Annotated in this window: 102 protein-coding genes and 1 tRNA gene (2 of these 103 cut by a window edge); 29 read left to right on the top strand and 74 right to left on the bottom strand. The window is 72.2% G+C overall.

Translation table 11 applies throughout. The annotated features are described in order from the left end of the window. Positions 1 to 515: the 3' portion of a CHAP domain-containing protein gene (locus tag JD276_RS00770; RefSeq protein WP_200112778.1), read on the top strand. 127 nt of this gene lie to the left of the window's left edge; 515 of the gene's 642 nt are visible here — the last part of the coding sequence; its start codon lies off the left edge, out of view; it ends in the stop codon at positions 513 to 515. A 4-nt stretch (positions 516 to 519) separates the two neighbouring features. On the opposite strand, the gene JD276_RS00765 is transcribed toward JD276_RS00770, so the two are convergent. Continuing rightward, the gene (locus tag JD276_RS00765; RefSeq protein WP_200112776.1) at positions 520 to 1,731 is read right to left on the bottom strand and encodes a glycosyltransferase; all 1,212 of its coding nucleotides are present in this window, start codon (positions 1,729 to 1,731) and stop codon (positions 520 to 522) included. Between the two features lie 6 nt (positions 1,732 to 1,737). Then, complete coding sequence (locus JD276_RS00760; RefSeq protein ID WP_200112774.1) at positions 1,738 to 2,898, bottom strand: glycosyltransferase; 1,161 nt, start codon at positions 2,896 to 2,898, stop codon at positions 1,738 to 1,740. Between the two features lie 202 nt (positions 2,899 to 3,100). Between JD276_RS00760 and JD276_RS16070 the strand changes: the two genes are divergently transcribed. After that, positions 3,101 to 3,412: a helix-turn-helix domain-containing protein gene (locus JD276_RS16070; RefSeq protein WP_200112772.1), complete on the top strand. Its 312-nt coding sequence runs from the start codon at positions 3,101 to 3,103 to the stop codon at positions 3,410 to 3,412. A 51-nt stretch (positions 3,413 to 3,463) separates the two neighbouring features. On the opposite strand, the gene JD276_RS00750 is transcribed toward JD276_RS16070, so the two are convergent. The 15 genes from JD276_RS00750 to JD276_RS00680 form a co-directional block, all read right to left on the bottom strand. Next, positions 3,464 to 4,636, bottom strand: coding sequence for a class I SAM-dependent methyltransferase (locus JD276_RS00750; protein ID WP_307866373.1), 1,173 nt, complete (start codon positions 4,634 to 4,636; stop codon positions 3,464 to 3,466). After that, the gene (locus tag JD276_RS00745; RefSeq protein WP_233615155.1) at positions 4,633 to 5,100 is read right to left on the bottom strand and encodes a heat shock protein transcriptional repressor HspR; all 468 of its coding nucleotides are present in this window, start codon (positions 5,098 to 5,100) and stop codon (positions 4,633 to 4,635) included. Before JD276_RS00745 ends, JD276_RS00750 begins: the two co-directional genes overlap by 4 nt. Before the next feature lie 15 nt (positions 5,101 to 5,115). Next, positions 5,116 to 6,069 (bottom strand): DnaJ C-terminal domain-containing protein, encoded by a 954-nt coding sequence (locus JD276_RS00740; protein WP_200112770.1) that lies wholly within the window; start codon positions 6,067 to 6,069, stop codon positions 5,116 to 5,118. Continuing rightward, positions 6,062 to 6,730, bottom strand: coding sequence for a nucleotide exchange factor GrpE (locus JD276_RS00735; protein WP_200112768.1), 669 nt, complete (start codon positions 6,728 to 6,730; stop codon positions 6,062 to 6,064). The genes JD276_RS00740 and JD276_RS00735 overlap by 8 nt, the downstream gene beginning before the upstream one ends. 2 nt (positions 6,731 to 6,732) lie before the next feature. Beyond that, positions 6,733 to 8,580, bottom strand: a complete 1,848-nt coding sequence (gene dnaK, locus JD276_RS00730) for a molecular chaperone DnaK (protein WP_200112766.1) — start codon at positions 8,578 to 8,580, stop codon at positions 6,733 to 6,735. Positions 8,581 to 8,951: 371 nt separating this feature from the next. Then, a complete protein-coding gene (locus tag JD276_RS00725) occupies positions 8,952 to 10,478 on the bottom strand; it encodes a PucR family transcriptional regulator (protein WP_200112764.1) in 1,527 nt (508 codons plus the stop codon). Between the two features lie 81 nt (positions 10,479 to 10,559). Further along, entirely contained in the window at positions 10,560 to 13,037 is a 2,478-nt protein-coding gene (locus JD276_RS00720) for a GcvT family protein (RefSeq protein ID WP_200112762.1), read from the bottom strand. A 28-nt stretch (positions 13,038 to 13,065) separates the two neighbouring features. Then, a complete protein-coding gene (purU, locus tag JD276_RS00715; RefSeq protein ID WP_200112760.1) occupies positions 13,066 to 13,923 on the bottom strand; it encodes a formyltetrahydrofolate deformylase in 858 nt (285 codons plus the stop codon). 263 nt (positions 13,924 to 14,186) lie between these two features. Continuing rightward, positions 14,187 to 15,257 (bottom strand): ABC transporter ATP-binding protein, encoded by a 1,071-nt coding sequence (locus JD276_RS00710; RefSeq protein ID WP_200112758.1) that lies wholly within the window; start codon positions 15,255 to 15,257, stop codon positions 14,187 to 14,189. Between the two features lie 48 nt (positions 15,258 to 15,305). Continuing rightward, complete coding sequence (locus tag JD276_RS00705; protein WP_200112756.1) at positions 15,306 to 16,121, bottom strand: ABC transporter permease; 816 nt, start codon at positions 16,119 to 16,121, stop codon at positions 15,306 to 15,308. Continuing rightward, a complete protein-coding gene (locus JD276_RS00700) occupies positions 16,118 to 17,062 on the bottom strand; it encodes an ABC transporter permease (RefSeq protein WP_200112754.1) in 945 nt (314 codons plus the stop codon). Before JD276_RS00700 ends, JD276_RS00705 begins: the two co-directional genes overlap by 4 nt. Positions 17,063 to 17,160: 98 nt before the next feature. Continuing rightward, positions 17,161 to 18,288: an ABC transporter substrate-binding protein gene (locus JD276_RS00695; RefSeq protein WP_200112752.1), complete on the bottom strand. Its 1,128-nt coding sequence runs from the start codon at positions 18,286 to 18,288 to the stop codon at positions 17,161 to 17,163. Between the two features lie 212 nt (positions 18,289 to 18,500). Next, entirely contained in the window at positions 18,501 to 19,631 is a 1,131-nt protein-coding gene (locus tag JD276_RS00690) for an extracellular solute-binding protein (protein WP_200112750.1), read from the bottom strand. Between the two features lie 128 nt (positions 19,632 to 19,759). Continuing rightward, entirely contained in the window at positions 19,760 to 21,331 is a 1,572-nt protein-coding gene (locus JD276_RS00685; RefSeq protein ID WP_200112748.1) for an NAD(P)/FAD-dependent oxidoreductase, read from the bottom strand. A 115-nt stretch (positions 21,332 to 21,446) separates the two neighbouring features. Next, positions 21,447 to 22,880: a PucR family transcriptional regulator gene (locus tag JD276_RS00680; RefSeq protein WP_233615192.1), complete on the bottom strand. Its 1,434-nt coding sequence runs from the start codon at positions 22,878 to 22,880 to the stop codon at positions 21,447 to 21,449. Between the two features lie 190 nt (positions 22,881 to 23,070). Between JD276_RS00680 and JD276_RS00675 the strand changes: the two genes are divergently transcribed. Genes JD276_RS00675 through JD276_RS00665 form a run of 3 tightly spaced genes read left to right on the top strand, consistent with a single transcriptional unit; the run spans position 23,071 to position 26,923 of the window. Next, entirely contained in the window at positions 23,071 to 24,390 is a 1,320-nt protein-coding gene (locus tag JD276_RS00675) for an MFS transporter (protein ID WP_200112744.1), read from the top strand. Then, positions 24,387 to 25,568: a hypothetical protein gene (locus JD276_RS00670; protein WP_200112742.1), complete on the top strand. Its 1,182-nt coding sequence runs from the start codon at positions 24,387 to 24,389 to the stop codon at positions 25,566 to 25,568. The genes JD276_RS00675 and JD276_RS00670 overlap by 4 nt, the downstream gene beginning before the upstream one ends. A gap of 56 nt (positions 25,569 to 25,624) precedes the next feature. After that, on the top strand, positions 25,625 to 26,923 hold the full coding sequence (locus JD276_RS00665; protein WP_200112740.1) for an ATP-dependent DNA helicase: 1,299 nt from the start codon (positions 25,625 to 25,627) through the stop codon (positions 26,921 to 26,923). Positions 26,924 to 27,001: 78 nt separating this feature from the next. On the opposite strand, the gene JD276_RS00660 is transcribed toward JD276_RS00665, so the two are convergent. Beyond that, positions 27,002 to 28,054: a biliverdin-producing heme oxygenase gene (locus tag JD276_RS00660; RefSeq protein WP_307866371.1), complete on the bottom strand. Its 1,053-nt coding sequence runs from the start codon at positions 28,052 to 28,054 to the stop codon at positions 27,002 to 27,004. A gap of 198 nt (positions 28,055 to 28,252) precedes the next feature. Between JD276_RS00660 and JD276_RS00655 the strand changes: the two genes are divergently transcribed. From JD276_RS00655 to JD276_RS00645, 3 genes are all read left to right on the top strand, one after another. Beyond that, the gene (locus tag JD276_RS00655; protein ID WP_307866370.1) at positions 28,253 to 29,527 is read left to right on the top strand and encodes a serine hydrolase domain-containing protein; all 1,275 of its coding nucleotides are present in this window, start codon (positions 28,253 to 28,255) and stop codon (positions 29,525 to 29,527) included. A gap of 91 nt (positions 29,528 to 29,618) precedes the next feature. Next, positions 29,619 to 29,692, top strand: a tRNA-Gly gene (locus tag JD276_RS00650). Positions 29,693 to 29,787: 95 nt separating this feature from the next. Beyond that, entirely contained in the window at positions 29,788 to 30,666 is an 879-nt protein-coding gene (locus tag JD276_RS00645; protein ID WP_200112738.1) for an exodeoxyribonuclease III, read from the top strand. Positions 30,667 to 30,673: 7 nt separating this feature from the next. On the opposite strand, the gene JD276_RS00640 is transcribed toward JD276_RS00645, so the two are convergent. The 3 genes from JD276_RS00640 to JD276_RS00630 all read right to left on the bottom strand — a co-directional run bounded on the left by JD276_RS00640 (position 30,674) and on the right by JD276_RS00630 (position 33,326). Beyond that, a complete protein-coding gene (locus JD276_RS00640; RefSeq protein ID WP_200112735.1) occupies positions 30,674 to 31,105 on the bottom strand; it encodes an acyl-CoA thioesterase in 432 nt (143 codons plus the stop codon). A gap of 149 nt (positions 31,106 to 31,254) precedes the next feature. Next, positions 31,255 to 32,403 (bottom strand): ABC transporter permease, encoded by a 1,149-nt coding sequence (locus JD276_RS00635; protein WP_200112733.1) that lies wholly within the window; start codon positions 32,401 to 32,403, stop codon positions 31,255 to 31,257. Continuing rightward, positions 32,400 to 33,326 carry an ABC transporter ATP-binding protein gene (locus tag JD276_RS00630; protein WP_200112731.1) on the bottom strand — a complete coding sequence of 309 codons (927 nt, stop codon included), beginning with the start codon at positions 33,324 to 33,326 and terminating at the stop codon, positions 32,400 to 32,402. The genes JD276_RS00635 and JD276_RS00630 overlap by 4 nt, the downstream gene beginning before the upstream one ends. 190 nt (positions 33,327 to 33,516) lie before the next feature. Here JD276_RS00630 and JD276_RS00625 point away from each other — a divergent pair, with 190 nt between their 5' ends. Both JD276_RS00625 and JD276_RS00620 read left to right on the top strand, forming a co-directional pair. Continuing rightward, on the top strand, positions 33,517 to 35,028 hold the full coding sequence (locus tag JD276_RS00625) for a sensor histidine kinase (protein ID WP_200112729.1): 1,512 nt from the start codon (positions 33,517 to 33,519) through the stop codon (positions 35,026 to 35,028). Then, positions 35,025 to 35,897, top strand: a complete 873-nt coding sequence (locus tag JD276_RS00620; RefSeq protein ID WP_200112727.1) for a response regulator transcription factor — start codon at positions 35,025 to 35,027, stop codon at positions 35,895 to 35,897. Before JD276_RS00625 ends, JD276_RS00620 begins: the two co-directional genes overlap by 4 nt. Before the next feature lie 18 nt (positions 35,898 to 35,915). On the opposite strand, the gene JD276_RS15725 is transcribed toward JD276_RS00620, so the two are convergent. The 7 genes from JD276_RS15725 to JD276_RS00595 form a co-directional block, all read right to left on the bottom strand. Then, entirely contained in the window at positions 35,916 to 36,506 is a 591-nt protein-coding gene (locus JD276_RS15725) for a PfkB family carbohydrate kinase (RefSeq protein ID WP_372432799.1), read from the bottom strand. A gap of 50 nt (positions 36,507 to 36,556) precedes the next feature. Continuing rightward, a complete protein-coding gene (locus JD276_RS16390; protein WP_372432798.1) occupies positions 36,557 to 36,760 on the bottom strand; it encodes a PfkB family carbohydrate kinase in 204 nt (67 codons plus the stop codon). Further along, on the bottom strand, positions 36,757 to 37,107 hold the full coding sequence (locus JD276_RS15715) for a YciI family protein (RefSeq protein WP_233615154.1): 351 nt from the start codon (positions 37,105 to 37,107) through the stop codon (positions 36,757 to 36,759). Before JD276_RS15715 ends, JD276_RS16390 begins: the two co-directional genes overlap by 4 nt. A gap of 119 nt (positions 37,108 to 37,226) precedes the next feature. After that, on the bottom strand, positions 37,227 to 37,859 hold the full coding sequence (locus JD276_RS00610) for a GNAT family N-acetyltransferase (RefSeq protein ID WP_200112726.1): 633 nt from the start codon (positions 37,857 to 37,859) through the stop codon (positions 37,227 to 37,229). A 57-nt stretch (positions 37,860 to 37,916) separates the two neighbouring features. After that, positions 37,917 to 38,630: a hypothetical protein gene (locus JD276_RS00605; protein ID WP_200112724.1), complete on the bottom strand. Its 714-nt coding sequence runs from the start codon at positions 38,628 to 38,630 to the stop codon at positions 37,917 to 37,919. 2 nt (positions 38,631 to 38,632) lie between these two features. Further along, entirely contained in the window at positions 38,633 to 39,637 is a 1,005-nt protein-coding gene (locus tag JD276_RS00600) for an ABC transporter ATP-binding protein (protein ID WP_200112722.1), read from the bottom strand. 100 nt (positions 39,638 to 39,737) lie between these two features. After that, positions 39,738 to 40,124, bottom strand: a complete 387-nt coding sequence (locus JD276_RS00595; protein WP_200112720.1) for a GntR family transcriptional regulator — start codon at positions 40,122 to 40,124, stop codon at positions 39,738 to 39,740. 187 nt (positions 40,125 to 40,311) lie between these two features. On the opposite strand from JD276_RS00595, the gene JD276_RS00590 reads away from it, so the two are divergent. Together JD276_RS00590 and JD276_RS00585 are read left to right on the top strand one after the other, a co-directional pair. After that, entirely contained in the window at positions 40,312 to 41,223 is a 912-nt protein-coding gene (locus tag JD276_RS00590; RefSeq protein WP_307866368.1) for a carbohydrate kinase family protein, read from the top strand. 117 nt (positions 41,224 to 41,340) lie between these two features. Continuing rightward, positions 41,341 to 42,153 (top strand): siderophore-interacting protein, encoded by an 813-nt coding sequence (locus JD276_RS00585; RefSeq protein ID WP_200112718.1) that lies wholly within the window; start codon positions 41,341 to 41,343, stop codon positions 42,151 to 42,153. Positions 42,154 to 42,157: 4 nt separating this feature from the next. On the opposite strand, the gene JD276_RS00580 is transcribed toward JD276_RS00585, so the two are convergent. The 10 genes from JD276_RS00580 to JD276_RS00535 form a co-directional block, all read right to left on the bottom strand. Continuing rightward, positions 42,158 to 42,808, bottom strand: coding sequence for a nucleoside/nucleotide kinase family protein (locus tag JD276_RS00580; protein ID WP_200112716.1), 651 nt, complete (start codon positions 42,806 to 42,808; stop codon positions 42,158 to 42,160). Continuing rightward, positions 42,808 to 43,539, bottom strand: coding sequence for an SDR family oxidoreductase (locus tag JD276_RS00575; protein WP_200112714.1), 732 nt, complete (start codon positions 43,537 to 43,539; stop codon positions 42,808 to 42,810). Before JD276_RS00575 ends, JD276_RS00580 begins: the two co-directional genes overlap by 1 nt. Before the next feature lie 14 nt (positions 43,540 to 43,553). Further along, complete coding sequence (locus JD276_RS00570) at positions 43,554 to 44,312, bottom strand: class II aldolase/adducin family protein (protein WP_200112712.1); 759 nt, start codon at positions 44,310 to 44,312, stop codon at positions 43,554 to 43,556. Beyond that, positions 44,305 to 45,873, bottom strand: a complete 1,569-nt coding sequence (locus tag JD276_RS00565; protein WP_200112710.1) for a rhamnulokinase — start codon at positions 45,871 to 45,873, stop codon at positions 44,305 to 44,307. Before JD276_RS00565 ends, JD276_RS00570 begins: the two co-directional genes overlap by 8 nt. Before the next feature lie 10 nt (positions 45,874 to 45,883). Continuing rightward, entirely contained in the window at positions 45,884 to 46,657 is a 774-nt protein-coding gene (locus JD276_RS00560) for an SDR family oxidoreductase (RefSeq protein ID WP_200112707.1), read from the bottom strand. Positions 46,658 to 46,813: 156 nt separating this feature from the next. Beyond that, entirely contained in the window at positions 46,814 to 47,824 is a 1,011-nt protein-coding gene (locus JD276_RS00555; RefSeq protein ID WP_200112705.1) for an ABC transporter substrate-binding protein, read from the bottom strand. A gap of 84 nt (positions 47,825 to 47,908) precedes the next feature. Next, on the bottom strand, positions 47,909 to 48,988 hold the full coding sequence (locus JD276_RS00550; RefSeq protein ID WP_200112703.1) for an ABC transporter permease: 1,080 nt from the start codon (positions 48,986 to 48,988) through the stop codon (positions 47,909 to 47,911). Continuing rightward, the gene (locus tag JD276_RS00545) at positions 48,985 to 49,779 is read right to left on the bottom strand and encodes an ATP-binding cassette domain-containing protein (protein WP_200112701.1); all 795 of its coding nucleotides are present in this window, start codon (positions 49,777 to 49,779) and stop codon (positions 48,985 to 48,987) included. Before JD276_RS00545 ends, JD276_RS00550 begins: the two co-directional genes overlap by 4 nt. Before the next feature lie 90 nt (positions 49,780 to 49,869). Then, positions 49,870 to 50,955, bottom strand: coding sequence for a class I mannose-6-phosphate isomerase (locus JD276_RS00540; protein WP_200112699.1), 1,086 nt, complete (start codon positions 50,953 to 50,955; stop codon positions 49,870 to 49,872). Continuing rightward, entirely contained in the window at positions 50,952 to 52,031 is a 1,080-nt protein-coding gene (locus tag JD276_RS00535) for a LacI family DNA-binding transcriptional regulator (RefSeq protein WP_200112697.1), read from the bottom strand. Before JD276_RS00535 ends, JD276_RS00540 begins: the two co-directional genes overlap by 4 nt. A 164-nt stretch (positions 52,032 to 52,195) precedes the next feature. Here JD276_RS00535 and JD276_RS00530 point away from each other — a divergent pair, with 164 nt between their 5' ends. Further along, positions 52,196 to 53,395, top strand: coding sequence for an HAD-IA family hydrolase (locus tag JD276_RS00530; protein ID WP_200112695.1), 1,200 nt, complete (start codon positions 52,196 to 52,198; stop codon positions 53,393 to 53,395). Between the two features lie 130 nt (positions 53,396 to 53,525). On the opposite strand, the gene JD276_RS00525 is transcribed toward JD276_RS00530, so the two are convergent. Then, complete coding sequence (locus JD276_RS00525) at positions 53,526 to 54,269, bottom strand: SDR family oxidoreductase (RefSeq protein ID WP_200112693.1); 744 nt, start codon at positions 54,267 to 54,269, stop codon at positions 53,526 to 53,528. Positions 54,270 to 54,331: 62 nt separating this feature from the next. On the opposite strand from JD276_RS00525, the gene JD276_RS00520 reads away from it, so the two are divergent. Then, the gene (locus JD276_RS00520) at positions 54,332 to 55,840 is read left to right on the top strand and encodes a mannitol dehydrogenase family protein (protein ID WP_200112691.1); all 1,509 of its coding nucleotides are present in this window, start codon (positions 54,332 to 54,334) and stop codon (positions 55,838 to 55,840) included. Positions 55,841 to 55,856: 16 nt separating this feature from the next. On the opposite strand, the gene JD276_RS00515 is transcribed toward JD276_RS00520, so the two are convergent. The 6 genes from JD276_RS00515 to JD276_RS00490 form a co-directional block, all read right to left on the bottom strand. Continuing rightward, complete coding sequence (locus tag JD276_RS00515; protein ID WP_200112689.1) at positions 55,857 to 56,879, bottom strand: DUF4432 family protein; 1,023 nt, start codon at positions 56,877 to 56,879, stop codon at positions 55,857 to 55,859. Between the two features lie 137 nt (positions 56,880 to 57,016). Further along, positions 57,017 to 57,754, bottom strand: a complete 738-nt coding sequence (locus JD276_RS00510) for a response regulator (RefSeq protein ID WP_200112687.1) — start codon at positions 57,752 to 57,754, stop codon at positions 57,017 to 57,019. Then, positions 57,751 to 59,100, bottom strand: a complete 1,350-nt coding sequence (locus JD276_RS00505; protein WP_233615152.1) for a sensor histidine kinase — start codon at positions 59,098 to 59,100, stop codon at positions 57,751 to 57,753. Before JD276_RS00505 ends, JD276_RS00510 begins: the two co-directional genes overlap by 4 nt. 150 nt (positions 59,101 to 59,250) lie before the next feature. Then, entirely contained in the window at positions 59,251 to 60,123 is an 873-nt protein-coding gene (locus JD276_RS00500) for an ABC transporter permease (RefSeq protein ID WP_200112685.1), read from the bottom strand. Further along, a complete protein-coding gene (locus JD276_RS00495; protein ID WP_200112683.1) occupies positions 60,120 to 61,124 on the bottom strand; it encodes an ABC transporter ATP-binding protein in 1,005 nt (334 codons plus the stop codon). The genes JD276_RS00500 and JD276_RS00495 overlap by 4 nt, the downstream gene beginning before the upstream one ends. A gap of 106 nt (positions 61,125 to 61,230) precedes the next feature. Next, complete coding sequence (locus JD276_RS00490; protein WP_200112682.1) at positions 61,231 to 63,216, bottom strand: helix-turn-helix domain-containing protein; 1,986 nt, start codon at positions 63,214 to 63,216, stop codon at positions 61,231 to 61,233. Between the two features lie 142 nt (positions 63,217 to 63,358). Here JD276_RS00490 and JD276_RS00485 point away from each other — a divergent pair, with 142 nt between their 5' ends. From JD276_RS00485 to JD276_RS00445, 9 genes are all read left to right on the top strand, one after another. Further along, complete coding sequence (locus tag JD276_RS00485) at positions 63,359 to 64,744, top strand: MFS transporter (protein WP_307866367.1); 1,386 nt, start codon at positions 63,359 to 63,361, stop codon at positions 64,742 to 64,744. Further along, positions 64,741 to 65,940 carry an alcohol dehydrogenase catalytic domain-containing protein gene (locus JD276_RS00480; RefSeq protein WP_200112681.1) on the top strand — a complete coding sequence of 400 codons (1,200 nt, stop codon included), beginning with the start codon at positions 64,741 to 64,743 and terminating at the stop codon, positions 65,938 to 65,940. Before JD276_RS00485 ends, JD276_RS00480 begins: the two co-directional genes overlap by 4 nt. A 12-nt stretch (positions 65,941 to 65,952) precedes the next feature. Beyond that, positions 65,953 to 67,446 carry a flavin-containing monooxygenase gene (locus JD276_RS00475; protein WP_200112680.1) on the top strand — a complete coding sequence of 498 codons (1,494 nt, stop codon included), beginning with the start codon at positions 65,953 to 65,955 and terminating at the stop codon, positions 67,444 to 67,446. Next, positions 67,443 to 68,435 (top strand): alpha/beta hydrolase, encoded by a 993-nt coding sequence (locus JD276_RS00470; protein WP_200112679.1) that lies wholly within the window; start codon positions 67,443 to 67,445, stop codon positions 68,433 to 68,435. Before JD276_RS00475 ends, JD276_RS00470 begins: the two co-directional genes overlap by 4 nt. A 139-nt stretch (positions 68,436 to 68,574) precedes the next feature. Then, positions 68,575 to 69,375, top strand: coding sequence for a cyclase family protein (locus JD276_RS00465; RefSeq protein ID WP_200112678.1), 801 nt, complete (start codon positions 68,575 to 68,577; stop codon positions 69,373 to 69,375). Positions 69,376 to 69,514: 139 nt separating this feature from the next. Continuing rightward, entirely contained in the window at positions 69,515 to 71,311 is a 1,797-nt protein-coding gene (locus JD276_RS00460) for a thiamine pyrophosphate-binding protein (RefSeq protein ID WP_307866366.1), read from the top strand. Between the two features lie 63 nt (positions 71,312 to 71,374). Next, a complete protein-coding gene (locus JD276_RS00455) occupies positions 71,375 to 72,295 on the top strand; it encodes an AEC family transporter (protein WP_200112674.1) in 921 nt (306 codons plus the stop codon). Between the two features lie 127 nt (positions 72,296 to 72,422). Continuing rightward, on the top strand, positions 72,423 to 72,998 hold the full coding sequence (locus JD276_RS00450) for a nitroreductase family protein (RefSeq protein ID WP_200112672.1): 576 nt from the start codon (positions 72,423 to 72,425) through the stop codon (positions 72,996 to 72,998). Positions 72,999 to 73,101: 103 nt separating this feature from the next. Next, positions 73,102 to 73,905 carry an isocitrate lyase/PEP mutase family protein gene (locus JD276_RS00445; protein ID WP_200112670.1) on the top strand — a complete coding sequence of 268 codons (804 nt, stop codon included), beginning with the start codon at positions 73,102 to 73,104 and terminating at the stop codon, positions 73,903 to 73,905. Positions 73,906 to 73,927: 22 nt separating this feature from the next. On the opposite strand, the gene JD276_RS00440 is transcribed toward JD276_RS00445, so the two are convergent. The 14 genes from JD276_RS00440 to JD276_RS00375 form a co-directional block, all read right to left on the bottom strand. Further along, on the bottom strand, positions 73,928 to 74,368 hold the full coding sequence (locus JD276_RS00440) for a hypothetical protein (RefSeq protein WP_200112668.1): 441 nt from the start codon (positions 74,366 to 74,368) through the stop codon (positions 73,928 to 73,930). Between the two features lie 116 nt (positions 74,369 to 74,484). Next, positions 74,485 to 75,270: a uroporphyrinogen-III synthase gene (locus JD276_RS00435; protein WP_200112666.1), complete on the bottom strand. Its 786-nt coding sequence runs from the start codon at positions 75,268 to 75,270 to the stop codon at positions 74,485 to 74,487. A 210-nt stretch (positions 75,271 to 75,480) separates the two neighbouring features. Further along, entirely contained in the window at positions 75,481 to 75,744 is a 264-nt protein-coding gene (locus tag JD276_RS00430) for a DUF3618 domain-containing protein (RefSeq protein ID WP_200112664.1), read from the bottom strand. Beyond that, positions 75,741 to 76,205 (bottom strand): phage holin family protein, encoded by a 465-nt coding sequence (locus JD276_RS00425; protein ID WP_200112661.1) that lies wholly within the window; start codon positions 76,203 to 76,205, stop codon positions 75,741 to 75,743. The genes JD276_RS00430 and JD276_RS00425 overlap by 4 nt, the downstream gene beginning before the upstream one ends. After that, positions 76,205 to 76,768: a YtxH domain-containing protein gene (locus JD276_RS00420; protein WP_200112658.1), complete on the bottom strand. Its 564-nt coding sequence runs from the start codon at positions 76,766 to 76,768 to the stop codon at positions 76,205 to 76,207. The genes JD276_RS00425 and JD276_RS00420 overlap by 1 nt, the downstream gene beginning before the upstream one ends. A 136-nt stretch (positions 76,769 to 76,904) precedes the next feature. Then, positions 76,905 to 78,257: a hypothetical protein gene (locus tag JD276_RS00415; RefSeq protein ID WP_200112656.1), complete on the bottom strand. Its 1,353-nt coding sequence runs from the start codon at positions 78,255 to 78,257 to the stop codon at positions 76,905 to 76,907. After that, entirely contained in the window at positions 78,254 to 79,426 is a 1,173-nt protein-coding gene (locus JD276_RS00410) for a CPBP family intramembrane glutamic endopeptidase (protein ID WP_200112654.1), read from the bottom strand. Before JD276_RS00410 ends, JD276_RS00415 begins: the two co-directional genes overlap by 4 nt. Positions 79,427 to 79,644: 218 nt before the next feature. Beyond that, on the bottom strand, positions 79,645 to 81,030 hold the full coding sequence (locus tag JD276_RS00405; protein WP_200112652.1) for a glycine--tRNA ligase: 1,386 nt from the start codon (positions 81,028 to 81,030) through the stop codon (positions 79,645 to 79,647). 154 nt (positions 81,031 to 81,184) lie between these two features. Continuing rightward, a complete protein-coding gene (locus JD276_RS00400; RefSeq protein WP_200112650.1) occupies positions 81,185 to 82,123 on the bottom strand; it encodes a 2-hydroxyacid dehydrogenase in 939 nt (312 codons plus the stop codon). A gap of 92 nt (positions 82,124 to 82,215) precedes the next feature. Then, positions 82,216 to 83,640 carry an FAD-dependent oxidoreductase gene (locus JD276_RS00395; RefSeq protein WP_200112648.1) on the bottom strand — a complete coding sequence of 475 codons (1,425 nt, stop codon included), beginning with the start codon at positions 83,638 to 83,640 and terminating at the stop codon, positions 82,216 to 82,218. 2 nt (positions 83,641 to 83,642) lie between these two features. Beyond that, positions 83,643 to 83,924 carry a (2Fe-2S)-binding protein gene (locus JD276_RS15710; RefSeq protein WP_307866365.1) on the bottom strand — a complete coding sequence of 94 codons (282 nt, stop codon included), beginning with the start codon at positions 83,922 to 83,924 and terminating at the stop codon, positions 83,643 to 83,645. Further along, a complete protein-coding gene (locus JD276_RS00385) occupies positions 83,921 to 85,108 on the bottom strand; it encodes an NAD(P)/FAD-dependent oxidoreductase (RefSeq protein ID WP_200112646.1) in 1,188 nt (395 codons plus the stop codon). The genes JD276_RS15710 and JD276_RS00385 overlap by 4 nt, the downstream gene beginning before the upstream one ends. Next, positions 85,105 to 86,037 carry a dihydrodipicolinate synthase family protein gene (locus tag JD276_RS00380; protein WP_200112643.1) on the bottom strand — a complete coding sequence of 311 codons (933 nt, stop codon included), beginning with the start codon at positions 86,035 to 86,037 and terminating at the stop codon, positions 85,105 to 85,107. Before JD276_RS00380 ends, JD276_RS00385 begins: the two co-directional genes overlap by 4 nt. Positions 86,038 to 86,079: 42 nt before the next feature. Further along, on the bottom strand, positions 86,080 to 87,525 hold the full coding sequence (locus tag JD276_RS00375) for a Na+/H+ antiporter NhaC family protein (protein WP_200112641.1): 1,446 nt from the start codon (positions 87,523 to 87,525) through the stop codon (positions 86,080 to 86,082). Positions 87,526 to 87,756: 231 nt separating this feature from the next. Between JD276_RS00375 and JD276_RS00370 the strand changes: the two genes are divergently transcribed. Beyond that, a complete protein-coding gene (locus tag JD276_RS00370) occupies positions 87,757 to 88,302 on the top strand; it encodes a helix-turn-helix domain-containing protein (protein ID WP_307866364.1) in 546 nt (181 codons plus the stop codon). Here JD276_RS00370 and JD276_RS00365 read toward each other — a convergent pair. From JD276_RS00365 to JD276_RS00325, 9 genes are all read right to left on the bottom strand, one after another. Next, complete coding sequence (locus JD276_RS00365) at positions 88,283 to 88,723, bottom strand: nuclear transport factor 2 family protein (protein ID WP_200112637.1); 441 nt, start codon at positions 88,721 to 88,723, stop codon at positions 88,283 to 88,285. The genes JD276_RS00370 and JD276_RS00365 overlap by 20 nt on opposite strands. Continuing rightward, the gene (locus JD276_RS00360) at positions 88,720 to 90,027 is read right to left on the bottom strand and encodes an amidohydrolase family protein (protein ID WP_200112635.1); all 1,308 of its coding nucleotides are present in this window, start codon (positions 90,025 to 90,027) and stop codon (positions 88,720 to 88,722) included. Before JD276_RS00360 ends, JD276_RS00365 begins: the two co-directional genes overlap by 4 nt. Further along, positions 90,024 to 91,742, bottom strand: a complete 1,719-nt coding sequence (locus tag JD276_RS00355; RefSeq protein ID WP_200112633.1) for a hydantoinase B/oxoprolinase family protein — start codon at positions 91,740 to 91,742, stop codon at positions 90,024 to 90,026. The genes JD276_RS00360 and JD276_RS00355 overlap by 4 nt, the downstream gene beginning before the upstream one ends. Further along, complete coding sequence (locus JD276_RS00350) at positions 91,739 to 93,802, bottom strand: hydantoinase/oxoprolinase family protein (RefSeq protein ID WP_200112631.1); 2,064 nt, start codon at positions 93,800 to 93,802, stop codon at positions 91,739 to 91,741. The genes JD276_RS00355 and JD276_RS00350 overlap by 4 nt, the downstream gene beginning before the upstream one ends. Before the next feature lie 12 nt (positions 93,803 to 93,814). Further along, positions 93,815 to 95,443 (bottom strand): dipeptide ABC transporter ATP-binding protein, encoded by a 1,629-nt coding sequence (locus tag JD276_RS00345; RefSeq protein ID WP_200112629.1) that lies wholly within the window; start codon positions 95,441 to 95,443, stop codon positions 93,815 to 93,817. Continuing rightward, a complete protein-coding gene (locus JD276_RS00340) occupies positions 95,440 to 96,324 on the bottom strand; it encodes an ABC transporter permease (RefSeq protein ID WP_200112627.1) in 885 nt (294 codons plus the stop codon). Before JD276_RS00340 ends, JD276_RS00345 begins: the two co-directional genes overlap by 4 nt. Further along, a complete protein-coding gene (locus tag JD276_RS00335) occupies positions 96,324 to 97,334 on the bottom strand; it encodes an ABC transporter permease (protein WP_200112625.1) in 1,011 nt (336 codons plus the stop codon). The genes JD276_RS00340 and JD276_RS00335 overlap by 1 nt, the downstream gene beginning before the upstream one ends. 103 nt (positions 97,335 to 97,437) lie before the next feature. Beyond that, positions 97,438 to 99,051, bottom strand: coding sequence for an ABC transporter substrate-binding protein (locus tag JD276_RS00330; protein WP_200112623.1), 1,614 nt, complete (start codon positions 99,049 to 99,051; stop codon positions 97,438 to 97,440). A 282-nt stretch (positions 99,052 to 99,333) separates the two neighbouring features. Continuing rightward, positions 99,334 to 99,948: a cupin domain-containing protein gene (locus JD276_RS00325; protein ID WP_200112621.1), complete on the bottom strand. Its 615-nt coding sequence runs from the start codon at positions 99,946 to 99,948 to the stop codon at positions 99,334 to 99,336. A 130-nt stretch (positions 99,949 to 100,078) separates the two neighbouring features. Here JD276_RS00325 and JD276_RS00320 point away from each other — a divergent pair, with 130 nt between their 5' ends. From JD276_RS00320 to JD276_RS00310, 3 genes are all read left to right on the top strand, one after another. After that, on the top strand, positions 100,079 to 100,939 hold the full coding sequence (locus JD276_RS00320) for an alpha/beta fold hydrolase (RefSeq protein ID WP_200112619.1): 861 nt from the start codon (positions 100,079 to 100,081) through the stop codon (positions 100,937 to 100,939). Between the two features lie 142 nt (positions 100,940 to 101,081). Continuing rightward, a complete protein-coding gene (lplAB, locus tag JD276_RS00315; RefSeq protein WP_200112617.1) occupies positions 101,082 to 102,131 on the top strand; it encodes a lipoate-protein ligase LplAB in 1,050 nt (349 codons plus the stop codon). A 157-nt stretch (positions 102,132 to 102,288) separates the two neighbouring features. Then, a complete protein-coding gene (locus tag JD276_RS00310; protein WP_307866363.1) occupies positions 102,289 to 105,216 on the top strand; it encodes an FAD-binding and (Fe-S)-binding domain-containing protein in 2,928 nt (975 codons plus the stop codon). A 179-nt stretch (positions 105,217 to 105,395) separates the two neighbouring features. On the opposite strand, the gene JD276_RS00305 is transcribed toward JD276_RS00310, so the two are convergent. Then, a complete protein-coding gene (locus JD276_RS00305; protein ID WP_200112614.1) occupies positions 105,396 to 106,364 on the bottom strand; it encodes a quinone oxidoreductase family protein in 969 nt (322 codons plus the stop codon). Positions 106,365 to 106,697: 333 nt separating this feature from the next. Here JD276_RS00305 and JD276_RS00300 point away from each other — a divergent pair, with 333 nt between their 5' ends. After that, positions 106,698 to 108,107, top strand: coding sequence for an aldehyde dehydrogenase family protein (locus tag JD276_RS00300; RefSeq protein WP_200112612.1), 1,410 nt, complete (start codon positions 106,698 to 106,700; stop codon positions 108,105 to 108,107). Positions 108,108 to 108,148: 41 nt separating this feature from the next. Here JD276_RS00300 and JD276_RS00295 read toward each other — a convergent pair whose 3' ends face one another. The 5 genes from JD276_RS00295 to JD276_RS00275 are packed head-to-tail and all read right to left on the bottom strand — an operon-like array spanning position 108,149 to position 114,512. Beyond that, positions 108,149 to 109,510, bottom strand: a complete 1,362-nt coding sequence (locus tag JD276_RS00295; RefSeq protein ID WP_200112610.1) for a UbiD family decarboxylase — start codon at positions 109,508 to 109,510, stop codon at positions 108,149 to 108,151. Beyond that, positions 109,461 to 110,090 carry a UbiX family flavin prenyltransferase gene (locus JD276_RS00290; RefSeq protein WP_200112608.1) on the bottom strand — a complete coding sequence of 210 codons (630 nt, stop codon included), beginning with the start codon at positions 110,088 to 110,090 and terminating at the stop codon, positions 109,461 to 109,463. The genes JD276_RS00295 and JD276_RS00290 overlap by 50 nt, the downstream gene beginning before the upstream one ends. Continuing rightward, positions 110,087 to 111,844 (bottom strand): dihydroxy-acid dehydratase, encoded by a 1,758-nt coding sequence (locus JD276_RS00285; RefSeq protein WP_200112606.1) that lies wholly within the window; start codon positions 111,842 to 111,844, stop codon positions 110,087 to 110,089. Before JD276_RS00285 ends, JD276_RS00290 begins: the two co-directional genes overlap by 4 nt. Before the next feature lie 2 nt (positions 111,845 to 111,846). Next, entirely contained in the window at positions 111,847 to 113,055 is a 1,209-nt protein-coding gene (locus JD276_RS00280) for an NAD(P)/FAD-dependent oxidoreductase (RefSeq protein ID WP_200112604.1), read from the bottom strand. After that, positions 113,055 to 114,512, bottom strand: a complete 1,458-nt coding sequence (locus JD276_RS00275; RefSeq protein WP_200112602.1) for an NAD-dependent succinate-semialdehyde dehydrogenase — start codon at positions 114,510 to 114,512, stop codon at positions 113,055 to 113,057. The genes JD276_RS00280 and JD276_RS00275 overlap by 1 nt, the downstream gene beginning before the upstream one ends. Here JD276_RS00275 and JD276_RS00270 point away from each other — a divergent pair. Further along, a protein-coding gene (locus JD276_RS00270; RefSeq protein WP_504739334.1) for an MFS transporter crosses the window boundary here: on the top strand, positions 114,511 to 114,514 show its beginning. Its footprint extends 1,547 nt past the window's final position; 4 of the gene's 1,551 nt are visible here — the first part of the coding sequence; its start codon is at positions 114,511 to 114,513; its stop codon lies beyond the right edge, outside the window. The two genes, JD276_RS00275 and JD276_RS00270, sit on opposite strands and share 2 nt — an antisense overlap.

Genomic DNA, 114,514 nt, shown 5'->3' with positions numbered 1-114,514 from the left:
CCGCACCCGGCATCTCGCAGACGCTCAACACCACCGAGGACACGCTGAGCACGCAGGCTCTCGACTCGATGATGACGCCGAGCAGCGAGCGGGCGAGCACCCCCCACAACTTCGACGTCGAGGCGGCGATCGCGCTGGCCGAGAGCGAGATCGGCACTAGCCGTCCGACCGGCTGGAGCCAGCCTGGCGAGTGCATCATGTCGGCGCAGCGCTGGATCCGCGCGGGCGGCGGCGCCTGGGCCGGCGGCGGCAACCCCGTCAGCAACTACGACGGGGCCACCCGCCTGACGATCGCCGACGCGCAGCCCGGCGACATCGTGCAGTACGAGCACCTCGCCTCCCCCACCTCCTGGGTGACCGGCGTCCACACGCTGCTCATCACCGGCGTCAACGACGACGGCACCTTCACCATCATCGAGTCGAACAACCCGGGCGGCTCGGGCCTCGTCAGCAAGGACGAAGCCTGGACCCCGAAGCCCCCGGCCGGCTTCCAGGCCGTCGTCTGGCGCTTCTGAGCCGCTAGGCTCGCGCGAGCACCCGCTCGTACAGCCGCACCATGTTCTCGCTCTGCGTCGACTGCAGGAATCGGCGCCCCTCGGCCTCCGGCACGCGGAGGCCTCCCGGCTCCGCTGCGATCCGCTCCACCGCGCGCCGCAGCGTCGCGGCCAGCGCGTCGACGCTCGTGCCTCCCACCCGCCAGGCGGGCTCCACGCCCACGTCGTCGGCGATCTCGGTATCGCAGAACACCGTCGGGGTTCCGAGCGCGGCGGCCTCGAACGGCGTGAGCCCCTGGGTCTCGAAGCCGATGGACGTCTGCACCAGCGCATCGGCCTCCCGCATGGCCGCCAGCGCGTCCCCGTAGGGCACGGGCCCCGGGATCGTGACGCGGTCGCCGAGCCCGAGCTCCGCGATCCTGGCCTCCACCCGGTGCAGCAGCAGCCCGGCGCCGTGCAGCGCGACGTCGGCGTCGATCCCGGATCGCGCGACGGCCTCGATGAACTCGAGCACGCGCTTCTCCTGGCTCATGCGGCCGAGCCAGACCAGCTTCGGCCGGTCCCGCTCTCGGCGCACCCGAGACCGCACGCTCGCGACCGCCTCGTCGTCGACGCCGTTCGGGGTGACCAGCACCTCGTCGGCCACTCCGTGCGCCATGAGCTCGTCGGCGAAGTGCTGCGACGGCGCCGTCACGACGGCGGCCTCCGCAGCGAGTTCGGCGAGGTAGCGCCACGCACCGCGGGAGGCGCCGGCGACGACGCCCGCGGGCCGGCCGAGCGCGAGGGCGCGCCAGCCCCGCAGCCCCTGGAAGGCGAGCGGTGCGAGCGGGGTGACGGCGCGCGTGCCCTCGTCGACGTGGTTGTGCATGGTGTGCACGATCGGCACGCCGAGGCCGCGGGCGGCCCGGATCCCGATCATCGCACCCCAGAAATCGCCCTGCACGTGCACCAGGTCGACGGGCGGCCGCTCGCGCAGCGCCGTCGCGAGCGCACGATCGGTGCGCGCTCCCGGCCAGCTGATCCCGTACTCGCGATCCCGTGTGATCGGGCGTGAGGGCAGGTCGATGCAGGCCTCGCGCTCCTCGCGCGCGGGCGCATAGCCGGGCCGATGCAGGGCGGGGGCCGCGATGGTGACGCGGTGCCCGAGGCGCTCGAGGAAGCGGCGTTGCAGCCGGATCGACACCTGCACCCCGCCCAGCGACTCGGGGTGCTGATCGGTGACGACGAGGACGTGCATCTCGCCTCAGGCCTCCGGGGTCTCGCCGCGGTAGAGCGCCTCGAAGGTCGCGATCGTGCGGTCGATGTCGTGGGCCTTGACGGCCTCGAGCGACGCGCGCTGCATGCGCCCGTACTCCTCGTCCGAGAGGCGGAGGACGCGCTCGATCCGCTCTGCGAGCTCGCGATCGTTGCCGGGCTGGAAGAGGTGGCCGTTCTCGCCGTCGTGCACGAGGTGCGGCAGCGCCATGGCGTCGGCGGCGATGACGGGAAGGCCCGAGGCCATGGCCTCCATCGTGGCGATGGACTGCAGCTCGGCGATCGAGGCGATCACGAAGACGCTCGCCTCCGTGAGGTGGGCCCGCAGCTGCTCGTCGCTGACGCGGCCGGTGAAGCGCACCCGGGCCGCCACGCCCAGCTCGGCGGCCAGCTTCTCCAGCGCGCGGCGCTGATCGCCGTCGCCGACGAGCGTGAGGCTCGCGTTCAGCGAGGGATCGAGGCGCGTGAGCGCCCGCAGGATCACGTCGATCTCCTTCTCCAGGGTGATGCGGCCCACGAAGACGAGCCGGTTCTCGCCGCGCGGTGCGAGATCGGCGGTGTAGTCGGACGCGCGCAGTCCGCAGCTCACCGGGCGGACGTCGCGTCGGTGCGTGTTGCGCTCGAGGAAGTCGGCCGCGCGGCGCGTGGGCGTCGTGACGGCGCTCGCGTGCTGCAACACCCGGTCGGCCGCGCGCCATCCCCAGCGCACGAAGATGCGCTCCGCCCACGGCGGGAGCAGCGTGAAGTCCAGCACGTTCTCGGGCATCACGTGGTTCGTCGCGACGATCCTGATGCCGCGCTTCGCCCCCTCGATGGCGAGCGCCCGGCCGATCACGATGTGGGACTGGATGTGGATCACATCGGGCTTCACCTGATCCAGGATCTGCCGCGCGTAGCACCTCGCCCGCCACGGCAGCACGAATCGCAGCCAGTCGTGGGGGTACCAGCGCCAGCTGGCGATGCGGTGCACCGTCATCCGCTCGCCCTCGATGGTCTCGCGGAACGCGCCGACCCGGCTGTGCCGCGTGGAAGGGGCCGCGACGTGCACGTCGTGCCCCCGCTGCACGAGGCCGGCGGCGAGGCGCTCGGCGAAGCGCGCAGCGCCGTTGACATCCGGGGAGAAGGTGTCGCAGCCGATCAGGATTCGCATGGGTCGGGGGTCTGTGGAGGTCACTGGCGGCGTTCATCCTTACGGTCGGGCGTCGTTCGCGAGGCACGGACTCCGTTCAGTGTAGGCAGCCGCGGCCGGGGAAAGCCTGGAGAGGGCGCAACGATGCGTCTCAGGCCAGTGTTCAAACCACCTGTGCGTTGCAGTTCTGGTGGTTGCCGCACGATGCGAGCACGCTGGACCGGTGCCAAAGTTCCACTCAGACGCCGCCCGTGAGATCGGCGGTCGCATTCGAGCGGCCCGCCAGGAGCTCGGCATCTCGCTCGAGGATCTGGGCGAGCTGGCCGAGGTGAACTGGACCAGCATCGGCAAGATCGAACGGGGCGTCTCCAGTCCCGCCGTCGAGACCCTGATCCGCATCGCGACCGCGCTCGAGATGGATCCCGGGGCCTTCGTCACCGGCATCACCGCCGACGACTACGGCGATCGCGAGCACCAGCTGACCGCGCGCGACCTCATCAGGGCGCGGGCGCAGCAGCGCCGGCGGCGTTCCTGACGCTCGCGCTCCGCGACTCCGCGCTCCTCGAGGCCACCCTCCCGACGTCGCTCATCGAGTCCGCGCTCCTGGCGAGCGACGGACGGCCGACAGCACGGTGAACGTGCGGTCGCGGGCGACCTGACGCGTCGGGCCGATGACCCGCTCGATCAGGGGCCGGTACCCCAGATGCGAGTTGAAGACGATGCGCAGCTCGCCCCGCGGCGCGAGAGCGCGGGCGCAGGATCGGATGAGGCGGTGGGCGACGCCGGCGTGCACCGCGGCGCCCGTGTGGAAGGGCGGGTTGAGCAGGATCAGCTCGGCCCAGCCGTCTGGGACCGCCTCCGTCGCGTCGGCGCGATGCACCTCCACACGCTCCGCGACGCCCGCGGCCTCTGCCGTGAGCGCGGTCGCGGCCACGGCGGCCGCCGACTGATCCGTGGCGATGACCCTCGTCGCCGGTCTGGCCAGCGCGGCGGCGACGCCCAGCACCCCGTTGCCGCAGCCCAGGTCGACGATCCGCCGCGCGTCGGGAGCCGCATCGGCGAGACCCACGAGCAGCAGCCGGCTGCCGTGATCGAGCGTCGCGCCGCCGAAGGTCGCACCGTGTGCGGCGACGCGGAACGCGAGGTCGGGATCCTCGCCCCAGCGGGGGAATCTCGCGGGGCCCGGATCCCGCGGTCCCGCGGCGGTGAGCACCCTGGACTTGCGTTGCCCGAGCCCGGCCCGGACCTCGGCGAAGGAGCGCGCGAGCACGTCGTTCATGGCGCGGGTCATGTGCTTCACCCGGCCGCCGGCGTACACCCGGACGTCGGGCCGGGCCCAGCGCGCGATCGCCGCGGCGGTCTCGTCGAGCGCTTCGAGACCGCGCGGCAGCTGCATCAGGACGACGCGGGCGCCCTCCAGAAGGCCGGCGTCGAGGCCGTGCGAGGCGAAGCTTCCGCTCGGGATCCCGATGCGTTCGGCGTTGGCGGCGAGCGCGCGCTCGCCGAGCAGGGGATCCTGATGCGTGCGCACGCGATTCGCGCCGAGCACGCCCACGGCGCCGAGCGTCAGCGCGCCGTGCCGGTCGCCGATGACGACGAGATCGCCGTCGCTCCCCCGGATCCCGGCCGCCGCCGTCTCGAGCAGCAGGGCGTCCGTCGCGTCGTGCGCGAGGAGCTCGGGCGCTTCGAGATCCGGCCGCCGGGACAGCGCGGCGAAGAGTCCGGAGAGCGCCGAGGCCTCGGCCTCCGACAGGTTCACTCAGGCCGCCCTGGATGGTCCGGGGAGCGCTCCGCACCGCGCTCACCGGGCCTCCACAGCACCACCTCGGAGCTGCGGCGCACGCGCGTGCCCCGGCGGAGCGTGATGACCTCGCCGGCCGCGCCGGCCGCGAAGACGCGTCGCTCGGGGTGCTTCAGCAGCTCGTCGGAGAGGGCGCGCTCGAGCTCGCGCACCCGCCCCTCGAGCTCGCGCACGCGATCCTCGAGCTGGAGCACGCGGCGGATGCCCTCCAGGCTGAGGCCGTCGGCGCTCAGCCTGGAGACCTCGCGCAGCTGCTCCACGTCGTGGAGCGAGTAGCGGCGCGTGTTGCCGCGCGTGCGCTGGGGCGAGACGAGGCCGATCCGGTCGTACTGGCGCAGGGTCTGCGGGTGCATCTCGGCGAGCTCCGCCGCGGCCGCGATCGCGAACACGGGCGTGTAGCGGTCCATCTGCGGTGTCGCCATGATGCCTCCCCTCCCCTAGCTCGCCCGCGCCCTGGAGAGCAGGTCCTCGCGCGGGTTCTCCTGCGGCTCGACGGCGCGGAACGCCTCGAGCGCCTCCCGCGCCTGGTCGGAGAGGTGCGCGGGGACGACCACCTGGACCTCGGCGAGCAGATCGCCGGTGCCCTTCGAGCTCTGCACCCCTCGCCCCTTGACGCGCAGCACGCGACCGCTCGGGGTTCCCGGCTGGATCTTGAGCTTCACCGGTGCGCCGCCGAGGGTCGGCACCTCGACGGTGGCCCCGAGCGCCGCCTCCGAGAAGGTCACCGGCAGCGTCAGCCGCAGGTTCTGCCCGTCGCGCTCGAAGACCGGGTGCTTCCGCACGTGCACCGTGAGGATGATGTCCCCCGCCGGGCCCCCGTTCGGGCTCGGCTCGCCCCGGCCGCGCACCTTGATCTTCTGACCGTCGGCGACGCCGGCGGGGATCTTCACCTTGACCGTCGCCCCCGAGGAGGTCTGCAGGGTCACGGTGTTGCCGCGCACGGCCGTCTCGAAGTCGAGGGTCGTGGTCGCCTGGATGTCGCGACCCGGCTGGGGGCCGCGCGGGGCGCCGCCCCCGAACATGCCGAAGAGATCCTCGAACCCCTGGCCGCCGCCCTGCTGGTAGTTGAAGCCGGCGCCGCGGCCGCCGTGCCCGAACATGCCGCCGAAGACGTCCTCGAACCCCTGGCCGCCGGAGGTGAATCGGGCGCCGCCCGTGCCCATGGCTCGGATCTGGTCGTACTCCTCGCGCTGCTCCTTGTCGGAGAGCACCGAGTACGCCTCGCTGATCTCCTTGAACTTCGCCTCCGCCGCCGCGTCACCGGGCTTGGAGTCGGGGTGGTACTCGCGTGCGAGCTTGCGGTACTTCTTCTTCAGCTCGGCATCGCTGGCATCCTTCGAGACGCCGAGGATCTGGTAGAAGTCCTTCTCGAGCCAATCCTGACTAGCCATCAGCCCCCACCGCCACCGCTACCTTGGCGGGGCGCAGCTCGACGTCGCCGATGCGGTAGCCTCGCTCGATCACGTCCAGGACGGTCTGCTCCTCGGTGCCGGGAACCGGCACCTGGGCGATCGCCTCGTGCATGGAAGGATCGAAGGGCTCGCCGGTCGTCCCGAAGCTCTCCACCCCCAGACGCTCCATCGTCGCGCGGATCTTCTGCGCGATCGTGGCGAAGGCGGTGCCCTCGACCAGGTCGTCGTGCTTCTCGGCACGATCCAGGTCGTCGAGCACGCTCAGCAGCGGGTTCACCACGGCGGCGACGGCGCGCTGCTTCTCGACCTCGGCGTTCGCCTCGGTGCGCTTGCGGTAGTTCGCGTACTCCGCGGTGATCCGACGCAGATCCTCGAGGTACGGGTTGTCGGCCTCGGTCTGCCCGGCGGCCTCGGCTCCGGCCTCCGCATCGGCGGAAGCCCCGGCCCCCGCGTCGGCATCGGAGTCGGCGTCGGCCGATGCGGCCTCCCCCGTCTGCTCGGCGTTCAGGATGTCCTCCACCGTGAGACCCTCTTCCTGCGGCTCGGGGCCGGAGGTTTCACCCTCCGACCCCGCAGCAGGAACCTCGTCGCCCGGCAGGTTCTCACCCGACGCCGGATCGCGCTGTTCCTCGTTCCCCATGGTTACTTCTTCTCCTCATCGTCGTCGACGACCTCGGCGTCCACCACGTCCTCGTCGTTCGACTCCGCCTGCTCCGACCCGGCCTCGGGCGCCTCGTTCTGCGCCGCCTGGTAGATGGCCTGGCCGAGCTTCTGCTGGCTCTCGCCCAGCTTGTCGGAGGCGGTCTTCACCGCAGCGTCGTCGTCGCCGGCGAGCGCCTGCTTGAGCGCGTCGAGATCGCCCTGCACCTCGGTCTTCACATCCTCGGGGAGCTTGTCCTCGTTCTCCTGGATGAGCTTCTCGACCGAGTAGGCGAGCTGCTCGGCAGCGTTCCGCTGCTCGACGGCCTCCGCCCGCTTCTTGTCCTCGGCGGCGTGCTCCTCGGCCTCGCGCACCATGCGCTCGATGTCCTCCTTCGAGAGGGTGGACCCGCCCGAGATCGTGATCGTCTGCTCCTTGCCGGTGCCCTTGTCCTTCGCGGAGACCTGCACGATGCCGTTGGCGTCGATGTCGAAGGTCACCTCGATCTGGGGGACGCCTCGGGGGGCCGGGGCGATGCCGGTCAGCTCGAAGGTGCCCAGGTTCTTGTTGTCGCGGGTGAACTCGCGCTCGCCCTGGAAGACCTGGATCGACACCGACGGCTGGTTGTCGTCGGCGGTGGTGAAGGTCTCCGAGCGCTTGGTCGGGATCGCGGTGTTCCGCTCGATGAGCTTGGTCATGCGCCCGCCCTTGGTCTCGATGCCGAGCGACAGCGGGGTGACGTCGATGAGCAGAACGTCCTTGCGCTCGCCCTTCAGCACGCCGGCCTGCAGCGCGGCGCCCACGGCCACGACCTCGTCGGGATTCACGCCCTTGTTGGGCTCGCGGCCGCCGGTGAGCTGCTTGACCAGCTCGGTCACGGCGGGCATGCGGGTCGATCCGCCGACCAGCACGACGTGCGCGATGTCGGAGACGCTGACCCCGGCCTCCTTGATGACGTCCTCGAAGGGCTTGCGGGTGCGCTCGAGCAGATCCTTCGTCAGATCCTCGAACTTCGCGCGGGTGAGCGTCTCGTCGAGGTTCGCGGGACCGTTCTCGGTGAGCGACAGGTAGGGCAGCTGGATCTGCGCGGTCATGCCGCTCGACAGCTCCTTCTTCGCCTGCTCCGCGGCCTCCTTCAGGCGCTGCAGCGCGATCTTGTCCTTCGACACGTCGACGCCCGAGGAGTTCTTGAACTGCGTGATCAGCCAGTCCACGATGCGCTGGTCCCAGTCGTCGCCGCCGAGGCGGTTGTCGCCCGAGGTGGCGCGCACCTGGATGGTGGAGAAGTCGTCGTCCTTGCCCACCTCGAGGAGGGACACGTCGAAGGTGCCGCCTCCGAGGTCGAAGACGAGGATCAGCTCGTCCTCGTTGCCCTTGTCGAGGCCGTAGGCGAGCGCCGCAGCGGTCGGCTCGTTGATGATGCGGAGCACGTTGAGGCCCGCGATCTCACCGGCCTCCTTGGTGGCCTGACGCTCGGCGTCGTTGAAGTAGGCGGGCACGGTGATCACCGCGTCGGTGACCTTGTCGCCGAGGTACGTCTCGGCGTCGCGCTTCAGCTTCATCAGCGTACGAGCGCTGATCTCCTGCGCGGTGTACTTCTTGCCGTCGATCTCCGTGCTCCAGTCGGTGCCCATGTGGCGCTTGACGGAGGAGATGGTGCGGTCGACGTTCGTGACGGCCTGGCGCTTGGCGGTCTCGCCGACGAGCACCTCGCCATCCTTGGTGAATGCGACGATGGAGGGGGTGGTGCGCAGCCCCTCGGCGTTCGCGATGACGGTGGGCTCGCCGCCCTCCAGCACGGAGACCACCGAGTTGGTGGTTCCCAGGTCGATGCCGACTGCACGTGACATGCGTTCTCCTTACGATTGGTTCTGGAAGCGACCGCGGTCGCGGTCGGAGGTTCTTCTCGGCTCGACCCCGGAGCGGGAGATTCCGCCGCGGGGTTGAGCCTTATGCACTCAAGTTTAGTCCGCGTCGGGACGGAGTCAAGCGGGCGCATCCAAACTTGAGTCGAATACACTCAACTCTCAGGTTCTCGGCGCGCCCGGGCCCCGCCCCGCGCGATCCCGGCGGCCGACCGCGCGATCCTGGCGGCGACGACGACCGCACGAGCTCGGCAGAACCTGCTCTCCAGAGCCCGATTCGGGTACTCTTCCGCCGACCTGAAGTGGGGACCGGGCACCCGGGCCCACCGAGCGCCCGGGCCCACCGAGCGGGACCGTCAGGGCAGGTCGACCGGGTCGAGCAGGTGCAGCGTCCGCAGCGCGAGGTAGAGCTCCGCCTGGTCGCCGAAGTCGCGCAGGTTCCTGCCGGTGAGCTCCTCGAGCTTCTGCATCCGGTAGACGAGGGTCTGCTTGTGGATCCCGAGCCGTTTCGCCGCGCCCTGCCACGATCGGTTCGCCTCGAAGAACGCCTCGAGCGACGACACGAGGCCCGCGCTCCGCTCCCGGTCGTAGGCCAGCGCGGCCCCGAGCACCTCCTCGACGACGGCCTCCCCCTCGCTCACCGTGCGTGGCATGAAGAGACCGGGGCGTTCCCCGTACGCGGCGCTGCCGGCGCCGCTGCTGCGGGCGGCCTCGAGCGCCCACCCGGCCTCGCGCACGGCGTCGCCCGCCTTCGCGATCGATCCGAAGGGCTCCCCCAGGCCGACGGTCGCGCCGCCCGCGCGCGCCAGCCGGCGAAGCTCCTCCGCGCGATCCGCGGGCAGGATCACCAGCGCGTGCGCCGCCGTGCGCAGGAAGAGGTGCGGGGGCGGCTCCGAAGCCCGAGCGAGGGCCTCGACCGGCCCCTCCTCGGCATCGGCGCCCGGCCCCTCCAGGCAGGCGGCCACCCACGGCCCGTCGCCGAGCCCCTCCTCGCGCAGCCCGCGCGTCCCCGCCTCCTCCGAGAGCGAGCCCTCCTGCAGGCGCCGGCACAGCTCGCCGCCTCGCGTCCGGCGCCGCATCTCCTCGACGCCGCGCCGCGCCGCGTCGAGCCCCGCGATCGTGGCCGCGTGCTGCAGCACGACCAGGTCGGGCGCGTCCGCTCCCGGCCCGGCGTCCGCTCCCGGCCCGGCGAGCATCACCGCACCCTCCTCGTGCACCAGCGGGAGCACCAGCAGTGCGCCCGCGGGGGTCTGGAGCCGCCCGATGGGCGGCAGCCTCCGGGTGTCGGGATCGAGTTCGGCGATCACCGCGGCCCGCACCTCGCCGGCGAGCGGCTGCGAGCGCGGCAGCAGATCTCGCCCGGTGCGCACGCTCACCACGTGGAGCCCGGCGCCGAGCTCCTCCGAGAGGTTGTCGAGCAGGCGGTCGACCGTCTCGTGCGCGTGGGTCTGGCGCAGCACGTCGTAGACGCGCAGGATGCGGGTCAGCCGCCCGGCTCCCGCGTGGCTGTTGGAGTCGGCGACCGCGCGTGCGACCATGACGAAGGGCACGCTGTAGCGGGTCTCGAGCAGGGGGAAGTCGTGCGCGTCGGCGTAGGCGATCGCCTCCGCCGTCACCGGCGGAGCCTCCACCCCCGCTCCGAGGGAGAGCCCCGACATGCCGGCCTCCCGCAGCTCGCGCAGGAACGCGATCTGCCCCTGCGCATCCGCCGGGAAGCTGTAGCCGTCGCTGAGCAGCAGATCGCCGGCCGAGAGGAAGTTCCACGGGTCGGGCACCTCGCAGGTGTGCGCCCAGTGCACGGGGCGGTCCGCGCCCCCGGATCCCGCGAGCAGGCGCGTTCCGAGGGCCGGGCTCGACAGCAGCTCCGCGACGGTCATGACCATGCAGCCATGTAAGCACACCGGGCGCCCGCCCCGGGCGCCGGATCCCGCACGCCGCCGGGACGCGAGGAGCCCGGGATCGCGCTACCCGCGCATCCGCTCGCCCTTCGGGTCGTAGAGCGGCCGCCGCGACACGGTCGCCGGGTAGTGCCCGCCCGCCCCGCACTCGACCTCCCAGGCTCCGGATGCGACGTCGACGGAGGGGTCGATCGCGGCCAGTCCCACCGCCCCGCCGAGCGTGTAGCCGTAGTTGCCGCTCAGCACGCGGCCCACGGCGACGCCGTCGCGGAACACCGTCTCGTCGTGCACGAGCACGGGCTCGGGATCGTCGATCCTGAAGTACACGGTGCGGTGGGTGATGTCGGCGGGCGTGAGGTCGGCGATGGCGTCGCGCCCCAGGAAGTCGCCCTTCTCGAGGTCGACCGTGAACCAGAGGCCGGCGGACCGCGGATCGTCGGCCGGGCCCATGTCGTGGCCGAGGTGGCGGAACCCCTTCTCGGCGCGCATCGAGTCGAGCGCATAGTAGCCGGCGAGCCTCGCTCCGAGGCCGCGGCCCGCCTCCCAGAGGGCGTCGAACACGTTCACGGCGAGGTCGCTCGAGACGTAGAGCTCGTAGCCCATCTCCCCGACGAAGCTGACCCGCAGCGCGTAGGCGAAGCCGTCGGCGATCTCGACCTCCCGCCCGTGGAGGTAGGGCTGGGCCCCGTCCGACCAGTCCTCGGGCGAGACCAGCTGCATGAGCTCGCGGGATCGCGGGCCGGCTACCAGGATCGTGGCGTACGCCGCCGTGGCGTCGAACACCGCTGCAGCGGCGCCCTCGGCGGCGCGGCGCAGGATCGACAGCGTCTTGTCCTGCGTGGCGCTCGGCGAGACCACCATGAAGCGGTCGGGGGCCAGGCGGGTGACCGTGCAGTCGAGCTCGATGCCGCCGGCCTCGTTGAGCTGCAGCGTGTAGACCGCGCGGTGCGGCTCGACGTCGAGGTTCGAGGTGAACGTGCGCTGCACCACCGCGAGCGCGTCGGGCCCGGCCACCTCGAACTTCGCGAAGGGGCTGAGGTCGAAGATGCCGAGGTTCTCGCGCACCGCCCGGTGCTCCTCGCCCACGCGCTCGAACCAGCTGGCGCGGCCGTAGCTGTACTCGATCTCGGGCGTCGCCCCCGGATCGACGTACCAGTTCGCCCGCTCGAGCGCGTTCGCCTCGCCGAAGACGGCGCCGAGCTCGGCGAGCCGCGCGTGCAGCGGCGTGCGGCGCACGTTGCGGGCCGACGACATCTGCAGATTCGGCCAGTGCGTCGCGTAGACCCGACCGAGCCCCTCGCTCGTGCGCTCGTGCAGGTAGCGGCGGTTCGCCTGGTGCCGCGAGAAGCGGCGCACGTCCACGCTCGAGGCGTCGAACTGCGGCGTCCCCTCGAGGATCCAGGCGGCGAGCTCGCGGCCGACGCCGGGGGCGTAGGTGATGCCCTGCGAGTTCATGCCGGCGGCCACGAAGAGCCCCGCGACCTCGTTCGTCTCGCCGAGCAGGAAGTTCGCGTCGGGCGTGAAGCTCTCGGGTGCGTTGAGGAAGCGGTCGTAGCCCGCCCGCTGCACCGCGGGCAGTGTCCGCTCGGCGTGCACCCGGATGGCGTCGAAGTGCTCCCAGTCGGCGTCGAACTCGGCGAAGCCGCCGCTCGGGATCTCGTGGGCGCCGCGCGGCAGCCCCTCGGGTTCGAAGGCCCCGATCAGCAGGCGCCCCCGCTCGTGCCTCGCGTAGTAGTGGTGGTCGAGGTCGCGCAGCACCGGCAGCCCCGGCTCCACCCCCGCGATCGGGTTCGAGCGCACGTGGACGTGCTCGGCGGCGTACAGGGGCAGCGCCGCGCCGACGGTGCGGCCGAGGTCCCGACTCCACAGGCCTGCCGCGAGCACGACGCGCTCGGCCTCGACGTCGCCCTGCTCCGTGCGCACGCCCGTGATCCTGCCGCCCGACGCGAGCAGCTCGGTGACGCGCACGTCCTCCCGGATCGCCGCGCCGTGCTCGTGGGCGAGCTTCGCGAAGGCGATGGCGGCGAAGCCCGGATTGACGTGGCCGTCATCCGGGATGTGCAGGCCGACGCGCACGCCCGCCGGGTTGATGAGCGGCCAGATGCTCGTGATGGCGTCGGGGCCGACGAGCTCGGCCTCGATGCCCAGCTGGGCGGCCACGTTGCGCTGGTAGTGCAGCTCGTCGAGGCGGCCGCGGGTACGGGCCAGCGCGAAGGATCCCGAGCGCTGCCAGTTCACCTCGATGCCCGAGAGCTCCTCGAGGCGCTGGAACACCGAGGTGCCGTACATCGACAGGCCCGTGAGCGTCTCGGTCGCCCGCACGCGGTTCGCGAGGCCGGCGGCGTGCCACGTCGTGCCGCTCCCGAGCACCCCGGAGTCGAGCAGCAGCACATCGGTCTCGCCCGCGAGCGCGAGGTGGTACGCCGTGCTGGCACCCACGATGCCGCCGCCCACGATGACCGTGCGCGCTCGCTGCGGCAGCGCGTCGCGGGAGGTGTCGGTGAACAGGGACGCGCTGATCGAGCGGTCGACGAGTCGTTCCATGATGGGATTCCTTCGGTGAGAGCTGGGGTCAGGGGAAGACGACCGTGCGGAGGCCGTCGACGAAGATGCGGCGCTCCGAATGCCAGGCGACCGCCTGCGCGAGGGCCGCGCGCTCGGCTCTGCGCCCCGCGACCGTCAGGTCCTCGGGGGTGGCGCGATGGTCGACGCGGAACACCGACTGCTCGATGATCGGCCCCTCGTCGAGGTCGGCGGTGACGTAGTGGGCGGTCGCACCGATCACCTTGACGCCGCGCTCGAACGCCTGGTGGTAGGGCCTGGCGCCCTTGAAGCCGGGGAGGAAGGAGTGGTGGATGTTGATGATGCGCCCCGGGAGCCGCGCGCACAGCTCGTCGCTCAGGATCTGCATGTAGCGTGCGAGCACGACGAGCTCGGCGCCGGTCCGCTCGATGAGAGCGAGCAGCGCCGCCTCTGCCGCGGGCTTCGTCTCGGCGGTCACCGGGATGTGGTGGAACGGCACGCCCGCCCGCTCGGCGATGGGGCGCAGCGCGTCGTGGTTGCCGACGATGGCCGCGACGTCGATGTTCAGCAGGTCGCTCTGCCAGAGATCCAGCAGCTCGTTCACGCAGTGGTCCGTGCGCGAGACCATGATGATGGTGCGCATCCGCTGCCCCGCGTCGCCGAGGAACCACTGCATCCCGAACTCCGAGGCCGTGCCCGCGAACTCCTCGCGCAGCCGGTCGAGGGGCGTCGCCGAGGGGCGCTCCGCCTCGACCCGCATGTAGAAGCGGTTCTCGCGCTTCGCGTCGAACTGCTGGCTGTCCACGATGTTGCATCCGCGCTCCGCGAGGAAGCGGGCGACGGCGTAGACGATGCCCACGCGGTTCTCGCACTCCAGGGTGAGCACGAAACGGTTCTCGGTGTGCATGGAGGCTCCTCTTCGATGCCCGGTTCTCCGACGCCCGGCGAGCGCCGGCGGTCGCGCTCATGCCAGCTTGCCAACTCGGATCGGGCCCGGCAATCGGCGGCGGGTACGAACTTCGCACCGGCGTTCGTACTCGACGACCGGCGTTCGTACCCGACGACCGACGACCCGGCCCGGCGACCCCGGCCGGTGCGGGCCGGTGCGGGCCCCCGGAACGACGAAGCGCCCGGGGCCGAAGCCCCGGGCGCTCGTGCAGCGCGGTCCGCCTACTCGTCGTCGGCGAGCGCCACCGCGTCCTCGGTGCGCCAGCCCACCATCACCTTGTCGCCGATGCTCGCGGCGACCGAGCGCTCCACCGGGACGCGCACCACGGCGTCGCCGATGGCGGTGGTCACGTTGTACTTGACCGCCGAGCCGAGGAACACGATGTCCTCGATCACGCCGGGCACGCGGTTGGTCGCCTCGGCCGACAGCGAGTCGCCCGACGCGTCCGACACCTCGAGCTTCTCGGGGCGCACGAGCACCGCCACCGGCCCCTCCGGCGCGTCGCCCCGGCCCGAGAACCGGAGGTCGCCCGCGACGACCGCATCGCCCTTCAGGTGCCCCTTGAACACGCTCGACTCGCCGATGAACTTGCCGACGAACAGGGTCTTCGGCTGGTCGTAGAGCTCGTGCGCCGTGCCGATCTGCTCGATGCGGCCCTCGTTGAACACCGCGATCCGGTCGGAGAGCACGAGCGCCTCCTCCTGGTCGTGCGTCACGTAGATGAACGTGCTGCCCAGCTCGCGGTGGATGCGGCGCAGCTCGAGCTGCAGCCACTCGCGCAGCTTCTTGTCGAGGGCGCCGAGCGGCTCGTCCATGAGCAGGATCGGCGGGCGGTAGACGACCGCGCGGGCGAGCGCGACGCGCTGCTGCTGGCCGCCGGAGAGCTGCTTCGGGTAGCGGTCGGCGTACTGCGACAGCCGCACCATGTCGAGCGCCTCGGCGACGCGCCGCTTGCGCTCCTCCTTGCCGACCTTGCGCTGCTTCAGCGGGTACTCGACGTTGTCGGCCACCGTCATGTGCGGGAACAGCGCGTAGTGCTGGAACACCACGCCGAGGTTGCGCTCGTGGGCCCGCAGCTTCTCGATCGGCTTGTCGTTCAGCAGCATGCTGCCGGTGGACGGATCGATGAAGCCGGCGATCAGGTTGAGCGTCGTGGTCTTGCCCGAGCCGGACGGCCCGAGGAAGGTCAAGAACTCGCCGCGCTTGATGGTGAGGTCGACCTGGTCGAGGGCGACCGCCTCGCCGTAGATCTTGGAGAGTCCGTGGATGTCGAGGATCGTGTCGTCGGTCATGTTCGTGTTCCTGTCTCTGATCCGGAAAAACTTGAAATTCGGCGCCGCCTACGCGGCCGCGTTCTTCTTGGAACGGCGCGCGAGCGGCGTCACCACGAACTGGAAGAAGAGGAACGCGAAGATGATCGCACCGAGGATCAGCGCGGCCGCGGCGGCGATCGTGGGATCGGTCGTGCGGGTCACGCTCGTGTACATCATCATCGGCAGGGTCTGCAGCGAGGGGCTCACCATGAACTGAGACACGATGACCTCGTCGAAGCTCGTCACGAAGGCGAACACCGCGCCCGCGGCGACGCCCGGCGCGATGAGGGGCACCGTCACCGTGAAGAAGGTCTTGAGCCGCCCTGCTCCGAGGCTCGCCGCGGCGAGCTCCAGGCTGCGGTCGTACCCCGAGAGGCTCGCGTTCACCGCGATCACGACGAGCGGGATCGCGAGCGTCACGTGCACCATGACGAAGCCGAACAGGGTGCCGACGAGGCCGCTGTTGAGGAAGAACGTGTAGATGCCGGCGCCCGCGATGATCGGCGGCACGATCATGGGGGTGAGCATGAGCGTCTGCGCCGCGCTGGCGATGCGGCTCTTCGAGCGGTTGATGGCGAGCGCGGCGATGGTGCCGACCGTGGTCGCCAGGAGCGCGGCGAGGAGCGCGATGATCGCGGAGTTGCCGAGCGCCCGCATCCACTGCGGATTGTTGAAGAAGGACTCGTACCAGCGCGTCGACCAGCCGCGGGGCGGGAACTGGAAGCTCGCGTCCGCCGAGAACGAGATCGGGAAGACGATGAACATCGGGGCGACGAGCCACAGCGCGACGATGGTCGCGACGATCCCGAGGACGACCTTCGTGAGGGGCCTGATGTCGTTCATGCTTTGCTCCCGCCGACCATGTCCTGAACCGAGCTGCCGGTCTTCTTGCCGATGTACGAGGTGATTCCGAGGATCAGCATCGTCACCACGAGGAGGACGAAGCCGATGACGGCGCCGTAGCCCCACTGCGCGAGCCCCTGCACCTGGCCCTGGATGAGCGTCGACAGGAACGCCTCGCGCGAGCTGCCGAGCATCGCCGGGGTGATGTAGAAGCCGAGCGCCATGACGAAGCACAGCAGCGCGCCCGAGGCCACGCCCGGCAGCGTGAGCGGCAGGTAGACGGAGACGAACGCCTTCGCCGGACGAGCGCCGAGGCTGCGGGCCGCGGTGAGCAGGCGCGTGTCGATCTTCGACATCGTCGCGTAGATCGGCAGCACCACGAACGGCAGCAGCACCTGCGCCATGCCGATGAGCACGGCGGTGGGGGTGCGCATGACCCCGAGCTGCTCGACCCCGAAGAGCTTCATGAACTGGCCGATCGGGCCGCTGTCCTGCAGCAGCACGACCCAGGCGAAGGTGCGGACGACCATGCTGGTCCAGAACGGCACGAGCACGATGAGCATCAGCATGTTGCGCGTGTTCGGCTTCACCACGGTCATGAAGAACGCGAAGGGGAAGGCGAGGAGCACGCAGATGATCATCACCCAGAAGCTGATGCTGAGCGTGCGCCCGAGCACCTGCAGGTTCACGGCCTGCGAGAAGAACCACTCGAAGTTCTGCAGGCCGGGTTGCGGGTCGGTGAACGCCGCGACGAGCACCGTCAGCATCGGGTAGAAGTAGAAGACCGCGAGGACAATCAGCGCGGGCAGCAGGACCAGCAGCAGCTGGCGCCCGCCCCCGCCCGCCTTGGGCTTCTTGGGGGTGCCCCCAGGAGTGTCCGCGGTGCGGATCGCCTGGGTAGACAGCGCGGAAAACTGCGTTGTATTCGGCGCATGAGACATGGTGTCTACCTCTTCTCTTCGGAATGCGCTTCAGAAGATCGAAACGGGATGCGAGGCGCCCGCCCGGTGGTCCGGACGGGCGCCCCGCGGGGCACGGGTCAGGCGCCGGCCACGAGCGAGGACCAGCGGTCCTGCAGCGGCTCGACGATCTCCATGTCCGACCAGAACTCGAGTGCCAGGTCGACCGAGGTCGCCTCGCGCTCGGGGGTGGTCAGGATGTAGCTCTGCGTCAACTCGTTGACGTCGGGCTCGGCCTGGCTGTTGGTCGGCGAGTATCCGCTCTCCTCCACCCACTTGGCCTGCTGCTCGGCGCCGAGCGCGTAGTTGATGGCGTAGTAGGCCTGCTCGGCGTTCGGCGAGCCCTTCACGATGGCGAAGTAGTCGATCAGCGAGACCCACTCGTCCCACGCGACCTCGGTGGGGGCGCCGTTCTCGGCGGCGGCGAGGGCGCGACCGCTCCAGATGCCCGCCATCTTGGCCTCGCCCGACTCCAGCATCTGCTGGGCCTGGGCGCCGGTGCCGTAGAAGACGATGTCCTCCTTCGCGCTGTCGATCACGTCGAGGCCCTTCTCGGCCCACTCGACGGTGAACTCCGTCTCGGGGTCCCAGCCCGCGGCGAGCGCCGCCGCCTGGACGGTCGAGCCGTCGATCTTGCCATCGCCGCTGTAGAGCGCGCGAGTGCCGGGGAACTTCTCGGTGTCGAAGAAGTCGGCCCAGTTCTGCGGGGCGTTCGATCCGTACTCGTCGGTGTTGTAGGCCAGCACCGTGCCGTACACGATCGAGGGGACGCCGCACTCGGTGCCGCCCATGAGGTTCTCGGGGATGTTGGAGGTGTCGATCTTCGACATGTCGAGCTTCTCGAAGAGGGTGCCGCACTCGCGGGCGATCGCGTCGCCGAACGACGAGATGAAGTCCCACTGGATGTTGCCCGACTCCACCTGCGACTCGACCTTCGCGAGCGTCTGCGGCGAATCCTGGTTGAAGGTCACGCCCGACGCCTGGGCGAAGGGGTCGAGGAAGGCCGCGAGCTGCGCGTCCTGGGTCGTGCCGCCGTCACCGGCGTAGGTGAGGCTGTAGCCCTCGAGGATGCCCTCGGGCACCTCGCCCGCGACGGGATCCGTGATCGGCGTGACCGGCTCGGCGGGCTCGCCACCCCCGGCGCAACCGGTCAGCACGACGGCGCTCACCGCGGCCAGGGCCGCTCCCTTGATGAGTGTGCTCTTCAATCTGTCTCCTTCGACGTCTCGGGGGCGCAGGCGGCCGAGTGGCCCTGCGTCTCGGTCGGGTTCAGCATACGTACAGGCTTCCCGGCCCCGCGACTATGCTCAGGTACAAAATCGGCTCCTCTTTCATCCTCGGGGACGAAGGTCCCGGGGTGCGAGCGCCGGCGCGAACGCCGGGTGCGCGGAGCCGTCGGCCCCGCGCACCCGGCCCGCGATCAGGCTCCCGCGACGAGCGAGGCCCAGCGATCCTGCAGCGGCTTGATCGTGTCGAGATCCGACCAGAAGGCCAGCTCGAGATCGACCGAGGTCGCCAGCTTCTCGTCGCCCGAGCTGAGGTAGCTCTCGGTCAACTCGTCGACCTCGGGCTTCGCGTCGGTGTTCAGCGACGAGTAGGCGGTCTCCTCGACCCACTTGGCCTGCTGCTCGGCGCCGTAGGCGTAGTTGATGGCGTAGTAGGCGGCCTCGGCGTTCGGCGAGCCCTTCACGATGGCGAAGTAGTCGATCATCACGAGCCAGTCGTTCCAGACCGGCTCGATGGCCGCGCCGTTGCGGGCCGCGGCGACCGCGCGGCCGTTCCACAGGCCGCCGATCTTGGCCTCTCCGGCCTCCATCATCTGCTGCGACTGGGCGCCGGTGCCGTAGAAGACGATGTCGTCCTTGATCGACTCGATCTTGTCGAGGCCCTTCTCGGCCCACTCGACCGACCACTCCTCGGTCGCGGGATCCCAGCCGGCCGCCATCGCGCCGGCCTGCACCGAGCCGCCGTCGATCTTGCCGTCGCCGCTGTAGAGGGTGCGGGTGCCGGGGAACTTCTCGGTGTCGAAGAAGTCGACCCAGTCCTGGGGGCCGTTCGAGCCGTACTCGTCGGTGTTGTAGACCATGACGTAGGCGTAGCTGATGGAGGGGACGCCGCACTCGGTGGCGCCGAGCAGGTTCTCGGGCACCTTCGAGGTGTCGATCTTGTCCATGTCGAGCTCTTCGAAGAGCGTGCCGCACTCGCGGGCGATCGCGTCGCCGAACGACGAGATGAAGTCCCACTGGATGTTGCCCGACTCCACCTGCGACTGCACCTTCGCGAGCGTCTGCGGCGAATCCTGGTTGAAGACGGCGCCCGAGGCCTCCTGGAACGGGGTGAAGAAGGCGGTCATCTGTCCCTCCTGCGTGGTGCCGCCGTCGCCCGCGAAGGTCATGGTGACGCCGTCGAGCACGCCCTCGGGCACCTCGCCGGCCACGGGGTTCGAGATCGGCTCGACCTCGACGGGCTCGCCGCCACCGCCGGCGCAGCTCGTCAGCGCGAGCGCACCCGCCGCCGCGAGCGTGAGGGTCTTCAGAATGGGGTTCTTCACAGCAGTCTCCTTTGACATCAACCGCCTGGGCGACCCGTGACGGGGGAATTCTCGCACCCGTCGCTCTGCCCAGCCACACTCAGTATATGTATACATTCACGCATTGCAACTCACGTTGAAGCAACAAGTTATAACGGTTTGACGCCAAAACGATAACGAAGAAGTTTCGCGAATGTGTACCCAAGCAGGGATGCGCGCCGAGCGGCCGTGCGATGGCCCCGCATCGCACGGCCGCTCGGCGCCGGCGGGATCGGCGCTCGGCACCCGCGGGGCGGGGCGCCGCCGGCGGGGCAGCGTCCGCTGATCAGGTTCGCCATCTTCGCCGAGACGTGGGTCCGGGGAGCGCCGGTGCGGTACTCCTCGCGATCCGCGAAGCGGTACACGGCGTAGAGCGCCCGCGCCGCGAGCCAGCGCAGCGGCTCGAACTCCCAGTTGCGGGCCCGGTGCCCGACCCACGGCAGGCGGGTCAGCTCGGTCGACTCGCCCAGGATGAGATCCCGGACGGTCCGCCCCGCGAGGTTCGTGCCGGTGACGCCGTGACCGACGTACCCGCCCGCGGAGGCCACGCCGCTCGCCGGGTCGAACTCGACGCCGGCGCACCAGTCGCGCGGCACGCCGAGCACGCCCGACCAGCTCTGCTCCAGCTTCACGTCGCGCAGGCCCGGGAAGAGCTCGACGAGCCTGGCCCCGAGCTGGCGCACCGCCGCATCGGCCGTGCGCCCCCGGCGGTCGAAGCTCGAGCCGAAGTTGTAGGGCACCCCGCGCCCGCCCAGCGCGATGCGGTTGTCGGCGGTGCGCTGGATGTAGGCGAAGTTGTGGGCGACGTCCCCCATGAGCTCGGCGCCGTGCCAGGCGACGGAGGCGAACTGCTCGTCGGTGAGCCGCTCCGTGACGACCATGCTGCTGTTCATGGGCAGCAGCCTGCGGCGCTGCCCCTCCAGCGTGCAGGTGTAGCCCTCGAGCGCCTGCACCACGAACTTCGCGCTCACCCGGCCCCGGTCGGTGTGCACCGCGCGCGGCGCGACGGCCGTCGCCGTCGTCCCCTCGTAGATGCGCACGCCCATCCGCTCGACCGTCTCGGCGAGCCCGAAGGTGAACTGCGCCGGGTTGATCCTGGCGCAGTGCGGGCTCCAGTAGGCGCCCTTCGCCCGGTTCACGTGCACCCGCTGGTGCAGCTCCGACGGGGAGAGCACCACGAAGTCCTCGTCCCGCTTCCAGCCGTGATCCTCGAGCTTCGCGGTCTCGGCGCGCAGGCGCGAGAGCTGCGCCTCGCTCGTCGCGACGTGGATCAGCCCGTCGCGCACCACGTGGTCGCCGAACCCCTCCTGCTTCGCGACGTCGACGGCCTCCCTGACCGAGGCGAACATCTCGCGCTCCAGCGCGACCGCGGCGTCGACGCCGCCGGCCTTCGCGTACCTGCGGAACTGCCCGGGGGACTTGGCGCTCATCCAGCCGCCGTTGCGGCCGGACGCCCCGAACCCCGCGAACTCCTTCTCGATCACCACGATGTCGAGCTCGGGCCTCGCCTGCTTCAGGTAGTAGGCGCTCCACAGTCCCGTCATGCCGGCGCCCACGATCGCGACGTCGGCGTCGATCGGGCCCGGCAGCGGCTGTCGCTGCGGCGGCCTCCCCTCGGCCCGCACCCAGAACGAGATGTCTCCGTTGATGAAGTCGGCCGCCAGATTCGGATCGGCGCTCATATCCTGCCTCTTTGCCTGTTCCGGCGGAAGCCTCGGTGCCTCCGCTCTGCGAACGAGGCTACGTCCTCGGACCCGCGGAAGCGATTGTCCCCCGGTATGAATCCGCCGGCATCGTTCAGCCCGCAGAACGAGAGTCGGGCCCGAACCTCTCCCAGGCCTGCGCGGCGATCCAGAGCGCAGCCAGATCCTCCGTCCTCGAGATGGTGCGCGCCGTGAGCGCCTCCACCTTGCGCAGACGATAGGCGAGGGTCTGCCGGTGGATGCCGAGCTCGGCCGAGCTCTCCGCCCAGCTGCGCTCGTGGCGCAGGTAGGTGAACAGCGTCTCGCGCAGCATGGCGGCCCGCGCGTTGTCCTCCGCGAGCGGGCCGAGCACCTCCCGGATGATCTCGCGGGCCTCGCGCTCGGAACGTGCGAGGACGGCGACGCGGGCCCCCTCGAACTCGACCCATGCGCTGCGACTGCTCTGCGCGTCGACGAGCGCGCTCATCGCCTCCGAGACGGCGCCCCTGGCATCGCCCCAGCCCTTCACGACCGAGGACGCGCCCGCCGCGACGCTCAACTCGGCGAGCAGGTCGCGCACGCGGTCGAGCACGCCCGCGGGCGCCAGGATCAGGCCGGCCTCGCCGTTGCGCCCCACGAGCACGGGGAGACCGCGCACGGCGCACGCCTTCCCGATCCGCGGCGCCTCGGTCTCTGCGAAGGCGAGCACCCGGTACCCGTGCCGGAGCGCCGCCTTGCCGAGGATCCCGGAGGCCGCGGCGCCCCGCTCCTCCACGAGCAGCTGCTCGAGGGCGGCCTCGGCCTCCTCCGCCTGGGCGGAGGCGCGGAAGAGGATGCGGTCGGCCTCGACCTCGATGACGCGCTTGAGGTGCACCAGCACCATCGCGCTCAGCCCGTCGTGGGACAGCTCGCCGATCTCCAGCGTCGCAGCGTGCCGGCTCGTCAGCCGATGGGCGCGCACCCGGACCTCGAGCGCGCCCTTCTCCTCCGCCCGGCGATCGTGGCTGGAGCGCAGGATCGCGAAACCGCCCTGATCCTCCGTGACCTCCAGCTGGATCCGCAGCAGCCGCGCGATCCCGTCGGCGAGCTCCTGCGCGTTCTCGGAGGCCGCCGTGAGCTCGTAGAGCTTCGCGAGCGTGAGCACCTGCGAGGCCTGGCTGCTGCTCGAGGCCGCGGCCACGTGCCGGGCCACCGCAGACCACGGGACCTGGTGCTGGGTCCGCATCAGCGGGAATCCTCGCCGATCGGCCTCGGCGAGCATCTCCTCGCTGAGCGACAGGCGGGTGTTGCGCTCCCCCAGCATCGCCCCGACCACGCCGGCCTCGTCGAGCTCCCTCACGAAGCGCACCTGCGCCTCCGGCTCCCGCGGCACGCAGAATCCGATCGTCATGAGCAGTTCGCCGGGCGCCAGCCACAGCCAGGGGTCGTCGAGCTCGCAGCTGTGCGCCCAGACCACACGGCGGTCGAGCCCGCGGGCACCGGCGATCACCTCGGAGCGGAGCGTGTCGATCGCGACGAGCTCGCCCAGCGTCAGGGATTCGCCCTCCATCGCGTTCACGCCGCTGCTCCCTTCTCCTCCGGTCTTCTCCGGCCGCGCCGACCCTCGCCGACCGGCGGCGCCCGCCGACCGCCGCCGGACCGTGCCGTCATACCGCCCGGCTGTACCGTCACACCGCCCGGCCCGCCGCCGTTTCGCGCCGGTTCTCGGCCGATTCACTGTACCCCGCTACGCTGAGCGCATGAGCCACACCGCACCGCAGCAGTCAGGCGCCGCCGGCGAACCGGTCGTGCGGAGGCGGACGGTGCTCGCGTGGTCGCTGTGGGACTGGGGATCCGCGGCGTTCCAGGCGGTCGTCACGACCTTCGTCTTCACCGTCTACCTCACCTCCGGATCCTTCGGCGAGGAGGCCGAGGTCTCGGTCAAGCTCGGCACGGCGCTCTCGATCGCCGGCGTCGTGATCGCGCTGCTCGCGCCGGTGCTCGGCCGGTGGACCGACGCGGGCGGGCGCCGCAGGCAGTGGCTCGGGATCAACACGGCGATCGTCGTCGCGTGCACGGCGCTGCTCGTGCTCGTGGCGCCGGATCAGCAGTACCTGACCCTCGGCCTCGTGCTGCTCGCGGTCGGCAACATCGCCTTCGAGTTCGCGAGCGTCAGCTACAACTCGATGCTCACGCAGCTCTCGACGCCGCGCACGCTCGGCCGCGTCTCCGGCTTCGGCTGGGGCATGGGCTATCTGGGCGGCATCGTGCTGCTCACCCTCGTGCTCGTCGGCTTCATCCTGCCCGACACGGGCTGGTTCGGCGTGAGCGCCGAGGACGGCTGGAATGTCCGCCTGGCGATGGTGCTCTGCGCAGCCTGGTTCGCCGTGTTCGCGATCCCCGTGTTCATCGCCGTCCCCGAGATCCCCGCCGACGCCTCCAGCCCCGTCAGGGGTCTCTTCTCGGGCTATCGCGAGCTCTTCCGCAGCCTCGCGCGGCTGTGGCGCGAGTCGAGGCAGACGCTGTTCTTCCTGCTGGCGAGCGCGGTGTTCCGCGACGGCCTCGCCGGGGTCTTCACCTTCGCCGGGGTCATCGCCGCCAGGTCGTTCGGGTTCGAGCCGACCACCGTGATCGTCTTCGCGATCGCCGCGAACGTGATCTCGGGGGCGGCGACGATCCTCGGCGGCTTCCTCGAGGATCGCTTCAGCGCCAAGGGGGTCATGCTCGCGTCGCTCGCGGCGATGGTGGTGGGGCTGATGCTCGTGTTCCTGCTCGCGCCGCTCGGCCCCTGGGTCTTCTGGGTCTTCGGCCTCGCCTCCTCGATCTTCGTCGGGCCGGTCCAGTCCGCGAGCCGCAGCTACCTCGCCCGCCTCATCCCACCCGGCCGCGAGGGGGAGATCTTCGGCCTCTACGCGACGACCGGCCGCGCCGTGTCGTTCCTCGCTCCCGCCGCGTTCACGGCCGCGGTGGCACTCGGCGGCGCGACGATCTCGGGCACTCTCGGCATCGCGCTCGTGCTCCTGGCCGGGCTGCTCCTGCTGCTGCCGGTGAGGGCGGAGCGAGGGACGAGGGCGTCGTGAGGACGCGAAGCGTCCGACCAGCCGCTCTCACCGTCGCGGCCGCGGCGCTGCTCGCCGGCTGCACCGCGGGCGATGCCGATCCCACCCTGCCGGCGATCGCCGACGTGCAGCTGCACCCGGTCGGCGATCCGGGGCGCTGGTTCAGCGAGGCCTACGCTGACGGGCTCGGCGGGCGCTACTCCACGATGAACACGCTGTGCGGCGTCGGAGACGGGGTGGCCGTCGAGACCCTGGACGCATCCGCACCCGACTTCGGCACCCAGGTCCAGGCCAGGAGCCTCGACAGCGGGGCCGTGCTCTGGACCCTCCCGGATCTCAGCTGCGCGGAGGGCGCCGTGCGGGAGGGCGCCGCGATGCTCTCCACCGGGCCGGGCGAGAGCGCCTGGCGCCTCGTCGATGCGAGGAGCGGAGCGACCCGGGAGGAGTTCGCCCTCACCGACCCCGACATCGGCGCCGGGCGCGTGACCGCCCGGGTCGACGACCTCTGGGTGGTGGAGTCCGAGCAGCAGCTCGTGGGCATCGGGCCGCGCCCCGAGGGCGGCACGGGCCGCGTCTGGCAGCGGGAGCTCGGCACCCGGGTCGAGGTCACGCCGCTCGGCGACGGCATGCTCGGGGTGAGCTCCGGCCTCGACGGGAGGCTCTCGGTGGTGGACGGGCGCACCGGCGAGGTGCGGTACGAGACGACCGGCGTCGACGTCGGCAGCGCCCTCACCTGGGCGAGCGACGGCTTCGTCCTCCGGGTGAATCAGAGCGACCCCGAGTACGCGTTCTTCGACCTCGACGGCGAGGAGATCGACCGCACCGTCGGCGAATCCCAGTACCCGTTCGCGCCCCGGGGCTCCGAGGGCGTCACCCTGCCGATCGCCGACCACGTCGCCGCGGGCAAGGTGACGGCGGTCGCGCGCGACGGGGCCCCGGCCCTGTTCGAGGACCGGGGCCGGCACTACACCCGGGCCGGGCAGATCGACCTGCGCGGCTCCTCCGTGCTCCTCTCGGACGTGAGCGCGGACGGGTCCATGATCATCGTCGACGAGCCCGGGGGAGAGGGCTTCATCGTCATCGACGCGGAGGGCGAGGACGTCCTCCGGTGGTCGCCGCCCTACTCGGAGCTGCGGGTCGAGGCGGGCTACCTCGTCGTGAGCGACCTGAACGTCACCGACGTGCTGCTGCCGCGCTGAGGCCGGGACGCCGACCGGCCGCGGCATCGCGGGCCCGGACGAAGTACGCTGGTCGGGTGGCACGCCCCGATCTCTCACCGGAACAGCTCGCCGTCTACGAGCGCATCGAGCACACGCGGGAGCACATCTTCGTGACCGGCCGGGCCGGGACGGGCAAGTCCACGATCCTGAACCATCTGGCCTGGAACACCAGCAAGATCATCGCCGTCTGCGCCCCCACGGGGGTCGCAGCGCTCAATGTCGGCGGTCAGACGATCCACTCGCTGCTGCGCCTGCCCACCGGGATCATCGCCGATCACGATCTCGATCAGCCCGCCGAGCTCAAGAAGATGCTCGCCTCGATCGACACACTCGTGATCGACGAGATCTCCATGGTCTCGGCCGACCTGATGGATGCGATCGACCGCTCCCTGCGCCAGGCGCGGGGCAAGAAGCACGACCCCTTCGGCGGCGCGCAGATCATCATGTTCGGGGATCCCTACCAGCTGCCGCCCGTGTCGCCGCGGGATCCCGAGGAGCGCGCCTACTTCGGCGACACCTACCGATCGCTGTGGTTCTTCGACGCGAGGGTGTGGGAGAGCGCGCCGCTCTCCGTCGTCGAGCTCGAGGAGGTGCACCGGCAGCGCGACGACCGGTTCAAGCAGATCCTCGGCGCCGTACGGCACGGCACCGTCACGCTCGACATGGCCGAGGAGCTGAACGCCGCGGGGCAGCGACCCGCGCCGCGCGACGTGCTCACCCTCGCGACCACCAATGCGACCGTCAACAGGATCAACGCCGCGCGGCTGGCCGAGATCCGGGGATCCTCGCTGCGCGCCGTCGCCGAGGTCAACGGCGAGTTCCGCGAGAACTCCTACCCCGCCGACGAGGTGCTCGAGCTGAAGCCGGGGGCTCAGGTGATGTTCCTGCGCAACGACTCCGACGGGCGCTGGGTGAACGGCACGATCGGCACGGTGTCGCGCATCTCGGGCACCGTGTGGGTCGAGATCGGCGACGAGGAGTTCGAGGTCGAGCCCACCACCTGGGAGCGCTACCGGTACCGCTACGACCCCGAGACCAAGAAGCTCGAGAAGGAGGTCGTCGCCGAGTTCGAGCAGTTCCCCCTGCGCCTCGCGTGGGCCGTGACGGTCCACAAGTCGCAGGGGCACAGCTACGACGCGGCGGCGATCGACCTCGGGCCGCGCGCCTTCAGCGCCGGGCAGAGCTACGTAGCGCTCAGCCGGGTGCGTTCGCTGGGGGGCCTCTACCTGCGCAGGCCGCTGCAGCCGCGCGACGTGATCGTGGACCCGAACGTCGTGCGGTTCATGCACGAGGGCCGCGAGGGAGGCCCCGTCGGAGGGCGCCTCTTCACCTGACCGCCGCATCCGCACGGCGCCGCCCGCTGCCCGCTGGCGGGCGGGAGCTGGTCCGGATCGATCCCGCCCCGACTCGCCCTATACGCCGGCCTTCGCCCGCCCCAGGTCGACGAAGACCTCGGTGTTGAAGCGGTAGGCGGTGCGCACCTCGTCGAGCACGCGGGCGCGCTCATCGGCGTCGAGGCCGGCGCCGAGCGCGTCGAGAGCGGCCCGGTAGCGCTGCTTGAACTCGGGGATGCCTCCGAGCGCGGCGAAGTCGTAGAAGGCGACGCCCCTGCCGTCGAGGCCGTGCTGCTTCGCGACCCGACGCGCGATCATCTGCCCGCCCGAGAGGTCGCCGAGGTAGCGCGTGTAGTGGTGCGCGACCACACCGGGCACCCAGTCCTCGGCGTCGATCTCGCGGATGCGCGCGGCGTAGGCCGCGGTCGCGGGCACGGGCTCGATCCGCTCCCGCCACTCCTCGCCGAGGAGGTGGGCGAGATCCGCCTCGAGTGCGCCCATGCGGCTGAGTGCGGCGGGGTGGAACCCGGCGAAGCGGGGATCGTCCACGAGCCGGTCAGCGGCCGCCTCGAGGGCCTCGTACATGAAGAAGTGCTGCGCGACCAGGTCGATGTAGTCCTCGAGGGTGCCCGTGCCCCGCATGATGTCCTCCATGAAGGTGGCGCCCTCGCTGTCGGAGTGATCGGACCAGGTGCCCTCCCGCAGCACCTGCGAGAACGGGATCTCCCCCGCATCGGAGGATGCCGGTGCGGGGGCACGTCCGTGGGCCGGCGCGGCGGGGGCCGGGCCGGCCGAACCGTGATCGCCGTGCCGCCCGCGCCGCGCCGGCGCGTGCTCCTCGCGCGGCTCGATCCCGAGCCGCGCGCACGCGTCGCGGTAGAGCCGCACCACCTCGCGACGGATCTCGGGGCGCTCGCCGATCTCGCCTCCCGGCCACGGCACCGAGAGCTCGTGCTCGCCGTCGTCGTCGGTCACCCGCCACACTCCGGCCGACCCCGTCACTCCCACCATGCTGCTGGTGCGGGCGGAGGGGTGGCCGAACGCGCGCGCGATGAGCAGGTTGTCGTCAGCGTGGTCGCCGTTCATGTGGCCGGTCACACCGGCCACGACGGTCTCGTCGAAATCAGTCACGCCAATACTTTAGTAAGGTTTGCCTCACCTACGTAAGCCCTCAGACCCGGATCGCCCCTCGGCGCGGCCCCGCGCGCGCTCCGGGACGCCCGGCGAATCCGGAGCTTCGGAGCATCGACCCGTTAGACTCGCCAGTGTTCTGCTTCACCTGCGATTGGTGGTTCTGTGTTTCCGAAGCTTGGACGGCGGGCCCGTGTAGTGGCTGTCGGAGTGATCACCGCGGCGGCGATGGGCCTGACCGCCTGCACCGGCCAGGGGTCCGGGGTGGGCTCAGCCGACGTCGACACCGTCGAGGGAGCCTTCTCCGAGCAGATCGACGCCGCCGTCTCCGCCGCCATGGAGCAGAGCGGATCCAGCGCGGCGATCGTGGGCGTCTGGACCGGGGATGCGGGCGAGTACGTCACGGCCTACGGCGATGAGAGCCTCGACGCGAACGCGCGCATCCGGGCGGCGCAGGCCTCGCAGCCCGTCGCGTGCGCTCTGCTGCTCGATCTCGCCGCGCAGGGCAGCATCGACCTCGACCGCAAGGTCTCGAAGGATCTGACCCGCCAGGTCGGCATCGAGGACATCACGTACCGGCAGCTCTGCGAGGCGAAGTCGGGCCTCGCCGATTTCAAGAGCGGCTTCGCCGACATCTTCGCCAACAACCCGACGCGGCCCTGGGTCGACCGCGAGCTGCTCGCGCAGGCCCTCACCCGGTCGCCGCTGCCGTGGCCCGGCCTCGACGTCAACGTGTCCGACACCAACGCGCTGCTCCTCTCGCGAGCCCTGCGCGTGCGCACCGACCAGAGCGCGGAGGAGCTGCTCTCCGACCACGTCTTCGGCCGGGCGGGCATGCGGTCGAGCTACTACCCCGACAACACCGAGCTCACCCCGCGGGGCGACAGCATGACCGGCCTCACCTATCCGATGTCGGGCGGCAAGCCCGTGTGCGACGTCGAGCCGGTCGCCGTCGCGGAGGTCTCCCCCACCATGCTGAGCGGAGCCGGGGCGACGGTGACGACGGTCACCGACCTCAAGAACTTCTACGAGCACTACCTCGACGGCACGACCTTCGGCGGCGAGGAGTTCGGCGGCCTCGTCACCGAGACGACGCCCACGGCGAACCCCGAGCGCGACGAGGCCGGAGAGCCGATCGTGCCCGAGGGCGGCGAGCCCGAGATCGCTCCCGGGGCCCAGAAGTGGGGCTTCGGGCTCGAGAACGTCGGCCCGCTGTACGGGCAGAGCGGCGCCATCACCGGCACCATGACCGCCGCCTACCACGATCCCGAGTCGGGGCTCTCCGTCGTGGTCGCGCTGAACAACTCGAGCGCCGGTGCCGGCTTCGCGCGGGCGCTCGCGTTCCAGCTCTCGAACATCGCCGCCGAGAACGGCGCGGGTCTCGAGCTGCCGTGGACCGCCGAGGACCAGGCGGCGGTGCTCGCGGAGCGCGCGGTCTGCCAGTCGGCGCCCGAGGCGCCCGCGGAGGGCTGAGCGCCGTGCCGTCCGCCGAGGCTGAGCGGGCGATTCGGCCGGCGCGAATCTGCTAATGTTGAACGGTCGGGATCGGCTGCGATCCCGTCACGGGGCCGTCGTCTAATGGTAAGACATCAGCTTCCCAAGCTGAGAACGCGGGTTCGATTCCCGTCGGCCCCTCCACTGGAACCCCCGCCTCCGGGCGGGGGTTTTCGCCTCCGGGCGGGGGTTTTCCGCTCCCGACCGTACCCGTCGACGGATCCCGATACGCTGGGATCATGCGCGTGGCAACCTGGAACATCAACTCGATCCGCACCCGCTTCGGCCGCGTCGTCGACTGGCTCGTCCGCGAGGACATCGACGTGCTCGCCCTGCAGGAGATCAAGTGCCGGGCCGACCAGTTCCCGGTCGAGGCGTTCGAGCAGGCCGGCTACCAGGTGGAGATCCACGGCCTCAACCAGTGGAACGGGGTCGCCTTCGCGAGCCGTCACGAGATGACCGACGTCGAGCGCGGATTCAACGACATGCCGGGGTTCGGCAACCCGATCAAGGGCCAGGAGGAGCATCAGGGGACGGGGCTCAACGGCCTGCCGCTCGAGGCGCGCGCGCTCGGCGTCACCGTCGGCGATCTGCGCCTCTGGAGCCTCTACGTGCCCAACGGGCGCAGCCTCGACGACCCCCACTTCGACTACAAGCTGCGGTGGCTCGAGGCGCTGCGCACGAACACCGAGGCGTGGCTCGCCGAGGATCCCGATCTGCCCCTCGCCCTCATGGGGGACTGGAACATCGCACCGCTCGACGGCGACATGGGTGACCCCTCCTTCGAGGTCGGCCGCACCACCCACGTCTCCCCCGACGAGCGGTCGATGTTCTCGTCGTTCTCGCCCCTCGTCGAGGATGTCGTGCGACCGATCGTGCCGGAGGGGTTCACGTTCTGGGATTACAAGGCGGGCCGTTTCCAGAAGGACCAGGGCATGCGCATCGACTTCATCCTCGGATCCCGCGCCTTCGCCGACGCGGTGACGGGGGCGACCATCCACCGCGACGAGCGCAAGGGCGACAGCCCGAGCGACCACGTGCCGGTGGTGGCAGACATCGATCCCTCGCTGCTCAGCGAGACCTTCGAGGACGACGACGACCGGCCCATGGTGTTCTGACCGCCGCTCACTCGTCGGCGGGGTGGGTGGTGGGCATCCGATCCCGACGGTAGGTGATGGTGGAGTAGCCGTGGGGCGCGGGCGTTCCCTCCTCCGAGAGGTTGACGAAGACGATCCGCTCGATGGTGAGGATCGACCGTCGGGTGATCATGTTCCGCACCTCGGCCCGCATGGTGATCGAGGTCCGTCCGAAGGCCGTCGCCACGAGGCCCATCTCGATGAGGTCGCCCTGCTTCGCCGAGCCCTCGAAGTTGATCTCCGACACGAACTTCGTCACCACGCGGTGGTTGCCGAGCTGGATGATCGCGTAGATCGCCGCTTCCTCGTCGATCCACCGCAGCAGGCTGCCGCCGAACAGGGTGCCGTTGGCGTTGAGATCCTCGGGCTTCACCCATTTCCGGGTGTAGAAGTTGATGCCGTCCTGCTTCGCTGGGGTCATGCCCACCAGACTAGGGAGCGCGTGTTACAGCTCTGCGCACGCACGGTTACGACCCGCCTCCGCGCGCCTGAGAGCCGCCGAGACCGACCGTTTCTGCGGTGCGGAAACGGTCGGTCTCGGATGCCGCGGGCGGTCTCGAGCCTCCCGGCTCAGCCGCGGATCGCCTCGCCGAGCTTCACCCGGCTGCCCGTGCGCAGGATCGAGTTGCTGTAGATGCGCGAGCCGATCCAGAGCACGACCGCGATCGAGGCGGCGAGGATCCCGAGCGAGAGGATCGGCTCCCACCACTCGGCGGTGCCGAGGTAGAGCCGCATCGGCATGCCGATCGGCGCCGAGAAGGGCACGTAGCTCATGATGGAGAGCGCGAGCGGGTTGCCGTTGAAGAAGATGATCGCGAAGTACGGGATCATGACGAGCCACATGACAGGGCTCACCGCCGACGCGACGTCCTCCTGGCGCGAGACGAGCGTCGCGAGCGCCGCGTACATGGTCGCGAGCAGCACGAACCCGAAGGCGAACAGGATCCCGAACCAGATGAGCGAGATGCCGAGCTCGCCGAGCAGCAGATCCTGCCCCGTCGCCAGCAGGCCGATCGACGCCACCGCGGCGATCGCCACCACCTGGCCGATGGCGAGGATGCTGTTGCCGAGGATCTTGCCGGCCAGCATGGTGCGCGCGGAGACGGTGGCGAGCAGGATCTCGACGATGCGGGTCTGCTTCTCCTCGACCACGCTCTGCGCGATCGTGGTGCCGAACGTGATCGCGCTGAACATGAACACCACGCCGAATGCGACGGCCACGAGGTAGGCGATCGCCGGGTTGTCCGAGGTCGGGTCGAGCAGCTCCACCGACGGCGTCGCCGAGAGGATCTGCACCAGGTCGCTCGGCGGGCTGTCCTTCGCGAGCACGGTCAGGTCGACGGCGGTGTCGCCGCCCGGCACGACGGCCGCGTCGACCTCGTCGTCGAGCACCAGCCGCTCGGCCGCCGCGCGATCCGGCGCCTGCGTCACCTCGAGGTCGTCTCCCGCGAGCGGCTGCAGCACCGCGGACGCCTCGCCCACCGCGGCGACCTTCGTGGGGCCGCCGAAGCCGCCGGACTTCGCCATGAAGCCGCTGAACAGCACGGAGGCGAGCACGAGCAGCAGCAGCACCGCGCTCGAGATGAGGAACGCCTTGCTGCGCAGCTTCGTGGTGATCTCGCGTTCGGCGACGAGCCAGGCTGCCTGCGCGCCGCCCACCGGGCGGGATCCCGACGGCCTCGCCGAACCGGGGGCGCGGGTCTGAGTGTTCGCGGTCATTGCACGACCTCCTTGAAGATCTCGGCCAGGGTGGGGGTGATGGGGCCGAAGCGGCGCACGATCGCCGTCTCGGAGGAGCCGTGCGTCTCGGAGGAACCGTGGGCGACGGCGCGGGAGAGCACGGACTGGGCGGCGGCGTCGCTGTCGGCGTCGAAGCGGGCGAAGCCGCCGTCGAGGTGGGTGACCTCCACGCCCGGCTGGTCGCGCACCCACCCCGCGTCGGCCGACGGCCCCGCGAGCTCGATCTCGAAGGCGCTGCCCGAGTGCCGGGCGCGCAGCTCCTCGCGCGATCCCGCCGCCAGGATCCGACCCCCGCCGATGACGACCACGTCGTCGCAGAGCCGCTCGACGATGTCGAGCTGGTGCGAGGAGAACAGCACCGGAGCTCCCTTGGCCGCGTAGTCGCGCAGCACGCCGAGCACCACCTCGACCGCGATCGGGTCGAGCCCGGAGAACGGCTCGTCGAGCACGAGCGCGACCGGCTCGTGCACGAGCGCGGCGGCGATCTGCGCCCGCTGCTGGTTGCCGAGCGAGAGGCTCTCGAGCGGATCGTTCGCGCGCTCCCCGAGGCCGAGCCGGTCGACGAGCTCGGTCGCGGATCGCTTCGCGTCTCCCGCGGACATGCCGTGCAGTCGGCCGAGGTAGACGAGCTGCTCGAGCACCTTCATCTTCGGGTAGAGGCCGCGCTCCTCGGGCATGTAGCCGAAGCGGGCGCGATCCCCCGCCGTGATGGGGGCGCCGTCGATGGTCACCGTCCCGGCATCCGCCGAGAGCACCCCGAGGATGATGCGCATGGTGGTGGTCTTGCCCGCGCCGTTGCCGCCGACGAAGCCGGTCATGCGCCCGCCGTCGACCCGGAAGCCGACGTCGTCGAGCACCCTCCGCTCTCCGAAGCTGCGGGTGATTCCCTCGAGCTGGATCATCTCGCTCCTCACGTTCCCGGCCGCGTCTGCCGCCGACTGCCTTCCACGCTATGCGGTTCGGGATCCCGGCGCCTCCGCCGCGCGACGGGGTTCGGCGGTCATGCCGCGCGCAGCGACTCCCCCCGGAGGGGGAGGGCCGGCCGCCGCGAGGGGGAGGTCTGAGCGGCGGGCCCCCGGTAGCCTGGAGCGCATGAGCGAGACAGGGACCGCGGGCACCGCCGCGACCGCGGACACCGCCGCAGGGGCCGCGACCTCGGACACCGCGGGCATCGCGAGCGCGGTCGGGGTCTCGGGGAGCGCCGAGTGGAGGCGGCCGAAGCCCGGCGCCGCGGGCCTGCGATCCGACGTCGGCATCGCGATCCTGCTCGCCATCGCCTCGCCGGTCACGGCACTGCTCTACCACCGCACGGGGCTCTACGAGGAGGTCGCCCCTCCCTGGGTGTGGGTGCTCGGCCTCGGGCTCGGCACGCTCCCCCTGGCGCTGCGCCGCAGATTCCCCGTGCCCGCGGCGATCCTCGTCTCCATCGGCTTCTTCATCTGCAACCAGTTCGGCGTTCCCGACCTGCTCGTCGTGCAGATCTGCCTCTTCACCGCGCTGTACACGATCGGCGCCTGGGAGCAGAACCGCAGGCTCGCCTTCTGGTCGCGGTTCGGGATCACGGCCGCGATGCTCATCTGGGTCGTGCTCAACCTCATCGTCAGCTCCTCCGACGAGACCCTCTTCCCCGGCCTGCCGCGCACCGGGATCTTCTCGGCCTTCGCCACCTTCGCCGCGATCCAGATCATCACGAACCTCGTCTACTTCGGCGGGGCGTTCCTCTTCGGCGAGCGCGCGTGGCGCACGGCCCGGCTCATGGCCCGGCTGGAGGCGCAGGGGCACGAGCTGGAGCTCGAGCGGCAGACGAGCGCCGACCAGGCCGTGGCGCTCGACCGGATCGCGATCGCGCGGGAACTGCACGACGTCGTGGCGCACCACGTCTCGGTCATGGGCATCCAGGCCGCGGCCGCCCGGCGCAGCCTGGAGCGCTCCCCCGGGCGCGCGGCGGAGGCTCTGGAGATCGTCGAGGAGAGCGCCCACTCGGCGGTGACGGAGCTGCGCCGCCTGGTGCACACCCTGCGGGAGCCGGCCTCCGACGATCCGTCGTCGACCATCGGCGTGGCCCAGCTCTCGGCCCTCATCGCCGACTCCCAGCGAGCGGGCACCCCCACGACGCTGATCGTCGTCGGCGAGCAGCGCCCCCTGCCGCTGCTCGTCGACGTCGCCCTGTACCGCGTCGTGCAGGAGGCGCTGACCAACGTGCGCAAGCACGCGGGCCGCGGAGCCGAGGCGACGGTCCGCCTGCGGTTCAGGGACGCGGAGGTCGAGGTCGAGGTCGCGGACACCGGGACGCGGCAGACCCTCTCGCCACGGGGCGCCGGATCGGGCGGGCATGGCCTGCGCGGCATGCGCGAACGCCTCGGAACCGTCGGCGGCTCCCTGCGCGCGGAGCGTCGGGAGCGCGGAGGCTTCCTCGTGGTCGCCCGGGTGCCGCTCGCACCGGCCCGCCACGGCGGCTCGGCAGGCGGGCCGGATGACGGCGGCTCGGCCGTCGGGTCGGATGACGGCGGCGGGCCCGGCACGAGCCCCACCGGAACCGGCGCCCGCGCAACACCGCCGGGCGGCGGCCCCCTGCCCGCTCCGTCATCGGAGGTCCCCGCATGATCCGCGTCCTGCTCGTCGACGACCAGGCGCTCGTGCGCTCCGGGTTCCGCATCATCCTCGAGTCGGAGGAGGACATCGAGGTGGTCGGCGAGGCCGCCGACGGGGACGAGGCGGTGGACCTGGCGGCGTCGCTCCGCCCCGACGTGGTCTGCATGGACGTCGAGATGCCCCGCATGGACGGGATCGAGGCCTCTCGGAGGATCCTCGGCCGGCCCGGGCCGGGCGCCGCCTCGGGATCCGGTTCGGGTGCCGTCCCCGGTCCCTCCCCCGGCGGCGCGCGCCCGGCGATCCTGATCCTCACCACGTTCGGGCACGATCGGTACCTCTTCGACGCGCTCTCGGCGGGCGTCAGCGGCTTCCTGTTGAAGACGGCGCGCGCGGAGCAGCTCATCGACGCGATCCGCACGCTCGCCTCGGGTCAGGCTCTGCTCGGCCCCGACGTCACCCGCGCGGTGATCGAACGGGTCGCGGCTCAGGGCGCCGACGGCCCGACAGACGACGGCGCCGGAGTCTCGCGAGCGCCGGGAGGCTCCGAGACCCGAGCGGTCGCCGGGGCGCGGGAAGGCGCGGAGTCCCCCTCCGTCGACCCGGCGGCGGTCGCCGAGGCAGCCGCGGCGCAGGCGTCGGCGGTGCTCGACGAGGGGGCCGGATCCCGCGGCGCCGCCGCGATGGACGAGGCCCGACTCACCGAGCGAGAGCGGGAGGTGCTGAAGCTGGTCGCCGCCGGACGCTCGAACGGCGAGATCGCCGCCGAGCTCTTCCTCGGGGAGGCGACGGTGAAGACCCACGTCTCGAACCTGCTGCAGAAGCTCGAAGCCCGCGACCGCATCCAGGCGATCGTCTGGGCGCACACCCGCGGCGTGGTCTAGCCGCTCCCGCGGCGCGGTCTAGCCGCTCCCGCGGATGAAGGTCTCGACCTCGGCGCGATCCGGGAACGACGACTGCGCCCCCGGGCGCTGCACCGCGACGGCGGAGACCGCGGTCGCGAAGCGCACGGCGTCCCGGAGCGGGCGGTCCGCGGCGAGCTCGGCGGCGAGCGCACCGACGAAGGCATCGCCGGCGCCCGTCGTATCGGCGGCGGGAACCGCGTAGGCCGGGATCCTGTCGGCGCCCGCCTCGTCGAGCACCAGTGCGCCCTCCGATCCGAGCGTGATCACCACCGATCTCGCCCCCGCGCGCCGCAGGGCCTCCCCCAGCTCCTCGAACGCGGCCGGCGCGCCCGCATGGACGCGGCCCTCCCCACCGGAGCCCGCTCTCCCGTCCGCGCCCGCACTCGCGTGGGCGCCCGCGCCCGCGTGGGCGCCGAGCACTTCACGGGCCTCGTGCTCGTTGACGACGAGCGGATCGCACCACCGGAGCACCCGGGGTTCGATCCGGATCCCCGGAGCCGCGTTGAGCAGCACCCGCGCGCCCGCGCCCGAGGCCTCCTCCGCCGCGCGCAGAGCGGTGTCGAGCGGGATCTCCAGGCTGAGCACCACGACCCGCGCCGCGCCCCGCACCGCAGCCGAGCCCCGCAGGCGCACGGGCGTCAGGGCGGCGTTCGCGCCCCCGCGCGTCCCGCTGCCGCGGCCTGGTTCGCCCCCTTGCCGCCGGGGAAGGTGCGCAGCTCGGATCCCAGCAGCGTCTCCCCGGATCCCGGGCGCCGCGGCACCTCCACCACGAGGTCGACGTTCGCGCTGCCGACGACGACCACGTCGGCCGCGCCGGCGCTCCGGGGCCCGGGGTCCGTCACGGGCGCTGCGCCGAGGGCAGGCACTCCCGCACCTCGACCCAGGTGTCGAGTTCCCCGGCGATCTGCGAGGCCAGCTCGGCGGCTCGGGCGGCGTCCGCGACCCGCACGACCCAGAGCCTCGCCAGCGGATCCCCCTGCGCGTTGAACCAGCCCGGCCGGGTCTCCTGCCCCGGCCCCACGAGGCTCGCGTGCGCGTCGGAGTCGAGCACCTCGGTCCACTCCAGCTCGGATCGGCTCGCGAGCTCGTCGTCGAAGCGGGCGAGGAACGCCGTCGCCTCCTCCACCCACTCCGGAGTGCGCCCCCAGACCTCGGACTCCCTGCCGTGGAGCAAGAGCATGTATCGCACGGTGGCCTCCTTCTCCGTCGACCGGTGCACCCGCTCTGCGGCGCGCGGGCGCTCCGGGTGCCTCCATGCTGGCACGACGACGCAGCCGTGTCGACCGGAACCGGACGAGGCGCCGCTGCTCAGCCGAGGCGCGGCGAACCGGAATCCGGCGACGCCGCCTCGACGTGCCGGAGCACCCGGGCCTCCAGCCCGACCCGCACGCCCGGCCACTCGGCGCGGGTGATCGAGAACACGACGGTGTCGCGCACGTAGCCGGCCGGCAGGCGCGTGTGGGCGCGCAGGATCCCGTCCTGCTTCGCCCCCAGCCGCTCGATCGCCTCGCGCGACGGGCGGTTGAAGAAGTCGGTGCGGAACTCGACGGCCGAGCACTCCCAGACCTCGAAGGCGTGCCGCAGCAGCAGGAGCTTCGACTCGGGGTTGGTGCCCGTGCCGTGGCTGCTCTCGGCGTTCCAGGTGGAGCCGATCTCGACTCGGGGCACCGACGCGTCGATGTTCATGAAGGTCGTCATGCCGATGATCGCGCCGGTGTCGGTGCGGCGCGCGGTGAAGGCGAGCATGCCGCCCTCGTCCTGCAGCCTCAGGCGGCGGCGGATCTCGTCGCGCATCTCGTCCGGGCTCGGGATCCTCGTGTAGGTGAGCCGCCACATCTCGCCGTCCTCGGTCGCCGCGACCAGGCCGTCGTGGTGCTCCATGGCGAGGGGTTCGAGCGTGACGAGACGTCCGGCGAGGGTGCCGGGGTGGCGGAGGGTCATGCGGGATCTCCCGGGTTCGGTGCTGCGCTGCGTGATCAGCCTACCCGCGCCCCCGCCCTACCGCACGGCCGTGCGGCGCATGCAGAACCAGGTGCCCACGAGCGCGACGAGCGCGACCGCGATCCCGAACAGCGCGACGCGGAACCGCGTGATGCCCGCGATGATCTCGCCGAACTGCGGCACCAGGATCAGCAGCGCGATCACCAGCACCAGCGCCAGCGCAAGCGCAAGGATCGTCGGTCCCTTCGACCCGAACCGCACCCAGACCGCCCCGAAGGCGCCGCCGACGCTGAGGAAGACGAACACGGCGATGAACACGGTGGGGATCAGCACGCCGAAACTCCCGGATCCGAGCAACAGGGTGTCGAGCGCGTACGCACCGAAGAACCAGTGGTCGGTCGCCAGTTCGATCCCGAGCAGCACGGTCATGATGACCGTGATGTAGGCGGCCTGGATCAGGTTCGCGACCGCCGTGCCCGCGACGTAGGCCCGCCGGGTGGTGCCGAGGGCGAGCGCGAAGGGGAAGGTCGTGGCGACGGCCTGCACGCCGAGGTAGACGAGGAAGCCGGGGAGCGACCAGACCATTCCCTGGTTTCCGGTCCGCGCTCCCTCGGCGTAGGCGGGGTCGAGCGGATCCATCCCGGCGCGCTGCAGGATCGCCGCGATGATCCAGGTGATCACCAGGACGAGTCCCACGATCATGAGCGGGACGCCGAAGGCGACGACCGGCTTGTTGAGGTGGAGGCGGGTGACGTTGATGACGTGGTTCATGGTCATGCTCCCTTCCGGGGCGAGGTGCTGGTGGGTTCGTCGGAGGCGACGGCCGCGACGGTCTCGGTGAGGCCCGTGTCGGCCCGGGCGGAGTGCTCGGCGGCCGCGAGGGGCTCGGGGCGGTGGGTCGGGGTGTCGGCCCCGTCGAAGCCGTAGGCCGCGACGAGCTCCTGCAGGGTGACGGATCCGAGCTCGAGATCCGACGCGGCGGCCGCCCCGCGATCCTCGGCGGTCACGCGGCCCTCCACCACCACCGTGGCGAGGCCGCCGATGCTGTGGCGCGAGAGCACGCGCCGCCCGGCGACGTAGTCGGCGACCGCCTGCGCCTTGCCCGAGACCTGGTGCGCCATGCCGCGGAGCTCGTCGGCGGTCGAATCCTGCACCACCCGCCCGCGGTCGAGGATCACCACGTGCTCGAGCAGCCGGTCCATCTCGTCGATGAGGTGCGTCGACAGCACGATGGTGCGCGGATGCTCGGCGTAGTCGCGCAGCAGCACGTCGTAGAAGTGCGTGCGGGCGGTCGCGTCGAGTCCGAGGTACGGCTCGTCGAAGAACGTGACCGGGCAGCGGGAGGCGAGCCCGAGCACGATGCCGAGCGCCGAGAACTGCCCGCGCGAGAACTTCTTGATGATCGGCTTCTTCGGGATCCGGAACAGCTCGACGAGCTCGTCGGCGAGACCCTGATCCCAGTTCGGGAAGAAGATCCTGGCCGCTCGCAGCGCGTGGATCAGCTTGTAGTCGTCGGGGTAGCGCTGGTTGTCGCGGAGGAAGCACATCTGCTCCAGGGCGCGCGCGTTCTCGAACGGGCGCTCGCCGAACACCTCGATCTCGCCCGAGGTGGGGGCATCCTGCGCCGTGACGAGCGACATGAAGGTCGTCTTCCCCGCGCCGTTGCGGCCGAGCAGACCGGTGATGGTGTTCTCGCGGATCCTGACGCTCACGTCGTCGAGCGCTCGGGTATCGCCGTGGACCCGGGTGAGCCCGCGGGTCTCGATCGCGATGGTCATGGTGCACTCCTTCTGGTTTCGGGTACGTCTGCAGTGGGCGAGGACGTGGGGCCTCGGCCGGGTTCCGGGGGATGCTGGGTCGGGATGCGGGGGTTCGGGATCAGGGCCCGCCGGGCCCCGGGGCCTCCGCCGCCCTCGCCTCCGCCTCGACGAGGCGGACGACCTGCGGGAGGTCGAGGCCGAGGGCTCGGGCCTCGGCGAGGAGGGGGGCGACGAACCCGTCGACGAACCCCTGCTGCCGCTCCGAGGCGATGCGGGTCTTCGCGCCGTCGGCGACGAACATCCCGATGCCCCGCTTCTTGTAGAGGATCTCCCTGTCGACGAGGAGATTCAGGGCCTTCCCCGCCGTCGCGGGGTTGATGCGCATGTAGGCGGCGAGCTCGTTGGTCGAGGGGACCTGCTCGCCTTCGGCGTAGGCTCCCCGCAGGATGTCGTCCGCGATGCGGTCGGCGAGCTGCAGGAAGATCGGCCGCGTGTCATCGAACACCCGGCACCTCCTTCCTGTTCGAGCCCGGGCTCTCGAGTGAGTTCCTCGGTTAGTTACTTCACTAATGAACCTACGCACCTGTCCCGGGGTTGTCAACCCCGCGCCGACGCCTGCCCCGCGGGCGAGGCGAACTACACTGGATGCGGCGAACCGCGCCACCGACCACCACCGGAAGCCAGGAGACAGCGTGAACGAGAACACCCAGGCGCCGGGCGCGGCGCTCCTCGTCGGCGAGGCCCTCATGGACATCATGACGAGCGACGGCGAGACCCGGGAGTTCATCGGGGGCAGCCCCGCGAACGCGGCCGTCGGCGTCGCCCGCCTCGGCCACTCGGCCCGGCTGCTCACCCGCCTGGGCCGCGACCCCAGGGGGGAGCGCATCGCCGCGCACCTCGAGGGCGAGGCGGTCGAGCTGCTGCCCGAGTCGTGGCGGGAGGAGCCCACCTCGACGGCGCAGGCGATCATCGCGGCCGACGGCAGCGCGACCTATCACTTCGACATCTCGTGGGAGGTCCCGTCGGTCGCCGTCGACGACGTCGACCTCGTGCACGCGGGGTCGATCGCGCTCTTCCTCGAGCCCGGCGGCAGCGACGTGCTGCGCCTGCTGCGCGAGTTCGCACCGCGCGCCATCGTGACGGTGGATCCCAACATCCGCCCCTCGCTCCTCCCCGACCACGCCGTCGCGCTGCGGCGCTTCGAGGATGCCGCGGCGGTGGCCGATCTCGTCAAGCTCAGCGACGAGGACGCGGAGTGGCTCTACCCCGGCACCACCCCGGAGGCGGCCGCGGAGCGCATCCGAGCCCTGGGCCCCGCGATCGTCGTCGTGACGCTCGGGGCCGAGGGCGCGCTGGCGCTGAACGCCGCGGGGAGGGCGCGCATCCCGGCGCACCCGGTCGACGTGGTCGACACGATCAGCGCGGGCGACTCGGTCATGGCGAGCCTCATCTCGAGCCTGCTCGAGCGCGGGGTGGAGCTCTCGCAGGCGGAGCTGGCCACCGTTCTGGATCGGGCCGCACGCGCCGCCGCGATCGCGGTGTCCGTCGCGGGCGCGAACCCTCCCCTCCGCGCGCAGCTGGAGGATCCGACCCCCTTGCGCTAGTTCATCAGATGAATTAGCTTAGGTGAGCCTCACCCGTTCCTCTCGTCGCGGGGGAACGACGGTGCGCGGGGCGCAGGGCCCCGCGCAGCACGCACCGCTCACCACGAAGGGGCAGCCATGGCCGCTCAGAACATCGCCGTCACGCACGCCGACACGGGCCTCGTCACCGCCGAGGTGGTGGCCGCCGAGCGCATCTCGCCCAACATGGTGCGGGTGACGGTCGGCGGCGACGAGATCGCGGACTGGCGGAACCTCGGCTTCGACCAGTGGTTCCGCCTGGCGCTGCCGGTCGCGGGCGCCGACACCCGCTTCGACAGGCTGGCCGAACGCTTCGACACGCGCGGCTACCTGCGCTACCTCTCGCTGCCCAAGGCCACCCGGCCGGTGATCCGCAACTACACCGTGCGCGCCTTCCGCCCCGCGGCCTCGGAGCTCGACATCGACTTCGTGGTCCACGGCTCGGGGGATCCCGAGCACGCCGGTGTCGCCGGCCCCTGGGCGTCGTCGCTCCCCGTCGGGCAGCGGGTCGCGCTCATCGACCAGGGGTGCGGCTACCGGCCGGTCGACGGAGCGGATCGCGTCGTGCTCGCCGGCGACGAGAGCGCGATGCCCGCCGTCCTCGGGATCCTGCGCGACCTGCCCGCCGACGCGACGGGCCACGCCGTGATCGAGGTCCCGCACGCGGACGACCGTCAGGCGGTCGCCGCGCCCGCGGATGTGGACGTGCACTGGATCGTCCGCGATCCGGGATCGGCGCCGGGCGCCGAGGCACTCGACGCCCTCCGCGGGCTGCCGGAGTGGAGCGGCCCCGTCTCGGCCTTCGTCGCCGGCGAGCAGAAGCTCGCGACCGGGGGCCGCCGCCACCTGGTGAACGACCGCGGGGTGGCGAAGTCGGCGGTCGACTTCTGCGGGTACTGGCGGGCGCGGTAGCGGATCAGCCGTCGTAGCGCACGGAGAGCACGCGGTCCGCGAGCGCCGCGCTCGCAGCGACGACCGCGGCGTTGCGCTGGTCGGTGCCATAGCTCCACTCCCGCGCCTCCTCCGGGCTGCGGCCGTAGCGCTCGTGCCTGGCGACGAGCCACGCGAGGCGCTGCGCCTCGTCGGGCTGCACGAACCAGGTCTCCGTCAGCAGCGGCCGCACCGCCGCCCAGTCGCCCTGTTCGTATGCCGCATCGAGCAGCAGGTAGTTGCCCTCGGTGATGACGAGCGGCACCTCGGGATCGATGCGCACCGACCCCGCGATCGCCGCCTCGAGCGAGCGGTCGAACACCGGCGCGTAGACGGGGCGGTCGGCGGCCAGCACCCGCTGCAGCGTGCTGCAGTAGCCGTCGACGTCGAAGGTGTCGGGCGCGCCCTTGCGGTCCGCGCGGCCGAGCCTCTCCAGCTCGGAGTCGGCGAGGTGGAAGGCGTCCATGCCGAGCAGCACGGCGTCGCCGCCGAGGGCCTCGACGAGCGCGTCGGAGAGCACGCTCTTCCCTGCGCCCGGCGCTCCCGCGATGCCGAGGATCGCGCGACCGCCGCGCTCGGCCAGACGCCGCGCCGCCGCGACGAGCTCGGCGAGGCCGACGTGCTCGACGTCGCCCATCAGATGTCCTGCCCGGTCGGCAGGATGACGAGATCCCGGATCACCACGTGCGCCGGCCGGGTCAGCATGAACAGCACCGCGTCGGCCACGTCGGACGACCGGATCCCCGTGCGCTCCGCGATCTTCTCCGCCTCCTCGGCAGAGCCGTGCTCGAAGCCCCAGAGCGGGTTCAGCACCACGCCGGGGGCGATCGCGCCGATCCTCACCCCCGTCTCGGCGGTCTGCTGCCGCACGGTGTGCACGAAGGAGTGCACGGCGTGCTTCGAGGCCGAGTAGACGGGCTCCCAGGGGATGTCCTGCACGCCGGAGACCGAGCTCGTGACGAGGATGTCGCCCGACCCCTGCTCGACGAGCCTCGGCAGCGCCGCGTGCACGAGCGTCATCACGCCCGTGACGTTCGTCGAGACCAGCTGCGCGATGGACTCCGCCGAGGTCTCGGCGAGGTCGCCCCCGATGTAGATGCCGGCGTTCGGCAGCACGATGTCGAGCCGGCCGAAGCGCTCGACCGCTTCCGCGACCGCGCGCTCGGCGACGCCCGGATCCCCGACGTCGGCCGCGACGGCGTGCACCCGGTCGGGCGCCGTCGCCGCGAGCTCCGCGAGGCGCTCGGCCGACCGGGCCACCGCGACGACGCGGCAGCCCGCAGCGAGCAGCGCCTCCGCGACCGCGAGGCCGATGCCCGAGCTCGCGCCCGTGAGCACGGCGACCTTGCCCTCCAGCTGTGACGTCATGGTCTCTCCCTCTCTCAGTTGCTCAGCAGCCCGCGGCGGAACTGCTCGTCGGGCCTGCTGTCGATGCGGACGACCTCCTCGGCCGGCATGAACTGCACGCCGCCGACGGCGGCCGCGCCGATCAGCACCCGCGCGCACTTCTGCGCCATGCGCGTGATGCCCAGCACCTCGGCGGCGGAGGCGCCCAGCGCGAACATGCCGTGGTTGCGGAGGTAGATCACGCGCGGGCTCTCCCCGTGGCGCTCGATATGCTCCGCGAGCAGCAGCGCGACCTCGCGGGCCAGGCGGATGCCGGGATCGATGTAGTCGACGAGCAGCGGCGTCGCCCCGAGCACGACGATCTGATCCGGGAACAGCCCGCCCTCGATCAGCAGCTCGGCGCGCTCGGAGCACAGCAGCGCGTTCACGTCGGTGGGGTGGCTGTGGGCGACGACCCGGGCGTCCGTGCTGGCGTAGACCACGGCGTGCAGCAGCGCCTCGACCGAGGGCCGGCGGCCGTGCGCCTCCGCGACGCGGCCGAAGAGCTCCGAGACCTCGGTGTCCCCGGCATCGGGATCGCCGATCAGCCGCTCGGCCTCACCGAGATCCAGCGGCACGAAGTCGGCCGCCTCGGCGTCCCCGAGCACGGCACCGCTCGCCTTGACGAGCATCTCGCGCTCACCGATCCGCACCGAGGTGTTGCCCTCGCCCAGGATCGCAGCGTCGGCCGACGGGTCGCCCAGCCGCCGCGACAGCTCCACGAGCGCGTTCAGCGCCTGATCTCGTTCAGTCATGCGTGTCCTCCTGGTGTTCGGGACGGAAGGGGACGCCGAGGTGACCGGCGGTCTCCCCGTCGTCGATGTCGATGGTGCGGGCGACGGCGAGGCTCGGCAGCTCTCCGGCGGCGACGGCGAGCTGCAGCAGCACGCCCCTCGCCGACGCCTCCGGCGGCCCGGCGACGACGGGGAGGCCCGTGTACCGGGCGGTGAGCTCGCAGAGCACGGTGTTGCGCGATCCGCCGCTCACGATGCGCACCGCGTCCACGGTCGTGCCGGCGAGCTCGGCGGCCTCGGCGAGCGCCCGCGCGTAGGCCGCGGCGAGGCTCACGAGGACGGCCCGCACGGTCTCGATCCGGTCGCGCGGCCGGTCGTGCCCCGCCGCCTCGCAGCCGTCCCCGATGCGGCGGCTCAGGTCGCCCGGCGCCTGGAGGGAGGGGTCGGCGGGGTCGAAGCGGCCGCGGTACGGGGATTCCCGGGCGCCGGCGAGAAGCTCCTGCAGCGCGGCGAGGGGCCAGGTCGCCAGGCCGTCCTCGGCGGCCCACTCGCGCGTGAGCTCCTGCAGCAGCCACATGCCGCTGAGGTTCTTCACGAGCAGGGTGTCGCCCTCTGCGCCGAGCTCCTGCGTGAAGCCCCGCTGCCTCGCCTCCGAGGTGAGGATCGGCTGCGGCACCGCCAGACCGACGACGGCCCAGCTGCCGCACGAGACCACGCCCCAGCTCCGCCCCGCGGCGGACCCCGCCGACGGGGCGGACCCGTCAGGCGGGCCGGTCGGCTCACGAGGCGCCGCCGCGGTGACGGCGGCGAAGGCGGCCGCCGTGTCGTGCCCCGTGACGTAGTAGACGGGCAGCGGCGCCTCGGCCCCGATCCGCGTCGTCAGGTCGGGGCTCGTGCCGCCGGCGAAGTCTCCCGGCGAGACGAGCTCGGGCAGCCGCACCTCCGCTCCGTAGTCGGCGAGCAGGCGCCCGGACCAGGCGTCGTCGCGCCGGTCGAGCAGCGCCGTGGTGGACGCGAGGGTGCGCTCGGCGGCCACGCGCCCGGTCAGCAGGTGGACCACGAGGTCGGCGATGAGGATGGCGGTGTCGCCGTCCGAGCCGATGCCGGCGCGGGCGTCCTGCCGCAGCTGGTGCGCGGTGTTGATCGCCTGGTCGAGCACGCCCGTGCGCTCGTAGGCGTCGCCGACGTCGAGCCCCCGGGAGGTCTCGGCGGCGAGGTCGGGGTCGGCGTCGCGGTGGTGCCGGACGAAGGCCCGCAGCTCGCCCGCCTCGTCCAAGCGCGCGTAGTCGACGCCCCAGGAGTCCACGCCGATCCCGCGGATCGCCGAGCCCTCCGCGGCCGCGGCCGCGACCGCGTCGCGCAGCCCGGCCTCGAGGAATCGGCGGAACGCGTCGAGATCCCAGGACAGCCCCTGCGCCGTGCGCAGCGGCGTGTTGGCGAACCTCGCGACCTCGCGGATCGTCATGCTCGGGGCCGACGGCACGCCCTCCGCACCCGTGCCCCGGAGCGTGCCGAGCATGATCCGGCCCGAGGAGGACCCCATATCGACGGCGACGTACGCGCTCCCCTGCTTCGTGCCCACGGTCGCGCGCTCAGATCGCGGTGTAGCCGCCGTCGACGACGATCGTCTGGCCCGTCAGGTAGCCGGCGGCCGCGTCGGAGGCGAGCAGGAGCGTCGGCCCGTGCAGATCCTCCGGAGTGCCCATGCGGCCCATGGGGGTCGCGGCGTTCCACTGGGCCGCGAGCTCGGGCTCGACCTCGGTGAACTGCCTGGTCATGTTGGAGAGCGTGTAGCCGGGCGCGATGGCGTTGACGCGGATGCCCCGCTGGGCCCACTCCACGGCGAGGGACTTGACGAGGTGATCGACGCCGGCCTTCGAGGCGTTGTAGGAGGCCTGGAACTGCGGCACGTTCACGATCCGCGCCGACATCGAGGAGATCATCACGATGGAACCGCGCACGCCGGCGCCGATCGCCCGGCGACCGAACGCCTGGGCGCAGTAGAAGGTGCCGCTGAGGTTGACGTCGACGACGCGGGACCAGGTGGCGCGGTCGACCTCCGTGGAGTCGCCCCAGATGCAGATCCCGGCCGCGGTGACGAGGATCTCGGGGGTGCCGAGGGCCCGCGCGACGGTCTCGAAGGCGGCGTCCACCGAGTCGGGGTCGGTGACGTCGACGGTGGCGTGCGCGGTCGGCGCGCCCGTCTGCTCCGCGAGCCGCGCGGCCGACGCCTCGACCTCGGGAAGCAGGTCGAGCAGGGCCACCGAGCACCCCTGCCCGGCGAGCGCCTGGGCGAGGGAGTAGCCGATCCCCCGCGCGCCGCCGGTCACCACTGCCACTCGTCCGCGCAGGTCGTCACACTTCATCGTCGTCTTCTCCTTCAACCTCGTTGTCTCTGCCCCGACCTCGGTCGGCTCCCTCTATCCTGCCGTGTCCCGGAGGCGCTCCTCCACCGCGCGGTGCGCGTGCAAGCGCGGTGCCGCCGGCCCCTGCCCGGGCCGACGGCACCGCGCCGTCGCGGATCAGCCGCAGGAGGAGACGTACGCGGCGTCGCCGCCCTCGCCGTCCAGGTTGTCCTGCGTGATCACCGTGAACCCGGTCTGGATCTTCTCCTCGGTCTCCTCGCCGTTCAGCGCGGCGAGCGCCTGCGCGACGCCCTCCTCGCCGATCTTGCGCGGCTCCTGAGCCACGAGGGCCTGCACGACGCCGTCCTCGAGCTGCTTGACCTGGGCCGGGCCGGCGTCGAAGCCGACGATGGTGATGTCCTCGGCCCCCGCCTGCTTCACACCGGTCGCGGTGCCCTCGGCGGCGAACAGGTTCGCCGCGAAGATGCCCACGATGTCGGGATCCTTCTGCAGGGCGGCGGTCACGAGACGGGCCGCCTCGGCGGGCTCGTTGTGGCTGTACTGCACGCCCAGGTACTCGAACTTGTCGTTCGCCTCGGCGGCCTGCTGGAAGCCCTCAGCGCGCTGATCGGTCGTCGAGATGCCGGGATCCACCGAGATCACGAGCACCTTGCCGCCGTCGGGGTGCGCCTCCTCGATCGCCGAGAAGGCCGCCTCGCCGCCGCCCACGTTGTCGCTCGACACCTGCGAGACGGCCGCGGACGGATCCTCGAGCGTCGTGTCGACCAGCACCACCTTGATGCCGGCGGCCTCGGCGGCCTTGATCGGGGCCTCCATCGCCTTCACGTCGGTCGGCGCGACGAGCAGTGCGTCCGGCTTCGACGAGGTGACGGAGTCGACGAGCGGCTTCTGCAGCGTCGGGTCGAACTTCTCGGGCGCCTGCTCGGAGACGGTGCCGCCCGCGGCCTCGACCGCGTCCTGGATGCCGCAGCCCATGCTGATGTAGAACTCGTCGCCCGCGACGCCGGGGACGAAGACGAACTCGTAGGCCTCGTCTCCGCCGCCTCCGTCGCCGCCGTCACCGCTGTCGTTCGCGGCGGGCGAGCTGCAACCGCTCAGCGTGAGCGCGAACGCCGCGCCCAGGGCCGCGACCCCGAATGCCGACCTCTTCCACTTCTTCGTGTTCATGGTTCTCTTTCCTTCGTGTTGTGTGTGGTGGTGATGCGCTGGTGGGCGCGCGGTGCCCGGGCCGGGGGCCCGGGCACCGACGCGTCACGTCTGTTTTCGACCGACGCCGAGCATCTTCTTCCAGATGCCCTGCGTCTGGCCCCGCGCGGAGGCCGCCCGCCTGACCTGATCGACGTACACCGCGATGATCAGCACGGCGCCGACGGCGACCTGCTGCCAGAAGGGCTGCACGCCGGTGATGACGAAGCCGTTCTGCAGCACGGCGGGGATGAACAGGCCGACCACGGTGCCGAAGATGGTGCCGGATCCGCCGAACAGCGAGGTGCCGCCGATCACGACCGCGGCGATCACGTTCAGGTTGGTCTGCTGCTGGCCGGCGATCGCCGTGGTGCTGAACTGCGCGAGCGACATGATCCCCGCCACGCCGGCGAGGCCGCCGGAGATGGCGTAGATCGCGATGAGCTTCGCGTCGACGTTGACGCCGACGCGGCGAGCCGCGAGCTCGCTCGAGCCGAGCGCGTAGGTGTGGAGCCCGAACCGGGTCTTGTGCAGCACGATGCCGCCGATCACGATGAAGAACAGCGCGATCACGGAGATCACCGGCACCGAGCCGAAGACGTTGCCGTAGCCGATCGTGTCGGTCAGCACGCTCGGCACCTCGCGGATGTCGACGCCGCCCGTGAGGATCTGGGCGAAGCCGAGCGCCATGCCGAGCGAGCCGAGGGTCACGATGAGCGGCGGCACCTTGGCCTTCGCGATGAGGAAGCCGTTCAGCAGGCCCCACCCGAGGCCGCAGCCGATCGACACCAGGATCCCGACCGTCGCGACGCCCCAGCCGTCGCCTCCCATGGAGCGCATGACCATCGCCGAGACGACGCCCGAGAACACGAGCACCGAGCCGATCGACAGGTCGATGCCCGCCGTGATGATGACGAAGGTCATGCCGACGCCGAGCACGGCGAGGATCGAGGCGTTCTGCACCACGAGGCGCATGTTCGAGGCGGTCGCGAACTGCTCGGGCGCGAGCGCCGAGAAGATGATGACGATGCCGATCAGCACGAGGAAGATCTGGAACGCCTGCGCCTTCAGCAGGTGCTTGAACCAGCTCTCCTTGTGCTCGTCGGAGGAGCCGATGGCCATGGTCTCGGTGACGGGCGCGCTCATGAGCCGTTCCCCTCTCGTGCGGGGCCGGTCTCCCGGCCGGGCCCGCTGACGGCGCCGGTCATGTAGCCGACCAGCTCCTCCATCGAGGTCTGCTGCGCGTCCAGGGTGGCGACCCGCGTGCCGAGGCGCAGGATCTGCACCCGGTCGGAGACCTCCATGACGTGCGGCATCGAGTGGCTGATGAAGACCACCGCGATGCCCTTGTCGCGCACCTTGCGGATCGTCTCGAGCACGTTCTTCGTCTGACGCACGCCGAGGGCGGCCGTGGGCTCGTCGAGGAACACGACCCGGCTCGCCCAGTGCACCGCGCGCGCGATCGCGATGGCCTGGCGCTGACCGCCCGACATCTCGCCGACGGGGGAGGTGAGCGAGCGCACCGTCGCGCCCAGGTCGTTGAAGGCGTCGCGGGACTTCTCCCGCATCTCCTTCGTGCGCATGAAGCCGAGCTTGCCCGCGAGCCCCGCGACGGGGAGCTCCCGCCCGAGGTACATGTTCTGCACCGGATCGAGGTGCGGGGCGAGCGCGAGATCCTGATAGACCGTCTCGATCCCGAGCGCGCTCGCCTGACTCGGCTGGCTCAGCTCGACGGGCTTCCCGTCGAACAGGACCGTGCCGCTGTCGACCGCGAGGTTGCCCGAGAGCGCCTTCACGAGCGTGGACTTGCCGGCTCCGTTGTCGCCGATGAGGGCGACCACCTCGCCGGGGTACACGTCGAAGTCGACGTCGTTGAGCGCTCTGACGTTGCCGAACTGCCGGGACAGGCCCCGCGCTTCCAATACTGGCGTGGGCATATCAGCTCCTTTCCTTCCCAGGACGCGCGCAGTCGGCGGTCGCCGCCACACAGGTCTCCGATCGCCGACGGCCTTCGTCGGCGAAGTCTCTCATCGCACGCCTCCGCGATGCAGCGTCTCGGGCCAGCCGGCGCCGGGCAGGCAGGCGAGCACCGAGGCGTTCCCCTCGACGCGCCACGGGCCGAAGGCGTCGGGCACCGCGAACGCCTCGCCGCGGCGGATGCCCACCGAGGCGCCGCCCGCGAGCTCCGGCACGAGGCGCCCCTCGCCCGACATCGCGACGACGACGGCGAAGCTCTGCGGGAAGAGCCCCGATGCGGCCTCGCCAGCGGCGGCGTGCGCGCCCCCGACCTCGACCCCCGACGCGCCCCGGAGCACGCGGAAGTAGGGGTCGGCCGGCGCGGGGAGCAGCGAGACCGGGCCCGCCGAGACGGGATCCTGCCCCGCCCGCGAGATGAGCGCCGCGACCTGCTCCTGCGAGAGCGCCTCGGTCGACACCGAGGGCATCACGGCGTCGAAGCCGAGGTCGAGGTGGGACTCCTCCCGCGTGGAGGTGGTGACCGACCACTCGAGCAGGATCGAGAAGTCCGTGGGCTCCTGCACCTCGGCCACGAAGACGCCCTCGCCGATCGCGTGCGCCGTTCCCGCCGGGCACATCATCGCCATGCCGGGCTCGACGGGGATGCGATTGAGGTGATCCAGCATCCACTCGCTGTCCTGCGCGTCGCGGCGGCGGTCCAGCTCGTCGCGGTCGACGGGCTCCTTCCAGCCGACGTAGACCGCGCCGCCCGGCTCGGCGTCGAGCACGTACCAGGCCTCGGTCTTGCCGTAGGGGCAGTCGAGGTGGCTCGCGGCGAAGTCGCGGGGCGGATGGACGTGGACGGGCAGGCGCTGCCTGGCGTCGAGCAGCTTCACGAGGATGCCCGTGTCGCTCTCGGTGCTGCCGCGCCCGCCGACCCACGCCGCCGGGTCGGCCGCCACGTGGTCGCGCAGCAGCGAGCCGTCGTCCGTGACCGCCAGCCCGACCGAGCTCTCGCCGAACCGGGAGACGGTCGCACCGAGCCACTCCTCCGGCTGATGGTCGCTCTCGGGCACGATCCCTCGCAGGGCGGCGATGCGGTCTCCGCCCCGGTAGAAGTGCTGCACCGGGTTGGGAGGGAGCAGAAGCGGGTTCATGAGACTCCTCGGCTCTGGGCTGACAGTGCGCGGTCGGCGGGCGGGAGCTCGCCGGAGCCGCGGGGGACGAGATGGACGGGGACGACGATCTCGCTCGGCTGCGCGCCGGGGTGCTCGACGAGCTCCATCAGCCGGGCGAACGCCACCGACGCGATGCTGCGCGGATCGTGGTCGACGCAGGTCACGCCCGGCGTGAAGACGCTCGCGAGCTCGAAGTCGCCGAAGGAGATGAGGGCGACGTCTCGATGGCCGCCGGCCTGGATCGCGTCGAGGGTCGCGATCGCCGAGCGGGCGGTCGCGCAGAACACGGCCGTCGGCGCCTCGGGCCCGCTCAGGAGCTCGCCGACGGTGGCGGCGAGGTCGATGCGGCGGCGGCGATGATCGATCGTGAGATGCGGCGGCGCGGTGAGGCCCGCGGCGCCGAGGGCGTCGGCGAAGCCGGTGTAGCGGCGGCCGGTGGTCTGCGGGTGGAGCTCGTCGTAGCCGATGAAGGCGATCCGCTCATGGCCGACCGCGATGAGGCGCTCGACCGCGTCGCGGGTGGCGCTGTAGTCGTCGACCACGACCGAGTCGAGGCCGGTGCGGGCGCTGTCGAGGCAGACGACCGGCATCCTCCGGCGCAGCTGCTGCAGCAGCGATGCGTCCTCGCCCGTCGGCGTCACGATGAGGCCGCGCAGGCGGTAGCCGGCGAGCCGCAGCAGCTGATCGCGCTCGCGGTCGGGATCCCCCGAGGTGCTGGCGAAGACGACGTTCATGCCCTGCTCAAGCGCGAGCTCCTCGATGACGCTGACGATCGCCGCGAAGAACGGGTCGCCGATCGCGTCGATCACCACGCCGATCGCGTCCTGACCGCCGGTCTTGAGGGAGCGGGCCATGGTGTTGGGCACGAAGCCGAGCTCGCGGATCGCCTCGAGCACCCGCTCCTGGGTCGCCCGCAGCACGCCGGGCTCGTCGTTCACGACGCGGGACACCGTCTTGATGCTGACGCCCGCCGCCGCCGCCACGTCGGAGAGGCGCGCCGGTGCGGAGGGACGCGCGACCGCGCCCGCTCCCGCAGCGTTCGAACCAGCACTCACCCTCGAGCCCCCGACATCGTTGTCATTCGCAGAATTCAGAGGTCGTCCACGACCATCAGGGATATACTCGACCCGAATAGACAACGTTGTCAAGTCACAGTTCGGTGTCGCTGTGCGGCGGCGGGATGCGCCCGACCGCGGGCGGCCCGTCGGAGGAGGAGCACATGCCGATCATCGCCGTGGCGGGAGCCGCCGGAACGGGGAAGACCACGCTCGGGCGCGCGCTCGCCGCGGGCCTCGGGCTCCCCCTGCTCGACCTCGACACCCTCACCGAGCCGCTGCTCGACGGGCTCGCGCCCTGGCTCCCGCCCGGCGACCACTGGAACGCCGCCCGGCACCGGGCGACCGTCCGCCCCGCCCGGTACGCGGCGCTGCGCGCCCTGCTCGCCGACCAGGCCTCCGTGGGCTCGGGCGCCGTGGTCGTCGCCCCCTTCACCGCCGAGCTGGCCGGGGGGCCCGAGTGGCGCGCCCTCATCGACGCCTGCGGCGCCGAGCCCGTCGTCGTGCGCATGGTGGGGGATCCCGAGCTGCTGGTGGAGCGCCGCGGCGAGCGCGCGGGCGGGGCGGCGGCAGCGCGCGACGCGCACGCCCGGCCCGCGCCCGAGCAGGTGCCCGCGATCCCCCATCTCGAGATCAGCAGCGCCCTGTCGACCGAGCAGCAGCTGGTGCGCGTGCGGCGCCACCTCGGCGGCGACCGCCCGCTGCCCGAGCGGTCGCCGGTCTACGAGCGCGACTTCCTCGCCGCCCTCTTCGACCTCGACGGCACCCTCATCGACTCGACCCCGGCCGTGCTCCGCTCCTGGTCGCGCCTCGCAACCGAGTTCGACATCAACCTGGCGCTGCTCGAGGCCAGCCACGGGCGTCCGGCCGAACTGCTGCTCACCGACATGCTGCCCCTGGACCAGGTGCCGCGGGCGCTCGCCCGGATCGAGCACCTCGAGAGCACGGAGGTCTCCGGCGTGCGGGCGATCCCCGGCTCCCTCGAACTCTTCGACGCCATGCCGAGCCGCGCCATCGTCACGAGCGGCACGGTGCCGATCGCCTCGAGCCGCATCGCGGCCTCGGGCCTGGTGCCCCCCGAGGTCGTGGTCACGTTCGACGACGTCGAGCGCGGCAAACCCGATCCCGAGCCCTTCCTCACCGGCGCCGGGCGGCTGGGCGTCGACGCCGCCGGCTGCGTCGCGTTCGAGGACGCGCCCGCGGGCATCACCGCGGCGCGCGCCGCCGGGTGCACCGTCGTCGCCATCACCGGGACGCACAGCGCAGACGAGCTGGCGGCGGCCGATCTCATCGTCGACCGCCTCGACCAGCTCGAGGTGGTGCCGCTCGCCGACGGCGGCTTCCGCCTCGCGCCGCGGACCTGAGTGCTCGAGAGGCGGAGAACAGGCTCGATCTCCGAGTTCTCGGGTCTTTTCCCGCCTCTCGGGCACCCGGCCGGAAGCGGGAGAACGCCCTGACCCCGCTCCGGGAGAACGCCCTGACCCGCTCCGCCGTTCAGCGAGAGGTGTAGCCCCCGTCGATGGGCAGCGAGACGCCCGAGATCATCGCGGCGTCGTCGCTCAGGAGGAACGCGATCGGCCCGGCGATCTCGTCCTCGGTGGCCCAGCGGCCGAGGGGCATCTGGTCGAGGAACGGGCCCTCGATCTCGGGGCGGCCCCAGTACCAGGCCGACATCGGGGTCATCACGACGGTGGGGTTCACGCTGTTGGCGCGGATGCCGTGCGCGCCGAGCTCGAGCGCCGTGACCCGGGTGATGTTGTCGAGCGCGGCCTTCGACGAGCCGTAGGAGATGTGCCCCGTCAGGGCGACGAGACTCGCCTGGCTCGACACGTTGACGAACGCGCCGCCCTTGCCGGCGCGGATCATCTCGCGCGACGCGTACTTCGTGACGAGCAGCGCGCCCCGCGCGTTCACGGAGATCACCTTGTCGAACACCGAGATGTCGGTCTCCTGCGGAGTGGCGATCTCGCCGCCGAAGCCCGCGCAGTTGACGACGCCCCAGAGGTCGACGCCCTCGCTCCCGAGGCCCTCGATGGCCTCGCGGATCGAATCCTCGCTCTCGAGATCGAAGGCGAGGGGCCGCGCGCCGGTCTCCTCGCACAGCTCGGCCACCTTGTCGATGCTGCGCGCCGCGGCGATGACGTCCGCCCCCCTGCGAGCGAGATGCCGCACCGTCGCCGCACCGATCCCTCCGCCTGCTCCGGTCACCAGCACCGTACGGCCCTCGAAATCGCCCATTGCGCACCCTTCCTGTCGTTCACTGCATCGCATTCGGTCACTCGTAACGTAGACTCGCGCGCATGGCCGATCTCAGAAGCTCGACGTTGAGCATCGCGAAGGACAACGTTGTCATCCCACTCTACAACCGCGACGCCCGCACGCCCAGCATCGTGCACATCGGACTGGGCGGGTTCTCCCGGGCCCACCTCGCGATGTACCTCGACCGCCTGCTCGCCAGGGGCGCAGACGATGGCCGCGACTGGAGTCTCTGCGGCGTCGGGCTGATGCCCGGCGACTCCGCGATGCGCGACGTCATGGAGGCGCAGGATCGCCTCTACACCCTCGTCACCCGGGCCTCGTCGGGCGACGAGGAGGCGCGGATCATCGGCTCCGTCTCCGAGTACCTCTTCGCGCCCGACGACCCCGAGGCCGTGATCCGGCGGCTCGCCGCCCCCGGCACGCTCGTGGTGACGCTCACCGTGACCGAGGCCGGATACGGCATGTCGGGCGAGGGCGAGACGTTCGACATCGATCGAGCCGGCGCCCGGGCCGACGCCGAGCCGGGAGCCCTGCCGCGCACCGCCTGGGGGCTCCTCGCCGAGGCGCTGCGCCGCAGGCGGGCCGAGGGGATCCCGCCGTTCACCGTGCTCTCCTGCGACAACATCCAGGGGAACGGCGAGGTCGCGCGGGCGGCGCTCGTGGGCTTCGCGCGCCACGTCGATCCGGGGCTCGCCGGCTGGATCGACGAGAACGTCGCCTTCCCCAACTCGATGGTCGACCGGATCACCCCCGCGACGACCGACCGGGACCGGGCCGCCGTCGCCGAGCTGACCGGCCTCGAGGACCGCTGGCCCGTGTGCTCCGAGCGCTTCGAGCAGTGGGTGGTCGAGGATCGCTTCTCCCCCGTCCGGCCGCCCCTCGACGCCGTGGGCGCGCAGTTCGTGCCCGACGTCGCGCCCTACGAGAAGATGAAGCTGCGGCTGCTCAACGCCTCCCACCAGGCGATGTCGTACCTCGGCCTGCTCGAGGGCTTCACGGAGGTGCACGAGGCATGCGAGGATCCCGACTTCTCGGGGTTCGTCGCGGGCTACCTGCGCGAGGAGGCCGCCCCGACGCTCGATCCGGTGCCCGGCGTCGACCTCGCCGACTACCGCGCGGCGCTGCTCTCGCGCTTCCGCAATCGGGCGATCCGCGACACGCTCGCGCGCCAGGTGGTCGACGGGTCGAGCCGGATCCCGGCGTTCCTGCTGCCCGTCGCCCTCGAGCGCGCGGCGCACGGGCTGGCCGTCGAGCGCTGCGCGCTGGTGCTCGCCGCCTGGCAGGCGTGCCTGCTGCGGGGTGCCCGGGATCCCGGCGCGCGCCTCGTCACCCACGACGCCCGGCTCGCCGAGCTCGAGTCGGCGGCCCTCGGCGACGAGGCGGAGCCCGGCTCGTTCCTCGACGCGGCACTCGCCCCGGCCGCGGTGCCGGACGCGCTGCGCGAGGCCTACCTCACGGCCCGCGAGAACCTCGAACGGCTCGGCCCCCGAGGCGCGATCCGCGCGATCGCCGCGAGCGGCGCGGATGCCGCGGACGGCGCCGCCGCCTGATCGCGCCCGCCGCGGTTCACCGCAGCGAGGGCGCTCCGGTGAAGGAGATCTCCAGTCCGAGTTCGAACCGTCCGCCCGGAGGCAGCGTCCGCGTGAGCCCCCGCGCCAGAGCGTCGGCGCGGCCGAGGATCGTGGGCGCCGTCGCGGGCTCGACCGCCAGCACCGCGAAACCGCGCTCGGCGACCCGCCACTGGAAGAGGCCCGGCAGCTGGGCGGGGTCGTAGGCCACGCGGGCGGTGAAGCCGCCCGGGTGCGCGATCCCGATCTCGGCCGACCGGCCCCCGGGCAGCCGATGCGAGAACACCTGCTCGGGATACCGCTCCGAGAGGGCGGGGAAGCGGTGCCACTCCTCGAGCCCGGCCTCGGCGGCGGCGTCGCGCGGCAGCACCTCCTCGGCGCCGGTGCGCAGCTCGGTGCCCTCCGCGACGAGCGGCCAGCCGAAGTTCAGGTGGTAGAGCACCATGCACTCGGCGGGGAGGGCGCCGCGGTTGACGACGACGTCGCGGATCCTGATCGCGCGCTCGCCGAGCGGCAGCTCGACCCGCCTGCGCAGCTCAAGGTCGACGCCGAACACCTCGGCCTCGCGCACACGCCCCTCGACCACCGCCCCGGTCTCGTCGGCCTCGGCGCGCACCACCGAGGCGGGGATCGAGCCGTAGCGCCCGTGCATGGGGTGGGCGACGCGGGATCCGGCACCCCCGCCGCCGTCCTCGAGTTGCTCGGGGCCGAAGTTCTGCAGGCCGCAGGTGGCGAGCAGGCCTCCGCCGAAGGTGCGTGCGAACCCGGTGTCCGCGGTGAGGTCGCGGCGGGGGAAGCCTGTGGGCGAGACCCACGAGACGGGCACTCCGGCGACCCGGGCGACCCCCAGGTCGAGGCCGCGGTCGGGAAGCAGCTCGACGTCGAGGTCTCCCGAGACGAGGCGGATCCGTCGCGTACCCGCCTCCGGACCGTCGCTCACGACCGACGACTCGCAGGAGGAGATCAGTCCGAGGGCGCCCGCCTCCGCGGCCGTGTCGGCCAGGGGGTCCTGCTCGCTCATGCCGCCTCCGTTCCCGAGCCTGCGCTCACGCTACACCACCTCCCGACGCGGCTTGCAGCGGTGGATCCGCCCCCAGCGGAATCGATCGGGTGGATCCGGTTCCGCTGCCGGCGAATCCACCGCTGAGGGGCAGAGGCTCAGCCCAGGATCCCGAGCTCCATCGCCCGGAGCACCGCGCGCGTGCGATCCGACACCTCCAGCTTCTCGAAGACGTGCAGCAGGTGGGTCTTCACGGTGGACTCCCCGATGAACAGACGGGCGGCGATCTCCGGGTTGCTGAACCCCTCGGCGACGAGGGCCAGGATCTCGGTCTCGCGCGGGGTCAGCGCGGGCGCGGGTCGCTCGTCCACGGCTCGCGCTCCCGCCCCGCTCGCGCGCGCCACCAGCTGCGCCGCGATCGACGGGGCGAGCACCGTCTGCCCGGCGGCCACCGCGCGGACGCCCGCCACCAGCTCCTCCGCGGGGGCCGCCTTGAGCAGGTAGCCGCTGGCACCCGCGGCGATCGCGACGAGGATCTGATCGTCGTCCTCGTAGGTGGTGAACACGAGCACGCGCGGGGCCGGGCGGGCATCGGAGGCGTCGGCGCCCGCCGGAGACTCGGCGCTCTCCGGGGCCTCGGGAACCTTCACACCCTCGGCGCCCGCCGGAGACTCGGCGGCTCCCTGGACGATGCGCCGGGTCGCCTCCACTCCCCCGATGCCGGGCATCCGGAGATCCATGAGCACCACGTCGGCGCGCAGGGCGGCCGCGAGTCCGACCGCCTCCTCGCCGCTCGCCGCCTCCGCGACCACCTCGAGGCCGGGCTCACCGTCGAGCAGTCCGGCGATGCCGGCCCGCACGATCGGATGGTCGTCGACGACGAGCACGCGGATCACGCGGCACCCCCTCCGGTCGCCCGTCCCCGAGCCTCGGTGCGCGCGACTCCGGTCCCTCGCGAGCCGTGCTCGACGAGCGGGACGCACACCTCCAACCGGGCGCCGCCGTCCGATCCGGCGCCGAAGCCCGCCTCTCCGCCCACGAGCCGCACCCGATCCCGCAAGCCGCTGAGGCCGAAGCCGCCGAGCGCCCCGCCGCTGCTCTCGGCACCGAAGCCGACCCCGTCGTCCTCCACGGTGAGGATCGCCCGCGCCCCGCCGGTCGCATCGGAGCGCACGCCCAGCCGGATCGTCACCGAGGAGGCCCGCGAGTGCCTCCTCGCGTTCGCGAGACCCTCCTGCGCCGCGCGCAGCAGCACGACCTGCAGCTCGCGATCCAGCACGAGCGGTGAGAGCTCGCACACGACCCGCATGCCCGTGTCCTCGCGCAACCGCCCGGCCACCCGCTCGATCGCCTCCTCGAGGCCGCCGTCTCCGAGCGGCTGCGTCGTCGCCACGAGGGCGCGCGCCTCGGCGACGGCAGCCCGCGAGGCCTCGCGCACCCGGGCCATGCGGTCGCGCGCCCGCTCGCGGTCGTCGGCTGCGAGCGCGCGCTCCGCCTGCTCGCTGAGCATGACCAGGCCCGTGAGCGTCTGCGTGAGCGTGTCGTGCAGTTCGCGCGACAACCGCTCCCGCTCGGCGCCCGCCCCCGCGAGCGCCGAGAGCTCGGCCACCTCGGCCTGCGCCTCGCGCAGGCTCTCGGCCACCGCGCGGTACCGCTCCCCCTGGGCGAAGACGCGTGTGATCCAGGTTCCGATCACCACGGAGAACGCGAACGACAGCACGGCGACCACGCCCGCGGTCCACACGGGAGACTCGACCCCGAGTCGCGCGTAGGAGAACGCCGAGCCGACGCCGATCGCGAGCGCGAGCAGCGCGCTCGCGAGCACCGCCCGCGCGTACCTCGGCACGATGGTCCACAGCATCGGGTAGGCCATGCACTGCAGCGTCGCGTAGCTCGGGTAGATCAGGGTCGCAGCACCGAGCAGCAGGATCAGCAGCGCGAGGAAGACGACGCCGCGCACGGTCGGCGGGCGATCCCTCAGCGCCCGGAGCAGCGCCGCCCGGCCCATCGCCGCGTAGAGCAGCACGAACACGACGAGCACCCCCACCGAGAGGCCGAACCACGGGGACGGGATCGAGCCCGACGTCCACTCGAACGGCCCGATGCCGCCGGGCACGCTCATCACGAGCACGACGGCGACGACCCCGATGTCCCACCAGCGCAGCGGGCGGCGCGCGGCATCGCCCGGGCCCGGGTCCTCCCCGGCCGGCGTCGCGAGCATCCGGTCGTCGTCCGACGTCATACGCTCACTCTCTCACGCGGCGCCGGCATCGACGGCGCACCTGCGGACGCTCCGCGCCCGCCTCAGGTGCGCCGCCCACCCCTCGCTCCGCTCCGTGGGCAGTCGCGGTAGCGACTCCAGCGGCGCACCTGCGGACGCTCCGCGCCCGCCTCAGGTGCGCCGCTGCCATCTGAACGTGAGGAGGCTCAGCACGAGGCCCACCACCAGCCAGGCCCCGAGCACCAGCGCGATCAGGCCGAGATCCCACTCCCCGGCCGGCTCGAGCGCCGCGAAGTGCTCCGGCAGGAACACCGAGCGCATCCCCTCCGCCAGCCACTTCAGCGGGAACACGGACGCGACGTTCTGCAGCCAGGCGGGCAGCATGTCGAACTGCAGGTAGACCCCCGAGACGAACTGCAGGATGAGCACCGGCGGCAGCACCACCGCGATCGCGCTGCGCGAGCTGCGCGGCACCGCGGAGAGGGCGACGCCGAGCAGCGACATCGTCGCGATCCCGAGCAGGAACAGCCAGGCGAAACGGCCCCACAGCGCGGGGTCGGTCGGCAGCTCCACGCCGAAGGCGAAGCGCGCCACCGCGATCAGCAGCGCCACCTGCAGGAGCGAGGTGACCAGCACCAGGCCCGCCTTGCCGATGAAGAACCCGACGGGCGAGAGCGGCGTGCCGCCGAGCCGGCGCAGCCAGCCCTCGTACTTCTCGCGCGCGATGTCGGTCGCGAGGTTCTGGACGCCCGAGAGCAGCAGCGCCGCGGCGATCATGCCCGGCAGGTAGTAGCCGGCCATCCTCACGCCGCCGGTGCCGTCGGGCAGCGCCCCGACCTCGCCCATCGAGTCGAAGGCGGTCGCGAAGATCGCGAGCAGGATCACGGGGAAGAGGAAGGTGAAGAACACGCCGTCGGGCACGCGGAAGTAGCCCCGCAGCTCGAACCCGACGCCGGCGAGGCCCGTGCGGAGGGCGCCCGGAGCGCGGTCGGGGGTCGCGGGGCGCCGACGGGCGCCGCCGCCCGTGGTCGCGATGGTGGTCATGCCGGCTGCTCCGTCCGTTCGTGCGCGCCCCGGTGCGGGGCGGGATCCGGGCCGTCGGATCCCGCGGCCGCGCCTTCCGGCCCCGCGGCCGCGCCTTCCGACCCCGCCGCCGCGCCTTCCGCCCCGATGAGGCCGAGGTAGATGTCTTCGAGGCTCGGGCGCCGGATCTCGAGCTCGGCCGGCTCCGCGCCGTCGGCCCCGGATCCCGAGCACAGCCGCGCCACCAGGTCGCCCGGGCGCTCCGTGCGCTGCTCGCGGAGCACGCCCGAGGCGTCGCGCCAGCTCACCACGGGCACGCGGGCCTCAGCGCCGCCCAGCAGCGCGGGAGGCGCCTCGGCCACGAGCGCTCCGCCCGAGAGCACGCCCACGCGATCCGCCAGCTGCGCGGCCTCATCGAGGTAGTGCGTGGTGAGCAGGATCGACGCGCCGCCGTCGGCGAGGCCGCGCAGCATGGCCCAGAACTGCCGGCGCGCCTCGGGGTCGAAGCCCGTGGTCGGCTCGTCGAGGAAGACGAGCTCGGGCCGTCCGACGATGCCGAGCGCGACGTCGAGACGGCGCTTCTGCCCGCCCGACAGCTTCGTCGCCCGCACGCCCGCACGATCCTGCAGCCCGACCAGCTCGAGCACCTCGTCGACATCGCGGGGCCTCGGGTAGAGCCCGCCGAAGCGCGTCAGCAGCTCCCGCGGCGTGTAGGGGCCGAAGTCGCCCGTGTTCTGCGCGACGATGCCGATGCCCGCGCGCCAGGATCGGGGCGCCGTCAGGGGATCCTGCCCGAGCACCCGGACCTCGCCGGCGTCCGGACGTCGGAATCCCTCGAGGATCTCGATCGCGGTGCTCTTGCCCGCGCCGTTCGGCCCGAGCAGCGCGTAGGTCTCGCCGGGGGCGATGTCGAGGTCGAGCCTGCCGAGGATCGTGCGGCCGCCGTACTGCTTCCCGAGTCCGCGCACGCGCACGACCGGGTCGTCGGGCGCGCCCGCTCGGGAGGGGTCTCTTCGTTCCATGCCTCCAGGTTGGCGGGGCGGAGCCGTCGGCGGCAGCGACCGGTGGAGGGATTCCGGCATCCACCGGTCGGTGGATGCCGGCGCGGCGACGCTCCGCGGCGCCCGCTCAGATCATGTGGTTGTCGGAGCGGGACAGCTGGTGCACCCGCAGCGCCAGATGGACGTCGAGGCACTTGGTGCCCTGGCGCCACTCCACCCCGAGCAGGTCGTCGATGCGGGTGAGACGCTGGCGCACCGTGTTCTCGTGGAGGTGCAGCTGCCGCGCACAGGCCGAGACCCGCTGATTGCCGTCGAGGAACCCGAGCGCGGTCTCCGCGAGGCTCGTGCCGCGCTGCTCGTCGTAGTCGATGAGCGGGCCGATCGCGTAGCGGACGATGCTCCGGGTGACGCCGTCGCGGTCCCCTCCGATCACGAGCGCGGCCACGCCGAGCATGGCCCGGGTGCAGGGCTCGCCCCGCCGCCCCAGCTGCAGCGCCGCCGCGAGCACCGCTGCGGCGCTGCGGTGCGCCTCGGGGATCGCGGCGAGCCTCCCCTCGGGCCCGGCGCCGCCCCGGGCCTGCGCCCCGCCCGGGAGGCCGTCGGCGGTCGCCTCGGCGGCGACCGTCGCGTTCATCCCCCGCGCGGCGAAGCGGCGGGCCCAGTCGATCGCGAGCTCCTCGGCGCTCTCGGCGTTGACGAGTGCGAGGATCCGGCCGTCGCGCACGGCCGTCACGCCCCGATCGACGACCATCTCGGCGGCGAGCACCGCCATCGCGCGGAGCCTCGGCACCACCGGTTCGACGATCACGGCCACGACCGGCGCAGCGAGATCCAGCCCGAAGTCGCCGGCCCGCCGCAGCAGCGCCGCGTGCTCCGCGGCCGGTCGACCCCCGACGAGCGCGTCGACGAGCTCGGACTGCTCCCGCGCGCCGGAGGCCTCCAGCGCCTTCTGGAACGAGAGCAGGGCCCCGAATGCGACGGCGGCCCGCTGCAGCACCAGGCGCTGCGTGGACGTCGGCGCTCCCCGCATGCCGACAGCGCCGAGCAGGCGGGATCCCACCGCGACCGGCACGAGCACGAGAGCCGGCGCCCCGGCTCCGTCCCGCCCGGGCGCCTCCGGATCCCGCCGTCCCTCGGCCACCTCCACGAGAGCGCCGACCGGAGCGGCCGCCTCCAGACGCCGGGTCGCCTCGGTGACGGCGACGGCTCGCACCGCCGACCCGAGGACCGCGTGCAGGTGCTCGATCTCGACCGCGATCGCGGGCTCCCCGAGGAGGCCGCCGAGGGCGGCGGCGAATTCGTCGGGGCCGGCGAGCCGTCCGAGCGCCGCCATCAGCTCCGCCTCCGCCTCCCCGAGGCGGGTCAGCTCCGCGACGTGCCGCCCGGCCTCCGCGCGCGCCTCCTCGGCCCGCGTCAGGTTGGCCTCGAGCTCCTCGAAGAGCCGGGCGTTCTCGAGCACCGCGGCCGCGTGGGTCGCCAGCGACTCGAGCACCGCCACCTCGCTCGGTTCGTACTCGCGCACGCTCCGATCGGCGACGAGCAGCGCGCCGATGATCCTGCCGCCGAGTCGGACGGGGGCGCCCACGATGCCCCTGACGCCCTCCTCCGCGACCCGGCGCCGGGTGTCGGGGTCGGATCGCACCGACGGGTCCGCCAGGTAGTCGCGGGTCTGGAACGGCCCGTTCGCCGCCGCGACGCTGCCGAGGATCCCCGCCCCGAACGGCATCCGGATGTTCCGGTAGCCCTCGGAGATCACCCCGTCGGTCTCCCGGATGTAGGTGGTGTCCGTCTCGGTGTCGTTGAGGCTGAGGTAGGCCATGTCCGAGCGCAGCAGCGAGCGCGTCATCCGCACGAGCATCGACATGGTCTCGCCCAGGCCCCTGATCGAGGTCAGCTCGCGCGTGACGGCCACGAGGGCCTGCAGCAGATCCTGCCGCTGCCGCGCACGGTGCAGGGTGTCGCTCGTCGCCGCGAAGCGTTCGAGGGTCGCAGCCGGGAGCAGATCCCTCGCCCGCGCCGTCTCGACGATCCCCCTCACCTCGGTCCGCGGCGACTCGCCCAGAAGGGCCTCGGTCAGCGCGTCGAGGAGGCGGTGCATCTCTGCGTCGGGCATGTGATCAATCTACACCGCAGACGTCGAGGTATGTGCCTTCCTCCATACCACTCCCCGAGCAGAGCGGTCAGACTACCTGGTGCCGGCTCACCCTGGCGCAACGTTGCCCGCCCCGCCGGCCCACGCCCTTCGAGGAGAATCAATGTCGCTTCAACAGCAAGAGAACGCCCCGGGCCATCCGAGGACACCGCTCGCCCAGCGCGAGATGCCGAGCCCCATCAAGAAGGTGGTCGCCGCGTCCATGGCCGGCACCGTCGCCGAGTGGTACGAGTTCTTCATCTACGGAACCGCCGCGACCCTGGTCTTCGGACAGCTCTTCTTCAAGCAGACCGGCAATCCGCTCGACGGCATCATCGCGGCCTTCGCCACCTACGCCGTCGGGTTCCTCGCGCGTCCGATCGGCGGGCTGGTGTTCGGGCACTTCGGGGACCGCATCGGCCGCAAGAAGCTGCTGCAGTTCTCGCTGCTGCTCGTCGGCGTCTCCACCTTCCTCATGGGGTGCATCCCCGGCTTCGACGTGATCGGGTACAGCGCGCCCGTCATCCTCGTCCTCCTCCGCTTCGTGCAGGGCTTCGCCGTCGGCGGTGAGTGGGGCGGTGCGATCCTGCTCGTCGGCGAGCACAGCCCCGCCCACCAGCGCGGCTACTGGGCCAGCTTCCCCCAGGCCGCCGCGTGCGTCGGCAACGTCCTCGCCACCATCGTGCTGCTGGGGCTCAGCTGGTCGCTTCCCGAGGACCAGTTCCTCTCCTGGGGCTGGCGCGTCGCCTTCTGGCTCTCCGCCGTCATCATCATCATCGGCTACTACATCCGGCGCACCGTCGACGAGTCCCCGATCTTCCTGGCCGCGCTCGAGAAGCAGCGTCAGCAGAAGCAGAACGCGGCCTCGATCGGGGAGGTGCTCCGGCGCTATCCCCGGCAGATCCTCATCGGCATGGGCGCCCGGCTCGGAGAGAACACCGTCTACTACGCGATCATCGTCTTCTCCATCACCTATCTGAAGGTGCAGGTCGGGATGAGCAGCGACAGCGTGCTCCTCATCATGTTCCTGGCGAACATCGTGCAGTTCTTCGCGATGATCTTCGCGGGCTGGCTCTCCGACCGGATCGGGCGGCGGGTGACCTACCTGATCGGCGCGTTCGGGCTGCTCGCCTGGCTCCCGTTCTACTTCCCGATGCTCAACAGCGGCGAGTTCTGGCCCGCCTTCGCCGGGATCGTGCTCGGCCTCTGCCTCCAGGCGCTCTGCTACGGGCCGCAGGGAGCGCTGCTCGGCGAGCTGTTCCCGACGCGCATGCGCTACCAGGGCTCGTCCTTCACCTACCAGGTCACGTCGATCCTCGCCGGCTCGCTCGCGCCGCTCGTCGCGACGTCCCTGCTCGCGGCCACGGGCTCGACGACTCCGATCGTCGTCTACCTCGGTGCGCTGATGCTGGTGTCGGCCGTCGCCGTCTTCCTGTCGCGGGAGACGCGCGCCGCATCGCTGCACGACATCGACGCGGCGGACGAGGCGCAGGAGGCGTCCGGCCGATGACCGCAGAACGCACGCTCGCACGAGGCGCCGTCCTCGAGTTCACGCCGGCGACGAGGCCCTTCGCCGACTCGCGACCGCTCAGCGTGGGCGAGGTCGAGATCGACCCGCCTCGGACGGGCGAGCTGCTCGTCGCCATCGAGGCCGCGGGGATCTGCCACTCCGACCTCTCGGTGCTCACCGGCGTGCGGCCGAGGCCCGTTCCCATGCTGCTCGGCCACGAGGCCGCGGGTCGCATCGTGTCCGTGGGGCCCGACGTCCCGGGCCTCGTCCCGGGCCTCGTCCCGGGGCAGCGGGTCGCCATGACCTTCATGCCCCGCTGCGGATCGTGCGCGGGCTGCGCCACCGAGGGGAAGATGCCGTGCCGCGCCGGCACGGTGTCGAACGGCGAGGGCACCCTCCTCGGCGGAGGCAGGAGGCTTGCCAGGAAGGGCGAGCGGATCCACCACCACCTCGGCGTCTCGGGCTTCGCGAGCCACGCCGTCGTCGACGCCCGGACCGTCGTGCCGGTGCCCGACGACGTGCCCGCCCCCGTCGCGGCGCTGCTCGGCTGCGCCGTGCTCACGGGAGGAGGCGCACTGCTGAACGCCGCCCCGCCGCGGCCCGGGCAGTCCGTGGCGGTCGTGGGGCTCGGCGGCGTCGGCCTGGCGGCGGTGATCACCGCGGCCGCGCTCGACGTCGAGCGCATCATCGGGATCGACGCCGCCGATGCCAAGCTGGAGTCGGCGCTGGCGCTCGGCGCCGACGAGACGTACACCTCGGAGGAGGCAGAGCGCGAGGGCGTGAGAGCCGACATCGTCATCGAGGCGGCGGGGCACGAGAGCGCCTTCGAGACCGCCTTCCGGATCACGGCCGCCGGAGGCACGACGGTCACGGTCGGGCTGCCGTCGCCGACCGCGACCGCTCGCGTGAGCCCCCTGACCGTCACCGCGGAGGCCCGCACCGTCATCGGCAGCTACCTGGGGTCGGCCGTCCCGAGCCGGGACATCCCCCGCTACGTCGAGCTCTGGCGAGCGGGCAAACTGAATGTCGAGGGGCTCATCTCGGACACCATCGATCTCGACGGGATCAACGAGGGCATGGACGCGCTCGCCGAGGGCCGGGCGCTCCGCCAGATCATCCGCTTCGACGGGCCCGCGGCGCACGCCGCGCGCACGGCCGCCGCGGCCCAGCACACGACCCAGCAACACGCAGAGTAAGGAAGACCGGTCATGATCAGCTCCCCCACCGTCCACGACGCCATCATCGTCGGCGCCGGCTACGGAGGCCTCGGCGCCGGGGCCCAGCTGCAGCGCGCGGGCATCTCGGACTTCGTGATCCTCGAGAGGGCCGACCGCATCGGCGGCGTCTGGCGCGACAACACCTACCCGGGCGCCGCGTGCGACACGCAGTCCATCATCTACTGCTACACCTACTTCCCGCACCTCTCCGTCACCAGGATGTTCAGCGAGCAGCCCGAGCTGCTCGGGTATCTGGAGGCCCTCGCCGCGGAGTACGACCTGACCGGCCGCATTCGGCTCGGCAGCGAGGTGACGGCCGCGACCTGGCTGGAGGACCGGGGGCTCTGGGAGGTGACGACCGCCGCGGGCGAGACGCACCTGGGCCGCGCGTTCGTGCCGGCGTGGGGGCAGCTCGGCGTACCCTTCATCCCGGATTTTCCGGGCATGGCCGATTTCACGGGCACCATGTTCCACTCCGCCCACTGGGATCACGACGTCGACCTCGCCGGCCTTCGGGTCGCGAGCATCGGCAACGCGGCGAGCGCCGTGCAGTACGTTCCCGAGGTGGCCGAGGAGGCCGGCCGGCTCACCGTGTTCCAGCGAAGCGCGAACTACCTGCTGCCCCGGAACCAGGAGGTCTTCGACGAGGAGCGCAGACGCGGGTTCCAGGCGGATCCCGCCGTCTTCGAGGCGCTGCGAACGGAGATCCACACCATGCGGGAGAACGGCTTCCAGCGCGTTCGCCACGCCACCTCGGAGCAGGCGACCGGCGTCGCGGAGGCCCGCGCCCACCTCGAGAACCAGGTCCGGGATCCCGCGCTGCGCGAGAAGCTCACGCCCGACTACGAGTTCGGCTGCAAGCGGATCCTCCGGACCGACGACTACTACCCGGCGCTGATGCGCGACAACGTGGAGCTCGTGACCGAGGGCATCGCCGAGTTCACCCCGACCGGCATCCGCACCGTCGACGGGGAGGTGCGCGAGTTCGACGTCGTCGTCTTCGGCACCGGGTTCAAGAGCCAGGCGTTCCACGCGGGGATGAGGATCACCGGGCGCGCCGGCGTCTCGCTCGACGAGCGCTGGGGCGACGCTCCGGAGGCGTTCTTCGGGTTGAGCGTCGACGGCTTCCCCAACATGTTCCTCGTCTACGGCCCGAACACCAACCTCAACCACAACTCCATCGTCACGATGATGGAGGTGCAGCACGAGTTCATCGTGGCGGCCGTGCAGCGGTTGCGGGAGCACCCGGGCCTGGTGATCGACGTCCGACCCGACGTCGTCGCGGCCCACAACGACGAGGTGCAGGCGGAGCTCGCGAACTCCGCCTACTCCTCCGACTGCTCCTCCTGGTACAAGAACGCCGCGGGCCGGGTCGTCAACAACTGGCACGGGACGGTCGAGGAGTACCGCACCGCGGTGGCGGCGATCTCCCCCGCCGACTACGGCCTGGCCTCCTGGGAGCCCGAGGTGGGGGCGGCGGTGTGAGCGGGGACGACGACACCCTGATCCCGCTCGAGGCGGTCGCCGACGACGCGCGGCCGCTCATCGAGGCCTTCCGGGCGGCGGGCTCCGTCTCCTTCCAGGACACGGGCCTCGCCGAAGCGCGTTCCGGCTACGTCGCCGGCTGCCGCGCCAACGGCCCCGTGCATCGGAACGGCGCGGAGGTCGCCGTCGAGGAGCACCGGCTGAGCGGCGTGCCCTGCCGTGCCTACGCGCCGGCGACCAGCCCCTCGAACGACACGACGATCCTCTTCTTCCACGGCGGCGGCTGGGTGATCGGCGACCTGGACACCCACGATCCGCTGTGCCGCTACCTCGCCGCGGCGTCGGGATCGACGATCGTGGCCGTCGACTACCGCCTGGCGCCCGAGCACCCCTTCCCCGCCGCGCACGACGACGCCATCGCGGCGGCGACGGCGATCCTGGGCGGTCTCGACGGGGGCGGGGGAGACCGTGCGGATCCCGCCCTCGTCCGCGACGCCGAGCGCGTCGTCGTGGTGGGGGACAGCGCGGGCGCGAATCTCGCCGCCTGGGTCGCGGCGGCGTCGACCCGCGGCGCGTTCGCCCATCGCCTGCGGGGGCAGGTCCTGCTCTACCCCGTCGCCGACCTCACCTTCTCCTTCCCCTCCCACCGCTCGATCACGGCCGGCTTCCCGCTGACGGCGGCGTCGATGGAGTGGTTCGCCGCGTCCTACGCTCCCGACGCGGCCGTGCGGTCGCATCCGGCGCTGAGCCCCGCCCTGCATCCGGTGGCGGAGGGGCAGCCGCCCGCGTTCATCGCGACCGTGGGCCTCGACCCCCTCGCCGACGAGGGCATCGCCTTCGCGGGGCGCCTGGCCTCCGCGGGAGCGGCGGTGGAGCACCACCACCTCCCGCGGCACGCGCACGGCCTCGTCACCTCGGCCGGCAGGATCGCGACCGGGCGGCGCCTGCTCGAGCGCGTCGTCGGCTTCGTCGAGGAGCGCACCGCCTGACGGGCGGCACCGCGTGCCGCGCGGGCCCGCTTGACGGGCAGGTCTGCCGCACGGGCCCGCCTATCGGGCAGGTCAGCCGCACGGGCCCGCCGCGCGCGATACGCTAAGAGGCGGCCGAGCTCGACGAGGAGGAACCCACATGTCCCTGATCCCGGAACTGCTGCACGCCGTGGGCGGCGGCGCCCTGCGCGTGGTCGACCTGACGAACACCCTCTCGGCGGAGACCCCCGCGCTGCGCCTGCCGGAGCCGTTCGCGAACCTCATCGACTTCTCGCTCGAGACCGTGAGCGAGTACGACGAGCCCGGCCCCTTCTGGCGGCACGCGAACATCCACACGGGCGAGCACATCGGCACCCACATCGACGCGCCGATCCACTGGATCAGCGGCCGCGAGGGCCGGGACGTCTCGGAGATCCCGCCCGCGCGCCTCATCGGCCCCGCCGCCGTGCTCGACTTCTCAGCCGAGGCGCAGCTCGACAACGACTTCCTGCTCGACATCCACCACGTGGAGGCGTGGGAGGCCGAGCACGGGGTCTTCGAACCGGGCACCTGGCTGCTGCTGCGCACCGGCTGGGATCGCTTCTCCGATGCGCAGGAGGCGTTCCTGAACGCCGACGAGACCGGCTCGCACACGCCCGGCTTCACCGCCGAGTGCGCGAAGTGGCTGGCGACGCGCGACGAGATCTCGGGGGTCGGCGTCGAGACGGTCGGCATCGACGCCGGGCGGGGCGCCGAGCTGGATCCCCCGTTCCCCGTGCACTACCACCTGCTGGGAGCCGACAAGTACGGCATCACCTCGCTGCAGAACCTCGACAAGCTGCCGCCGAAGGGCGCGGCGGTGATCGTGGCCCCGCTGCCCATCGTCGGCGGAACCGGCAGCCCGGCGCGCGTCTACGCCCTCGTCGAGGCCGGGACCGCCGGGCAGCACCGGGCGGAGTGAGCGCTTCGGCGCCGAAAGGCGGAAAATGCTTCCCGAAAGGCTGAAAGGCCGCGATTTCTCGCCTCTCGGCGGGGGCAGCGCGGCGGGCGGGGATAGCGCGGGTGACCGGGGTAGCGCGAGCCCGGGATCCCGGCAGCCCGTGACCGACCCGCTTACGACCGAGGCGCCCGCGACGGTCGCGGAGCTGGTCGGGCAGGCGCTCGCACGGCTGGGCGCGGGGCACTGCTTCGGCGTCGTGGGGTCGGGCAACTTCGCGGTGACGAACGCGCTTCGAGCCGCCGGGATCCCGTTCACCGCGGCGCGGCACGAGGGCGGCGCCGCGACGATGGCCGACGCCTACGCCCGGATGTCGGGCCGCGTCGGGCTCGTGTCGGTGCACCAGGGCTGCGGGCTGACGAACGCGGCGACCGGCATCGGAGAGGCGGCGAAGAGCCGGACGCCCGTGATCGTGCTCGCCGCGGAGGCCTCGGGCGCCTCCGTGGGCTCGAACTTCGCGATGGACCAGCCCGGCTTCGCGCGGTCCCTCACCGCGGAGTCGCACCGCGTGCACTCGGCGTCGAGCGCGCTCGCCGACGTCGTGCGCGCCTTCCGCGCGGCGCGCGACGAGCGGCGCACGGTCGTGCTGAACCTGCCCCTCGACGTGCAGGCGCAGCCCGTGCCCGCGCCGGTGCTGCGGTCGTTCGAGGCGCTGACCGTTCCGGATCGCCCCGCGCCGCCCCGCGCCTCCGATGCCGCGGTCGGCGATCTCGCCGACGCCCTCGAGCGCGCCGAGCGCCCCGTCATCGTCGCGGGTCGGGGCGCGCGCGAAGCCGGCCCGCAGCTGCGCGCCCTCGCGCAGGCGTGCGGCGCCCTCCTCGCGACCTCGGCGGTCGCGAACGGGCTGTTCCGCGGCGACCCCTTCGACATCGGGATCTCGGGGGGCTTCTCATCCCCGCTGACGGCCGAGCTCATCGCGGGCGCCGACCTGATCCTCGGCGTCGGCTGCGCGCTGAACATGTGGACGATGCGGCACGGCCGCCTCATCTCCGAGGGCACGGCGGTCGTGCAGATCGACCTCGAGGCGCAGGCGCTCGGGGCGCAGCGGCCCGTCGACCTCGGTGTCGTCGGCGACGCGGCCGAGACCGCGGCGGCCGTCGCAGCCGAGCTCGAGCGCCGCGAGCGCAGCAGGAGCAGCCGGTCCGGAGAGCCCGGCGGGTCCGGTGCCGACCCGCGACCGGCCGAGCGGTCGGGCTACCGCTCCCCCGAGCTCGCGGCCCGCATCTCGGCGGAGTCGAGGTGGTCCGACGTGCCGCTGGGCTCGCATCCGGAGCAGCCGGCCGACCTCGGGGGTCCGGGCCGGGACGCCGAGGAGCGGATCGACCCCCGGGTGCTCAGCCGCGAGCTCGACCGCGTGCTCCCGGTCGAGCGCATCGTGTCGATCGACTCCGGCAACTTCATGGGGTACCCCTCCGCGTACCTCGCGGTGCCCGACGAGAACGGGTTCTGCTTCACCCAGGCCTTCCAGTCGATCGGCCTGGGCCTCGGCACCGCGATCGGAGCGGCGCTCGCGCGCCCCGATCGGCTCCCCGTGCTGGGCGTCGGCGACGGCGGCTTCCTGATGGCCGTCGCCGACCTCGAGACCGCCGTGCGGCTGGCGCTGCCGCTCGTGGTCGTCGTGTACAACGACGATGCGTACGGCGCCGAGATCCACCACTTCGCGGGCGGGCGGGGGGCCGAGGGCCGCCCCGATCTCGATACGGTCGTGTTCCCCCGCGTGGACATCGCGAGCATCGCCCGGGGCTTCGGCGCCGCGGCGCTCACCGTGCGCGGCCTCGGCGACCTCGCCCCGCTCGCGGACTGGCTCTCCGGGCCGAGGGATCGCCCCGTCGTGATCGACGCCCGCATCGCCTCGGACGGCGGCGCCTGGTGGCTCGCGGAGGCCTTCCGCGGTCACTGACCGGCATCGGCGTCGCCCCTCCCGCCCATGCACTAGCCTGGTCGAGGCGGAAGGGGCACGCGCATGATGGGGGTGCTGCAGGGGTTCACCCTGATCCTCGGGATCATCGGCGCGGGATACCTGGCGGCGCTCTGCGGCGTGGTCAAGGGCGAGCAGCGCCTGGTGCTCAATCGGGTCGCGTTCTACGTGGCGACGCCCGCGCTGCTGTTCGCGGTGCTGCACGACAGCGATCCGGGGGTGCTGCTCTCCCCTGTGATCCTCGTGACGAGCCTCGCGGCAGTGCTCTCCGCGGCGATCTACGTGACCGCCTCGCGGCTCTGGTTCCGCCGCGATGCGGCCTCCACCACGCTGGGAGCCGCGGGCGCCGGCTACGTCAACTCGAACAATCTGGGCCTGCCGGTCGCCGTCTACATCCTCGGCGACGCCGCCTACGTCGCGCCCCTGATGCTCGTGCAGCTCGTGGTCTTCGCACCGGTGATCCTCGCCATCCTCGAGGCGACGCGCGGGAATCAGCGCGGGGCCGTGGTCGCGCTCGGGCGGGCGGCGTCGAATCCGATCATCATCGCCTCGCTCGCGGGCTTCGCGGTCGCGCTGCTCGGCTCGCCGGTCCCCGAACTGGTGCTCGGCCCCATCGAGATGCTGGGCTCGGCGGCGATCCCGATGGTGCTGCTCAGCTTCGGGATCTCGCTGCGCGGGCAGCGGGCGCTCGAGCGCGGCACCGGCCGGGCGGCCGTCTTCGCGGCGAGCGGGATCAAGGTGCTGGGCATGCCCCTCATCGCCTGGCTGCTCGCGCGGGCCGGCGGCCTCGATCCCCACGAGACGTTCGTCGCCACGATCATCGCCGCGCTGCCGACGGCCCAGAACGTCTTCAACTACGCGGCCACCTATCAGCGGGCCGAGCTGATGGTGCGCGACACCGTGTTCCTCACGACGTTCGCCTCCCTGCCCGTCATCGCGGGGATCGCCTGGCTGCTGTCCGCCTAACCGCGGAGCCGCGCGAGCTCGCCGCTCAACTTTCTTGAACCTTCACGGAATAACCTGTTCGGCGTTCCGGTTGCATCCCCCGGAACCACGGCAGGAACCCCTGCGGAGAACACCTGGAGACATCGCAATGACCCCTCGCACCGCCCAGACCAGCGCCCCCGTGCTCGAGCACATCGCCACGCGTTGGAGCCCGCGCTCCTTCGACGGGGAGCACGCCATTCCCGAGGGCGCACTGCGCGGCGCCTTCGAGGCCGCCCGCTGGTCGGCGAGCGCGAACAACACGCAGCCCTGGCGCTTCATCGTCGCGCGGCGCGGCAGCGAGACCTTCCGGAAGATCGAGGACACGCTCGTCGGCTTCAACCGCCTGTGGGCGGGCTCGGCGGCGGCGATGGTCGTCAACATCGCGGAGACCCACGACGCGGACGGCGCCCCGCGCGTCTGGGCCGAGTACGATCTCGGCCAGGCGGTCGCGCACCTCGTGATGCAGGCCCACAGCGAGGGGCTGCACACCCACCAGATGGGCGGCTTCGACCGCGAGGCCATCCGCGCCGCCTTCGAGCTGGAGGACCGCTTCCTCCCGATCTCGATCGTCGCGATCGGCGCGATCGGCTCCCCCGAGCAGCTGCCCGAGCAGCTGCGCGAGCGCGAGCTCGCTCCGCGCACCCGGCTGCCGCTCGAGGATCTGATCCTGCTCAACGACTGACGCGCGGGCTCGCGCCCGCGGTGGATCGCCGGACCCCGGGCGCGCGCCGTCGCGTGCGGCAGACCCCTCGACCCGACGGCGATCTCGTCGTAGCGTGGAAGACATGAACACCACGCATCGCACCCCGGCCCGAGCGGCGGTTCACGCGCACACGCTCTCCGAGCTCTACGCGGCCCCCGAGATCCTGCGCGTCGTCAACGTGTGGGACGCGGTCAGCGCGCGGGTGGTCTCGGAGCTGCCCGGCACCCGCGCCATCGCGACCGCCGGCCACGGCATCGCGGCGAGCCACGGCTACCCCGACGGCGAGCGGATTCCGCTCGACCTGATGCTCGCGGCGCTCGAGCGCATCGTCGACGTCTCGCCTCACCCCGTGTCGGCGGATCTCGACGGCGGGTACGACGACGCCGGGGAGACGGTGCGTCGCGCCGTCGGGATCGGGATCTCCGGCGCGAACATCGAGGACCGGCTGCGCCCCCTCGACGAGTCCGTCGAGGTCATGACCGCCGCGGTGCGCGCGGCGGAGGCCGAGGGGGTGCGTCTCGCGCTGAACGCGCGGACCGACGCCTTCGTGCTGGGCGGGGACCGAGGCGTGGATGCGAACGTCGCCGACGCGATCGAGCGCGGTCGCGCCTACCTCGACGCCGGCGCCACCTGCGTCTTCGTACCGGGCGTGCTCGACGCGGAGGTCACCGGCCGGCTCGTCGAGGGGATCGGCGAGCGTCGCGTGAGCGTCATCGGCCTGCCGGGCGCGCTGTCGGCCGCCGAGTACGAGGCCCTGGGCGTCGCGCGCATCTCCTACGGCCCGATGCCGCAGAATGTGGCCCTGACCGCCCTCAAGCGGCTGGCCCAGGATCTCCAGCAGGACGGCGTGATCCCCGAGGGGACCGAGAAGCTCAACGACATGTAGCGCCCGCGCGGCGCGGGAGCGGCTACTCGGCCGTGTCGGTCGTGAAGACGCGCTCGTCCTCGCCCGCGCCGTCGTCCTCGAGCCGGAGGGCCTGGATGAGTTCGGGCGCGTGGGTCGTCGAGATGATCACCCGCGAGAAGGCGTCGTGCTCGGAGATCCACCCCCGGTTCTCCTCCGCCCCCTCGGGCACGTCGACGTCGATGACGACCGCGGGCCGGCCCCGGCGCACGAGCGCGAAGTCGCGTCCCGTCAGATTGCGCCAGGTGCCGAACGCGAGACGGCCGGGAAGGTGCGTCCCCGGCGATCTCACCCCCCGCAGCCAGATCCACGGGTCGTCGGTGATCAGCACGGAGCTGATGGCCGAACGGTCGATGACGATGTCCCGACGATGGAGTGACAGCGCCTTCTCGGACGCCGTGAGCTGAACGACCACTCGTTCCGTGTAGACCTCGACTCTCGCCATGCCTACTAGTCTGCCCTGTCGGGCCGCTCCGCGGGGGTATATTCTGCAGCCGGCGGGGAAACGTTACGGACCCCCTGTCGTGGGAGGCGGGACGTTCGCGGTCGCGAGTTCGCGGACTAGTCGAGCATGTCGCTCTGGTCGATCGCCGACTCCACGGTCTCGATCAGGGCGCGCTTCACGCTCGAGTCGGCGTGATCCGGGTTGTGCCGGAGGCCGGCGGAGACGGCCTCGCCGTGCGTGAACGGACCGACGCAGGCCACGATGGTGTCCTCGGGGATGTCGGGGAACTGCTGCGCGACCTCGCGGGCGATCTTCGGCGACGCGACGAGGAGCGCGTTGATCCTGCCGGACTCGACGTCTTCTCGGGTGTGCACCGAGACCGGCACTCCGACGGTGCGGAAGGCGACGACCTGGGTGACGTCGTGCCCGCGGTTGATGAGGCCCTGGGTGAGGACGGGCTTCGCCACATCCGAGCGGAGCGTCAGCACCCTGAGCACCTCGCCGGTGTCGATCTCCGGCCACACCTCGAGGAGCCCCTCGGTGGTGTTGTTGTCGTCGTTCGGCGTGCGGCTCACGGGATACCCCGCGTCCTTGAACGCGGCCTCGGTCGCCTCGCCGACGACGGCGACCTGAGTGGTGGGCGGGATGACCGCGTTGTGGTGGGCGAGCACGTCGACGACCGTCGAGCTCGTCGCCGTGATCCACTGGAACTCCCCGGCTTCGAGCGCCTTCAGGGCCGCGATCAGCTTGTCCTCTTCGCTCGTGTGGGCGAAGTCGACCAGCGGAGCGATGACGGGGCTCGCCCCCTGCTCGCGCAATGCCTTGGCAACCATGTCGCCCCAGGTGCCCCCTCGGGGCACCAGGACCCGGAGGCCGCTGAGCGGTTTCGCGTCAGCCGTCATACACCCCACTCATTCACCTCAAGAAAACCGAAGGCCATCCGTCGGACTCGGGTCGCCCCGTGACTCGGCCGTGGCCGCAGAAACTCGCTTCCGGTGCCCCTATTCTGACGCCGCGTCTCGCCTTTGGCAAAACGGGCGCGGAAACGGCCTCGAACGTGGCCCAAATGTGATCTCTCCCCCTTGACGCCCCGCCCGGCGCGGCGCGTCCGGCTAGCCGAGGCGCTTCGCCACCCCGCGCGCGACCCCCCACACGACGGTGCCGGTCAGCGCCGCGGCCGCCACGACTCCGGCCGCGAACCCGACGGGGTTGCGCCTCCGCGCGGCCTGCACGCGAACCTTGGCGCGGTCGAGCGCGTCGTCCACCCGCTGGGCGTAGTTCAATCGGTCGCGCAGCTGCCCGAGGGTGTCGTACAGCTCGGCTCGGGCGAGGGCCGCCTCGGCCGTTCCCCGGTGCGCCTCATCCTTCGAGCTCATCGCCAGTTCCCTTCCTGCCCGGTCTGGGGCATCTTCTGCTCGGGAACGATCGGACCGTGGTGATCCGAGTTCACGCGCACCTCGCCCAGTGCATTGATATCGCCCTCCACGCGGCTCATCGTCTCGCCCGGGACCGGGATGCCGCGCTTGATCAGCAGCACGCCGCCCAGGATCGCAGCGGCGGCGAGCAGGATGAGACCCGCCGCGACCACCAGGGCGGAGAGCCAGACCGGCCAGACGACGGCGAGGCCCGCGATCGCGGCGATCACGAACGCCTCGAGCGCGAAGAACACGAAGAAGAGCGCCACGACGATCGCGATCGCCCCGATGCCGCCGCGCTTCGCCTTCACCGCGATCTCGCGCTTCGCGTTCTGGAACTCGATCTTGGCGAGGTGGACGATCTGCTGGGGCAGCCTGGCGAGCAGCTCGAAGGTGCCCGCCTGATCGGACTTCCGGCTCATCAGCTCTCGCCGCCCTTCTGCGGCTTCTTCGCTGCGGAGGACGCGCCGGTCGAGCTCTTCTTCGCGGCGGAACCGCCCTTCGAGGAGGTCGAACGGCTCGTCGTCTTCGCCGAGTTCGAGCTGTCGTTCGACGCGCTGCCCGCGGCCTCGGCGGGCTTCGTCGGGGCCCCGGCGGGCTTCGTGGGAGCCGGGCCGCTCGCAGCCTTCTCGGCGGCCTCGACCGCGGAGCGCCCGGCGGGGTCGTCCGCCCCGGCCCCGCTGGCGCCGCCGCCGTGCGCGGCGCCGCGAGCGCCGGCAGAGGCGCCGCGGGCGCCCGCCGATTCGGAGCCGCCCTTGGTGAAGGCGGTGAAGGCGTCCTTGCCGGCGCGCAGAGCGGCGTCCTTCAGCCGGTCGACCTGGCCCCCGAGAGCCTCGCGCACGGCTTCGACGCCGTTCTGCACCGGCGGGGTGCTCCACACGGTCTGCGCCCCGCGCTTGATCTGCTCGTACCGCTCACGGCCTGCGCGGGCACCCAGTACATACCCGAGCGCCGCTCCGAGAACGAATGCAATCTTGCCTCTCATGTTCCCTCCAGGGTCGATGGTTGCCACCGCGTCTGCACGCCAGCCTACAGCGGTTTGCCATCCGCTCATATTCTCCGAGGGACATATGACCGCCGAGGCGGAGCGATTCCCCGCGGCCCTCCCGCGGCGAGCAGGCTCAGTCGGCGATGCCGGTGAGCCTGCGGCGCAACCCCACCGCCTGCGCGCGGGCGGTCTCGAGTGCGGCCGAGAGGTCGTCTCCGTGCAGCGAGGATCCGACGGGAAGTGCGCTCCCCCGGAAGCGGCCGTCGAGATCGTCGACGGCGGCCCGGGCCTCGTCCCGCTGCTCGATGCGCGCGTGGGGCGCGGCGTACCGGCGCGTCCTCCACTCCGTCCCCGCACGCGGCGAGAGGCCGGCACCCGTCAGGGCTGCGGCGAGCTCCTCGGGATCCGGCTGTCTCGCGACGGCCTCGGCGGGCGCGGCCGGCCCCCTGAGCTCGGCCTCCCAGTCGGCCTCTCCCCGCCTCGAGACGCGCACGGACCACCGCTCCCCCGAGGGCAGCTCCACGGTCCGCACCCGCGCGGCCCCGGGGATCGCGACCGGCGCCTCCACGCCGACCGACGCGCGGGCCCTCACCCGCGCCGCCGCCGGCAGACGGGGCTCCGACGCCTCGCCCTCGCACGACACCGCGGGCCCCGACGCGTCGACTCTGCGACCCCGATCGAGGACCACGGCGCGCGTCTCGAATCGGCCGCCGTCGGCCTCCTCCACCCGGTGCTCGTCGTCCCCGAGGCGCACGGCCGTCGGACGCGCGTCCGCGAGCTGCGCGCCGTAGAGCGCGAGCCGCTCGAGCAGCGCGTCCCGGGCGGCGCCCCAGCCCCCAGCCGGGATCACTCGGGTTTCACGTGCAACATGTCGTTCGGAATAGGCGAGCACCGCCGCGGACAGCGAGCCGGATCGGGAGAGCGCCTCGTTGAGCCCGGGGGCCGCGACCGCCACGTCCACGTGCTCCGGGGCGACGCCGAAGCGCTCGCGGATCAGCGGCTCGACGAGACGATCGAGCGCGGTGCGACCGAACCTCGACCGCACCAGCGCGCCGAACTCGCGGGTCTTCCCGATCGTGAGCAGCGGCTTCAGGCGGTCCAGATAGGCGCGGAACGCCCCGCCGCCGCCGAGGATCGCGAGGCACTCCGAGGAGAGGGGCACCGCGGGAGCTCCGAGCACGGCCGGCAGCGGTTGGAGCTGCCATCCTCCGCGCGCGCCCGGGAGCGCCACGGCCTCCGGCGGCACGGCCCGCGGCGCCGCGTCGGGCCGGCCCGCCCGCTCGGCGCTCTCACGGTCCCCGCCGATGGGCGAGGCGAGACGCTCCAGCAGCGCTGCGATGGTGCCCTCTGGATCCCGGACGGCGCCCCGAGGCAGCTCCTCCCCCGCATCGGTCACGGCCACGCGAACGCTCAGGCCGACCTCGACGAGGTCGAGCGCCGCAGCCAGCGCGGCGACTCCCCCGCCCGTCACGTAGACGTCGATCATGCGCGCGCTCCTCCCCGTTCGCCGGGCGCCCCGCCGGGCGCGGACGGCTCGGCGACGCGGAGCAGGTCGATGCGGGTCCGCCCGTAGCCGCCGCGCCGGAACGAGCGCAGGGACGCCCAGACGAAGAACGCGTAGCCGAGCGCCTGGACCACGAGCGAGACGGGGCCGGCGCCCTCGTCGTTCTGCTCCGTGCTGCCCATGGCCCCACTGGCCATCAGCCCGAAGACGACCACGTTGTTCACGACGTGCAGGCTGATCGCCGCTTCGAGGCCGCCCGTGCGCCACGTCAGCCACGCGGCCGTCACGCCGAGCACCCCGACCGAGGCCATCCCCCAGACGCCGTAGGTGCCGATGTGCGCCAGGGCGAAGCCGATGGCGGGGATCAGGATCCCGAACCAGGGGCTTCGGAGCCACGCGCCGAGCGTCTGCATCAGCACGCCCCGGAAGACGAGCTCCTCCGCCGCCGCTTGGAACGGCACCAGGAGCAGCACGATCAGCATCGACCACAGCGCGAGGGTCGGGTCGAACGCCGCCTCGCCGGGATCCGGGGCGCCGGCCTCCGCCGAGGGGAACAGCAGCTCGAGGACGATGCCGGCCGCGTTGACCAGGAAGAGCATCAGCAGGGCCGCGACCGCGGTGCGCCACACGAGGCCCCAGCGCAGCTTCAGCGCCACCGACCAGATCCGGCCCCCCGGTCGGATCCCCACCGCCCACATGGAAAAGAGCAGTGCGGGGACCATCAGCGCCCACGGACCCAGGCCGATGAGCAGCGACGACGGATTCTGGGTGTCGGGGATCGAGAACTCCAGGATCACCGCCTCGGTGGGGTACTCGCCGGTCTGCGCGACGTAGACGATCGTGAAGATCACCCCCGCCAGGATCGAGAGCAGCAGGAAGCACGCACCCGCGAGCAGGATGAGCAGCAGCGGCTTCCACCATCTGAAGCCCTGAGCGCCGCGATACAGGCGGTGGTAGGCGAGCGGCTCGGTCTCCGCGGTGCGCCACGTGCGCGGAGCCGCCCAGGCTCCCCACGTCTGCGGAGCACCGGGGGGCGGGGCGACCTGCGGCTGTCCCGCCGGCTCGGGGGCGGGGGCCGCTGGAGCCGGAGCCGACGGGATCGCCGGGGGCTGCCGATCCTGCGCGGGATCGTGCGGTCCGGTGCTCGTCATGGAGGATCCTTCCGTTTCGCTCGAACCGCGGGGCGCTCCGACCTGCGACAACGCCGGCGCGTTCTCGTTCAGGCTACCCCTCGCTCCGCTCCGTGGGCTGCCGCCGTGTGCGGCACCGGAGCGGCTGCTCAGGCGCTACGCGCCACGCAGTCGCTCCCGCCCCTCGCTCCGCTCCGTGGGCTGCCGCCGTGTGCGGCACCGGAGCGGCTGCTCAGGCGCTACGCGCCACGCAGTCGCTCCGCCAGGTAGGCGTGAAGCTCCGCCCGGGGAACGCGCACCTGCTGCATGGTGTCGCGCTCGCGCACGGTCACGGCGTCGTCGTCGAGCGAGTCGAAGTCGACCGTCACGCAGAACGGCGTGCCGATCTCGTCCTGACGGCGGTAGCGGCGACCGATCGCGCCGGAGTCGTCGAAGTCGACGTTCCAGTCCTCGCGCAGCTCCTGTGCGACCTCGCGGGCGAGCGGCGACAGCTTCTCGTTGCGGCTGAGCGGCAGCACGGCGGCCTTCACCGGTGCGAGGCGCGGGTCGAGGGCGAGCAGGGTGCGCTTGTCGGTGCCGCCCTTCGCGTTCGGCACGTCCTCCTCGCGGTAGGCGTCGACGAGGAACGCCATGAGCGAGCGGGTGAGGCCGGCCGCCGGCTCGATGACGTACGGGGTCCACCGCTCATTCTTCGTCTGGTCGAAGAACGAGAGATCCTTGCCCGAGTGCTTCGAGTGGGTCGACAGGTCGAAGTCGGTGCGGTTCGCGATGCCCTCGAGCTCGCCCCACTCGCCGCCCGCGAAGCCGAAGCGGTACTCGATGTCGGCGGTCCGCTTCGAGTAGTGCGACAGCTTCTCCTTCGGGTGCTCGTAGAAGCGCAGGTTCTCGGGGTCGATGCCGAGGTCGGTGTACCACCGCATGCGCTCGTTCATCCAGTACTCCTGCCACTCCTCGTCGGTGCCCGGCTCGACGAAGAACTCCATCTCCATCTGCTCGAACTCGCGGGTGCGGAAGATGAAGTTGCCCGGAGTGATCTCGTTGCGGAAGCTCTTGCCGATCTGCCCGATGCCGAACGGCGGCTTCATGCGCGCCGACTGCAGCACGTTGGCGAAGTTCACGAAGATGCCCTGCGCCGTCTCGGGGCGCAGGTAGTGCAGGCCGGCCTCGTCGTCGACCGGGCCGAGGAAGGTCTTGAGCAGGCCTGAGAAGGCGCGGGGCTCGGTCCACTGGCCGCGCGTGCCGCAGCTCACGCAGACGACCTCGGCGAGCCCGCCCTCGGGGGCCCGGCCCTTCTTCTCCTCGAACTCCTCGATGAGGTGGTCCTCGCGATACCGCTTGTGGCACTGCATGCACTCGACGAGCGGATCGCTGAAGACCTCGACGTGACCGGAGGCCTCCCAGACCTGCTTCGGCAGGATCACGCTGGAGTCGATGCCGACGACGTCGTCGCGTCGCTGCACCATGGCCTTCCACCACTGCCGCTTGATGTTCTCCTTGAGCGCGGTGCCGAGGGGGCCGTAGTCCCAAGCCGAACGTGAGCCGCCGTAGATCTCACCCGCCTGGAAGACGAATCCGCGGTGGCGGGCGAGGGAGATGACCTTGTCGAGGCGGGACTGTTCAGCCATTGCTTTTCAAACTCCAAGGGGCGCGTGGGGATCTTGGGGACGTCGCCGGCTGCGAGAACCGGCATACCCGCCCCAGTCTACTCGTTCGCCCCGTCTCGACTCCGCCCCGGCGGCGAAGGGCCCGCGCCGAGGAAGACGACCGGGATCGGAGCCGTCAGGCGCCCGGACCCAGCACGAGGTTCTCGGGCGGCTCACCCGCCTGCAGATGCGCGATCTGGCGCCGCAGCAGGCGCGTCATGCGCGGCATCATGGCGCCGGAGTCGCCGCCGATGTGCGGCGAGATCAGCGTGTTCGGGCAGCGCCAGAGCGGGTGGTCCTCGGGCAGCGGCTCGGGGTCGGTCACGTCGAGCGCCGCGCGCAGGCGGCCGGCTTCCAGCTCCGCGACGAGGGCGTCGGTGTCGACGACCGGGCCGCGGGCGACGTTCACGAGCAGCGCACCGTCGGGCATCGCGGCGAGCGCCGCCGCGTCGATCAGCCCCGTGGTCTCGTCGGTCAGCGGCACGGCGACGAACACGACCTCGGCCTCCGCGAGGCGGGCGTGCAGCTCGTCGAGGCCGCGCACCTCGACGGTCTCACCGGCGAGGTTGCGCTCCTCGCGGGCGCTGCGGGCGAGCCGCGCGACCTCCACCTCGAAGGGCGCGACGCGCGCCTCGATCGCCTTCGAGACGCCGCCGTAGCCGACGAGCAGCACGCGCCGATCGGCGAGGCTCGGGTGGAAGCGCGAGTCCCAGCGCCCCTGGTCGCCGGCGCGCACGAAGTCGGGGATCCCGCGCTGCGCCGCGAGCGCGAGGGCCAGCGCCAGCTCGGCGGTGCCGCTCTCGTGCACCGTGGCGGCGTTGGCGAGCGGCACGCCCTCCGGCAGGTACTTCGCCATGCCGTTGTAGCCGATCGACTGCCACTGCACGAGCCCGACCTCGAGCCCGGCGAGGTTCGCGACGGGCTTGTTGCCGCCGAGATACGCCGGGACGACGATGTCGAAGCGCTCGCGCGGCGCCGGCCCCTTCAGGTCCCAGAGCACGAACTCGACGCCGGGGATCTCCCCCATCGCCGCCATCAGCTCCTCGTCGGGCAACGACACCACCAGATCGCTCATGCCTCGAGTGTATCGAGGCCGGAGCGGGAGACGCGCCGGCGGGAGGCGCGGCGGGCAGTGCTCGCGGCGGGCAGTGCTCGCGGCGGGCGCGCTCAGTCCTCCCCGAGCGTGCGGTAGGTGCTGAGGGGCACGGGCTTCACGGGCACGTGGGCCGTGAAGTATCCCGACTCCTCGATGGCCGCCCCGCGCGCCGCCGCCACCCGGGCGGCCACGGTGCCCTCGCAGTAGCGTCCCTGGCACGGCCCCATGCCGCTGCGACACTCGAGCTTCACGGCGTTCGCGGAGGAGATGAAGGGGTTCTGGCGCAGCACCCCGTCGATCCGCTCCGACGGCACCAGCTCGCACCGGCAGACGAGCGTCCCCTCGGGATCCGAGAGCGCCGAGAGCGCCGCGCGACGCGGTTCGAACATCGACTGCACCACCCTCGAGAAGCGCCCGGTGCGGTTCAGCAGGCGCTCGCTCTCGCGGAGCTCGGCCCGGATGCGGTGGGCGTCCGCCCCGAGGGACTCGGCGATGTGCAGGCCCGCCTTCCACCCCTCGGCCCACGACTGCTCCGCGCCGGCGACGCCCGTCGGCTCGCCGGCGACGTAGACGCCGTCGGCGGTGGTGGCGAAGCGCTCGTCGTGCTGCACGACCCATCCCCCGAGCCGGGACTCCCAGCGCATCTCGCACCCGGCCTGGCGGGCGAGCTCCGTCGACGGGGAGAACCCGTATCCGAGCAGCAGGAGATCGCCCCCGACCTCACGGGGCTCGCCGACGGGTCGCCAGTCGCGGTCGACCTTCGCGAGGCGCGCGCCGGTCACCGCGCCGTCGCCCACCGCCTCGGTGACGATGGTCCGCATCGACACCCTGACCCGCCGCGAGGCGATCCGCGCGAGCGCCCGGCCGGCCTCGGCGAACACCCCGAGGTGCCCGGGGGCCGCCGGCGCCGCGGCGAGCGCCTCTCCGACGCCCGGCAGACCGCGGGCGAACGCGATCTCCGCGATCTCCGCCCCCGCCTCGAGCAGCTGCTCGGCGGCGACGAGCAGCAGCGGGTGGGATCCCGCCATCACGATCCGGCGCCCCGCGAGCACCTTCTGGCTCTTGAGCAGCGACTGCGCCGCGCCCACCGTCATCACGCCGGGCTTCGTCCACCCCGGGAACGCCACCGGCATGTCGTAGGCCCCGGTGGCGATGAGGATCCTCTCGGTCTCGACCAGCTCTCCGCCGTCCGGCGCGCTGACGCCGACGCGGAGACGCATGGTCCGTTCCTCCCGATCGCGCAGCACGCCGTACGCGGTGCTGCGGAACCGGGTCGAAATGCCGGGGTGCGCCTCGAAGCGCCGGATCAGATCCTCCGCCCACGTGTACGGCCGATATCCGCGGGCGCCGCCGAACGTCTCGGGAGGGCGGCGGAAGATCTGCCCGCCGGCCCGCGCCTGCTCGTCCACGACGAGCACGTCGAGCCCCGCCTCGGCCGCGGCGAGCGCACCGGCCATGCCGGCCGGCCCCGCCCCGATGACCACCAGATCCGCCATGATCAGCTCGCCTCGTTCCGCTCGACGACCATGCCCGGCCGCGCGTCGGCGAGGCACGCGCGCACGAGGCGCTCGCCGTCCGCCGTCACGGCGCAGTCGTAGCAGGTGCCCATGTTGCACAGCGGCAGCCGGGCGTCGCCCTCGCGCGTCACCCCGAACGCCGGGACCCCGGCCGCGAGGAGCGCGGCGGCGACCGTCTCGCCCTCGTAGGACCCGACGGGCTCGCCCTCGAACTCGAACTCGATCGGTGCGCCGCGCTCCGCGGGCACTCTGGATGCACTCACGCGCGCGCCTCCTGATATCTCTGCGGGTCGAAGCTCGAGAGCTCCGTCGACGGCGCGCGGCCCGCGACCAGATCGGTCAGCACCTCGGCGAAGCTCGGTCCGAGCGTGAAGGCGGATCCGCCCGTCGCGACGAACGCGCCCGGCGCCCCGGGCACCGGGCCCACGAGCGGCAGCTGATCCGGCGTCACGGTCGTCGTGCCGACCCAGCTGCGGAGCGCCGGGATGCCGGCGAGCCGGGGCACGACGCCGATCGCCGCGGCGGCGTTGCCCGCGAGCGACTCGCGCAGCAGCTCGGGACGGGCCTCGAAGTCGGGCCGCCCGTCGGATGTGCGCATGAGGCGTGCGGGCCAGCCGCCGCCGATGAGCACGTTGCCGTCGAGCGCCTGCTTCAGCGAGAGCCTGGCGCCCGCGTGCTGCACGAGGTGCGAGACGAACCGGGGCACGCGCAGGGTGGTCGTCATGGTGAGCGCCAGCGGGATCGTCGGCAGCTCGGCCCCGATCATCTCGCCGACGGCGGTGGTCCATACGCCGGCGGCGATCACGATCGCCCCGGCCGCGATCTCGCGCCGCTCGCCCGCCCCGTCGGCGAGGGTCACCCGCCAGCCCGAGCGCTCGCGCCGCATCGCGACGACCTCGCACCGGGTCCGCACCTCGGCGCCCTCCCGCATCGCCGCCCGGGCGAGCGCCGGCGCCGCGGTGCGGGTGTCGGCCTTCCCCTCGATCGGGCAGTAGGCGGCCGCGACGACCGTCTCCGAGAGGTACGGAGCGATCCGCTGCACTCCCGCCCGGTCGAGCATCTCGATGTCGAGCCCCCAGGAGCGCTCGATCTCGGTCTTCTGCTCGAGCAGGGCGGCCTGCTCGGCGTTCTCGGCGAGCATGAGCCCGCCCGACTGCTTCACTTCGATGTCCTCGCCGGCCTCGGCGGGCAGGCTCTGCCACAGCTTCGCCGCCTCGAGGTGCAGCGGCATCGCCTCGGCCGCCTTCTTCGCGGCCTCGATCCCGTGCTCCATCATGCGGTACTCGAGCTGGAAGTGGAGGCTGCCCGCGTTCTGGCCGGAGGCGTGCTGGTTGACCTGGTCGCGCTCCGCCAGCAGCACGGAGCCGCCGTCGCGGGCGATCATCCACGCCGTCGCGCACCCCAGCAGACCGCCCCCGATGACGAGCGCATCGAAGCGCTCGGTCATCGCAGCGGCCGGATCTCGATGCCGAGGCTCTGCAGCGTCGCGGCGACGCGGTCCTCCTCCTCGCGGGTGAGCTCGAGCAGGGGATCGCGCACGAACCCGCCGGGCACCCCCCGCAGCCGCAGCGCCGTCTTCATGATCGCCTGCTGATTGCCGAACTGGGCGCCGTAGTCGGGGCGGAACCAGGCCTGCATGACGACGCGGTCGCGCTGCCCGAGCCGGATGGCGCGGTCTCGGTCGCCGTCGGCGATCGCGCGCCAGAAGTCCGGATGGTCGGCGCCGAGCACGCCGCCGGAGCCCATGAGGCCGTCGCCGTGCCCGAGGAGGGCGAGGTCGGCGCCGAGCTCGCTGGTCGGCAGGCCGAAGTACCGCACCCGCGACTCGAGGCGGTACATGCCGTCGAGGAAGGAGGCGAAATCGCCGGTGGAGTTCTTGATCGCGACGACGTGATCGATGTCGGCGAGCTCGTCGAGCAGGTCGACGCCCATGTCGACGACGCAGCCCCGGGGCCAGTTGTAGACGGTGATCGGGATGTCGGTCGCATCCGAGACCGCTCGGTAGAACGCGACGATCTCGCGTCGGTTCGGCACCACGTAGGGCGGCGGCGTGAGCAGGATCCCGTCGAGCCCTGCGCGCTCGGCGGCCCGGGCGTGCCCGATCGCCTCGGCGGCGGTGAAGGCGTTGCAGGCGCCGATGACGGTGAAGTCGTCGGCGCGGAAGCGGGCGCCGGCCTCGAAGAGCCGTGCGCGCTCGTCGGCGGTCATGCTGAACCACTCGCCGCTCGTGCCGGCGAGGATGACGCCGTGCATGCGTTCGGCGACGAGCCACTCCATCTGCGCCGCGAACGAGTCGAGGTCGAGCGCGCCGTCGCGGGTGAAGGGGGTGGTGATCGCCGGGATGTACCCGGTCCAGGAGACGGTGTTGCGATCCATGGGGTGCCTTTCTGGGTGGGTGCCGTGCGGGAGGTCTGCGGATCAGGCCGGGGCGGCGACCGGAGTACGCTCCACCTTCCCATCCAAGCCCTCGAAGCGGCGCCCCCAGCCGGTCCAGACCGAGACGATCATCACGACGGTCAGCACCAGCGGGTAGAGGGTCGCCGGGAAGAGCTCGAAGGTGGAGAGGGCGGGAACCGGGTCGTAGCCGGTGGTCAGCAGCGCTCCGATGAACAGGTAGGCGCTCAGGAACGGGATCACCGAGGAGAGGCCGAGGGCGAAGCAGTCCATGACGTTGGAGCGGCGGTAGGGGTGCAGCCCCACGCGGGCGCCGAGCTCGTCGGCCACCGGTCCGAAGCTCAGCATCGCGGCCGAGTTGACGCCGCCGAACAGCACGGTCGTCACCGAGACGCCGACGCCGATCGCCGCCTCCGCTCCGCGCGGGGTCGAGGCGAGACGGCCGGCGGTGAGCCGGTCGACGAGCAGCTCCATCACCCCGGCCCCGCGCAGCACGCCCATGATGCCGAAGACCGAGACGACGAGGGCGACGGTGCCGAGCATCGAGGCGACGCCCTCGAAGAGGAATCCGGTCGGCGCACCGTCGGTCACGCCCATGACATCGCCGAAGGTCATGAGCCCGGTGGCGAGCGCCGTGACGATGCCGAGCACCAGGCCGACGGTGACGGCCATGAAGATGTCGCGGGTCCGCATGGCGACGACGAGCATCACGGCGACGGGCAGCAGCATGATGAGCGGCAGCGGGGTGGCGGTGGCGTCGAAGCCGGAGCCGGCCTCGACGGGCCTGACCGTCATCAGCCCGAGCACGAGGAAGAGGATCGCGCAGATCGCGGCCGCGGTGAGCGCGAAGCGCGCCCGCTGCTTGACGACGCCGCCGATGTCGGCCACGCCCTCCTTCCGCCGGAAGCGCTGGCTAGAGGAGGAGATGATCGTGGTGTCGGAGATGGGGGCGACGTTGTCGCCGAGGATGCCTCCCGACAGGATGGCTCCCGCGAGGAGCGCCGGGTCGGCTCCGATCGCGATGCCCGCGGCGTAGAAGATCGGGAATGCGGTGAAGAAGGTGCCGATCGAGGATCCGGTCGACATCGAGATCACGCCGACGGCGATGAAGACGAAGAAGGTGAAGAAGCCCGCGTTGAGGCCGATGGACTCGGCCAGCCAGACGAAGCCCCCCGAGACGTTCGTGGCCTTGATCAGCTGCGAGAGCATGCCGACCATGAAGAGGATGACGACGATCGAGACCGAGGTGGGGCTTCCGATCCCGCGCATCACGTGCTCCCAGAAGAGCCCGTACTTCCTGGCGAAGACCGCGCCGACCAGCAGCGAGACGAAGCCGCCCATGGCGAGCGCCGTCATGTCGAACGCCTTGAACACGACGAAGTACAGAATGCAGAAGATCAGGAATACGACGACGGGCACGAAGGCCATCGCCAGCCCGCCGCGGAAGCGGAGCGTTTCGTCTTTCATCATCGAACCTTTCGGGGTACGCCGTTGTCGGTGATGAAGTCTCGCACAGTTTGTACACTTTTACAAACAAAAGTGAACTCCGATCGGCGCAGCCGGCGCGCGCAGCCGAGAGAAGCGGCGCGCTCCTCCGCGAAGAACACGCGAGAAGCTCGGGATCCCGCGCCGCGCCACTCCTCACCGCGGCCTCACGAGCGTACACTTTCCTGCACGATCCGCCGCCGCTACAGTAGAACCGTGATCGGTGACGTCGGCGGGAACCTGCGGGAGCTCCGCGCGCAGAGCGGCATGAGCCTCAGGGAGCTGGCCGCCGCGACCGGTCTCTCGGCCACGCTGCTCAGCCAGGTGGAGCGCGGCATCTCCGAGCCGAGCCTCAAGACGCTCCGCGCGCTCTCGTCGGTCTTCGGCGACGCGGTCTCCTCGCTGTTCGCGAGCCCGGGGCCCGTGCCGATCCACGTCAGCCGCCCGGGCGAGCGCAGTCGCATCAGCTCTCCGGCGGGCCGCATCCAGTACGAGCGCCTCACGCCCAACAACGGGCAGATCGAGGTGCTCCGCGGCTCCCTGCAGCCGGGCGACTGGTCGAGCGACGAGGCCTGGGCCCACGAGGCGATCGAGTGCGTCTACGTCGACCGCGGCCGCCTCGAGGTGGAGGTCGAGGGGCAGCGCTTCGAGGTGCGCACCGGGGAGTCGATCACCTTCTCGTCGCGGCAGCCCCACCGCTACGGCAACACGAGCGAGGACGTCACGACCTTCCTGCTCTCGGTCAGCCCGCCGACCCCCTGACGGGCGTCGGCCCCTCGGGCCGGTCGCGGAGCTGCGCGTGGTGGTGCACGATCAGCCAGCGTCCCCCCTCGAGCCGCAGCACCTCCGTCACCCGTGTCGTCTCGGCCTCCTGCCCCGCCTCGGCGGTGATCAGCAGGTAGCGCACGAGCGCGGTATCGCCCCACACGTCGATCGCGAGGATCTCCGCCCGCATGGTCTCGAGCACGGGCCGCTCGCCGGCGTCCTCGCGACGGTCGCGGAACTCGTCGAGCTCGCGCATCGTGTAGAGGTGGTCGAAGTGGCTCTCCCACATCGTCGCGGAGCGCGAGAGATGACTGTCGAAGCGCTCCTGATCCCTCGCCAGGAACGCGTCGTACATGTCGTGCACGCCGGCGGCGATCCGGCGGGCTTCGGCGTCGACCCGGTCCACCGCAGTCGTCATGAGCGTTCTCCGTTCCTCGATCCGGCGGCGGGGCTCAGCGCACGCGCGTCGTCGCGCACCACGCGCCCCGCCTTCATGACCCAGTCGATGCCGCGAAGCGCCGAGACGTCGCCGAGCGGATCGCCGGGCAGGGCGATGAGGTCGGCCCGCTTGCCGGGCTCGACGGTGCCGACGCGGTCGTCGGTCCCGAGCCACCGGGCCGTCGTCAGCGTTCCCGCGCGGAGCGTCGCCGCGGGACCGAGCCCGAATCCGCTCATGTGCTCCATCTCGCGGATCACCGCCGGCGCCCCCTCGAACATCCAGAACGGGGGCATGTCGCTGCCGACCATCATCTCGACGCCCGCGTCGAGCGCCATGCGGAACGACTCGATGTGCCGCGGGCCGGCGGCGAGCGAGCGCTGCTGCATCCACTCGGGCACGCCCAGCTCGTCGAAGAAGGCCTTGCACCGGCTGACGACGAGGGTGGGCACGAGCGCGGTGCCCGCCTCCGCCATGGCCTCGGCGACCTCCGGGGTCAGCTCGTACCCGTGCTCGACGCAGTCGAGGCCGAGCTCGACGGCGCGGGCGATCACCTCGGCCGGCCCGGCGTGCGCGGTGACCTTCCGGCCCCACGCGTGGGCGACCCCGATCACCGAGCGCATCTCGTCGTCGGTGAGCTGCGGCGTCGCGATGCCCTCGTGCTCGCCCGCGATGCCGCCCGAGATCATCACCTTGATGAGGTCGGCGCCGGCCTTGATCTGCGTGCGCACGCCGCGCGCGAAGCCCGCCGGGCCGTCGCACTCGAGCGTGTCCGACCCCTCGTGGCCGTGGCCGCCCGTGCAGACGATGGCCTGACCCGCCGTGTAGATGTCGGGGCCGAGCGTCTCGCCGCGCTCGATGGCGCGCCGCAGGGCGAAGTCGGCGTGGTCGCGCTCGGCGACGCAGCGGACCGTCGTGACTCCGGCGTGCAGGGTGCGCCGGGCTCCGTCCGCCATGTAGAGCGCGAGGCCGGCCGGGTCGAGCGCCGAGATGCGCGCGCCGCGCTCGCCGGGGAGCGCCAGCGAGAAGTGGGTGTGCATGTTCATCAGACCGGGGAGCAGCGTCCTGCCGCCGAGATCCACCTCGACGGTCGGGGCGCCGGAGGCCGCCGTCGCGGCGCGCAGCTCGTCGCGGGATCCGACGGCCTCGATCCGGCCGTCGCGCACCCACACCGAGCCCGGCGCCGCGGCGCCCGCCTCGACGTCGACGATCCGCGCGTCGCGCAGCAGCAGGCTGTCGGGCTCCGGCGCGGTGGCGAGGAGGGAGAGCCGAGCCGGGTCGATCATGCCTCCTCCACCTCGACGCCGTAGACGGTGCGGGCCGCCTCCGGCGAGACGTACCCCTCGGCCACGTCCCGGCGCACGAGCTCGGGATCGCGATCCTCCGGGCGCCCGTGGCCCCCGCCGCCGGCCGTGAGCAAGCGCACGAGATCGCCGGGCTGCACGGCGATGCGCTTGGTGCTGATCCGCTCCTCGCGGTCGGAGTCGGCGAAGGCGATGACCTGGTTCGGCTCGGGCTCGAGCCCGCCCTCGAGCGCCCACGGCGCCGTCTTGGTCTTCTTGATGACCGAGAGGAACTCGCCCGGGGCCACGAAGCGGATGTCGCGCTGCAGGCCGGCGCCGCCGCGGAACCTGCCCGCGCCGCCCGAGTCGGTGCGGATCTCCAGCCGCTCGAAGAGCATGCCACTGCGGGCCTCGAGCACCTCGAGCGGGGTCGAGCGCATGATCGACTCCGAGATGTGGATCGTGGCGTTGAGCCCGTCATGGCTCGGGGTGCCGCCCCAGCCGACCGGGTCGTTGTTGCTGATCGCGTAGAACTCGCCCGTGTCGGGGTGGTCGCCGACCATCATGAAGCCGGGCACGTCCCCGCCCGAGGAGGCGGGGAGCAGGTGGGACATGCCCTGCGCCAGAGCCTTGTAGATCAGTTCCAGCGCCACGATCCCGGTCCACAGCGTGAAGGTCGGCGCCGGGTAGACGGCGTGGAACAGCGTTCCCGGCTCCGCCTTCACCGTGAGCGGCCGGGTGGCCCCCTCGTTGCCCGGGTCGGTGCTCTCGGTGAGGTTCTTCAGCACGACCTTGCCGAGGGCGAGGGTCGCCCCGAACGGCATGTTGACCGGGCCGGCGGCCGCCGGCGCCGAGCCGTCGAAGTCGACGGTGAGATGACCGTCCTCGTTGGTGACGGTGACCCTCATCAGCAGCGGCTCGTCGCCGATGCCGTCGTCGTCGATGTAGTCCTCGGCGCTCCAGGTGCCCTGCGGGAGCGCGCGCAGCGCCTCGCGGGTCTTCTGCTCGCTCTGCTCGCGCACGACCGCGACCGCGGCGTCCACGGCCTCGCGCCCGAACTTGCGCACGATCTCGACCAGGCGGCGCTCGCCCGTGCGGATCGCGGAGACCTGGGCGTGCAGGTCGCCGAGCACCAGGTCGGGCAGGCGCGAGTTGAAGCGCAGCAGCTCGTGGATGTCGTGCACGGGCTCGCCGCGGCTGAACACCTTCGTGCCGGGGAAGAGCAGTCCCTCCTGATGCACGTTCGTGGAGTCCAGCACGTAGCCGGCGTCCTTCGCGCCGAGATCCATCCAGTGCGCGCGCACGCAGACGTACCCGATGAGCTCCCCGTCGGCGTCGGAGCCGTCGGCGGGCGGCAGGAACACCGGCGCGAAGAGCGTGGCGTCCGAGGCGTGGGCCGCGTTCCAGTACGGGTAGTTGAGCATCAGCACGTCGCCGCGGTGCAGGTTCTCGGCGCCGACGTACTCGATGCCCTTGCGCAGCGAGAAGTCGTTGGCGCCGAGGAAGAAGGTGAGGCCCGGGGCCTCGGCGATCAGCTCCGCGTTCGCGTCGTACATCGAGATGCCGAAGTCGAACACCTCGTAGATCACGGGGTTGAACGCGGTGCGGATCAGGGTGGTGCGCATCTCGTCGGCCGCGGCGAGCAGGTACGAGTGCACCACCTCGATCGTCGCGCCGTCGAGGTTCGCCGCGGTGCCGGCGGGTGTTGCGTCAGTCATGCTGTTGCCTCCGTTGCGAGATCGGGCTCGATGAGCAGGTAGCCGTGCTCCTCGACGGTGACCTTCTGGCCGCTGTGCACGACCGTGGTCGACGTGCCCTCGTCGACGAGGGCGGGGCCGCGGAACACGTCGCCCGCCTGCAGCAGGCCGCGCTCGTAGACCGAGAAGGGCGCCACGGCGCGGGTGCCGAAGTCGTAGGCGTCGCGGTGCTTCACGAAGGCCTGCGCCGGGTCGCCGTCCCCGCGCTCGACCCGCTGCAGCTCGGGGCGGGCGGTGCGTCCGATGCCGCGCACGCGCACCGTGAGGATCTGGATCCGGTTGTCCATCGAGTGGCCGTAACGGCTCTCGTGCATCTCGTTGAACGAGTCGCGGAGGGCCTCGACGTCGAGCGTCTCGCCGACCGTGAGCGTGAGGGTGTGCTCCTGCCCGAGGTAGCGCAGCTCGAGCTGGCGTTCGATCGCGCTGTCGGCGGCGGCGACCCCCTGATCCTGCAGCGACTCGAGCGCCTCGGCGCCGAGCTCGTCGAGCGACGCCGCAACCCCGCCGAGGTCGGCCTCGTCGAGCACCTCCATCGAGGTGCGGGAGAGATCGGTGACGATATCGGCGCTGAGCATGCCCCACGCCGAGAAGCCCGAGGGGGCGAATGGCACGATCACCTCGCCGACGCCCATCTCCCGCGCGAGCAGCGGGGCGACCAGCGGCCCGGCCCCGCCGAAGGCGAGCAGCGAGAACACGCGCGGGTCGTGCCCGCGCTCGACCGTGATCTGGCGCACCGCGCCGACGGTCTTCGCGAGCATCACGTCGAAGACGCCCGCGGCGGCCTCCTCGACGCTGAGCCCCAGCGGCTCCGCGAGCTGCGAGCGGATCGCCTCGACCGCCTCGGCGTCGTGGAGCTTCATCGTGCCGGCGAGGAAGCTGTCGGGATCGACGTAGCCGAGGGCGACGGAGGCGTCCGTGACGGTCGGCTCCGTGCCGCCCCGGCCGTAGCTGACGGGGCCGGGCACGGCGCTGGCGCTGCGGGGGCCGACCTTCAGGATGCCCCGCTCGATGGCCGCGATCGAGCCGCCCCCGGCGCCGATGGTGCGGATGTCGTAGGTCGGGATGAGCAGCGGGAAGTGCTCGAGCTCGGCCTCGTGCGTCACGACGGCGGCCCCGTTCTCGATGACGCAGGCGTCGAGGGAGGTGCCCCCGATGTCGAAGGTCAGGACGTTCGGACGGCCGAGCTTCTCGGCGAGGTAGGCGCCCCCGACGATGCCGCCCGCGGGGCCCGAGAGCACGGTCGGCGTGGGCGAGAGCTTCGCGGTCGCCGAGGTCATCGAGCCGCCGCCCGACCGCATGATGAGGAAGCGGGAGTCGAAGCCGCGCTCGGTGAGCCCCCGCTCGAGCTCGTCGACGTACCGCTCGAAGATCGGGCGGATGTAGGCCTCGAGCACCGTGGTCGAGGTGCGCTCGTACTCCCGGTACTCGCGCACGATGTCGGTCGAGACCGAGACCTTGAGATCGGGGTACCACTCGTTCAGCAGCTCCGCGGCGCGGCGCTCGGAGGCCGGATCCAGATAGGAGTGCAGGAAGCAGACGGCGACCGAGATGACGCCCTCGTCCTCGACGAGGTGCCGGGCGATCTGGCGCAGCTCCTCCTCGTCGAGCGGGGCGACGGTCTCGCCGCGATGGTTCAGCCGGCCCGTCACGCCCGCGGTGTGGCGCCGCTGCACGAGGCTCTCGGGACGCTCGTACTGGAAGTCGTACATGCGGTCGTTCGGCACGTTCGCGCGGCCGATCAGGAAGATGTCGCGCAGACCGGCGTTGGTGATGATGCCGGTGCTGCCGCCCCGCCGCTCGAGCACCGCGTTGAGGCCGAGCGTCGTGCCGTGGATGAACAGCTCGGCCCGGGAGAGGTCGGTGCCGAGCGCCTCGACCGCGTCGAGCACGCCCTCCCACGGGCGCGCCGGGGTGGTCGAGGCCTTGCGGAAGCGGACGACGCCGGTGCGCTGGTCGAGCTCCATCGCATCGACGAAGGTGCCGCCGATGTCGACGGCGAGGCGGAAGGGGGTGTCGGTCACGACGGGGTCCTCTCAGACGGCGCTCGAACCGGCCACGCGTCCGCCGAGACGGGGCGCCGCTTCGAGCAGGGCACGGGTGTAGGGGTGGGTCGGGTTCTCGAAGACCTCGCGCACGGTGCCCTCCTCGACGATCTCGCCGAGGTAGACGACGATGACGCGGTCGCAGAAGGAGCGCACGGTCGCGAGGTCGTGCGAGACGAACAGCTGGGCCCGGCGGCCGTCGGCCGCGAGCTCGCGGACCAGATCCAGGATCTGGGCCTGCACGGTCACGTCGAGGGCCGAGGTGGGCTCGTCGAACACGATGAGCTCGGGGTCGGCGACGAGCGCGCGGGCGATGCCCACGCGCTGGGCCTGGCCACCGGAGAGCTGGTGGGGCATGCGCTGCAGGAAGCTCTCGTCGAGGCCGGTGCGGGCGAGCACCTCGGCGGCCCGCCGCTCCCGCTCGGCGCGCGGCAGCGGCTTCGCGAGCAGCGGCTCGGTGATCGCGTCGAGCACGCTGCGACGGGGGTCGAGGGCGCCGAGCGGATCCTGGAACACCATCTGCGCACGGCGGCTCAGGGCGCGGCTCCGGCCGCGCGACGGGCCGCGGTCGACCCCGCCCACGGAGGCGCGACCGCCCGTCGGGCCCACGAGCCCGACGAGCAGCCGGGAGAGCGTGGTCTTGCCCGAGCCGCTCTCGCCGACGACGCCGACGGTCTCGCCGGCGCGCACGTCGAGGCTGACGCCGCGCAGCGCGTGGTGCCCGCGCCTGCCGAGCCGGCCGCGGTAGTGCACGTGGACGTCGTCGAGCCGCACGACCGGGGTGCGCGCGGCCGCGTGCGGCTCGCTCGGGGGCAGCGGGCGGTCGATGTCGGGCACCGCCGCGAGCAGCGTGCGCGTGTACTCCTCCCTCGGCGCCTCGAGCACCTCGCTCGTCGTACCGTGCTCCACGACCTCGCCGGCCCGCAGCACCACGATCCGGTCGCAGACCTGCGCGGCCGCCGCGAGATCGTGGGTGATCAGCAGCACGCCGCGCCGCTGATCGTCCGCCAGCCCGCGCAGCAGGCCGAGCGCGTCGCGCGTGAGCGTGACGTCGAGACCGGTCGTGGGCTCGTCGGCGAGCAGCACGCCGGGGTCGCAGGCGAGGGCGAGGGCGATCATCACGCGCTGCGCCATGCCGCCCGAGAGCTCGTGCGGGAAGGCGGAGAGCACACGCTCGTGGTCGGTCAGCCCGACGGCGTCGAGCAGGGTCCGGCTCTCCGCGAGGGCCGCCTCACCCGTGAGCCCGCGATGCGGACCGAGCCGGTCGCCCAGCTGCTTCCGCACGGTGCGCAGCGGCTCGAGCGCGGCCCGGGGGTTCTGGAAGCACATGGCCACGCCGTGGCCGCGGTGCCGCAGCAGCTGGTCCTTCGACATGCCGAGCACGTCGCGGCCCCGGAAGCGCACCTCGCCCTCGGCCTCGGCGGCCTCCGGCAGCATGCCGATGGCGGCGCGGGCGAGCATGCTCTTGCCGCCGCCGCTCTCGCCGACGAGGCCTACCACCTCGCCCGCCGACACCCGCAGGTCGACCCCGCGCAGCGCGTGCACGACGCCGGTGCGCACGGGGATCGAGACCCGCAGGTCCCGCACCTCCAGCAGCGCGTCCTCGTGCACCTCGCTCATCGCGTCCTCCTCCGGTTCTCGCGTTCCTGCAGCCCCTCGCCCAGCAGGCTGAAGCCGAGCACGCAGATGACGAGGAAGAGGCCGGGCGGCACGGTGGTCCACAGCCGGCCCGACACGAGATCGGACGTGCCCTGGCTGATCATCGCACCCCACTCGGGCTCGGGGATCGGCACGCCGAGACCCAGGAAGGAGAGGCCCGCGAGCGCGAGCATCGCCCACCCGACGTTCAGCGGCGCGACGATCCGCACGGCGGTGAGGCTGTTCGGCAGCACATGGCGCACCAGCACCGCGAGCGTGGAGATGCCCGAGGTGCGGGCGGCGTCCACGTAGGCGAGCTCGCGCACGGTCCGCACCTCGGCCCGGATCAGGCGCGCGTAGGAGGGGACGGAGACGATGGCGACCACGATCGTGAGGTTCACGACGCCCGGGCCGAGCAGGGCCGCGACCGCGAGCGCGAGGATGAAGGTGGGGAACGACTGCACGATCTCGAGCAGCCGCATCACGACCGCGTCGAACCAGCCGCCGGCGTACCCGGTGGTGACGCCGAGGATCGCCCCGCCCGCGACCGCGAGGGCGACCGCGACGATGGCGACGAGCAGGTCGACCCGGGCCGCGTACGCGAGGCGGCTGAGCACGTCCATGCCGTTGACGTCGGTGCCGAGCGGGTGGTCGCCGCTCGGCGCTGAGCGGATGGCCTCGGCGTCGATCTCCACCGGCCCCCAGGGGCTGACCCACGGCGCGAGGACCGCGAAGAGCGCGACCAGTCCGACCAGCGCCGCGCCGGTCCAGATCATGATCTGCGCGCCGGCCTCGCCGCGCATGCGGACCGCGGTCGCCTTGCCGTCTCGGCGGGCGAAGCCCACGACTCCTGCACTCACCATCAGAGCCTCACTCTCGGGTCGAGCGCCGCGTGGATGAGATCCGCGATCAGATAGGCGAAGGCGTAGACGAGCGCGATGATCACGACGCCCGCCTGCACCACGGGGTAGTCCCGCACGAGGAGGCCGCGCAGCAGCCACTGCCCCATCCCCTCCCAGGCGAAGACGTACTCGACGAGGACGACGCCGCCGAGCACGTTGCCGAGCACAATCGCGACGAGCGTGGGGATGCGCGAGAGGGTGCCGCGCATGAGATAGCCGGCGAAGAGGGCGTTGCCGCGGACGCCGTGGGCGGTCGCCGTCTGCCACGGCGCGGAGGCGCGGATCTGCAGCGCCGCGGCGCGCACGCTGCGCATGAGGGAGGCGGAGACGCCGATGACGATCGTGAGCATCGGCAGCGCGAGATGCTGCAGCGCCGAGACGAAGGCGGGTCCGTTGAGGGTGAGCGTCGCGTCGAGGAGTTCGGCGCCCGTGAGGGGCGCCAGCTCGACGGAGCGGTCGAGGCGGCCGGAGGGTGCGGGGAACCAGTGCAGCGTCTGGTAGCCGACGACGATCAGCACGAGGCCGAGCCAGAACTCGGGCAGCGCCGTTCCCACCAGCGAGGTGACGCGCGACATGTGGTCGAAGGGGCGGTTCACCCGCATGGCGGACCAGACGCCCACGATGATCGAGAGGACGAGGGCGACCCCGACCGAGAGGAAGACGAGCTCGAGCGTCGGCGCGAGCCGCGTCGCGAGCTCGGTCGCGACCGGCGTGCCCGACTGGATCGAGGTGCCCAGATCCCCGACGAACAGTCCGCGCAGGTAGACGAGGAACTGCTGCCAGAGCGGGATGTCGAGGCCGAGCCGCGCGCGGATCGCCTCGATGTCCTCCTGGGTGCTGCTCGGCGTGACGAAGGCCTGGACGGGATCGCCCGGCAGCACGCGCACGAGCAGGAAGACCAGCACGATCACGCCGAACAGCACCGGCACGATGAGTGCGAGGCGCAGGCCGAGGTATCTCAGGAGTCTCATGCATCTGGCTTTCGAGATCGGATGGGGCGGACCGTGCGGGCGCTGGAGCGGGTGGCCGAGAGGCGGTCTCGAGAACGAGCGCCCCTCGGCGGCCCCGCACCGGTCAGTCGGCCGTGAAGAAGTTGAAGCGCAGCAGGCCGTCCACCGGCTGCACGAATCCGCCGACGTGATCGGCCACCGGCAGGCGGAAGTCGGGCTGCACCAGCGGGATCGCGGGCACGTCGTTCGCGAACTGCTCCTGGATCTCCGACCACAGCTCGTTGCGCTCCGTCGGATCGGTCACCGTGCGTGCGGCCTCGACGTTGGCGTCGACGACGGGGTTGGAGTAGCGCGAGTAGTTGAGGAAGGCGCCGGTCTTGTACTGGTTGTTCACCAGGTACTCGACGTCGTTCACCCAGTTCTGCCCCGAGGTGATCTGGATCGGGATGTCGCCGGCGGCGCGGCGCTCGCCGAGCGTGGCGGGGTCGAGCGGCGTGGGGTCGGCCGTCACGCCGATCTCGGACAGGGCGTCCTGGACGAGGATCGCGATGCGCTCCTGCTCGGCGCTCTCGGCCTGGTAGACGAAGTCCAGCTGGAGATCCTCGACGCCGGCGCTCTCGAGCAGATCCGCCGCCCGGTCCAGATCCTGATCGTACTCGTAGCGGGAGTCGTCGTAGCCGGGCATGTCGATGGGCACGAGGCTCTCGGGGCGACGCGCCTCGCCCCCGTAGACGCTCTCGATGATCTGGTCGTAGGGCATCGCGTAGGCCAGGGCCTGGCGCACCTGCGGATCGTCGAACGGGGCGCTCTCGGTGTTGATCGTCACCTGGAGGAGGTCGTTGTTCGGGGCCGACAGGATCTGGACGCCCTCGACGTCGGCGAGGTCGTCGATCTCGGGCGAGCTCAGGCCCATGGCCACGTCGACGTCCCCCTCGCGCAGCTGCACGGCCGCGGACGCCGTGTCGGATACGACCTTGAAGCGGATCGTGTCGATCTGCGCTCCGTTGTCGGCGGGGTAGTCGGGGTTCGCCTCGAGCACGATCTCCTGGCCGGGGGTGAAGTCGTTGACCACGAAGTAGCCGCCGTCGGCGGGATTCTGCGCGACCCAGTCCTGCGCCCAGGGATCGTCCTCGGTCGCGTGCTCCTGCAGCATCTTCGAGTCGTAGACGAAGAGGGCGAGCGCCTGGATCTGCGGCGAGAGGGCGCTGGGCCACTCCTGCGCGAAGCGCACGGTGCGCTCGTCGACGACCGTGATCTGGTCGGGCGAGGTGAGGCCGATCATCGAATAGACGCCCGCGACGTTGGCCTGCGCGGCGAACGCGCGATCCTTCGACCACTTGACGTCCTCGGCGGTGATCGGATTGCCGCTCGGGAACACGGCGTCCTCGCGGATCTTCAGCTCCCAGTTCTGACCGTCCTCCGATTCGAAGGACTCGGCCCACGTCGGGATGATGTTCTCGGTGTCGAGGATGCGGCCCCCCTCCACCTCGGCGACGTCGTAGTCGACCATGAAGGGGTAGACGTTCTTGTGGAGCATCAGCGCGATGAGGTCGAACGCGACGAAGTCCTGGTCCCAGCTGCTCGGGTAGGCGGTGATCGCGACCGTGAGCTCGTCGGCGCCGCCCGAGGACTCGCTCTGGGCGCTCGCGGCGCAGCCGGTGAACATGAGCGCTGCCGCCGTGGTGGCCGCCGCGGCGGAGGCCAGGCGGCTCCGCATGCGAGAGGGGTGTGTCTTCACGTTGTTCTCCTATGAACCGGGCTCTCCGCCGTCGACCGAGAGTTCGTCAAAGCCTGCTCTACTGTTCTATACCATCAAACACTTTATGAACACCTTTTGCCGGAGATTTCTCCGATCCGTTACATTCCGGAGGGCGGACCGGGGCTCGGCCCGGGCGGACGGCGCCGGAGGGCGGGCGGCGCAGGCGCGCGGAGCGGGGCAGGCGCCACACGACGCGCGGCGGGCGGCGCGGCCGGGAACATGCGGTCCGCCGGCCACCCGACCCTCGGCCCCGCTCCCGCCTCAGTAGTGGCGGGGGGTGACGACGGAGACGACGACGCACGTCTCGGTGCCGTCGTTGCGCATGGCGTGCGGGGTGTTCGAGCGCAGGTAGAGGCTGTCGCCGGGTTCGAGCAGGTGCTCCTCGCCGGCGACCTCGTAGACGAGGCGGCCGCTCAGCACGTAGGCGAACTCCTCGCCTGCGTGGCTCACGGGGGGCTCCTCGACCCCGCCCGGCTCGATGTAGACGAGCATCGGCTCGAGGATCAGCCCTGGAGCTCGGGCCGAGAGCATCTCGTAGTGCCGGCCGCCGGAGACCACGCTGCGCTTGCGCTCGGAGCCCCGCATCAGCGTGAAGATGATCGAGTCGTCGTCGGGCGAGGGCGGCCCCTCCGTCTCGAAGAGCTCGGACATGGGGTGTCCCAGCGCGTCGGCGACCGCGCGCAGGCTCGACAGGGCGATCGAGCTGATGCCGCGCTCCACCTGGGAGAGGAAGCCGACGGAGAGCCCGCTGGCCCTGGCGAGCCCGCGCAGCGACATCCCGGAGGCCTCCCGGAGCTCCCGGATCCGGGGTCCGATCTCGACCTCGCCCGACTGCGGGCTGTGCCGGGGGTCGGGGTCGGGGGCCTGCAGCGACACGATGTCCCCCTACGCCATATCCGTGTATTCGTCTCCAGTCGGGATCGTCCCGATGCGCGACTCATTCTAGTATCGCGGCCCGCTCGCGGCGGCCTGGCGCCGCCCAGCCGCGCCTGCCAGAATCGACGGCATGAGCGACACCGCCCCCGTCGGGTTCACCTACGTCGACGCTCAGGGCGTCGAGATCTCGGTGTACGAGTGGGCCGCCGAGGAGCCGGTGGGGATCGTGCAGATCGCCCACGGGATCGGCGAGCACGCGGGGCGCTACGCGGCCTTCGCGCAGGATCTGGTGCGGGCGGGCTTCGCCGTCTACGCCGACGACCACCGCGGGCACGGCGAGACGGGACGGCGGCAGTGGGGCGGCGATCTCGCGCGGCTCGGCCGGCTCGGCCCGGGAGGCCTGCGGGCGACCGAGGCCGCGATCCTGCAGCTCACCGGACTGATCCGGGATCGCCACCCCGGGGTTCCCGTGATCATGTTCGGCCACTCCTGGGGATCCCTCATGGCCCAGCGGCTCCTCAATCGCCACCCGCGCGCCTGGGACGCCGTGGTGCTCTCGGGCAGCGCCCACCGGTCGCCCGCCGGCATGGAGAGCGGCAAGCTCAACGCCGGGTGGGCCGGGCCGGAGGCGAACGGGTTCGAGTGGCTGAGCCGCGACCCCTCCGTCGCCGAGCGCTTCATCGCCGACCCGCTCTGCTTCGAGGCCGACATCCTGAAGCTCCTCGGGCCCGCCGACGCGCTCCGCCTCTTCGGCACCCCGGCCGCCGGGCTGGCCCCCGACATCCCGATCCACATCGTCGCGGGCAGCGCCGACCCGCTGTCGAAGCGCGACTCCCTGCGACGGCTCGCCGACGCCTACCGCCGCAGGGGCGTGCGGGACGTCACGCTGAAGGTCTACCCCGAGGCGCGGCATGAGCTGCTGAACGAGCTGGGGCGCGACGAGGTGGTCGCCGACCTCGTGACCTGGATGCTCGACCGGGTCGGCGCCTAGCCTCCCTCCCGCCCTGCCGCCCTGCTGCGCTCCCGTCCTGCCGCACTCCCCCGAAGCCCCGCCGAGCACAGGGGGCTCGATCTTCGCGAGCGCGGAGGAGTAGCCTGGAGCCCTACCCGCAGCTGGCGATGTGGAGGCCCCCATGCACGGTGAGTACAAGGTTCCCGGCGGCAAACTCGTCGTCGTCGACTTCGAGGTCGAGGGCGGGCGGATCTCGGACTTCCGACTCTCCGGCGACTTCTTCCTCGAGCCCGACGAGGCGCTGCTCGACATCGACGCGGCGGTGAACGGGCTCTCCCCGAACAGCACCATCGAGGAGATCGCGACCGCGATCCGGCAGGGCCTGCCGAAGGAGGTGCATCTGCTGGGCTTCACCCCCGAGTCCGTCGGCGTCGCGATCCGGAGGGCGGTGACGGGGGCCGCGCACTGGCGCGACTACGACTGGCAGATCCTGCACGAGCCGCCCGTCGCCCCCGTGCTCAACGCGGCGCTCGACGAGGTGCTCACCACCGCCGTGGGCGAGGGTCTGCGCGGCCCGACGCTGCGCATCTGGGAGTGGAACGCCCCCGCGGTCTTCATCGGCAGCTTCCAGTCGGTGAGGAACGAGGTCGACGAGGAGCAGGCGGCGGCCCGGGGCGCCCAGATCGTGCGCCGCATCTCGGGCGGGGGCTCCATGTACATGGAGCCCCAGGCCTGCATCACCTACGCGCTCTACGTGCCGGGCGAGCTCGTGCGCGGCATGAGCTTCGCCGACTCCTACGCCTTCCTCGACGAGTGGGTGCTCGAGGCGCTGAAGACCCTCGGCATCGACGCCGTCTACAAACCGCTCAACGACATCACGAGCCCGCACGGCAAGATCGGCGGCGCCGCGCAGAAGCGGCTCGGCTCGGGCGCGGTGCTGCACCACGTGACCATGGCGTACGACATGGACCCCGAGGCGATGACCGAGGTCCTCCGGATCGGGCGCGAGAAGCTCTCGGACAAGGGCACGCAGAGCGCGCAGAAGCGGGTCGATCCGCTGCGCAGCCAGACGGGCCTCGCGCGCGAGGAGATCATCGAGCGCATGGTCGAGGTGTTCAAGCGGCGCCACGGCGGCACCGACGGCGAGGTCACCGAGGGCGAGTGGGACGCCGCCGAGCGCCTGGTCGAGAAGAAATTCCTCACGGAGGCCTGGATCCGCCGCGTGCCCTGAGCACCGAGGCCCGGCCCCCGAGACCCTGAGGTCCCGGATCCGCGGGGGCCGCGTGCCGGGGCTCGCCCTCGGCCGGAACCCCGACGCACGCCCCCTTGCGGCTGACCCCGCTCCGGATCACCCCGCCCAGAGACCGGCCCGACGAAGAGAGGTTTCCGTGCCCCGCCCCGCTGCACCCCGCTCCACTGCACCCCGCTCCGCCGCATCCCGCCCCGCCGCATCCCGCCCCGCTGCGACGCTCCCCCTCGACTCCGAGACCCTCGGCGACGGGGTGGAGCAGACCGTCCGCTCGCTGGACCGGCTGGCCTACGCGCACGACGCCTCCCACTACCTGCTCGTGCCGGAGGCCGTCGTGACTCCGCAGGACGCTGCCGGCGTGGCCCGCGCCTTCGCCTCGGCGCGCGCCGCCGGGCGCTGCGTGAGCTTCCGCTCGGGCGGCACGAGCCTCTCGGGGCAGGGCGTGACCTCGGGGGTCATGCTCGACACGCGCAAGCACTTCCGCCGGATCGAGATCCTGCAGGGCGGCGAGGAGGTGCGGGTCGGCCCCGGGGCGACGGTGCGCCACGTGAACACCCGGCTCGCGCGCCACGGTCGCAAGCTCGGCCCGGATCCCGCGAGCGAGATCGCCTGCACGATCGGCGGCGTCATCGCGAACAACTCGAGCGGCATGGCCTGCGGCACGGTGGAGAACTCCTACCGCACCGTCACCGGCCTGGTGCTCGTGCTGCCGAGCGGCACCGTGATCGACACGGGCGCTCCCGGCGCGGACGCGGAGCTCGCGAGGCTCGAGCCGGGCATCCACCGCGGCCTCGCCGAGCTGCGGGATGAGCTGCGCGCCGACCCCGCGCTCGTCGCCGAGGTGCGGCGGCAGTACGCCATCAAGAACACGATGGGGTACGGTCTGAACTCGCTGCTCGACCACGACGAGCCGGTGCGGATCCTGGAGCACCTCGTGATCGGCAGCGAGGGCACGCTGGCGTTCACGGCCGAGGCCCGCTTCCGCACGATCGAGGTGCGGCCCCGCATCGCCACCGCGCTGCTCGTGTTCGCGTCGCTCGCCGAGGCGATGGCGGCGCTCCCCGGCCTCGTCGACCTCGGGCTCGCCACGGTCGAGCTCATGGACGCCCGCTCCCTGAGGGTCGCGCAGGGCCTCGCCGACGTGCCGGGCGACATCGCGCGCATCGACGTCGACTGCCACGCCGCACTGCTCGTCGAGGTGCACGCGGCCGACGAGGAGGGGCTGCTCGAGGGCGAGCGCGCCGTGGCGGATCACCTCGCCGGCCTGCCGCTCGCGCTGCCCGCGCGCCTCACCCGGGACGACGCCGAGCGCGCGGCGCTGTGGTCGGTCAGGAAGGGCCTCTACACGGCGGTGGCGGAGGCCCGGCCCTCGGGCACGACCGCGCTGCTCGAGGACATCGCGGTGCCCGTCGACCGCCTGCTCGCCGCCTGCGAGGGGCTCGAGCGGCTCTTCGACGCCCACCGCTACGAGGGCACCGTGATCTTCGGCCACGCCAAGGACGGCAACGTGCACTTCATGGTGAACGAGGACTTCCGCGCCGCGGGCGCCCGCGAGCGCTATCGGGTCTTCACGGACGAGCTCGTCGACCTGGTGCTCGGACTCGGCGGCACGCTCAAGGCCGAGCACGGCACCGGCCGGGTGATGGCCCCCTTCGTGCGGCGGCAGTTCGGCGACCGGCTCTACGGGTTCATGCAGCGCATCAAGGCGCTCATCGACCCGGACGGCCTGCTCGCCCCCGGCGTGCTGCTCTCCGACGATCCCGAGTCATACCTCGACCACCTCAAACTGCCGACCACCGTCGAGGAGGAGGTCGACCGCTGCGTCGAGTGCGGCTACTGCGAGCCCGTGTGCCCGAGCCGCAACCTGACGCTCACGCCCCGCCAGCGGATCGTGCTGCGGCGCGAACTGGTGCGCGCGGAGGCGAACGGCGCGAACGCCCTCGCCGACGAGCTCCGCGAGATGTACCGCTACGACGGCGTCGAGACCTGCGCGGCCGACGGCATGTGCGCCGTCGCGTGCCCCGTGAACATCAACACCGGCGACCTGGTGCGGCGACTGCGCGCCGAGGACGGCGCCCGCGTCGCCGATGCCGCCTGGGCGGGGGCGGCCGAGCACTGGGGAGCCGTGACCCGGGCCGGCAGCGCCGCGCTCACCCTGGCCGACCGCCTCCCCGCGCCGCTCGTGACCGGGGCCACGGCGGTGGGGCGCGCGATCCTCGGCGCCGAGACGGTGCCGCGCTACGACGCCGATCTCCCGGCCGGCGGGCGGGGCGCCGGACGCGAACCGGGCGGGGACGCCTCCGACGGCGTCCGGCACCCCGAGCTGGTGTTCTTCGCGGCCTGCATCGGCACGATGTTCGGGGCGGCGAGCGGGGACCCGCGCGACGGCGGATCGGCCGGGGCGCTGCTCGCGCTGCTGCGCCGCGCCGGGATCCCCGCCGCGGTGCCCGACGCCGTCGACGGCCTCTGCTGCGGCACCCCGTGGAAGTCGAAGGGGCACCTCAGCGGGTACGGGCTCATGTCCGAGCGCGTGCTCCCGGCCCTGTGGGCGGCGAGCAGGCAGGGCGAGCTGCCCATCGTGTGCGACGCCGCGAGCTGCAGCGAGGGCCTCGACGTGATGATCGCGCAGGCGGCATCCGAAGATCCCCGCTATCGCGGGCTTCGCGTGATCGACGCGACGCAGTTCGTCGCGGATCGGGTGCTCCCGCGCCTCGCCGTGCCGCGGAGGCTCGGCCGCGTCGCGGTGCACACGACCTGTTCGACGACGCAGCTGGGCGCGAACGACGCCGTGCTCGCCCTCGCCGCCGCCGTCGCCGAGGAGGTCGTCGTGCCCGACGGCTGGGGCTGCTGCGCCTTCGCCGGGGACCGCGGCATGCTGCATCCCGAGCTGACGGCGAGCGCCACGGAGGACGAGGTCGCGGGCCTCGCGAGGGCCGAGCGGGAGGACGGCGCCTTCGACGCCTACGTGTCGGCGAACCGCACCTGCGAGATCGGCATGACCCGCGCGACGGGCCGCGAGTACCGGCACGTGCTCGAGCTGCTGGCCGAGCACGCGGTGGCGCGGTAGGCCGCCCATCGGAGCTTCGACCGCGAGTTGCTCGACACCTCGCTGAGACTCGTCGAGCAACTCCCAGGGGTGCGTGGCCGCGACGCGGTGCACGCGGCGACGGCGGGGGGCGACCCGACATCGAGCAACGTCACCGCTCCGCCGCAGCTCAGCGGCGGCGCAGCACGGCGAGCCGCGCCCTACGCCTCCAGGATCACCTTGCCGGTCGTGGCGCGGCCCTCCAGCGCCTCGTGGGCGCGGCCGGCCTCCGCGAGGGGGAAGCGCTCGCCGACGCGGACGTCGAGCCCGCCCCCGGTGACCGCGTCGAAGAGCTCGCCGTAGCGCCACGCGCGCTCCTCCGGCGTCAGCAGGAAGTGGCCGATCGACGGGCGCGTGATCGAGAGGGACCCGCCCGAGTTCAGACGCTGCAGGTCGAACGGGGGCACCTGCCCGCTCGCCCCGCCGAAGAGCACCATCTCGCCGCGCACGCGCAGGGCGCGCAGGGAGTCGTCGAAGGTGCGCTTGCCGACCCCGTCGTAGACGACGGCGACCCCCGCCCCGTCGGTGAGCTCGCGCGCCTTGTCGGCGAAGCTCTCGTACCGGAGCACCTGCTCGGCGCCGGCGCCGAGGCTCAGCTCCCGCTTCTCGGGGGTCGAGACGGTGGTGAAGACCCGGATCCCCCGCGCCGCGAGCAGCTGGGTGAGCAGCAGGCCAACACCGCCGGCGCCGGCGTGGACGATCACGGTGTCGCCCGGCTGCGGGTGCGAGGCCGAGGTCGAGAGGTAGTGGGCGGTGATCCCCTGCAGCGGCAGGGCCGCGGCGACGTCGAGGCCCAGGCCGTCGGGGACGCGGGCCGCGGCGACGGCGGGCACGACGAAGCGCTCGGCGTAGGCGGCCTTCCCCTCGCAGGTGGTGACGCGATCGCCCGGCTCGAAGCCCGACACCCCCTCGCCCACCGCGACGACGGTGCCGGAGGCCTCGCTACCGGGGATGAAGGGGTAGTCGACCGGGTAGACGCCCGAGCGCTGGTAGGTCTCGATGAAGTTCACGCCCACGAAGGCGGTCTCGACGAGCAGCTCCCCGGGGCCCGGCACCGGATCCGGGATCTCCGTCTCCTGCAGCAGCTCCGGCCCGCCGGCCCGTTCCACGGTGATCGCACGCACAGTCATGCTTCGACCCTACGCGTCTTCGGCGGACGCGTCATCCTCGGACGAGGCGGAGAGCCTGCTCCGGGATGGAGCGCGGGCGGGAGCATCTGGCCGCGCGCACAACACCTCCCCGCCTCGCTTGGCGACCGGCACGGTGCCCCGGCGCCCTCCCCCTTGCGAGGATGAGCGGAACCGCTCGACGCCGCCGGGGCCGGACGACCCGCGGGTCGCACCCGGGCGGCACGACTCGACCCGGCCTGACCCGACCCCGATCCCACTCGACCCGGCCCCGACCAGATCTCGAACGGCCCGATGCCGGGCCCCGACCCGATCCCGAACCTCAGGAGCGCACGAATGGACATCTTCTCCCCCGTCGACGGCAGCGTGATCTCTCAGGTCGCCGACACCACCCCGGAGGAGGTCGCGGACGCCGTCTCGGCGGCCCGGCGCGGCTTCGACGTGTGGTCGGCCCGCTCCCCCATGGAGCGCGGCCGCGCGCTGCGCCGCGTCGGGGAGGCCATGCTGCAGCACGAGGACGAGCTCGCCGAGCTCGAGGCCCGCAACCTCGGCGCCCCGCTCCCCTCGAGCCTCGCCATGGTGCGCCGCGCCGCGCAGTCGTTCTTCTACTTCGGCGAGCTCGCCGACAAGGTCGCGGGCGACGTCGTGCCGGTCGAGGGGGACTACTTCGCCTACTCGAAGCGGGAGCCGCACGGCGTCGTCGCCGCGGTCGTCCCCTGGAACGCGCCCATCATCTTCGCCACGAAGAAGATCGCCCCGGCGCTCGCGTTCGGCAACGCGTGCCTGCTGAAGCCCGCGCCCGAGACCCCGCTCAGCGCGCTCCTGCTCGAGCGGCTGATGCTCGAGTCGGGGCTGCCCGAGGGAGTCGTGCGCGTGCTGCCCGGCGGCCGCGCGACCGGCGAGGCGCTCACGGGCGACCCGCGGGTCTCGCTCATCGTGTTCACCGGGCACGACGGCACCGGCAAGGCGATCGCCGCCGCGGCGGCCGGCAACCTCGTGCCGACGGCGCTCGAGCTCGGCGGCAAGTCGGCCCAGCTCGTGTTCGCCGACGCCCCGGCGAACCGACTCGTCGAGGGCCTCGCGAGCGGCATCTTCGCGAACGCGGGGCAGGCCTGCATCGCCGGCAGCCGCATCCTCGTCGAGCGCGGCGCGGAGGAGGACCTGCACCGGAGGCTCGCCGAGCGCACCCGCGCGATCCGGGTGGGCGACCCGCTCGCCCCGTCCACGGAGGTCGGCCCCCAGACCACGAGGACGCAGCAGGAGAAGACCGAACGCATGATCCGCGACGCGGTGGCCGGCGGGGCATCCCTGCTCGCGCAGGCGGAGCTGCCCGACTCGGCCGATCTGGGCGACGGCTACTACGTCGCCCCGACCCTGCTCGCCGACGTGAGGCCCGACATGGAGATCGTGCGCGAGGAGGTGTTCGGCCCCGTGGCCGTGCTCGCCTCGTTCGAGACCGAGGCCGAGGCGATCGCGATGGCGAACGACACGGAGTACGGGCTCGCGGCCGGCGTCTGGTCGACCGACGTCGCCCGCGCCCATCGCGTGGCCGACCGGCTGCGCGCGGGCACGGTGTGGGTGAACACCTACGGGGTGATCTCGGACCGCATGCCGTTCGGCGGGATCGGCCGCTCGGGCTACGGCCGCGAGGGCGGGCGCGCCGCCGTCGAGCTGTACACGCGGCTGAAGTCGGTGTGGACCTCGCTGCACGACGACGAGGTGACGCGCGACATCGAGCTGCCCTGAGGCCAGGGCCCGGCGGATACCCGCCCCGGCCGCTCCCGCCCTCAGGGCAGCCGCACGCGCTCGCGGCCGGGGATCACGGCGGGTACGGTGCGCTCGCTGCCGAGCGGCCGGGTCGCGTCGAGTCCCATGCGCGAGGTCGTGCCGTCGGCGTCGAGGCTGCGGTCCACCGGGTTGCCGCGGCCCCGCCCCATGAGGTGCAGATCCCGATCCGGCTGGAACCAGATGGCGACCGCCCGCTCGACGGCCGCGAGGTCGTAGACGTCGACGTCGTGGTCCACCACCACGACCTGCTTGAGGTCGCGATGACCGGCGAAGGCGGCGACGATGGCGTCGCCCGGGTCGCCCGCGATCTGCTTGCGCAGCGACACGACCGCGTGGAACTTGCGCAGCCCGCCGAGCGTCACGTGCACCCTCTCGACCGCGGGCACGACGGCTCGGGTCGAGCGCAGCAGCACGGCCTCGTTCGGCAGCCCCATGATGTTGAGCTGCGACACCGAGCCCGACGCGAGGCCGTGGTAGACCGCGCCGCGGCGCATGGTGAGCGCCGTCGCGCGGAACACGCGCTCCCTGCCCCGCTCGTAGTTGCCGTCGAACTCGGCGAAGGGCCCCTCGTCCGCGCGGGTGTTCGGCAGGATGTGCCCCTCGATGACGATCTCGGCGCACGCGGGCACCCCGAGGGGCACGGTGCGGCCGGGGGCGAGCCGCACGGGCTCGCCCCGCAGCGCACCCACGATGCCGAGCTCGTCGAAGCCGTAGGGCGCGGCGCTCCCGGAGGTCGCTGCGGCGAGGTAGGCGGCGGCGTCGAGGCCGAGCGCCACGACGACGGGCAGGGGCCGGTCCGCGGCGTCCGCCGCGTCGAGCATGCGGTGGAGGTGCCGCTGCACGACGACGATGCCCGTCTCGCGCGGCCCGCGCACCTGCATGCGGTGATACGAGAGGTTGCGCACGCCCTCGTGCTCGCCGATCACGACGCCTGAGGTGATGTAGGGGCCGCCGTCGTGCTCGTGGTGGGTGAGCACGGGCAGCTGAGCCGGCAGATCGATGTCGTCGCCTTCGACGACCACCTCCTGCACGGGCGGCACGCCCGCGGCGGCGTCCCACGGCCGGGGCGCCACGGGCCGGGCGAGCGCCTCGAGATACCGTTCCGCGAGATCCTCCGGGCGCACGCCGAGGCTCGTCGCGATCACCTCGCGGCTGCCGGTGGTGTTCATCACGACGGGATGCTCGGACCCGGCCACGCGCTCGAACAGGATCGCGCTGCCGTGATCCGCCTCGGCCGCGTAGGCGCACGCCTCGAAACGCGGCGAGACCTCGTGGGCGACGCGGATCAGTCGGCCCGCCGCCTCCAGGCGCTCAATCTCCTCCCGGATCCCCTTCGCCGCCGTTCCATGCTCGTTCGCCATCGCGCGTTCTCCTTCCGGGTGGTCCGTTCCAGCGCTGCGTGTCGTCGAGGGGCATCCCCGCGAGGTCGAAGGCCCGGCCCACCGTCTGGACGACGATGTCGTCGACGGTCTGCGGGCGGAGGTAGAACGCCGGCATCGGCGGCATGACGATGGCTCCGCTCATCGTCGCCTGCTCCATGAGCCGGATGTGCCCGAGGTGGAACGGCGTCTCGCGGAAGAGCAGCACGAGCGGGCGGCGCTCCTTGAGCATGACGTCGGCGGCCCGCACCACGAGGTTCGCGTCGTAGCTGTTCGCGATCGACGAGAGGGTCGTGACGCTGCAGGGCGCCACGATCATCGCGTCGCTGCGGAACGATCCGCTCGCCGGCGGCGCCGCGAGGTCGTTGTTCTTGTGCACGTGATCGGCGAGGGACCGCACGTCGGCGAGCCCGAGGTCGGTCTCCTCGTGCAGCGTCTGCAGGCCGGCGCCCGTGACGATCGCGTGGGTCTCGATGTCGGGCTCCGCGGCGGCGCGCCGGAGCGCCTCGACCCCGAGCAGCGCCCCCGAGGCCCCCGTGATGGCGACGATCAGGCGCCTCACGCGCCCGCTCCCGCTGCGGCGACGCCGGTGACCTCGGCGACGCCCCCGGCCCCCGCTCCGTCGGCGCACGCCTCGGCGCCGTCGTCGACCGCCGAGCGGAAGTCGCAGCCGTCCGGAGCCTGCATGACCTCGGCGCGGTACATCCTCGCGAACGCGCTCTTGCGCGCGAGCAGCCGCACCTCGGGCTCGCGCCGGGCGAGCTCCTCCTCGTCGACGAGCAGGTCGAGCCGGCGATCCCGCACCGAGAGCCGGATCAGGTCGCCCGTGCGCACCTTCGACAGCGGCCCGCCCACGGCGGACTCCGGCGAGATGTGCAGCACGACCGTGCCGTACGCCGTCCCGCTCATCCTCGCGTCGGAGAGGCGCACCATGTCGGTGACGCCCTGGGCGAGCAGCTTCTTCGGGATCGGCAGGTACCCGGCCTCGGGCATGCCCGAGGCGATCGGACCGCCGTTCTGCATCACCAGGAAGTCGTCGGCGGTCACGTCGAGGTCGGGGTCGTCGATGCGCTCGGCGAGATCCTCCGGCGAGGTGAAGACGATCGCGCGACCCGTGCGCTCGAAGAGCTCGGGCGTGGCCGCGGCGCGCTTGAGGATCGCGCCCGTCGGGGCGAGGGATCCGAAGAGGGCGACGAGGCCGCCGACGGGGCTCACGGGGTCGTCGACGGGGCGCACCACGCGGTGATCGCGCCACTCCTCGGAGAAGTCGATGTGGTCGCGCAGCCGGCCGCCGGCGATGTTCGGCGTGTCGAGGTCGAAGCGGTCCTCGAGCTCGCGCAGCACGGCGCGCACGCCCCCGGCGCGGTGGAAGTCCTCCATGTACCCGTCGCCGGTGGGCTTCAGCGAGACGACGACGGGGGTCTCCTCGCTCAGCTCGTTGAACCGCTGGAGATCGATCGCGACACCGGCGCGCCTCGCGATCGCGGTGAGGTGGATCAGCGCGTTCGTCGATCCGCTGATCGCGAGCAGCATGCGGAGCGCGTTCCGCACCGACGCCTCCGTCACGAAGGTGCGCGGGGAGGGGCCGCCGTCGCGGGCGAGCTGCGCGGCGCGGCGCCCGCTCTCCTCGGCGATCCGGAGTCGGTCCGAGGCGACCGCGGGGATCGTGGCGGAGCCGGGCAGGGCGAGCCCGAGCGTCTCGACGATGCTCGCCATGGTGCTCGCCGTGCCCATGACGGGGCAGGTGCCCGCGGTCGACGCGAGCCGCTGCTTCACGAGCGAGAGCCGCTCGCGGCTGAGCCCGCCCGCCCGGTACTGCCCCCAGTAGCGGCGGCAGTCGGTGCAGGCGCCGAGCCGCTCGCCCTCGAAGCTGCCGGTCATCATCGGCCCGACGGGCAGCATCACCGCGGGCACGTCGGCGGAGAGGGCGGCCATCGCCTGGCCGGGGATGGTCTTGTCGCAGCCGCCGACCATCACCACCGCGTCCATCGGCTGGCCCTTGACCATCTCCTCCGTCTCCATCGCGAGCATGTTGCGGAAGTACATGGAGGTGGGGTTGAGGAAGCCCTCGCCCAGGGAGATGGTGGGGAACACCATCGGCAGCCCGCCCTCCATGAGCACGCCGCGCTTGACGGCCTCGATGAGCTCGGGGGCCAGGCGGTGGCAGTTGTTGAAGTCGCTCGCCGTCCAGGTGATGCCCACGATGGGGCGTTCGAGCGCCTCCTCGCTGAAGCCCATGCTGGAGGCGAACGCCCCGCGCAGGTACGCCGCGAACTCGGGATCGCCGTAGTCGGTCAGGCCGTTCCGGATCCCCATGGCTACAGCTTCCTCCTCAGGTCGACGATGGACGGGACGGCTCTCAGGTAGTCGACGATGCGGTTCATGCTCTCGACGGCGACGAGCTTGCCCCCGAGGTAGCGCTCGACGAACCAGCCGTCCTCCTCGGTCGTGACGACGTCGGTGGTCTCGAGCGTGGGAGGCACCCAGCCGGCGAGCCGGATCGACACGCCGACCTGGTCCGACCAGAAGGTCGGGGCGCCGGTCTCCTTGATCTCCTTGCCCGTGAGCACGCGCGCGAGCGTCTTCGCCTGGGAGGTCGCGTTGAAGACGGACTCGACGCGCGCCTCCGCGCCGCTCGGGGTGCGGAAGCTGGCGACGTCGCCGATCGCGTAGACGCCGGGCACCGAGGTCTCGCACTGGCTGTTCACGAGCACGCCGCGCCCGTGCTCGGCGCCGATGGCCTCCGCGAGGTCGAGGTTGGCGAGCGCGCCGACCGCGAACACCACCTGGTCCGCCACGATCTCGGTTCCGTCGGCGAGCCGCACGCGCACCTCGTCGCCCGTCTCCTCGAGCTCGGCGACGAGCGACCCGAGGTGGATGCGCAGCCCCCTCGCCTCGTGCTGCTCCTGGAGCCACCGCGACGTGAAGGCCGAGGCCCGGCCGGTGAGCAGCGTCGGGCTGGCCTCGACGAGGGCGACGTCCAGCCCCTCGGCCGTGAGCGAGCTCGCGGTCTCGAGGCCGAGGTAGCCGCCCCCGACGACGAGGAACCGCCGGGCCCCCGAGCTGATCGCGTCGTGCAGCCGCAGGGCGTCCTCGTAGGTGCGGACGGAGTGCACCCGGGTCGTCTCCGACCACGGCGCGGGGACGGCCCGCGCCCCCGTCGCGAGCACGCAGGAGCCGTATCCGATCTCGCGGCCGTCGTCGGTGACGACGAGACGCCGGTCGGGGTCGATCGCGACGACGGCCCTGCCGGTCTCGACCGCGACGTCGATCTTCTCGTAGCCGGCGGCCCCGAGGAACGCCAACCGCTCGATCTCGACGCGCGACTTCATGACGCCCTTGGACAGCGGCGGCCGGTCGTACGGGAGGTAGGGCTCGTTGCAGAACAGCCTGACGCTGCCGTCGAAGCCCTCCCGCCGCAGCGACTTGACGAGCTCCGCCGCCGCCTGCCCGCCGCCGACGACGACGACATCGGAGAAGTCGGCGGCGGCTCCCCGGCCGGGCCGGGCGTCCGTCAGCGTCCCCATCAGAGCCCTCCCACGCAGATGTACTTCAACTGGGTGTACTCCTCGAGACCGAAGTGCGACCCCTCCCGGCCGTAGCCGGAGTCCTTCACGCCGCCGAAGGGGGCCACCTCCGTGGTCGTCAGCGACTCGTTCACGCCCACCATGCCGAACTCGAGCCCCTCGCTCACTCGGACGATCCTGCGGTAGTCGTTGGTGTAGAAGTAGGCGGCGAGGCCGTAGACGGTGTCGTTGGCCCGGGCGATCGCCTCCTCGGTGTCGTCGAACACCGAGATGGGGGCGATGGGCCCGAATATCTCGGAGCGCACGATGTCCATGTCGTCCGACACGTCGGCGATCACCGTCGGCTGCACGAAGGCCCCCGTGAGGCGCTCGCCTCCGGCGAGCACCCTGGCGCCCTGCGACCGGGCGGTCTCGAGCATGCGGCCCACGTCCTCGGCCGCACCCTCGTTGATGAGCGGTCCGATCTGAATGCCGTCCTCGACGCCGGGGCCGACCGTCAGCTTCTCGGTCTCCTCGGCGAACCGCCGGGAGAACTCCTCGGCGATTCCCCGCTGCACGAAGACCCGGTTGGTCGCGACGCACGTCTGGCCGGCGTTGCGGAACTTGCTGGCGAGCACGCCCCGCACCGCGAGCTCGACGTCGGCGTCGTCGAACACGATGAAGGGCGCGCTGCCCCCGAGCTCGAGCGAGAGGTGCTTGAGGGTGTCCGCCGACTCCCGCGCGAGATGCTTGCCCGTCGGGGTCGATCCGGTGAAGGAGATCTTGCGCACCAGGGGGTGCGCGGTGAAGGCGCCGCCGATCTCGCCGCCGCGCCCGGTCACGACGTTGAACACCCCGGCGGGAATGCCCGCCGCCTCGGCCAGCACCGCGAGCGCGAGCGCGCTCAGCGGCGTCTCCGCCGCCGGCTTCGCGACCACGGTGCAGCCCGCGGCGAGCGCGGCGCCGGCCTTGCGGGCGATCATCGCCGCGGGGAAGTTCCAGGGGGCGATGACGCCGACGACCCCGAGGGGCTCGCGCTGCACGAGGAGCCGCCGGTCGCCGGTGTTGGCCGGGATCGTCTCGCCGTACAGCCGCCTGGTCTCCTCCGAGAAGAACTCGATGTAGGCCTGCGACTGACGGATCTCGTTCCGCGCCTCCTGGAGCGGCTTGCCCTGCTCGGCCGTGAGGATGCGGGCGAGGGGCTCGAGGTGCTCGCCGATGAGGTCGTGCCAGCGGCGCAGCAGCACGGACCGCTCCTTCGCGGTGGTCTTCCGCCAGGAGCCGAAGGCCCGGTGCGCGGCGTCGACGGCCCGGTCGACGTCGGGCGCCGTCATGGCCGGCACGGCACCGACCTCGCCCCCGGTGGCGGGGTCCAGCACGGCCTGGGTCCGCCCGCTCTCGCTCGGCCGCCACGTGCCGTCCACGTAGGCTTCGGCCCGGCCGGGGAGCGACTCCAACTGCGCGAGGGTGTCTTGCATGC

The sequence above is a fragment of the Leucobacter chromiisoli genome (assembly GCF_016522505.1).
Lineage (GTDB): Bacteria > Actinomycetota > Actinomycetes > Actinomycetales > Microbacteriaceae > Leucobacter > Leucobacter chromiisoli.
Note: the sequence above shows the minus strand (reverse complement) of the source record. Positions and strands in the feature narration are given on the sequence as shown.

Coding starts and splice junctions, on each gene's coding strand:
- JD276_RS00765 (WP_200112776.1), bottom strand. CDS start 1,731: ATGCACGTCCTCGTCGTCACCGATCAGCACCCCGAGTCGCTGGGCGGG.
- JD276_RS00760 (WP_200112774.1), bottom strand. CDS start 2,898: ATGCGAATCCTGATCGGCTGCGACACCTTCTCCCCGGATGTCAACGGC.
- JD276_RS00745 (WP_233615155.1), bottom strand. CDS start 5,100: ATGGCGACACCGCAGATGGACCGCTACACGCCCGTGTTCGCGATCGCG.
- JD276_RS00740 (WP_200112770.1), bottom strand. CDS start 6,069: ATGGCTAGTCAGGATTGGCTCGAGAAGGACTTCTACCAGATCCTCGGC.
- JD276_RS00735 (WP_200112768.1), bottom strand. CDS start 6,730: ATGGGGAACGAGGAACAGCGCGATCCGGCGTCGGGTGAGAACCTGCCG.
- dnaK (WP_200112766.1), bottom strand. CDS start 8,580: ATGTCACGTGCAGTCGGCATCGACCTGGGAACCACCAACTCGGTGGTC.
- JD276_RS00725 (WP_200112764.1), bottom strand. CDS start 10,478: ATGGTCATGACCGTCGCGGAGCTGCTGTCGAGCCCGGCCCTCGGAACG.
- JD276_RS00720 (WP_200112762.1), bottom strand. CDS start 13,037: ATGGAACGACTCGTCGACCGCTCGATCAGCGCGTCCCTGTTCACCGAC.
- purU (WP_200112760.1), bottom strand. CDS start 13,923: ATGCACACCGAGAACCGTTTCGTGCTCACCCTGGAGTGCGAGAACCGC.
- JD276_RS00710 (WP_200112758.1), bottom strand. CDS start 15,257: ATGACCGACGACACGATCCTCGACATCCACGGACTCTCCAAGATCTAC.
- JD276_RS00705 (WP_200112756.1), bottom strand. CDS start 16,121: ATGAACGACATCAGGCCCCTCACGAAGGTCGTCCTCGGGATCGTCGCG.
- JD276_RS00700 (WP_200112754.1), bottom strand. CDS start 17,062: ATGTCTCATGCGCCGAATACAACGCAGTTTTCCGCGCTGTCTACCCAG.
- JD276_RS00685 (WP_200112748.1), bottom strand. CDS start 21,331: ATGAGCGCCGATCCGAATCTGGCGGCCGACTTCATCAACGGAGACATC.
- JD276_RS00680 (WP_233615192.1), bottom strand. CDS start 22,880: ATGGAGGGCGAATCCCTGACGCTGGGCGAGCTCGTCGCGATCGACACG.
- JD276_RS00675 (WP_200112744.1), top strand. CDS start 23,071: ATGAGCCACACCGCACCGCAGCAGTCAGGCGCCGCCGGCGAACCGGTC.
- JD276_RS00645 (WP_200112738.1), top strand. CDS start 29,788: ATGCGCGTGGCAACCTGGAACATCAACTCGATCCGCACCCGCTTCGGC.
- JD276_RS00640 (WP_200112735.1), bottom strand. CDS start 31,105: ATGACCCCAGCGAAGCAGGACGGCATCAACTTCTACACCCGGAAATGG.
- JD276_RS00635 (WP_200112733.1), bottom strand. CDS start 32,403: ATGACCGCGAACACTCAGACCCGCGCCCCCGGTTCGGCGAGGCCGTCG.
- JD276_RS00630 (WP_200112731.1), bottom strand. CDS start 33,326: ATGATCCAGCTCGAGGGAATCACCCGCAGCTTCGGAGAGCGGAGGGTG.
- JD276_RS00625 (WP_200112729.1), top strand. CDS start 33,517: ATGAGCGAGACAGGGACCGCGGGCACCGCCGCGACCGCGGACACCGCC.
- JD276_RS00620 (WP_200112727.1), top strand. CDS start 35,025: ATGATCCGCGTCCTGCTCGTCGACGACCAGGCGCTCGTGCGCTCCGGG.
- JD276_RS00610 (WP_200112726.1), bottom strand. CDS start 37,859: ATGACCCTCCGCCACCCCGGCACCCTCGCCGGACGTCTCGTCACGCTC.
- JD276_RS00605 (WP_200112724.1), bottom strand. CDS start 38,630: ATGAACCACGTCATCAACGTCACCCGCCTCCACCTCAACAAGCCGGTC.
- JD276_RS00600 (WP_200112722.1), bottom strand. CDS start 39,637: ATGACCATCGCGATCGAGACCCGCGGGCTCACCCGGGTCCACGGCGAT.
- JD276_RS00585 (WP_200112718.1), top strand. CDS start 41,341: ATGGCCGCTCAGAACATCGCCGTCACGCACGCCGACACGGGCCTCGTC.
- JD276_RS00580 (WP_200112716.1), bottom strand. CDS start 42,808: ATGGGCGACGTCGAGCACGTCGGCCTCGCCGAGCTCGTCGCGGCGGCG.
- JD276_RS00575 (WP_200112714.1), bottom strand. CDS start 43,539: ATGACGTCACAGCTGGAGGGCAAGGTCGCCGTGCTCACGGGCGCGAGC.
- JD276_RS00570 (WP_200112712.1), bottom strand. CDS start 44,312: ATGACTGAACGAGATCAGGCGCTGAACGCGCTCGTGGAGCTGTCGCGG.
- JD276_RS00560 (WP_200112707.1), bottom strand. CDS start 46,657: ATGAAGTGTGACGACCTGCGCGGACGAGTGGCAGTGGTGACCGGCGGC.
- JD276_RS00555 (WP_200112705.1), bottom strand. CDS start 47,824: ATGAACACGAAGAAGTGGAAGAGGTCGGCATTCGGGGTCGCGGCCCTG.
- JD276_RS00550 (WP_200112703.1), bottom strand. CDS start 48,988: ATGAGCGCGCCCGTCACCGAGACCATGGCCATCGGCTCCTCCGACGAG.
- JD276_RS00545 (WP_200112701.1), bottom strand. CDS start 49,779: ATGCCCACGCCAGTATTGGAAGCGCGGGGCCTGTCCCGGCAGTTCGGC.
- JD276_RS00540 (WP_200112699.1), bottom strand. CDS start 50,955: ATGAACCCGCTTCTGCTCCCTCCCAACCCGGTGCAGCACTTCTACCGG.
- JD276_RS00530 (WP_200112695.1), top strand. CDS start 52,196: ATGCCGATCATCGCCGTGGCGGGAGCCGCCGGAACGGGGAAGACCACG.
- JD276_RS00525 (WP_200112693.1), bottom strand. CDS start 54,269: ATGGGCGATTTCGAGGGCCGTACGGTGCTGGTGACCGGAGCAGGCGGA.
- JD276_RS00520 (WP_200112691.1), top strand. CDS start 54,332: ATGGCCGATCTCAGAAGCTCGACGTTGAGCATCGCGAAGGACAACGTT.
- JD276_RS00515 (WP_200112689.1), bottom strand. CDS start 56,879: ATGAGCGAGCAGGACCCCCTGGCCGACACGGCCGCGGAGGCGGGCGCC.
- JD276_RS00505 (WP_233615152.1), bottom strand. CDS start 59,100: ATGACGTCGGACGACGACCGGATGCTCGCGACGCCGGCCGGGGAGGAC.
- JD276_RS00500 (WP_200112685.1), bottom strand. CDS start 60,123: ATGACCACCATCGCGACCACGGGCGGCGGCGCCCGTCGGCGCCCCGCG.
- JD276_RS00495 (WP_200112683.1), bottom strand. CDS start 61,124: ATGGAACGAAGAGACCCCTCCCGAGCGGGCGCGCCCGACGACCCGGTC.
- JD276_RS00490 (WP_200112682.1), bottom strand. CDS start 63,216: ATGCCCGACGCAGAGATGCACCGCCTCCTCGACGCGCTGACCGAGGCC.
- JD276_RS00485 (WP_307866367.1), top strand. CDS start 63,359: ATGTCGCTTCAACAGCAAGAGAACGCCCCGGGCCATCCGAGGACACCG.
- JD276_RS00480 (WP_200112681.1), top strand. CDS start 64,741: ATGACCGCAGAACGCACGCTCGCACGAGGCGCCGTCCTCGAGTTCACG.
- JD276_RS00475 (WP_200112680.1), top strand. CDS start 65,953: ATGATCAGCTCCCCCACCGTCCACGACGCCATCATCGTCGGCGCCGGC.
- JD276_RS00465 (WP_200112678.1), top strand. CDS start 68,575: ATGTCCCTGATCCCGGAACTGCTGCACGCCGTGGGCGGCGGCGCCCTG.
- JD276_RS00455 (WP_200112674.1), top strand. CDS start 71,375: ATGATGGGGGTGCTGCAGGGGTTCACCCTGATCCTCGGGATCATCGGC.
- JD276_RS00450 (WP_200112672.1), top strand. CDS start 72,423: ATGACCCCTCGCACCGCCCAGACCAGCGCCCCCGTGCTCGAGCACATC.
- JD276_RS00445 (WP_200112670.1), top strand. CDS start 73,102: ATGAACACCACGCATCGCACCCCGGCCCGAGCGGCGGTTCACGCGCAC.
- JD276_RS00440 (WP_200112668.1), bottom strand. CDS start 74,368: ATGGCGAGAGTCGAGGTCTACACGGAACGAGTGGTCGTTCAGCTCACG.
- JD276_RS00435 (WP_200112666.1), bottom strand. CDS start 75,270: ATGACGGCTGACGCGAAACCGCTCAGCGGCCTCCGGGTCCTGGTGCCC.
- JD276_RS00430 (WP_200112664.1), bottom strand. CDS start 75,744: ATGAGCTCGAAGGATGAGGCGCACCGGGGAACGGCCGAGGCGGCCCTC.
- JD276_RS00425 (WP_200112661.1), bottom strand. CDS start 76,205: ATGAGCCGGAAGTCCGATCAGGCGGGCACCTTCGAGCTGCTCGCCAGG.
- JD276_RS00420 (WP_200112658.1), bottom strand. CDS start 76,768: ATGAGAGGCAAGATTGCATTCGTTCTCGGAGCGGCGCTCGGGTATGTA.
- JD276_RS00415 (WP_200112656.1), bottom strand. CDS start 78,257: ATGATCGACGTCTACGTGACGGGCGGGGGAGTCGCCGCGCTGGCTGCG.
- JD276_RS00410 (WP_200112654.1), bottom strand. CDS start 79,426: ATGACGAGCACCGGACCGCACGATCCCGCGCAGGATCGGCAGCCCCCG.
- JD276_RS00405 (WP_200112652.1), bottom strand. CDS start 81,030: ATGGCTGAACAGTCCCGCCTCGACAAGGTCATCTCCCTCGCCCGCCAC.
- JD276_RS00400 (WP_200112650.1), bottom strand. CDS start 82,123: ATGAGCGATCTGGTGGTGTCGTTGCCCGACGAGGAGCTGATGGCGGCG.
- JD276_RS00395 (WP_200112648.1), bottom strand. CDS start 83,640: ATGGCGGATCTGGTGGTCATCGGGGCGGGGCCGGCCGGCATGGCCGGT.
- JD276_RS00385 (WP_200112646.1), bottom strand. CDS start 85,108: ATGACCGAGCGCTTCGATGCGCTCGTCATCGGGGGCGGTCTGCTGGGG.
- JD276_RS00380 (WP_200112643.1), bottom strand. CDS start 86,037: ATGGATCGCAACACCGTCTCCTGGACCGGGTACATCCCGGCGATCACC.
- JD276_RS00375 (WP_200112641.1), bottom strand. CDS start 87,525: ATGATGAAAGACGAAACGCTCCGCTTCCGCGGCGGGCTGGCGATGGCC.
- JD276_RS00365 (WP_200112637.1), bottom strand. CDS start 88,723: ATGACGACTGCGGTGGACCGGGTCGACGCCGAAGCCCGCCGGATCGCC.
- JD276_RS00360 (WP_200112635.1), bottom strand. CDS start 90,027: ATGATCGACCCGGCTCGGCTCTCCCTCCTCGCCACCGCGCCGGAGCCC.
- JD276_RS00355 (WP_200112633.1), bottom strand. CDS start 91,742: ATGACTGACGCAACACCCGCCGGCACCGCGGCGAACCTCGACGGCGCG.
- JD276_RS00345 (WP_200112629.1), bottom strand. CDS start 95,443: ATGAGCGAGGTGCACGAGGACGCGCTGCTGGAGGTGCGGGACCTGCGG.
- JD276_RS00340 (WP_200112627.1), bottom strand. CDS start 96,324: ATGGTGAGTGCAGGAGTCGTGGGCTTCGCCCGCCGAGACGGCAAGGCG.
- JD276_RS00335 (WP_200112625.1), bottom strand. CDS start 97,334: ATGAGACTCCTGAGATACCTCGGCCTGCGCCTCGCACTCATCGTGCCG.
- JD276_RS00320 (WP_200112619.1), top strand. CDS start 100,079: ATGAGCGACACCGCCCCCGTCGGGTTCACCTACGTCGACGCTCAGGGC.
- lplAB (WP_200112617.1), top strand. CDS start 101,082: ATGCACGGTGAGTACAAGGTTCCCGGCGGCAAACTCGTCGTCGTCGAC.
- JD276_RS00305 (WP_200112614.1), bottom strand. CDS start 106,364: ATGACTGTGCGTGCGATCACCGTGGAACGGGCCGGCGGGCCGGAGCTG.
- JD276_RS00300 (WP_200112612.1), top strand. CDS start 106,698: ATGGACATCTTCTCCCCCGTCGACGGCAGCGTGATCTCTCAGGTCGCC.
- JD276_RS00295 (WP_200112610.1), bottom strand. CDS start 109,510: ATGGCGAACGAGCATGGAACGGCGGCGAAGGGGATCCGGGAGGAGATT.
- JD276_RS00285 (WP_200112606.1), bottom strand. CDS start 111,844: ATGGGGATCCGGAACGGCCTGACCGACTACGGCGATCCCGAGTTCGCG.
- JD276_RS00280 (WP_200112604.1), bottom strand. CDS start 113,055: ATGGGGACGCTGACGGACGCCCGGCCCGGCCGGGGAGCCGCCGCCGAC.
- JD276_RS00275 (WP_200112602.1), bottom strand. CDS start 114,512: ATGCAAGACACCCTCGCGCAGTTGGAGTCGCTCCCCGGCCGGGCCGAA.